Origin of the sequence: Sphingosinicella sp., assembly GCF_013911755.1 — a bacterium.
In the GTDB taxonomy this organism is placed as follows: Bacteria; Pseudomonadota; Alphaproteobacteria; order Sphingomonadales; family Sphingomonadaceae; genus Sphingosinicella.
Genome location: NZ_JACESP010000012.1, coordinates 1 through 107,829, shown reverse-complemented (window position 1 = coordinate 107,829; position 107,829 = coordinate 1). Strand labels below are relative to the sequence as shown.

General features: G+C 65.2%; 102 protein-coding genes and 1 tRNA gene. 58 read left to right on the top strand and 45 right to left on the bottom strand.

Annotated features, from left to right (window positions below):
* The 8 genes from H2052_RS10320 to H2052_RS10285 all read left to right on the top strand — a co-directional run.
* On the top strand, window positions 1-1,191 hold a 1,191-nt coding region (locus tag H2052_RS10320; protein WP_293781205.1), incomplete at its 5' end, for a homoserine dehydrogenase.
* Between the two features lie 55 nt (window positions 1,192-1,246).
* A complete protein-coding gene (gene glpX, locus H2052_RS10315) occupies window positions 1,247-2,224 on the top strand; it encodes a class II fructose-bisphosphatase (RefSeq protein ID WP_293781202.1) in 978 nt (325 codons plus the stop codon).
* Complete coding sequence (gene recJ, locus H2052_RS10310) at window positions 2,196-3,986, top strand: single-stranded-DNA-specific exonuclease RecJ (protein WP_293781199.1); 1,791 nt, start codon at window positions 2,196-2,198, stop codon at window positions 3,984-3,986. Before glpX ends, recJ begins: the two co-directional genes overlap by 29 nt.
* A 104-nt stretch (window positions 3,987-4,090) precedes the next feature.
* Window positions 4,091-4,654, top strand: a complete 564-nt coding sequence (gene ahpC / locus H2052_RS10305; protein WP_293781196.1) for an alkyl hydroperoxide reductase subunit C — start codon at window positions 4,091-4,093, stop codon at window positions 4,652-4,654.
* Window positions 4,655-4,743: 89 nt separating this feature from the next.
* Window positions 4,744-6,324 (top strand): alkyl hydroperoxide reductase subunit F, encoded by a 1,581-nt coding sequence (gene ahpF / locus H2052_RS10300; RefSeq protein ID WP_293781193.1) that lies wholly within the window; start codon window positions 4,744-4,746, stop codon window positions 6,322-6,324.
* Between the two features lie 62 nt (window positions 6,325-6,386).
* Window positions 6,387-6,462 (top strand) — tRNA-Glu (locus H2052_RS10295).
* Between the two features lie 593 nt (window positions 6,463-7,055).
* Window positions 7,056-7,667, top strand: a complete 612-nt coding sequence (locus tag H2052_RS10290; RefSeq protein ID WP_293781190.1) for a TetR/AcrR family transcriptional regulator — start codon at window positions 7,056-7,058, stop codon at window positions 7,665-7,667.
* A 74-nt stretch (window positions 7,668-7,741) separates the two neighbouring features.
* Window positions 7,742-8,362 (top strand): TetR family transcriptional regulator C-terminal domain-containing protein, encoded by a 621-nt coding sequence (locus tag H2052_RS10285; RefSeq protein WP_293781187.1) that lies wholly within the window; start codon window positions 7,742-7,744, stop codon window positions 8,360-8,362.
* Here H2052_RS10285 and H2052_RS10280 read toward each other — a convergent pair.
* The 5 genes from H2052_RS10280 to H2052_RS10260 all read right to left on the bottom strand — a co-directional run bounded on the left by H2052_RS10280 (window position 8,359) and on the right by H2052_RS10260 (window position 15,235).
* Window positions 8,359-10,230: an ABC-F family ATP-binding cassette domain-containing protein gene (locus H2052_RS10280; RefSeq protein WP_293781184.1), complete on the bottom strand. Its 1,872-nt coding sequence runs from the start codon at window positions 10,228-10,230 to the stop codon at window positions 8,359-8,361. The genes H2052_RS10285 and H2052_RS10280 overlap by 4 nt on opposite strands.
* Before the next feature lie 42 nt (window positions 10,231-10,272).
* Window positions 10,273-12,390 carry a HAMP domain-containing methyl-accepting chemotaxis protein gene (locus tag H2052_RS10275; protein ID WP_293781181.1) on the bottom strand — a complete coding sequence of 706 codons (2,118 nt, stop codon included), beginning with the start codon at window positions 12,388-12,390 and terminating at the stop codon, window positions 10,273-10,275.
* Between the two features lie 103 nt (window positions 12,391-12,493).
* Window positions 12,494-12,928, bottom strand: coding sequence for an HIT family protein (locus H2052_RS10270; RefSeq protein WP_293781178.1), 435 nt, complete (start codon window positions 12,926-12,928; stop codon window positions 12,494-12,496).
* Window positions 12,925-13,980, bottom strand: a complete 1,056-nt coding sequence (locus H2052_RS10265) for a CDP-alcohol phosphatidyltransferase family protein (protein WP_293781217.1) — start codon at window positions 13,978-13,980, stop codon at window positions 12,925-12,927. Before H2052_RS10265 ends, H2052_RS10270 begins: the two co-directional genes overlap by 4 nt.
* 64 nt (window positions 13,981-14,044) lie before the next feature.
* Window positions 14,045-15,235 carry a sugar-transfer associated ATP-grasp domain-containing protein gene (locus H2052_RS10260; RefSeq protein WP_293781175.1) on the bottom strand — a complete coding sequence of 397 codons (1,191 nt, stop codon included), beginning with the start codon at window positions 15,233-15,235 and terminating at the stop codon, window positions 14,045-14,047.
* A 130-nt stretch (window positions 15,236-15,365) separates the two neighbouring features.
* Here H2052_RS10260 and H2052_RS10255 point away from each other — a divergent pair, with 130 nt between their 5' ends.
* Both H2052_RS10255 and H2052_RS10250 read left to right on the top strand, forming a co-directional pair.
* Entirely contained in the window at window positions 15,366-16,151 is a 786-nt protein-coding gene (locus H2052_RS10255; protein ID WP_293781172.1) for a succinate dehydrogenase iron-sulfur subunit, read from the top strand.
* Between the two features lie 83 nt (window positions 16,152-16,234).
* The gene (locus tag H2052_RS10250; protein ID WP_293781169.1) at window positions 16,235-16,576 is read left to right on the top strand and encodes a TonB family protein; all 342 of its coding nucleotides are present in this window, start codon (window positions 16,235-16,237) and stop codon (window positions 16,574-16,576) included.
* 88 nt (window positions 16,577-16,664) lie between these two features.
* Here the strand turns inward: H2052_RS10250 and fliN are convergent, their stop codons facing one another.
* From fliN to H2052_RS10230, 4 genes are all read right to left on the bottom strand, one after another.
* A complete protein-coding gene (gene fliN / locus H2052_RS10245) occupies window positions 16,665-16,994 on the bottom strand; it encodes a flagellar motor switch protein FliN (RefSeq protein ID WP_293781166.1) in 330 nt (109 codons plus the stop codon).
* A 29-nt stretch (window positions 16,995-17,023) separates the two neighbouring features.
* Entirely contained in the window at window positions 17,024-18,004 is a 981-nt protein-coding gene (locus H2052_RS10240; RefSeq protein WP_293781163.1) for a flagellar motor switch protein FliG, read from the bottom strand.
* A complete protein-coding gene (locus H2052_RS10235; RefSeq protein WP_293781160.1) occupies window positions 18,001-18,852 on the bottom strand; it encodes a flagellar M-ring protein FliF C-terminal domain-containing protein in 852 nt (283 codons plus the stop codon). The genes H2052_RS10240 and H2052_RS10235 overlap by 4 nt, the downstream gene beginning before the upstream one ends.
* Window positions 18,853-19,044: 192 nt before the next feature.
* Window positions 19,045-19,341: a DUF1153 domain-containing protein gene (locus tag H2052_RS10230; RefSeq protein WP_121047996.1), complete on the bottom strand. Its 297-nt coding sequence runs from the start codon at window positions 19,339-19,341 to the stop codon at window positions 19,045-19,047.
* 253 nt (window positions 19,342-19,594) lie between these two features.
* Between H2052_RS10230 and mnmA the strand changes: the two genes are divergently transcribed.
* Window positions 19,595-20,704 (top strand): tRNA 2-thiouridine(34) synthase MnmA, encoded by a 1,110-nt coding sequence (gene mnmA / locus H2052_RS10225; RefSeq protein WP_293781155.1) that lies wholly within the window; start codon window positions 19,595-19,597, stop codon window positions 20,702-20,704.
* A gap of 3 nt (window positions 20,705-20,707) precedes the next feature.
* On the opposite strand, the gene H2052_RS10220 is transcribed toward mnmA, so the two are convergent.
* Genes H2052_RS10220 through pdxH form a run of 4 tightly spaced genes read right to left on the bottom strand, consistent with a single transcriptional unit; the run spans window position 20,708 to window position 23,738 of the window.
* Window positions 20,708-21,409, bottom strand: coding sequence for an endonuclease/exonuclease/phosphatase family protein (locus H2052_RS10220; protein ID WP_293781152.1), 702 nt, complete (start codon window positions 21,407-21,409; stop codon window positions 20,708-20,710).
* 31 nt (window positions 21,410-21,440) lie between these two features.
* Window positions 21,441-22,244: a PhzF family phenazine biosynthesis protein gene (locus tag H2052_RS10215; RefSeq protein ID WP_293781149.1), complete on the bottom strand. Its 804-nt coding sequence runs from the start codon at window positions 22,242-22,244 to the stop codon at window positions 21,441-21,443.
* The gene (locus tag H2052_RS10210) at window positions 22,234-23,157 is read right to left on the bottom strand and encodes a cation diffusion facilitator family transporter (RefSeq protein ID WP_293781146.1); all 924 of its coding nucleotides are present in this window, start codon (window positions 23,155-23,157) and stop codon (window positions 22,234-22,236) included. Before H2052_RS10210 ends, H2052_RS10215 begins: the two co-directional genes overlap by 11 nt.
* A complete protein-coding gene (gene pdxH / locus H2052_RS10205) occupies window positions 23,157-23,738 on the bottom strand; it encodes a pyridoxamine 5'-phosphate oxidase (protein ID WP_293781214.1) in 582 nt (193 codons plus the stop codon). The genes H2052_RS10210 and pdxH overlap by 1 nt, the downstream gene beginning before the upstream one ends.
* A gap of 135 nt (window positions 23,739-23,873) precedes the next feature.
* On the opposite strand from pdxH, the gene H2052_RS10200 reads away from it, so the two are divergent.
* The 9 genes from H2052_RS10200 (at window position 23,874) to H2052_RS10160 (ending at window position 30,259) form a co-directional block, all read left to right on the top strand.
* Entirely contained in the window at window positions 23,874-24,215 is a 342-nt protein-coding gene (locus tag H2052_RS10200) for a metalloregulator ArsR/SmtB family transcription factor (RefSeq protein WP_293781143.1), read from the top strand.
* 3 nt (window positions 24,216-24,218) lie between these two features.
* Window positions 24,219-24,659: an ArsI/CadI family heavy metal resistance metalloenzyme gene (locus H2052_RS10195; RefSeq protein ID WP_293781140.1), complete on the top strand. Its 441-nt coding sequence runs from the start codon at window positions 24,219-24,221 to the stop codon at window positions 24,657-24,659.
* A 4-nt stretch (window positions 24,660-24,663) separates the two neighbouring features.
* Window positions 24,664-25,152, top strand: coding sequence for an arsenate reductase ArsC (locus H2052_RS10190; RefSeq protein WP_293781137.1), 489 nt, complete (start codon window positions 24,664-24,666; stop codon window positions 25,150-25,152).
* Entirely contained in the window at window positions 25,149-26,174 is a 1,026-nt protein-coding gene (gene arsB, locus H2052_RS10185) for an ACR3 family arsenite efflux transporter (protein WP_293781134.1), read from the top strand. The genes H2052_RS10190 and arsB overlap by 4 nt, the downstream gene beginning before the upstream one ends.
* Before the next feature lie 96 nt (window positions 26,175-26,270).
* Window positions 26,271-27,224: a J domain-containing protein gene (locus H2052_RS10180; RefSeq protein WP_293781211.1), complete on the top strand. Its 954-nt coding sequence runs from the start codon at window positions 26,271-26,273 to the stop codon at window positions 27,222-27,224.
* Window positions 27,221-28,111, top strand: a complete 891-nt coding sequence (locus H2052_RS10175) for a YihY/virulence factor BrkB family protein (protein WP_293781131.1) — start codon at window positions 27,221-27,223, stop codon at window positions 28,109-28,111. The genes H2052_RS10180 and H2052_RS10175 overlap by 4 nt, the downstream gene beginning before the upstream one ends.
* 8 nt (window positions 28,112-28,119) lie before the next feature.
* Complete coding sequence (gene fabI, locus H2052_RS10170) at window positions 28,120-28,923, top strand: enoyl-ACP reductase FabI (RefSeq protein ID WP_293781128.1); 804 nt, start codon at window positions 28,120-28,122, stop codon at window positions 28,921-28,923.
* Entirely contained in the window at window positions 28,920-29,978 is a 1,059-nt protein-coding gene (gene aroC, locus H2052_RS10165; RefSeq protein WP_293781208.1) for a chorismate synthase, read from the top strand. Before fabI ends, aroC begins: the two co-directional genes overlap by 4 nt.
* Complete coding sequence (locus H2052_RS10160) at window positions 29,975-30,259, top strand: acylphosphatase (protein ID WP_293781125.1); 285 nt, start codon at window positions 29,975-29,977, stop codon at window positions 30,257-30,259. Before aroC ends, H2052_RS10160 begins: the two co-directional genes overlap by 4 nt.
* On the opposite strand, the gene H2052_RS10155 is transcribed toward H2052_RS10160, so the two are convergent.
* Both H2052_RS10155 and H2052_RS10150 read right to left on the bottom strand, forming a co-directional pair.
* The gene (locus H2052_RS10155; RefSeq protein ID WP_293781122.1) at window positions 30,256-30,996 is read right to left on the bottom strand and encodes a class I SAM-dependent methyltransferase; all 741 of its coding nucleotides are present in this window, start codon (window positions 30,994-30,996) and stop codon (window positions 30,256-30,258) included. The two genes, H2052_RS10160 and H2052_RS10155, sit on opposite strands and share 4 nt — an antisense overlap.
* 11 nt (window positions 30,997-31,007) lie before the next feature.
* A complete protein-coding gene (locus tag H2052_RS10150; RefSeq protein ID WP_293781119.1) occupies window positions 31,008-32,297 on the bottom strand; it encodes an adenylosuccinate synthase in 1,290 nt (429 codons plus the stop codon).
* 225 nt (window positions 32,298-32,522) lie between these two features.
* On the opposite strand from H2052_RS10150, the gene H2052_RS10145 reads away from it, so the two are divergent.
* On the top strand, window positions 32,523-33,443 hold the full coding sequence (locus H2052_RS10145) for an alpha/beta hydrolase (RefSeq protein ID WP_293781116.1): 921 nt from the start codon (window positions 32,523-32,525) through the stop codon (window positions 33,441-33,443).
* 5 nt (window positions 33,444-33,448) lie between these two features.
* On the opposite strand, the gene H2052_RS10140 is transcribed toward H2052_RS10145, so the two are convergent.
* From H2052_RS10140 to H2052_RS10130, 3 genes are all read right to left on the bottom strand, one after another.
* Window positions 33,449-34,567: an ATP phosphoribosyltransferase regulatory subunit gene (locus H2052_RS10140; protein ID WP_293781113.1), complete on the bottom strand. Its 1,119-nt coding sequence runs from the start codon at window positions 34,565-34,567 to the stop codon at window positions 33,449-33,451.
* Between the two features lie 62 nt (window positions 34,568-34,629).
* Window positions 34,630-36,207 carry a phosphoglycerate dehydrogenase gene (serA, locus tag H2052_RS10135; protein ID WP_293781110.1) on the bottom strand — a complete coding sequence of 526 codons (1,578 nt, stop codon included), beginning with the start codon at window positions 36,205-36,207 and terminating at the stop codon, window positions 34,630-34,632.
* Window positions 36,208-36,250: 43 nt separating this feature from the next.
* Complete coding sequence (locus tag H2052_RS10130; protein WP_293781107.1) at window positions 36,251-37,387, bottom strand: phosphoserine transaminase; 1,137 nt, start codon at window positions 37,385-37,387, stop codon at window positions 36,251-36,253.
* A gap of 147 nt (window positions 37,388-37,534) precedes the next feature.
* Here H2052_RS10130 and H2052_RS10125 point away from each other — a divergent pair, with 147 nt between their 5' ends.
* The gene (locus H2052_RS10125) at window positions 37,535-38,683 is read left to right on the top strand and encodes an alpha-hydroxy acid oxidase (RefSeq protein WP_293781104.1); all 1,149 of its coding nucleotides are present in this window, start codon (window positions 37,535-37,537) and stop codon (window positions 38,681-38,683) included.
* Here the strand turns inward: H2052_RS10125 and H2052_RS10120 are convergent.
* Complete coding sequence (locus H2052_RS10120) at window positions 38,680-39,792, bottom strand: GGDEF domain-containing protein (protein ID WP_293781101.1); 1,113 nt, start codon at window positions 39,790-39,792, stop codon at window positions 38,680-38,682. The two genes, H2052_RS10125 and H2052_RS10120, sit on opposite strands and share 4 nt — an antisense overlap.
* Before the next feature lie 205 nt (window positions 39,793-39,997).
* On the opposite strand from H2052_RS10120, the gene H2052_RS10115 reads away from it, so the two are divergent.
* The 3 genes from H2052_RS10115 to H2052_RS10105 are packed head-to-tail and all read left to right on the top strand — an operon-like array spanning window position 39,998 to window position 42,837.
* Complete coding sequence (locus tag H2052_RS10115) at window positions 39,998-40,630, top strand: extensin family protein (RefSeq protein ID WP_293781098.1); 633 nt, start codon at window positions 39,998-40,000, stop codon at window positions 40,628-40,630.
* Between the two features lie 32 nt (window positions 40,631-40,662).
* Window positions 40,663-41,541: an LOG family protein gene (locus tag H2052_RS10110; RefSeq protein ID WP_293781095.1), complete on the top strand. Its 879-nt coding sequence runs from the start codon at window positions 40,663-40,665 to the stop codon at window positions 41,539-41,541.
* Window positions 41,542-41,577: 36 nt separating this feature from the next.
* Complete coding sequence (locus H2052_RS10105; RefSeq protein WP_293781092.1) at window positions 41,578-42,837, top strand: DUF418 domain-containing protein; 1,260 nt, start codon at window positions 41,578-41,580, stop codon at window positions 42,835-42,837.
* Here H2052_RS10105 and H2052_RS10100 read toward each other — a convergent pair.
* On the bottom strand, window positions 42,834-43,496 hold the full coding sequence (locus tag H2052_RS10100) for a cytochrome c family protein (protein ID WP_293781089.1): 663 nt from the start codon (window positions 43,494-43,496) through the stop codon (window positions 42,834-42,836). The two genes, H2052_RS10105 and H2052_RS10100, sit on opposite strands and share 4 nt — an antisense overlap.
* Before the next feature lie 147 nt (window positions 43,497-43,643).
* Between H2052_RS10100 and H2052_RS10095 the strand changes: the two genes are divergently transcribed.
* Window positions 43,644-44,537 carry a prephenate dehydratase gene (locus tag H2052_RS10095; RefSeq protein ID WP_293781086.1) on the top strand — a complete coding sequence of 298 codons (894 nt, stop codon included), beginning with the start codon at window positions 43,644-43,646 and terminating at the stop codon, window positions 44,535-44,537.
* Here the strand turns inward: H2052_RS10095 and H2052_RS10090 are convergent.
* On the bottom strand, window positions 44,529-45,812 hold the full coding sequence (locus H2052_RS10090) for a serine hydrolase domain-containing protein (protein ID WP_293781083.1): 1,284 nt from the start codon (window positions 45,810-45,812) through the stop codon (window positions 44,529-44,531). The two genes, H2052_RS10095 and H2052_RS10090, sit on opposite strands and share 9 nt — an antisense overlap.
* Before the next feature lie 84 nt (window positions 45,813-45,896).
* Here H2052_RS10090 and H2052_RS10085 point away from each other — a divergent pair, with 84 nt between their 5' ends.
* The 8 genes from H2052_RS10085 (at window position 45,897) to odhB (ending at window position 55,574) form a co-directional block, all read left to right on the top strand.
* Window positions 45,897-46,646, top strand: a complete 750-nt coding sequence (locus tag H2052_RS10085; RefSeq protein WP_293781080.1) for a ParA family protein — start codon at window positions 45,897-45,899, stop codon at window positions 46,644-46,646.
* A gap of 10 nt (window positions 46,647-46,656) precedes the next feature.
* Window positions 46,657-47,088: a PaaI family thioesterase gene (locus H2052_RS10080; protein ID WP_293781077.1), complete on the top strand. Its 432-nt coding sequence runs from the start codon at window positions 46,657-46,659 to the stop codon at window positions 47,086-47,088.
* Entirely contained in the window at window positions 47,085-48,203 is a 1,119-nt protein-coding gene (gene zapE, locus H2052_RS10075) for a cell division protein ZapE (RefSeq protein WP_293781074.1), read from the top strand. The genes H2052_RS10080 and zapE overlap by 4 nt, the downstream gene beginning before the upstream one ends.
* A gap of 159 nt (window positions 48,204-48,362) precedes the next feature.
* Window positions 48,363-49,325 carry a malate dehydrogenase gene (gene mdh, locus H2052_RS10070; RefSeq protein WP_293781071.1) on the top strand — a complete coding sequence of 321 codons (963 nt, stop codon included), beginning with the start codon at window positions 48,363-48,365 and terminating at the stop codon, window positions 49,323-49,325.
* A 9-nt stretch (window positions 49,326-49,334) separates the two neighbouring features.
* The gene (sucC, locus tag H2052_RS10065; protein WP_293781068.1) at window positions 49,335-50,534 is read left to right on the top strand and encodes an ADP-forming succinate--CoA ligase subunit beta; all 1,200 of its coding nucleotides are present in this window, start codon (window positions 49,335-49,337) and stop codon (window positions 50,532-50,534) included.
* Window positions 50,535-50,538: 4 nt separating this feature from the next.
* Window positions 50,539-51,414: a succinate--CoA ligase subunit alpha gene (sucD, locus tag H2052_RS10060; protein WP_293781065.1), complete on the top strand. Its 876-nt coding sequence runs from the start codon at window positions 50,539-50,541 to the stop codon at window positions 51,412-51,414.
* A 95-nt stretch (window positions 51,415-51,509) separates the two neighbouring features.
* Window positions 51,510-54,395, top strand: coding sequence for a 2-oxoglutarate dehydrogenase E1 component (locus H2052_RS10055; RefSeq protein ID WP_293781063.1), 2,886 nt, complete (start codon window positions 51,510-51,512; stop codon window positions 54,393-54,395).
* Window positions 54,396-54,404: 9 nt separating this feature from the next.
* A complete protein-coding gene (odhB, locus tag H2052_RS10050; protein WP_293781060.1) occupies window positions 54,405-55,574 on the top strand; it encodes a 2-oxoglutarate dehydrogenase complex dihydrolipoyllysine-residue succinyltransferase in 1,170 nt (389 codons plus the stop codon).
* Here odhB and H2052_RS10045 read toward each other — a convergent pair.
* Window positions 55,571-56,368, bottom strand: a complete 798-nt coding sequence (locus H2052_RS10045; RefSeq protein WP_293781058.1) for a putative 2OG-Fe(II) oxygenase — start codon at window positions 56,366-56,368, stop codon at window positions 55,571-55,573. The two genes, odhB and H2052_RS10045, sit on opposite strands and share 4 nt — an antisense overlap.
* 141 nt (window positions 56,369-56,509) lie before the next feature.
* Here H2052_RS10045 and lpdA point away from each other — a divergent pair, with 141 nt between their 5' ends.
* Window positions 56,510-57,904: a dihydrolipoyl dehydrogenase gene (lpdA, locus tag H2052_RS10040; protein ID WP_293781055.1), complete on the top strand. Its 1,395-nt coding sequence runs from the start codon at window positions 56,510-56,512 to the stop codon at window positions 57,902-57,904.
* A 32-nt stretch (window positions 57,905-57,936) separates the two neighbouring features.
* On the opposite strand, the gene H2052_RS10035 is transcribed toward lpdA, so the two are convergent.
* Window positions 57,937-58,230, bottom strand: coding sequence for a hypothetical protein (locus H2052_RS10035; protein ID WP_293781052.1), 294 nt, complete (start codon window positions 58,228-58,230; stop codon window positions 57,937-57,939).
* A 183-nt stretch (window positions 58,231-58,413) separates the two neighbouring features.
* On the bottom strand, window positions 58,414-60,291 hold the full coding sequence (sppA, locus tag H2052_RS10030; protein WP_293781049.1) for a signal peptide peptidase SppA: 1,878 nt from the start codon (window positions 60,289-60,291) through the stop codon (window positions 58,414-58,416).
* A gap of 198 nt (window positions 60,292-60,489) precedes the next feature.
* Here sppA and groES point away from each other — a divergent pair, with 198 nt between their 5' ends.
* Both groES and groL read left to right on the top strand, forming a co-directional pair.
* A complete protein-coding gene (gene groES / locus H2052_RS10025; protein WP_293781046.1) occupies window positions 60,490-60,777 on the top strand; it encodes a co-chaperone GroES in 288 nt (95 codons plus the stop codon).
* Window positions 60,778-60,822: 45 nt separating this feature from the next.
* Window positions 60,823-62,466, top strand: coding sequence for a chaperonin GroEL (gene groL / locus H2052_RS10020; RefSeq protein WP_293781043.1), 1,644 nt, complete (start codon window positions 60,823-60,825; stop codon window positions 62,464-62,466).
* A gap of 150 nt (window positions 62,467-62,616) precedes the next feature.
* On the opposite strand, the gene H2052_RS10015 is transcribed toward groL, so the two are convergent.
* Window positions 62,617-62,919 (bottom strand): hypothetical protein, encoded by a 303-nt coding sequence (locus H2052_RS10015; protein WP_293781040.1) that lies wholly within the window; start codon window positions 62,917-62,919, stop codon window positions 62,617-62,619.
* A 337-nt stretch (window positions 62,920-63,256) separates the two neighbouring features.
* A complete protein-coding gene (locus H2052_RS10010) occupies window positions 63,257-64,120 on the bottom strand; it encodes a VacJ family lipoprotein (protein WP_293781038.1) in 864 nt (287 codons plus the stop codon).
* Window positions 64,121-64,235: 115 nt separating this feature from the next.
* Here H2052_RS10010 and H2052_RS10005 point away from each other — a divergent pair, with 115 nt between their 5' ends.
* Genes H2052_RS10005 through metH form a run of 4 tightly spaced genes read left to right on the top strand, consistent with a single transcriptional unit; the run spans window position 64,236 to window position 69,772 of the window.
* Complete coding sequence (locus tag H2052_RS10005) at window positions 64,236-65,183, top strand: metalloregulator ArsR/SmtB family transcription factor (RefSeq protein ID WP_293781035.1); 948 nt, start codon at window positions 64,236-64,238, stop codon at window positions 65,181-65,183.
* On the top strand, window positions 65,180-66,109 hold the full coding sequence (gene metF / locus H2052_RS10000) for a methylenetetrahydrofolate reductase (RefSeq protein ID WP_293781032.1): 930 nt from the start codon (window positions 65,180-65,182) through the stop codon (window positions 66,107-66,109). The genes H2052_RS10005 and metF overlap by 4 nt, the downstream gene beginning before the upstream one ends.
* The gene (locus H2052_RS09995) at window positions 66,106-67,152 is read left to right on the top strand and encodes a homocysteine S-methyltransferase family protein (RefSeq protein ID WP_293781029.1); all 1,047 of its coding nucleotides are present in this window, start codon (window positions 66,106-66,108) and stop codon (window positions 67,150-67,152) included. The genes metF and H2052_RS09995 overlap by 4 nt, the downstream gene beginning before the upstream one ends.
* A gap of 10 nt (window positions 67,153-67,162) precedes the next feature.
* Window positions 67,163-69,772: a methionine synthase gene (gene metH, locus H2052_RS09990; RefSeq protein WP_293781026.1), complete on the top strand. Its 2,610-nt coding sequence runs from the start codon at window positions 67,163-67,165 to the stop codon at window positions 69,770-69,772.
* Window positions 69,773-69,849: 77 nt separating this feature from the next.
* Here metH and H2052_RS09985 read toward each other — a convergent pair whose 3' ends face one another.
* The 5 genes from H2052_RS09985 to H2052_RS09965 all read right to left on the bottom strand — a co-directional run bounded on the left by H2052_RS09985 (window position 69,850) and on the right by H2052_RS09965 (window position 73,903).
* Window positions 69,850-70,086 carry a hypothetical protein gene (locus H2052_RS09985; protein WP_293781023.1) on the bottom strand — a complete coding sequence of 79 codons (237 nt, stop codon included), beginning with the start codon at window positions 70,084-70,086 and terminating at the stop codon, window positions 69,850-69,852.
* Window positions 70,087-70,237: 151 nt separating this feature from the next.
* Window positions 70,238-70,954: an arginyltransferase gene (locus H2052_RS09980; RefSeq protein ID WP_293781020.1), complete on the bottom strand. Its 717-nt coding sequence runs from the start codon at window positions 70,952-70,954 to the stop codon at window positions 70,238-70,240.
* A 45-nt stretch (window positions 70,955-70,999) separates the two neighbouring features.
* Window positions 71,000-71,797: a flagellar motor protein MotB gene (locus H2052_RS09975; protein ID WP_293781017.1), complete on the bottom strand. Its 798-nt coding sequence runs from the start codon at window positions 71,795-71,797 to the stop codon at window positions 71,000-71,002.
* A gap of 13 nt (window positions 71,798-71,810) precedes the next feature.
* Entirely contained in the window at window positions 71,811-72,656 is an 846-nt protein-coding gene (locus H2052_RS09970) for a hypothetical protein (RefSeq protein WP_293781014.1), read from the bottom strand.
* Between the two features lie 8 nt (window positions 72,657-72,664).
* Window positions 72,665-73,903 (bottom strand): threonine ammonia-lyase, encoded by a 1,239-nt coding sequence (locus H2052_RS09965; protein WP_293781011.1) that lies wholly within the window; start codon window positions 73,901-73,903, stop codon window positions 72,665-72,667.
* Between the two features lie 107 nt (window positions 73,904-74,010).
* Between H2052_RS09965 and H2052_RS09960 the strand changes: the two genes are divergently transcribed.
* Together H2052_RS09960 and H2052_RS09955 are read left to right on the top strand one after the other, a co-directional pair.
* Entirely contained in the window at window positions 74,011-74,877 is an 867-nt protein-coding gene (locus tag H2052_RS09960) for an NAD(P)-dependent oxidoreductase (protein WP_293781008.1), read from the top strand.
* A gap of 5 nt (window positions 74,878-74,882) precedes the next feature.
* Complete coding sequence (locus H2052_RS09955; RefSeq protein WP_293781005.1) at window positions 74,883-76,517, top strand: amidohydrolase; 1,635 nt, start codon at window positions 74,883-74,885, stop codon at window positions 76,515-76,517.
* Between the two features lie 6 nt (window positions 76,518-76,523).
* Here the strand turns inward: H2052_RS09955 and H2052_RS09950 are convergent, their stop codons facing one another.
* A complete protein-coding gene (locus tag H2052_RS09950) occupies window positions 76,524-78,761 on the bottom strand; it encodes a fused MFS/spermidine synthase (RefSeq protein WP_293781002.1) in 2,238 nt (745 codons plus the stop codon).
* Window positions 78,758-79,765, bottom strand: coding sequence for a porphobilinogen synthase (gene hemB / locus H2052_RS09945; RefSeq protein ID WP_293780999.1), 1,008 nt, complete (start codon window positions 79,763-79,765; stop codon window positions 78,758-78,760). Before hemB ends, H2052_RS09950 begins: the two co-directional genes overlap by 4 nt.
* An 81-nt stretch (window positions 79,766-79,846) precedes the next feature.
* On the opposite strand from hemB, the gene H2052_RS09940 reads away from it, so the two are divergent.
* The 7 genes from H2052_RS09940 (at window position 79,847) to hemA (ending at window position 86,404) form a co-directional block, all read left to right on the top strand.
* Window positions 79,847-80,491: an MOSC domain-containing protein gene (locus H2052_RS09940; RefSeq protein ID WP_293780996.1), complete on the top strand. Its 645-nt coding sequence runs from the start codon at window positions 79,847-79,849 to the stop codon at window positions 80,489-80,491.
* Window positions 80,488-81,279 carry a glutamate racemase gene (gene murI / locus H2052_RS09935; protein ID WP_293780993.1) on the top strand — a complete coding sequence of 264 codons (792 nt, stop codon included), beginning with the start codon at window positions 80,488-80,490 and terminating at the stop codon, window positions 81,277-81,279. The genes H2052_RS09940 and murI overlap by 4 nt, the downstream gene beginning before the upstream one ends.
* Window positions 81,280-81,302: 23 nt before the next feature.
* Entirely contained in the window at window positions 81,303-81,716 is a 414-nt protein-coding gene (locus H2052_RS09930) for a PaaI family thioesterase (RefSeq protein ID WP_293780990.1), read from the top strand.
* 19 nt (window positions 81,717-81,735) lie between these two features.
* Window positions 81,736-82,764, top strand: coding sequence for an enoyl-CoA hydratase/isomerase family protein (locus H2052_RS09925; protein WP_293780987.1), 1,029 nt, complete (start codon window positions 81,736-81,738; stop codon window positions 82,762-82,764).
* On the top strand, window positions 82,761-83,888 hold the full coding sequence (locus H2052_RS09920; RefSeq protein ID WP_293780984.1) for a hypothetical protein: 1,128 nt from the start codon (window positions 82,761-82,763) through the stop codon (window positions 83,886-83,888). Before H2052_RS09925 ends, H2052_RS09920 begins: the two co-directional genes overlap by 4 nt.
* Window positions 83,889-83,919: 31 nt before the next feature.
* A complete protein-coding gene (locus tag H2052_RS09915) occupies window positions 83,920-85,062 on the top strand; it encodes a hypothetical protein (RefSeq protein WP_293780982.1) in 1,143 nt (380 codons plus the stop codon).
* Between the two features lie 127 nt (window positions 85,063-85,189).
* Window positions 85,190-86,404 carry a 5-aminolevulinate synthase gene (gene hemA / locus H2052_RS09910; RefSeq protein WP_293780979.1) on the top strand — a complete coding sequence of 405 codons (1,215 nt, stop codon included), beginning with the start codon at window positions 85,190-85,192 and terminating at the stop codon, window positions 86,402-86,404.
* Here hemA and H2052_RS09905 read toward each other — a convergent pair.
* Window positions 86,401-87,216, bottom strand: a complete 816-nt coding sequence (locus H2052_RS09905; RefSeq protein ID WP_293780976.1) for a DUF5694 domain-containing protein — start codon at window positions 87,214-87,216, stop codon at window positions 86,401-86,403. The genes hemA and H2052_RS09905 overlap by 4 nt on opposite strands.
* A gap of 80 nt (window positions 87,217-87,296) precedes the next feature.
* Between H2052_RS09905 and H2052_RS09900 the strand changes: the two genes are divergently transcribed.
* The 5 genes from H2052_RS09900 (at window position 87,297) to H2052_RS09880 (ending at window position 91,496) form a co-directional block, all read left to right on the top strand.
* Complete coding sequence (locus tag H2052_RS09900) at window positions 87,297-88,313, top strand: patatin-like phospholipase family protein (protein ID WP_293780973.1); 1,017 nt, start codon at window positions 87,297-87,299, stop codon at window positions 88,311-88,313.
* A 194-nt stretch (window positions 88,314-88,507) separates the two neighbouring features.
* A complete protein-coding gene (rpiB, locus tag H2052_RS09895) occupies window positions 88,508-88,939 on the top strand; it encodes a ribose 5-phosphate isomerase B (protein ID WP_293780970.1) in 432 nt (143 codons plus the stop codon).
* 20 nt (window positions 88,940-88,959) lie between these two features.
* Entirely contained in the window at window positions 88,960-90,267 is a 1,308-nt protein-coding gene (gene glyA, locus H2052_RS09890) for a serine hydroxymethyltransferase (RefSeq protein WP_293780967.1), read from the top strand.
* A 30-nt stretch (window positions 90,268-90,297) separates the two neighbouring features.
* Window positions 90,298-90,768, top strand: a complete 471-nt coding sequence (gene nrdR / locus H2052_RS09885; protein WP_293780964.1) for a transcriptional regulator NrdR — start codon at window positions 90,298-90,300, stop codon at window positions 90,766-90,768.
* Complete coding sequence (locus tag H2052_RS09880) at window positions 90,765-91,496, top strand: RNA methyltransferase (protein ID WP_293780962.1); 732 nt, start codon at window positions 90,765-90,767, stop codon at window positions 91,494-91,496. The genes nrdR and H2052_RS09880 overlap by 4 nt, the downstream gene beginning before the upstream one ends.
* Window positions 91,497-91,848: 352 nt before the next feature.
* Here H2052_RS09880 and H2052_RS09875 read toward each other — a convergent pair whose 3' ends face one another.
* The gene (locus tag H2052_RS09875) at window positions 91,849-93,798 is read right to left on the bottom strand and encodes a S9 family peptidase (RefSeq protein WP_293780959.1); all 1,950 of its coding nucleotides are present in this window, start codon (window positions 93,796-93,798) and stop codon (window positions 91,849-91,851) included.
* Between the two features lie 236 nt (window positions 93,799-94,034).
* Between H2052_RS09875 and rpsD the strand changes: the two genes are divergently transcribed.
* On the top strand, window positions 94,035-94,649 hold the full coding sequence (rpsD, locus tag H2052_RS09870) for a 30S ribosomal protein S4 (RefSeq protein ID WP_293780956.1): 615 nt from the start codon (window positions 94,035-94,037) through the stop codon (window positions 94,647-94,649).
* Between the two features lie 53 nt (window positions 94,650-94,702).
* On the opposite strand, the gene H2052_RS09865 is transcribed toward rpsD, so the two are convergent.
* The 9 genes from H2052_RS09865 to H2052_RS09825 form a co-directional block, all read right to left on the bottom strand.
* Window positions 94,703-95,467, bottom strand: coding sequence for a hypothetical protein (locus H2052_RS09865; RefSeq protein ID WP_293780953.1), 765 nt, complete (start codon window positions 95,465-95,467; stop codon window positions 94,703-94,705).
* Window positions 95,464-96,561, bottom strand: a complete 1,098-nt coding sequence (locus tag H2052_RS09860; RefSeq protein WP_293780950.1) for a hypothetical protein — start codon at window positions 96,559-96,561, stop codon at window positions 95,464-95,466. Before H2052_RS09860 ends, H2052_RS09865 begins: the two co-directional genes overlap by 4 nt.
* Window positions 96,562-96,649: 88 nt before the next feature.
* Window positions 96,650-98,206 (bottom strand): 2-isopropylmalate synthase, encoded by a 1,557-nt coding sequence (locus H2052_RS09855; RefSeq protein WP_293780947.1) that lies wholly within the window; start codon window positions 98,204-98,206, stop codon window positions 96,650-96,652.
* Between the two features lie 233 nt (window positions 98,207-98,439).
* Entirely contained in the window at window positions 98,440-98,718 is a 279-nt protein-coding gene (locus H2052_RS09850) for a hypothetical protein (protein WP_293780944.1), read from the bottom strand.
* Between the two features lie 200 nt (window positions 98,719-98,918).
* Window positions 98,919-99,587 carry a PEP-CTERM sorting domain-containing protein gene (locus H2052_RS09845; protein ID WP_293780941.1) on the bottom strand — a complete coding sequence of 223 codons (669 nt, stop codon included), beginning with the start codon at window positions 99,585-99,587 and terminating at the stop codon, window positions 98,919-98,921.
* A gap of 148 nt (window positions 99,588-99,735) precedes the next feature.
* The gene (locus H2052_RS09840) at window positions 99,736-100,341 is read right to left on the bottom strand and encodes a YceI family protein (RefSeq protein ID WP_293780938.1); all 606 of its coding nucleotides are present in this window, start codon (window positions 100,339-100,341) and stop codon (window positions 99,736-99,738) included.
* A gap of 87 nt (window positions 100,342-100,428) precedes the next feature.
* Window positions 100,429-101,448: a ketol-acid reductoisomerase gene (gene ilvC / locus H2052_RS09835; RefSeq protein WP_293780935.1), complete on the bottom strand. Its 1,020-nt coding sequence runs from the start codon at window positions 101,446-101,448 to the stop codon at window positions 100,429-100,431.
* Between the two features lie 46 nt (window positions 101,449-101,494).
* Complete coding sequence (ilvN, locus tag H2052_RS09830; protein ID WP_121048069.1) at window positions 101,495-102,007, bottom strand: acetolactate synthase small subunit; 513 nt, start codon at window positions 102,005-102,007, stop codon at window positions 101,495-101,497.
* Complete coding sequence (locus H2052_RS09825; protein WP_293780929.1) at window positions 102,007-103,758, bottom strand: acetolactate synthase 3 large subunit; 1,752 nt, start codon at window positions 103,756-103,758, stop codon at window positions 102,007-102,009. The genes ilvN and H2052_RS09825 overlap by 1 nt, the downstream gene beginning before the upstream one ends.
* Window positions 103,759-103,925: 167 nt before the next feature.
* Here H2052_RS09825 and H2052_RS09820 point away from each other — a divergent pair, with 167 nt between their 5' ends.
* Entirely contained in the window at window positions 103,926-105,950 is a 2,025-nt protein-coding gene (locus tag H2052_RS09820) for a CHASE3 domain-containing protein (RefSeq protein ID WP_293780926.1), read from the top strand.
* Here the strand turns inward: H2052_RS09820 and miaA are convergent.
* A complete protein-coding gene (gene miaA, locus H2052_RS09815) occupies window positions 105,910-106,785 on the bottom strand; it encodes a tRNA (adenosine(37)-N6)-dimethylallyltransferase MiaA (protein WP_293780923.1) in 876 nt (291 codons plus the stop codon). The two genes, H2052_RS09820 and miaA, sit on opposite strands and share 41 nt — an antisense overlap.
* Here miaA and serB point away from each other — a divergent pair.
* Window positions 106,784-107,665: a phosphoserine phosphatase SerB gene (gene serB, locus H2052_RS09810; protein WP_293780920.1), complete on the top strand. Its 882-nt coding sequence runs from the start codon at window positions 106,784-106,786 to the stop codon at window positions 107,663-107,665. The genes miaA and serB overlap by 2 nt on opposite strands.
* Window positions 107,666-107,829 lie beyond the last annotated feature (164 nt).

Genomic DNA, 107,829 nt, shown 5'->3' with positions numbered 1-107,829 from the left:
GGGCGGCCGATCGAGATCGTTGTGGTTTCGGCGCGGGACCGGTCGCGCGACCGGGGTATCGATCTCTCGCGGTTCGAGTGGGTCGACGATACCTCGTCGCTTGCCGAGCGCGATGACGTCGATGTCATCGTGGAACTGATCGGCGGGTCGGATGGCCCGGCGGTGGCGCTGGTGCGCAGCGCGATCGCAAGCGGCAAGGGCGTCGTCACCGCAAACAAGGCGATGATCGCCCACCACGGCCTCGAACTCGCGGGCGCCGCGGAGAGGGCGGGCACGCCGCTGAAGTACGAAGCGGCGGTGGCGGGCGGCATCCCGATCATCAAGGCGATCCGCGAGGGCGCCGCGGCGAACCGCATCGACCGCGTGTATGGCATCCTCAACGGCACCTGTAACTACATCCTCACCGAAATGGAGGAGAAGGGTGCGGCGTTCGGCGACGTGCTCGCGGAGGCGCAGCGGCTGGGTTACGCCGAGGCCGATCCCACCTTCGACATCGACGGCATCGATGCCGCGCACAAGCTCGCGATCCTCGCGAGCCTCTCGTTCGGCAGCGAGATCGACTTCGCGAGCGTCCGCACCACGGGCATACGCGCGGTGGCGGCCACAGACATCGCACATGCCGCCGAGCTTGGCTTCCGCGTGCGCCTGGTAGGCCTCGCCGAGGTGGTTGACGACCGCATCCACCAGCGCGTGCATCCATGCCTTGTCCCGCTCGCCAACCCGCTCGCCAAGGTCACGGGTTCGCTGAACGCCGTGGTCGCCGAGGGCAATTTCGTCGGGCGACTGTTCTTCGAAGGGCGCGGCGCGGGCGAGGGGCCGACGGCAAGCGCCGTCGTCGCCGACCTCATCGACATTGCACGCGGCGAGGCGGGTCCTGCCTTCGCGATGCTTTCGCACCATCTGGAGCCGATCGGCGCGGGCGAGGCGGCAGACCGCCGAGGGCGCTACTACCTGCGTCTGTCGGTCGCCGACGAGACGGGGGTGCTTGCCGAACTTGCCGCCATGCTGCGCGACGCGGGCGTTTCCATCGACAGCCTGATCCAGCGCGGCCAGGCCGACGCGGGGGGCGTGTTCATCGCGATCGTTTCGCACGAAACGAACGAAAGCGCGGTCCGCAACGCCATCGAGGCGATGCGCGCGAGCGCCAGCGTGCTCGGCGAACCGATGCTCATGCATATTCTGGACTTTTGAGGCGAGGCGGCTACCAGCCTTTGAGCATAATCGAATCGACAGGAGTTCAAGGCCGATGGTGAAACGCAGCGACGTGCTGGAGCGCGTGCTCGTTCTGGAAATGGTGCGCGTGACGGAATGCGCCGCGATGGCGGCCTCGCACCTTGTGGGACGCGGCGATGAGAAGGCGGCGGACGCGGCCGCGGTCGATGCGATGCGCGATGCGCTGAACGAACTCGCCTTTGACGGCACGATCGTGATCGGCGAAGGCGAGCGCGACGAGGCGCCGATGCTCTATATCGGCGAGAAGGTTGGCGCGGCGATCGGCACGGGTCCGAAGATCGACATTGCGCTCGATCCGCTGGAAGGCACGACCATCACCGCCAAGGCCGGCCCGAACGCGCTCGCGGTGCTCGCGATCGCCGAGGAGGGCTGCCTGCTCAATGCGCCCGACGTGTATATGGACAAGCTCGCCATCGGGCCGGGCTACGCCAAGGATACCGTCAGCCTCGACAGGAGCATCACGGAGAACGTGAACGCTCTGGCGAAGGCCAAGGGCGTGCAGCCCAACGAGATCATCGCCTGCGTGCTCGACCGCCCACGCCACGAGAAGCTGATCGCCGAGCTGCGGTCGATCGGTTGCGGCGTCGTGCTGATCCCGGATGGCGACGTGGCGGGCGTGATCGCGGTGACGAACCCCGAGACGACGGTTGATATCTACCTCGGCCAGGGCGGGGCGCCGGAAGGCGTGCTCGCGGCGGCTGCGCTGCGCTGCGTCGGCGGGCAGATCCAGGGCCGGCTCGTGTTCCGCAACGACGACGAACGGCGCCGTGCGGCGAAATGGGGCATCACCGATCTCGACCGGATTTACGACACCGAGGACATGGCCAAGGGCGACGTGATCTTCGCGGCGACGGGCGTGACCGACGGCTCGCTGCTCGATGGCGTGAAGCGCCTGAAGGGCGGGCTGGTGACGACCGAATCGGTCGTGATGCGCGCGTCCTCGGGCACCGTCAGGTGGGTGCGTGGCGAGCATCGCCGTTCCAACGCCTGACGCCTTTGTCTTCGGCGTCAGCCGCTCGATCAGCGGGCGGCAATGGCGCTGGCGGGGTGGCCCGCCGGGTGATGCCGCCGATGCGCTAAGGCTCGGCATCAGCGATGTGACCGCGCGGCTCTTCACCGCGCGCGGCGTGCGCGTGGAGGATATTGCCAGCCTGTCGCAGCCGACGATCCGCGACCTGCTGCCCGACCCTTCGATATTCCGGGATATGGACACGGCGGCCACGCGCATCGCCGATGCGGTGACGCGCGGCGAGGCCGTCGTGATCTTCGGCGACTATGACGTGGACGGGGCGACGAGCGCGGCGGTGCTGATCCGCTTCCTGCGCGCCGTCGGCGGCACGGTTTCGCATTATATTCCTGACAGGCTGCTCGAAGGCTACGGCCCCTCGGCGGAGGCGCTGGTGGCGCTTAAGCGCGCGGGCGCGGACCTCGTCGTCTGCGTCGATTGCGGCACGCAGGGCTTCGAGGCGCTGGAAGCGGCGAAAGACGCAGGTCTCGACGTGATCGTCGTCGATCATCACAAGGCGTCGACACTGCTGCCGCCCGCCGTCGCCATCGTGAACCCCAACCGCATCGACGAGGATGAAGGCGCTGCGTTCGGACACCTTGCCGCGGTCGGCATGGCATTCCTCGTCGCCGTCGCAGTGAACCGGGAATTGCGCGTGCGCGGCTGGTTTGCCGGTAGGCCCGAGCCGCGGCTCACCGAACTGCTCGATCTCGTCGCACTCGGCACCGTGGCGGACGTGGTGCCGCTTACCGGCCTCAACCGCGCCTACGTCTCGCAAGGCCTCAAGGTGATGGCGACGCGGCGCAACGCCGGGCTGGCCGCGCTTGCAGCTGCGGCGCGGCTGGAACGCGCGCCGCGCGCCTCCGACCTCGGCTTCGCTCTTGGCCCGCGCATCAACGCGGGCGGGCGCGTGGGGCAGGCGGACCTCGGCGTGCGGCTGCTGACGGGGGAGGGCGACGAACTCGCCGGGCTCGCGGGCGAACTCAACCGGCTTAACGAGGAACGCCGCGCGATCGAGGCGCTGGTGACGGAAGCAGCCATCGCCGCGTGCGAACGCGCGGGCAACGCGCCCGTCGCCGTGATCGCGGGCGATGGCTGGCATCCCGGCGTCATCGGTATCGCCGCAAGCCGCCTGAAGGATCGCTTCGGCGTGCCCGCGCTCGTTATTGGGATCGACGAAGGGGGAACGGGCAAGGGCTCCGGCCGCTCGATCCCCGGCGTCGATCTCGGCGCAGCGGTGCTCGCAGCACGCGACGCGGGCCTCATCAGCGCGGGCGGCGGCCACGCGATGGCGGCGGGCGTCACCGTGGCGCGCGAGCGCGTCGATGATCTCGCCCGCTTCCTTTGCGAGCGGCTGGAGGGCGATGTGACGCGGTCCCGCGCCGTGGATGCGCTCTCGTTCGATCTCGCGCTGGCGCCTGCTGGCGTGACGCCGTCGCTCGCCGAAGCGCTGGAGGCCGCCGGGCCTTACGGCGCGGGCTGGCCCGGACCGCGTGTGGCGGCGGGGCCGGTTTCCGTCGTGAAGGCGGATATCGTCGGCACGGGTCATGTCCGCGTGATGCTGGCGGGCGCTGATGGTGCGCGCGTGAAAGCCGTGGCATTTCGAAGTGTCGATACGCCGCTCGGCGCAGCGCTGATGCAGGCAGGTGGGCGGCGGCTCTGGGTTTCAGGCCGGGTGAGTCAGGATGATTGGGGCTCGACGCCGCGTGCGGAACTCCACCTCGACGACGCGGCGTGGGCCGACTGATCGATAATATCAATCTGTCTGTCTCAAAAAAGTAATTTCTTCTTCGCTCCGTGCGTTGCTAAAGGATCACCATCCCCCAAGTAACCCACAGCAATGGAGCGTACATGTCCCTCGTTAATACCCCCATCAAGCCGTTCAAAGCGCAGGCCTTCAAACAGGGCAAGTTCGTTGAGGTGACGGACGCGGACGTGAAGGGCAAATGGTCGATCTTCTTTTTCTACCCGGCCGATTTCACCTTCGTGTGCCCGACCGAGCTCGAAGACCTCGCCGACATCTACCCCACGCTGCAGAGCCTCAATGTAGAGGTCTACTCGGTCTCCACCGACACGCATTTCTGCCACAAGGCCTGGCACGACACCTCGCCCGCCATCGGTAAGATCAACTACTTCATGCTGGGCGACCAGAACCACGACATCTCGAACAACTTCGAAATCCTGCGCGCCGGCGTTGGCCTCGCCGATCGCGGCACGTTCGTCGTCGATCCCGAAGGCACGATCCAGCTCGTCGAGATCACGCCGGAAGGCGTGGGCCGCAACGCCGCCGAGCTTCTCCGCAAGATCAAGGCGCTGCAGTACTGGGTGAGCCACCCGGGCGAAGTCTGCCCGGCGAAGTGGGAAGAGGGCGAGAAGACGCTCGCTCCCTCGCTCGACCTCGTCGGCAAGATCTAACGAACCCCTGGGTCGCAGGGGTCTTCCGGGGGCGGTTCACGCCGCCTCCGGAAGCTCGCGGCCACATTGAATTTTTCCGGAGCGAACCCATGCTGGACGACAATCTCAAGCAACAGCTGAAGGCGTATCTGCAAAACATCACGCAGCCGATCGAGTTGGTGGCGTCGCTGGGCGAAGATGCGAAGTCCGCGGAGATGAACACGCTCCTCGAAGAGATTGCAGCGCTCTCGGACAAGGTGAGCGTCGTCCGCAAGGATGACGACAAGCGCAAGCCCAGCTTCATGATCCGCCGTGTCGGCACCGACATCGGCGTGCGTTTCGCGGGCATCCCAATGGGCCACGAGTTCACGAGCCTTGTGCTCGCACTGCTGCAGGTCGGTGGACACCCCTCCAAGGCAGCGCAGGACGTGATCGAACAGGTGAAGGCGCTGGACGGCGACTTTGAATTCGAAACCTATTTCTCGCTGTCGTGCCAGAATTGCCCAGACGTGGTGCAGGCGCTGAACCTGATGGCGGTGCTCAATCCGCGTATCAAGCATACCGCGATCGACGGTGCGCTCTTCAAGGGCGAGGTCGACGAGCGCAAGGTTATGGCGGTGCCGACCGTGTTTTTGAACGGCGAACCGTTCGCCTCCGGCCGCATGGAACTCGAGCAGATCGTCGCGAAGATCGATACGGGCGCGCAGGCGCGCGTGGCCGAGAAGATCAAGGGCAAGGCGCCGTTCGACGTGCTTATCGTCGGCGGCGGGCCGGGCGGCGCGGCGGCGGCGATCTATGCGGCGCGCAAGGGCATCCGCGTGGGCGTCGCGGCCGAGCGATTCGGCGGGCAGGTGCTCGACACGATGGGCATCGAGAACTTCATCTCCGTGCAGCATACCGAAGGCCCAAAGCTCGCGGTGCAGCTCGAGCAGCACGTCAAAGAGTATGACGTCGACATCATGAACCTGCAGAAGGCCGAAAAGCTGATCCCGGCGCGCGTGCCAGGCGGTCTGCACGAGGTTCGGCTGGAGAACGGCGCATCGTTGAAAGCGCGGACCGTGGTACTCGCCACCGGCGCGCGCTGGCGGCAGATGAACGTGCCGGGCGAGGACGACTATCGCAACAAGGGCGTGGCGTACTGCCCACACTGCGACGGCCCGCTGTTCAAGGGCAAGCGCGTCGCGGTGATCGGCGGAGGCAACTCGGGCGTGGAAGCGGCGATCGACCTTGCCGGTATCGTCGCGCATGTGACGCTGATCGAATTCGACAGCCAACTCCGCGCCGATGCCGTGCTGCAGCGCAAGCTCGCAAGCCTGCCGAACGTGAAGATCATCACCTCGGCGCTCACCACCGAAGTGCTGGGCGACGGCCAGAAGGTGACGGCGCTCACGTACAAGGACCGCAACAGCGATGCGCTGCATCAGATCGAGCTGGAAGGCATCTTCGTGCAGATCGGCCTCGTTCCGAACACGGAGTGGCTCAAGGACGCGGTCGCGCTTTCCCCGCGCGGCGAGATCGAGGTCGATCACCGCGGCGAAACGAGCCAGGCGGGCATCTTCGGCGCGGGCGATTGCACCACCGTGCCCTACAAACAGATCGTGATCGCAATGGGCGAAGGATCGAAGGCGGCACTCTCCGCATTCGACTATTTGATCCGCACCGTGCCGGTGGAGGAAAGCCAGGCAGCCTGAGCCGCATATCCGGCTTGACCCGTTGAGACGACCCCATTAGTGGGGGCGCCTCAACCGGCGCTGGCCCCATCGTCTAGCGGTCTAGGACGTCGCCCTTTCACGGCGAAAACACGGGTTCGAGTCCCGTTGGGGTCACCACGGTTCGCACGGGCCGTTCAGATAGCGGTCGCATTATCCTCTGATTTTTTCGAAGATCCGCTCGCGCATGGCGGAGCCTTGGACAGGCTCTGTCGATGTGGGCCGAATTGCCTGCTTTGAAAACGGGCGACCATTTATCCAACAAGATCTACGTGCAATGCTCTGTCCTTGCCCCGACGCGTATCGCATCGGTGCAGGACGCGCTAATCGTACCATTCAAGAATGATTCGCAAATAAGCGTAGCGCGCGGCGGCGCGGGCTCCGCATCTGGCCCCGCTGTCGGCTCGCTTTACAGTTTGAAGACAGTGATCGGCTCGCATCGCTTGAAATGCGCGCTTTCCGGTGATTGGCCCCCTTCTTGCTTTCAAATGGAAAGTGGCGGATTCGCGTGCTGGAAGGCATGTCTGTGAGTTCGCAATGAAATCCGGCCTCCAATAGGGAGGGCCGCCCGGCGTGCAGCAACCCTGCGTTTGCCGATCCCTTTTCTGCGTCTTGTTAACTATTCGCTTGCTACTGCTTTCATCGCTGTTAGCATCCGCGCCGCTCGCGCCCGCGGGTACCTTGTAGTAACCATCAGCTTACCCGGGGGCGTCATGCCGAAGCCCATTTCTGAAATTCGCAAGCCTGAGATCGTGCAGGCTGCCATCAAGGCTATCGGCCGCGAAGGTCTACCCATGCCTTCCTACGATTCGATCGCCAAGGAAGCGGATATGTCGCGGCAGCTTATACGGCATTATTTCCCCGATCCCGAAGGCCTGATGATCGCGGTGTGCGATGCGCTTGCAGCAAGCTACCGCGACTGCCTGATGAAAGGCATCATCGAGGCTGCCGCGACCGAACGCCTGTCGATGTTCCTCGATTTCTATTTCAACTTCCTTGCGGGGAATCAGAAGCCGAAGGACGACGGCGTCTACGATGCGATGTTTTCGCTTGCGGCGAGTTCCGAGGCGGTACGCCTGAACCTCAGCGGGCAGTATAATCTGCTCCAGTACACGATTGCGCACGAGATCCAGATCAGCAATCCAGCGCTCAACCAGAAGGCGTGCCGTGAGATCGCGTTCCTGTTCGTGGCCTTGATGTACGGCCACTGGAAGATGGTGGCGACGTTGGGCTTTTCAGAGGATTACAACCGGGTGACGCGGGAGGCGGTCGACCGGTTGATAGCGTCCTACGTGCAGAATTATCACGATCCCGACCTCGAATAAGTGCTGCTACGGGCTTCGGCTTGCGCGATCTGCCCGTGGCCTGCGATATGTCTGCCCCGAGAGTGAAGGCAGGCATGGCGTCCACGATAGAAGAACCGAAAAGGCGCCGTGCGCGCCGACAGACACCGGCGCTGCGGCGGCAGGACCTGCTCGCGGTAACGATCAGCTGTCTTGCGCAACTCGGCCCGCGCGGCACAACGGGTCGTGAGATCTGCCGGCGAGCCGGTGTGTCGCACGGGCTGCTGCGCCACTATTTCAGCAATCCAGACAATCTGCTGCTGGAAACCTATCAGGAGCTTTGCGACAGCTTCATTGCCCGCTTCGCGGAGGAACTTGCGGCTGGGTACGCGGACCCGTGGAAGACGATCGACCGGCTGTTCGAGGTGCATTTCAGCGACGAATGGTCGAACCCCGATATCCTTGGTGCGTGGATCGCCTTCTGGGCGCTCGTCCGCAACAATCCCGATTTCGCGGCGGTGAGCGTGGACTATAACGCACGCTTGCAGACGCTGCTCGCTCAAGCAGTTGCGCGGCTTCCGGAAGGCCCAGTGCCGCCGCGGGACATCGCGGCGCTCGTTTCCGCGACGATGGACGGGCTGTGGCTCGATTACAGTCTCTCATCCGAGCGGCTGCCGCGAGCGCGGGCGCTCGAACTCGCAAAGACGATGCTGCGGCGGCTGGCGCCTCCCGGTTAAGCCGCGACCTCCAGCGCTTCCGAAGCCGCGAGCCATTCGGCCTCTGTGGCTTGAATGCGGGCCGTCAGGTCCGCACGCAATTTCATCAGTTCGCCCATTGTCCTCTTGGCGTGCGCGGGGGCGGCGGCCGAGGGGTCGAACATCGCAAGATCGACCGCACTGCGTTCGGCCGCGAGTTTCGCAAGGTCCGCTTCGAAAGCTTTCACGGCGGCACGCAGACGCTTTTCCTGCTCGCGTGTGTCGGCAGCGGCTTTGCGTACTCCCTTGCGGTTTCCGGCGGATGCGCCGCCTGTCTGCCGATCGTTCGATTTGCCGAGCACGAAATCGGTGTAGTCTTCGAGACTGCCCGTAAAATCCTCGGCGCGGCCGTCATCGACCAAGACCAGCCGGTCCGCGGTCAACTCGAGCATGTGGCGATCGTGGCTGACGAGCACGACCGCGCCCGAATATTCGTTCAGCGCCTGCACCAGCGCCTCGCGCGAATCGACGTCGAGGTGGTTGGTCGGCTCGTCCAGGATCAGCATGTGCGGTGCCTCGCGCGTGATGAGTGCGAGCGCCAGCCGCGCGCGTTCGCCGCCCGAGAGCTTGCCGACTTTCGTGAGCGCCTTGTCGCCCGAGAAGCCGAAACGGCCGAGCTGGGCGCGGACGGCGCCGGGTGTCGCGCCCTTCATGATGCGCGTCATGTGCTCGAGCGGCGTGTCGTCGGTATCGAGTTCTTCGACCTGGTACTGCGTGAAGTAGCCGACGCGCATCTTGCCCGCGGTGCGCATATCGCCCTCCATCGGCGGCAGCTGCGCGGCGAGCAGGCGGGCGAGCGTGGTCTTGCCGTTGCCGTTGCGCCCAAGCAGCGCCACGCGGTCGTCGGGGTCGAGGCGAAGATTGAGCCGCGTGAGGATCGGATTGCCTTCGGTGTAGCCAACCGACGCCATGTCGAGCGTGATGAGCGGCGGCTTCAGTTCGCTGGGGTTCGGAAATGCGAAGCTGAGGCTCGGGTCTTCAGCGATCGCCGCGATCGGCTGCATTTTTGCAAGCGCCTTGGCGCGTGATTGTGCCTGCCGCGCGGTGCTGGCGCGGGCGCTGTTGCGGGCGATGTAGTCCTGCAGTTTTTCGCGCTGGCGGGTCTGCGCGTTTCGCGCCGCCTCGATCTGCGCGAGGCGCTCGGCACGCTGCCGTTCGAACGCGTCATACTCGCCCGGATAGAGCGTGATCTTCCCGCCCTCGAGGTGCAGGATGTGGTCGACGACGTTATTGAGAAGGTCGCGCTCGTGACTGATGATGATCATCGTCGCGCGGTAGGTCTTCAGGAAGTTTTCGAGCCAGAGCGTCGCTTCGAGGTCGAGGTGGTTCGACGGCTCGTCGAGCAGTAGCAGGTCGGGTTCGGAGAAGAGCAGGGCCGCAAGCGCGACGCGCATCTTCCAGCCGCCCGAGTAGCTGTCGAGCGTGCGGCCCTGCATTTCCTCATCGAAGCCGAGACCCACGAGGATACGTGCGGCGCGCGCCTCGGCCGTCCACGCATCGATGGCGTTCAGCCGCTCGTGGATTTCGGAAATGCGGTCCGGGTCGGTCGCGGTTTCGGATTCGGCGAGCAGCGCCGCGCGTTCGGTGTCCGCTGCAAGCACGGTTTCAAGCGGTGTCGCGGTTCCGGCCGGCGCTTCCTGTGCGATATAACCCATGCGCGAGCGGTTCGCGGTTTCGATCTCGCCGCCGTCGGCTTCAAGGAGCCCGCACATCACGCGCATCAGCGTGGATTTGCCCGCACCGTTGCGTCCGATCAGCCCGACGCGGCTTCCGGTGGGCAGCGACGCGGTCGCGCCGTCCAGAATGATGCGGCCGCCAAGCCGCACGGTGATGCCGTTGATGTTGAGCATGGCCGGGGGCGATACACGAAGGCGTCGCGGCTGGAAAGTCGCTTAAGCCGCGCGGACGCGGGCGAGGAAACGGTCGACCTCTGTGGTGAGCGTGCTTGCCTGCCGGTTCAGATCGGCGGCGGCGTCGAGCGCGTCTTTCGCGGCGATGCCTGTCGCTTCGACGCCCGAGCGCACCTGATCGATGTTGCGCGCGACGGCGTGCGTGCTGTCCGACGCCTGGTGCGTGTTGCGCGCGATCTCCGACGTCGTGGCGGCCTGTTGCTCGACAGCGGCGGCCACGGTTGCGGCGATGCCGTTGATTTCGCCGATGGTGGAGACGATTTCCTCGATGGCGCCCACAGTTTCGCGCGTGACCGACTGGATCGCGCCGATGCGCTCGTTGATGTCGATGGTGGCCTTGCGAGTCTGGTTCGCGAGGGCCTTGATCTCGCTGGCGACGACCGCGAAGCCGCGCCCCGCCTCTCCGGCGCGCGCCGCTTCGATCGTGGCGTTGAGCGCCAGGAGGTTGGTCTGCTCGGCGATCGAGTTGATGAGGCCGACGATCTCGCCGATCTTTTCGGCATCGATCGAGAGGCCGGTAACGATCTCGTCGGTTGCGCGGGCGCGGGAGACGGCCTGCTCGGACATCGCCGAGGATTCGACGACGCGGTGTGAGACCTCGGCGAGCGAGCGCGCCATTTCCTCCGATGCATTGGCGACGGTGAGCGCGTTGTGGCTGGCTTCTTCGGCCGAAACGGCGACATCGGTGACGAGTACGGCGCTGCTCCGCGCGGCATCGCTGAGCTGCTGCGAACCCGCGGCGATCTGGCGCGCGGCACTGTCGACAGCGGCGACGACGTGGCGGACACTGGTTTCGAACGCATCGGCGAGGTCGTTGAGCGCGGCGCGCTTTTCCGAAGCGGCCTGCTGACGCTCGGCTTCGCGTTCGCTGCGGGCAGCCTCTTCGCGCTCGCGCTCGCGGCGTTCCGCTTCTACGGCGGCGCGGCGGCGCTGTTCGACTTCGGTCGCGTTTTCCTTGAACACGGCAACGGCTCGCGCCATGTCGCCCACCTCGTCGCGGCGCTGCGCGCCTTCGATGTGCGTGCCGGTTTCACCGCGGGCGAGGGCAAGCATGGCGTTCGCCATTCCCGCGATAGGGCGGGCGATGAGCAGGTTGGTGAGGATACCCGCAACGACCGAGACGCCTATACCGGCGGCGCCGGCGAGGAGCGTGATGAGAATGGCGCCGCCGGCGGCTGTCTGCGCGGCGAAATCTGCCATGCTCTGCTGGTCGGCGATCGCTTCCGAGAATGCCTGAATATTGTGCTCGAATGCCGGCCCCGTCTTGCCGAGCAGACGGTCGACGGCAGCGTCGCGGTCGCTGGTACGGCGGACGATCTCGTCGAACGCCTTGTCGTAAGCGACGAGGCTGATGATGATGCCGTCGGCCTTGCGGGTCAGAGCCGGATCGGTGAGGCCTTCGAACACCGTATTCAGTGCATCCTCAAGGTTGAGGAGGTCGGCCTTGGTCTGTTTGACGATTTCCGGCGAGGGCGCCGAGAGATAGCGATTCACATCGACGCGCAGCAGGGAGTAAGTTTCGAGGGCAAGCGCCCCCTGATAGGCGGTCTGATGATCGCCGGCACGATGGCTGGCCGTGACGATGTCGTGGAGAGCCGCTCCGATTTCAGGGCCCTTGGCTTCGATGGCACCCGCGACGAGGCCGTTGATGGCGGTCTGGTTCTCGACGATGCCGCGGAACTCGGTGCGGAAAACGGCGCGCAGCCGGTCGATGCGCGCAAGCGTCGCTTCTTCGTCGACGATCGCAGCGCCCTCTTCGGCACGCTTCAGCGCCTCCTGCGCCGCATCGAGGCTTTCATTGACCTCGGCAACGAGCGCGGCATCGGGGCGAATCACATAGTCCTTGATGCGGCTCTGCGCCGTCATGGCGGTTGTGTGCGCGCGGGCGATCGAACGTGCGCTGTCGGCAAGATGGGTGACCTCGGTAACCGTGGAGCGGGTGACGAGCAGCGATCCGATGGCGACCATCGCGAGCACCGCCATCGCGAGCCCGCCGATGCCGTAGCTGACCAGAACCTTCTTGCTGATCTTCCAGTGGGTTATGATCGCGGTGAAACGCGATACGTCGATGCGCGCGATCAGGTCCCTGAAACGCTCCATAGCCAGCACAAGCCCCACACACCGGGAAAAGCGGCACATCCGGTTCCCGCCCGACACGCATACGGCGGGTGGTGTTTCATCATGGTTAACATTGCACAGGTTTTCAGCGCGCGGGCCAGAAGCCTTTAAGCCATGCCGAAACGGCAGCGATTCCCGCGGCATCCAGTTCCACCGCTTCACCGAGCGCAGGGAGTTTCGGCCAGCCTGCGTCCGGGAACGCGCGGCCTTCGAAGCTGCGGCTGCCTTCGTAGCGTGGGATGACGTGGGCGTGAACGTGGGGGTCCACCATCATCAGCATCAGGTAGTTGAGCTTGGTGTGATCGACCGTGGCGCGAAGCGCGGTCTCGATATCGCGGCTGACGTTCGCGAGTTCCGCATAAGCGGCGGGTTCGAGGTCCGCAAATGCTGTCGCATCCGACTTCGCGGCGAGCACGAAGCTGCCGAGTGTGGGCTGCGCGGGACGCAGCAGAACAACCCAGTGATCGTACTCGGCGACCAGCGTTGCCGGGTAGCCGAAGCGGCGGATGGTATCGTTCATGCCGCACTCCCGTCGCTGAGCCACGAGGTCAGCGCACCGCGCCGCCGCGCGGCGACCGCCTGAAGCAGACGGATGAAATGGAAGACGAGGCTGAGCACGGTCCACGCCGTTACCGCGAGCAGCCCGAGATCGGGCCGTGAGAACAGCATGCTCACGAACAAGATCACCATGTTTGGATTGCGGCGCGCGGTGACGAGGCGGAAATCGGTGTCAATTTTCTGCCAGACGTGGATGTGCATCCCGGCGACGTGGATGAACCAGCCCTCAATCAGGCGCTGCAGCACGTAGCCGCCGACCATCACGCCCATCACCGTCCAGAACACGGGTGGATCGAGCGCGAGGCCATGCGCGGCAAGGCCGACGCCCCATGCGTACCACCAGAAGGGCGGGTGCACGAGGTCGAGCCCATGATCGAAGATGTTGCCCCACCACGAGGACGTGATCGTGCAACGCGCAAGCTTGCCGTCGACGGTGTCGAGCACCATGAAGGCGAGGCCGGCCGCCATGCCGGTCCAGTAATGGCCATCCCAGAACAACACCGTCGCCCACACGCAGAGCGCGGCGCCGATCGTCGTGACCATGTTGGGCGTCATGCCAATGCGCGCGGCAATGCGGGTCAGGACGAGCGCCCATTCGGGCCACAAGTATTTGGTGAGGATGTCAGTGACACCTTTGTAGGCGCCGAAATAACTCGCGCGCTCAATGGCGCGGACGTTGGTCGGGACCAGCTCAATGAGGAAGGGGCGTTCGCGCTTTCGGAGCGCGGCATTGTAGATGGTAATGCCATCTTCATAGGCGGTGACGGCAAGGCCTTCCGCCCAGGCATCGCTGCCGGCCTCGATGGCGTCGCGCACGGCTTCGGCATGGTCCGGTGTTGTGTTGACGAGCACGGGGCGGCCGCCGAGGGTGAGGGCGGTGCCGGGGCGCTGAGTAATCCAACCGAACCACTGCGGGTCGAACGCGAACCGGGTGTCGGCGACGACGACGCCCGATTGATCCGCCTGCGGCGCGCGCGCCGCCGCGATACGCCGTATCCGCTCGGCGGAAGACATGCCCCAGATCGGCGTTTCGTTCTTTCCTGCGAGAAGAAGCGTCGTTGGCGTGTCCACAGGTCTCTCAGTCGATTTGCAGCCCAGCGGTGCTTATAGACTGAGAGGAAAGCGGCGCAAGTTTGGGGGCGGGCAGATACTGGCCATCCCAATGCAGCGGGGCGGCCTCGGCCCACGCGCTTGCGGGCAGGGCTTCAAGCGCCTGCAGATAGGCGCGGCCTACGGCGAGCGCAGACAGGCCGCAGGCGTTCGTGAACTGGGTGAGTTGGTGGCCGGGGTTCCAGTTGCCCTCGATGAGCACGGGGCCGCAATCGCCAAGGCCGATATCCCAGCCGATGAGACCATAGCCAGCGCCGATTGCGGCGTGCGCCGCGATGCCGAGCCGGACGGCGGCGTCGGCAAGCTCGCCGAGCGCGATGTGTTCCAGCGAGACGCCGGTTGCAGGGTGACGCGCCACACAAACGATGCGGCCGCCTGCCTTGCCGATGACGTCTCCGGCAGCGCCGTCCACGACGGCGGCGGCAAGGCCGCCACGGCTGAAATTATCGACCGGGCCCGATCCGCCGCCGAGACGCAGCACGAGCCCATGCGCGACGAGCGTTCCTCCAAGGCGGAACGTGTGCACGCGCAGCGTCGGAAGGGCCCCCGGAGAAATGTCCGACAGGCGCGGCGCCGTGCGCAATGCCTTCTGGAGGAGGCCGCCGCGGCTCACGACACGCGCCAGATGTGCCGCCAGCGCGCCGGCTTCGAAGCGCGTTCCGTTGCTGTCCGCCCAGCCCTGCGCGATGCGCCGGTAGCGCGCGACGCCGCGGCCGCGCGAGCTGTAGTTTGGCTTGGCGACGATTTCACCATGCCGTTCGAACCAGGCGGCAACGGCGGCGGGGGAGGCCGGGCCGGAGAAGGTTTCGGGCGCCGGCAATCCCGCGTTCGCAACGGCGGTGGCGAAGCTGCGCTTGTCCTTGAGCAGGCTGGAGGCGAGGGGGATGGCAGCAGGATTGAGCAGCCGGTGGATGCCGCGGCGATAGAGCTGCGACAGATAATGCGCGGGGTCCACGATCCCCGCAAGCAGGCGGGCCTCGTCTTCGGGGATGCCGAGCGCGCGGCAGCGGGCGTCGCGCGTGCCGCGCCCCGCGAGTTTCCCGAGACCGGCGGCGAGTGCGCGCTGGCGCGGCGTCCAGTGTCGGAGCAACAGTTCGTGATAGAAGTCGAGCAGCGGGTCGCCGCCGAAGACCGGGGGCAGGGGGCGTGTGGTGATCATCGCCCGCCGCCCTATCGCCGCCATGTGACGGCTTGAGGACTTATTGCGGGACGCCGCGCTTTTTCCAGTTTTTTCCGCCACGCGATTGCGCTAGGCAGCACGCGCGAGAGAACATGGAGAGACGCGCGCGATGGCCGAATTCACGCTTCCGAAGAACAGCAAGGTGAACGGCAAGGGCAAGGCTTACAAGGCTCCCGAAGGCGCGACGCATATCAAGACGTTCAAAATCTACCGCTGGTCGCCGGACGACAGCGCGAACCCGCGCATGGACAGCTACGAGCTCGACCTCGACAGCTGCGGGCCGATGGTTCTCGATGCGCTCATCAAGATCAAGAACGAGGTCGACCCGACGCTCACCTTCCGCCGCTCGTGCCGCGAGGGCATCTGCGGTTCGTGCTCGATGAACATCGACGGCACGAACACGCTCGCCTGCACGAAGCCGATCGACGAGGTGAAGGGCGACGTCGCGATCACGCCGCTGCCGCACATGGAGGTCGTCAAAGACCTCGTGCCTGACTTCAAGCACTTCTACGCGCAGTACGCCTCGATCAAGCCGTGGCTGCAGACAGTGTCGACGACGCCTTCAGGCAAGGAGCGCATCCAGTCGCCGGAAGACCGCGAGAAGCTCGACGGGCTCTACGAATGCATCCTCTGTGCCTGCTGCTCGACGGGCTGCCCAAGCTACTGGTGGAACTCCGACAAGTTCCTCGGCCCGGCGATCCTGCTGCAGGCCTACCGCTGGCTCGCCGACAGCCGCGACGAGATGACCGGCGAGCGGCTCGACGAACTTGAAGATCCGTTCCGGCTCTATCGCTGCCACACCATCATGAACTGCGCGAACGTCTGCCCGAAGGGCCTCAACCCGGCGAAGGCGATCGGCGAAATCAAGAAGATGATGGTCGAGCGCCAGCTCTGAGGTTCGCCGGGCCTTCGCCAAGGTGATCATTTCCCGCACGGAATAAACCCTTTCGCAAGACTTGGGCCGCTAGCGTCCATCCCATGGAAGGGTGGGTCCATAAAACTGCGATTGCCGCGCTCGTTCTCCTCGCTTCGGCGGGGACGGTGTCTGCTGCGGATTGGAGATCGACCGTGACGCGGCTCATTGCCGCGCAGCACTCCTATCCGCGCAGTGCCCAGATCCGGGGCGATGAGGGCACTGCGAAGGTGCGGATCAGCGTGGATGCCGGGGGCAAGATCACCGGCGTCGAACTCGTCGAGCCGACGGGGTCGAAAATCCTCGACCGGGAAGCCGTGCGCATTCCGCAGAAAATCGGCACCGTGCCGCCGCCGCCAGGCGGTCCCACCAAGCTGGTGATTCCGATCGCCTGGAAACTGACTTAAGCGGACTGACCTGAGCGGTCCGAAGACGATCGCAATGCCGGTTCGAACGGGGTTCTGTTCTCCCCTCCCTTCAAGTGGAGGGGCTTTATCAGGCGTCCTGCTTCACGATTTCCGTCATGGTGACGCCGAGGTGATCGTCGACGAGTACGACTTCGCCGCGCGCGACGAGGCGGTCATTCACGAAGATGTCGATCGCTTCCCCGACGCTCCGGTCGAGCTCGATCACCGCGCCGGGGGCGAGCTTCAGGAGCTGGCTGACTTCCACCGCCGATCGGCCGAGCACCGCCTGCACGCGCACGGGCACGTCGAACACCGATTCGAGCTCCACCGCGCCGGGCTGACCGTCGGCAGCCTCCTCAGGCGACACTTCCGCCGCATAGGCGCGCGTGGGTTCATAATCGGGACGCAGATCGTCCATCACAATTCTCCCTCGGTAAGATGCAGGCATCAGAATACGAACTCCTCGCTGCCGTCGCGGTTGTCGGCGAGAACGATCTCGCCCGCGTCCGCGAGCTGTTTTGCCACCTGAACGATCGCCTGCCGGGCTTCCTCCGCCTCCCGCAGGCGAATGGGGCCCATCAGCTCCATATCCTCACGCAGGATGCGGGCGGCGCGCTCCGACATGCTCATGAAGAAGAATTCGCGCAGCGCCTCGCCGGCGCCTTTCAGCGCCGCCGCGAGCCGGTTCTTGTCGATGTTGCGGAGCAGCGTCTGGATACTGGCGGCATCGAGCCGCGCCAGATCCTCGAACGTGAACATCAGCGCGCGGATGCGCTCTGCGGCATCGAAGGCGCGGTCTTCGAGTGCCAGCATGAAGCGTGCCTCGGCATCGCGGTCGAGGTGATTGAAAATCTCTGCCATCACTTCGTGCGTGTCGCGGCGCGCGCTGTGCGCGGGGTTCGAAAGCAGATCGGCGCGCAGCGTCTCCTCGACAGTATCGAGCACGTCCTGTCGCACGGCGCCGGCGCGAAGCATCCTGAGCACGACATCCATCGCGGCGTCGTCCGGCAGACGCGAAAGGACACGTGCGGCCTGCTCGCGCCCGATGCGGCCGAGCACGACCGCAGCCGTCTGCGGGTGCTCGCCGCGCAGATAGGCGGCGAGAACGTCTTCGCCGACGTTACCAAGCGTGTCCCACGTCGTCTCGCTTACGGGTGCTGCGCTTTCTGCAGGGGTGCCGGAGACTTCGCCGGCGAAGGTGGCAAGCAGGCGCTCGGCGAGCGGTGCTGGAACCGGGCCGATCCGGGCCATTGCGTCGCTCAGCGCCCGGGCTTCGTCGTTGCCGAGGTGCGCCCAGATCGCGCCGCCATGTTCACGCCCTAGCGCGACCATCAGCGCGGCGGCGCGCTCGACGCCGGAGAGCGCGGCGAGCGGCTCTGCCGGTGCGACGAGAGGCTCGGCGCGCAGCGCTGCGGCGCGCGCGCTCATGCGGACATCCATTGGCGGACGATGGCGGCGGCAGCGGCCGGACGTGCGGCAACGGCGTCACCCGCGCGGCGAAGCGCGGAGCTGCGCGCGGTATCGTTCGCGAATACGACGGCTGCGGGCTGCGCTGGTTCTGCAGCGCGTGCAGGCTCGGGCGCCCCGACGGGCGTGTGCTTTCGGAACATCCGCAGCATCAGGAACAGCACGGCGAGCGTAAGAATGCCGACGAGGAGCGCGCGCGCGAATGGCACAAGTGCGTCCAGCGAACCGGAAAGCGCCGGTGCGGTCTCGGCGGGCGCGAATCGCACGGTCTCGACCGTCAGCGAGTCGCCGCGCATCGCATCGAAGCCGACGGCGCCCTGCGCAAGGCGGGTGAAGCGGGCGAGTTCGGCCTTCGTGCGCGGCTCGTAGCGGATGCCGTCCGGCCCTTTGACATGATGGCCGTCGACCATGACCGAAACCGTGAGGCGGCGAATCTGGCCGCTGCTCCTGATGGTGGTCGTCTCGGTGCTGTTCGTTCCCGGCTCTGCGGCCTCCGAAACCTGCCGCGTCTGATCGGGTTCGATCTCCGCAGAGACGACGGCGCGCACGTTGTCGCGGCCGATAATCGCGCCGATCATCGCTTCGACCTGTTCGCGAAGCCGCGTTTCGACGCGGGCCTGCCGATCGGAAACGGGCGCGGTGGCGGTGGCAGCAATGGGGGAGGGATCAGCCGCGGCAGGAGCGGGATCGCGCAGGAGCACAAGGCCGAGCAGCGCCGCGGCCGCGCAGAGCACGGCGATCAGCAGCAATGGCGGCTTCTCGTTCTGCTCCAGCGCTTTCAAGTCTGGCGCTTTCTGGGCCTGTTCCACGCGCACACGATCCCGACTTTTGAACAATGCGGAACTGTGGGGCCCGGATGGTGAAAATGGCGTAAAGAAATGGCGAGCCGCGGAGCGATGTCGCCATGGGCCGGACGCAGAAAGGGCGGAAGAGATCCCCCGATGTCTTCCGCCCTTTGGCAGGCGCCCGCACAGGAAGGGGCGCCGGTTTGATATCCGGTGTCAGGCGCTTTCGCGGTCGTAGAGCGCCCGGTAGTGCTGAACCCGCGTGACGCGGAGGCCGGGCATACCGACGCGGTCCACGGCGCGCTCCCACGCCGCGAACTCCTCGGGACTGAGGCCATAGCGTTCGCAGGCGTCGTCCGCAGAGATGAGCCCGCCCTTCACCGCGGCCACTACCTCGGCCTTGCGGCGCACCACCCAGCGGCGCGTGTCCGAGGGAGGCAGCGTGTCGAGAGTAAGCGGCTCTCCAAGGGGGCCGATTACTGATGCAGGGCGAAACTTCTGATTTTCCATCATTATTCTTTTGGCTCCAACACTACGCGACTGCCTTGTTGATGGACCCTAGCGCCAGACCCCTAAAAGAACGCCTAAACGCCAAGGTAAATTCTGCGGCAACAGACGTTAATTCGGTACTTTTCGTCTTAGTCATTGAAATTGCTGTACCTATCTTTGCCGAATCATCGCGGTTCGGAAACCGCAGGCGCGCCCACCGGCTCCATATACGCGGCGGAAGGTGCAAAAATCGTAAGCGGCCTCTATATGCGCGGGCATGAACGTCATTCCCGACCTTGGCGGCCTCCGGCCCGGCGCGCGCGTGGTCGTCGCCATGTCCGGCGGCGTCGACTCAAGCGTTGTCGCGGCGCTGGTGAAAGAGGCGGGCTACGAGACGATCGGGGTCACGCTCCAGCTTTACGATCATGGTGCTGCGGTGGGGAAGGCGGGCACGTGCTGCGCGGGCAGCGATATTCACGACGCACGCCGTGTCGCCGACCGGCTCGGCATCGCACATTACGTGCTCGACTATGAAAGCGCGTTCAAGGACAGCGTGATCGAGGCGTTCGCCGACGAATATGTGCAGGGGCGCACGCCGATTCCCTGCGTGACGTGCAACCAGACGGTGAAATTCCGCGATCTTCTCTCCGTCGCGCGTGATCTCGGCGCCGATGCGATGGCGACCGGCCACTATGTGCGGCGGGTGGACGGCGCGAGCGGGCCGGAACTGCACCGTGCGGTCGACCCGGCGCGCGACCAGAGCTATTTCCTGTTCGCGACGACGCACGAACAGCTCGGTTATCTGCGTTTTCCGCTCGGCGGCATGGAAAAGGCGGCAGTGCGCGAACATGCGCGGCGATTCGGGCTCGTGGTTGCGGACAAGCCCGATAGTCAGGACATCTGTTTCGTGCCCAACGGCGACTATGCGGGGATCGTGCGCAAGTTGCGCCCCGAAGCTGGCGAGCCGGGCGAGATTGTGGACATGGGCGGGGCCGTGCTCGGGCAGCATCGCGGCCTCATCCACTACACCGTCGGCCAGCGGCGGGGCCTCGAGATCGGCGGGCTTGCCGATCCGCTCTATGTCGTGCGGCTCGAGCCGGAGACGCGGCGCGTCGTCGTCGGCCCGCGTGCCGCACTGGGTGTCTCGGGTGCTGTGCTCGGCGCGGTCAACTGGCTGGGGCCGAACTTGGGCAAAGGACTCGATGTTCTCGCCAAGGTCCGATCGATGGCAAAGCCTGCACCCGCGCGCTTCGACGGCAACCGCATCACCTTCGCCGTGCCCGAATACGGCGTCGCGCCGGGGCAGGCGTGTGTGCTTTACGATGGCGAGCGCGTGCTCGGCGGCGGCTGGATCGAAAGCACGGTTTCGGCGCTGGTCGCAGCCTGACCGCTAGCTGCTGCGCGCCACCTTTGCCCACACCGGCAGGTGATCGCTGGCGCGCTTCGCGGTGAGCGAGGCGTGGACGCCGCTTTCTTCCACCTTGAAATGATCTGACACGAAGATTCGGTCGAGCGTGCCGAGCGGCCGCCGCGTCGGGAAGCTGGGGCCGCAGGCGGCGCACTGGTGGTGGCGCTGGAACTCCTTCAGCGCCTTGCTGTTCACCATCCAGTCGTTGAGATCGCCCATCAGGATGCTGGGGAGCTGCGTGGTACGCTCGCCGAGGTGGTCGACGAGCATCTTCGCCTGCCGCGCGCGATAGATCCCGGTAAGATCGAGGTGCATGCCGACCACGCGCACCGGCTCCCCGCGCACGACGAGGTCGGCGAGCACCGCGCCGCGCGGTTCCAGCATCGGCAGGAACAGCGGCTCGCCGTGGATGATCTCGTGGTCCTTGCGCACGAGGATGGCGTTGCCATGCCAGCCGATGCTGTTCGGGCGGTTCTCGATGGGCACGGCGCGGTAGGGGCTTTCCGCCTCGATCATATCGCGCGGAATCGCGCTCGCCCGCTCGCCGAGGCGGCGGTCGGCCTCTTGAAGCGCGATGATATCCGCGTCGAGTTCATTAAGCACCGCGAGCACGCGATCTGGCTTGCGGACGCGATCCAGGCCGATGGCCTTGCGCATGTTGTAGCTGGCGACGCGGAGGGTCATGCGCGGGAAGATAGGCGCGCGGTGACGCTCTTCAAAGGGTGAAGCTGCCTTCGATCACCGTCACGCAGGTTCCGCCGAGTACGGCGCGCTCCCCGTCGAGGCGGCAGGCGACGCGGCCGCCGCGCGCGCTGGCCTGGAAGGCCTGAAACGTCGGCTTGCCCAGCCGCTCCACCCAATAGGGGGTCAGCATCGCGTGCGCGGCGCCGGTGACGGGGTCTTCGTCGATCCCCGCACCCGCCGCGAAAACGCGGCTGACGACGTCGAACACGCTGTCGCCGGGCGCGGTGACGACGATGAGATGGTTGCCGACCTCGCGCAGCAGGCCGAAATCGGGCTTCATCGCGCGCACGGACGTCGCGTTGGGCACGACGTAGAGCCAGTTCTCGCCGGGAAAGCTGAGCACAGCCTCGGGCGTCAGGCCGATCGCTTTCACGACGCGCGGATCCGCTGCATCGGGCGTCGGTCGGCGCGCAGGCAGATCCAGTTCGTAGCCGCCGTTGGCACGCCTCACTTCCAGCACGCCCGCAAGCCGCGTGCGGAACCGGACGCGGTCGAGGTCGACGTCGCGCGAAAGAAGATAATGTCCGCTCGCGAGCGTCGCGTGGCCACAGAGGTCCACCTCGATCGCGGGCGTGAACCAGCGCAGGTCATAATCGGCGTCCGCTGCGTCAGAAGGGATGAAGAAGGCGGTTTCGGCGAGGTTGTTCTCCTCGGCAATCGCCTGCAGCACGTCGTCGGCGAGCCATGCATCCAGCGGCATCACCGCGGCGGGATTGCCTTCAAACGGGCGTGCCGCGAAGGCGTCGATCTGGGCGAAGGGGAGCTTAGTGGGCATGGCTCTCTTCCTGAGTGGGGTGCGTATCGAAGTGGCCGCTCGGGTCGACGTGGACAAGGATGTCGCTGCCGGGGAAGGCTTGCAGAACCGCGGCCTCGACGACGTCCACGATGTCGTGCGCGGCAAGCACTGTTATCTGGGGGTCGACCCAGATGTGGAACTGAATGAAGTCGGTGTGCCCGGCGTGGCGCGTCTTCAGCTCATGAATCCCCTCGACGCCCGGCACTGCGCAGACGAGGGCTTTCAATCGCTCACGCTTCTCGTCATGCCATTCCTTGTCCATCAGCATGTCGAGCGCATGGCGCGCGGTCTTGAACGCGCCCCAGGCCAGCCACAGCGCGATGAGAACACCGAACAGCGGATCGGCACCGCGCATTCCGAGCATGGCATCGAGCACAAGCGCCGCGATCACCGAGAGGTTGAGAAGCAGGTCGGACTGGTAGTGCATCCGGTCCGCATCAATGGCGAGCGACCTGGTACGGCGAACGATCAAACGCTGGTAGGACACGAGCGCGAGCGTCACCAGAATCGCAAAGACCGACACACCAATGCCGAGTTCGGCTTCGGCGGGTGGCGTGTCGCTCCCGAACGCATGCACGGCGCGCCAGCCAATCCCGATCGCGGAAACGGCGATGAACACGGTCTGCGCAAGCGCCGCGATAGGCTCCGCCTTGCCGTGGCCGAAGCGGTGGTCGGCATCCGCGGGTTCGGCAGCGACGCGCACGCCAATCAGCGTGATGATCGAGGCGATGAGATCAAGTGCAGTGTCAGCCAGCGAGCCAAGCATCGCGACGGAGCCCGTCTCCATCGCCGCATATGTCTTGACCGCGCCGAGCGTCAGCGCCGCCGAGAACGACGCGATTGCCGCGCGGCGCGTGAGCTTGCCCCGGGCTTCAAGCCTGGCGGCGTCCATTACGGATACTGCATGGAGCGCGCCCAGCCGCTGCCGGTCCGGTCGTAAATATAGCGCTCGTGCAGGCGATCGTGCCGGTCCACCCAGAATTCGATGCGCGACGGCACGACGCGGTAGCCCGACCAGTGCGGCGGACGCGGCACGTCGCCGCCTTCATACTTCGCGGCGAACTCGGCCACGCGGCCTTCCAGCGTCGCGCGGTCGTCCAGCGGCTCGGACTGGAAGCTGGCCCATGCGCCAATCTGCGAGGCGCGGGGGCGGACCCCGAAATAGGCGTCGGCTTCGGCTGCAGTGACGGGTTCCACGGCGCCGTCGATGCGGACCTGACGCCGCAGCGACTTCCAGTGGAAATTGAGGTGCGCGTACGGGTTCGCGGCAAGCTCGCGGCCCTTCCGACTCAGCGTGTTCGTATAGAAGGTAAAACCGCGCGGATCGACGTCCTTCAGCAGCACGATCCGCACTGACGGTCGCCCATCCGCATCCGCAGTGGCAAGCGACATGGCGTTGGCGTCATTGGGTTCGGAGGCGGACGCCTCCTGGAACCAGCGGCCAAAGAGTTCGAAGGGATCGTCGGGAAGCATTGTCATGGCCGGCTTCATAGACCCTGCAACGACGGGAGGGAACCGCATGTCAAAACAATTCGACAATTATCGAAATGGGGATTGACGAACGTATTCAATTCGATAATTCTGGAAATATAGAAAGGTAAGTCGGCCATGAGCATCACGAACAGCGGAGCAGCGATCGCGGCCCTGTCCGCCCTCGCGCAGGAGCATCGGCTTGCGGCGTTTCGTCTGCTCGTCGAAGCCGGGCCGGAGGGACTTCCCGCCGGTACGGTTGCCGAAGAACTCGGTATTCCGCCATCTTCGCTGTCGTTCCATCTCGCGCATCTGGAGCGCGCGGGACTGGTTGCGAAAACCCGGATCGGACGGACGCTGATCTACAGTGCCCGCTTCGAAACCGTTCGCGGGCTCGCCGACTATCTTCTCGAAAACTGCTGCGGCGGGCGCGCGTGCGCCGATGCCGCGGTCCCTGAACGTCTCGCCAAAGGAGCCTGACCGATGAAACGTCTGCATGTTCATGTCGCTGTGAGCGACCTCGAAGCCTCGACCCGCTTTTATTCCGCGCTGTTCGCTGCGGAGCCGAGCGTGGTGAAAGCCGACTACGCCAAGTGGATGCTCGACGACCCGCGCGTCAACTTCGCCATTTCCGCGCACGACGGCGCAGCGCCGGGCCTGTCGCACCTCGGCATCCAGGTGGAAAATGCGGACGAGCTGGCAGAGGTTTATGGGCGGCTGCAGAAAGCGGATCGTCCCGTGCTCGACGAAGGCGCGACGACGTGTTGCTACGCGAAGTCGACCAAGAGCTGGATCTCCGACCCGCAGGATATTGTGTGGGAGACGTTCCTGACCACGGGCGACGCCGTCGATTACGGCACGGGTCCGGAACTCAGCCGTATCGCCGCCGATCCGGCCGCGACCGGCCAGCGCTGCTGCGGGTGAGACGATGGAACCTTACAACGTCCTCTTTCTCTGCACTGCGAACTCGGCGCGCTCGATTCTGGCCGAGGCCATTCTGAACCGGATCGGGGAAGGGCGGTTTCGGGCGTTCAGCGCTGGCAGCTATCCGCGCGGGTCCGTGAACCCGGCGGCGATCGACGTGCTGCGCAGTCTTGGGCATCCCGTCGAAGACCTGCGTTCCAAGAGCTGGGACGAATTCGCGCAGCCGGACGCACCGAAGCTCGATTTCGTGTTCACGGTCTGCGACAACGCCGCGGGCGAGGCGTGCCCGATCTGGCCGGGGCAGCCGATGACGGCACACTGGGGCATCCCCGACCCCGCTGCCGTCGAAGGTAGCGACGCGGAAATCCACGCCGCGTTCTTCGATGCTTACCGGCAGCTCAAGAACCGCATCTCGCTGTTCACCGCGCTTCCCATCGCATCCATCGACCGGCTGAGCCTCAGGCATCGGCTGGAGGAGATCGGCAAGGCATGAGCCTGTTCGAACGCTACCTGACATTGTGGGTGATCGCCTGCATCGCCGCAGGCATCCTGCTCGGATCGGCGATGCCGGGGCTGTTCGCGGCCGTGGCGGGCGCGGAGCTTTACAGCGTCAACCTGCCCGTCGCCGTGCTCGTGTGGCTCATGATCATTCCGATGCTGATGAAGATCGATTTCGCCGCGCTAAGGCAGGTCGGCGCGCACTGGCGCGGCATCGGCGTCACGCTGGCGCTCAACTGGGCGATAAAACCCTTCACGATGGCCGCCCTCGGCTGGCTGTTCGTCGGCTGGCTGTTCCGCCCGCTGCTGCCGGAAGCGGAGATCGAGTCGTACATCGCGGGCCTGATCCTGCTCGGCGCGGCGCCCTGCACGGCGATGGTGTTCGTGTGGAGTAACCTCTGCAGGGGGGAGCCGCATTTCACGCTTAGCCAGGTCGCGCTCAACGACGCAGTGATGGTTTTCGCCTTTGCGCCGATCGTGGGCCTGCTGCTCGGCCTCTCCGCGATCACGGTGCCGTGGCAGACGCTGCTGATTTCGGTGGGGCTCTATATCGTCGTGCCGGTGATCATCGCGCAGGCCGCGCGCACCCGGCTGATCGCGTCGGGCGGGGACGCGCGGCTGCGGCGCGCGCTCGCCGCGATCCAGCCGATGTCGCTGGCCGCACTGCTGGCGACGCTGGTGCTGCTGTTCGCCTTTCAGGGCGAACAGATCATCGCGCAGCCGCTTGTCATTGCGCTGCTCGCGGTGCCGATCGCAATTCAGGGCTATCTGATCTTCGGGATCGGCTATTTCGCGAACCGGGCGTTCGGCGAGGCACACTGCGTCGCCGGGCCGTCCGCGCTGATCGGCGCGAGCAATTTCTTCGAGCTTGCCGTCGCAACCGCCATCAGCCTGTTCGGCATCACGTCGGGCGCTGCGCTTGCCACGGTTGTCGGCGTGCTCATTGAAGTGCCGGTGATGCTGTCGCTCGTCGCGATCGTGAACCGCTCGCGCGGATGGTACGAAAAGAGCGCCTGACCGCCTCTTGCGACGCTGGAATTCCTCCCTATCTCCAGCTTGTTGTATTTCGGCAACAGTGGATTTTCCGGAGGCATTGTGGTGAGCGTAGGGACGATGAGCGATCTCTATTCGACCCTTGGTGTAAAGCGCGGCGCGAGCGATGCGGAAATTAAGTCCGCGTACCGCAAACTGGCCAAAGAGCTGCACCCCGACCGCAACAAGGACAACCCGAAGGCGTCGGAGAAATTCTCCGAGGTGACGGCGGCCTACGACCTGCTTTCCGACAAGGACAAGCGCGCGCAGTACGATCGGGGCGAGATCGACGAGCAGGGCAATCCCAAGATGCCGTTCGGGTTCGGCGGCGGTGGCGGTGGCGGGCCGGGCGGCGGTTATTCGCGCACGTACAGCACCGGTGGCGACGATTTCAGCTTCACGGGCGCCGCCGACGACATTCTTTCCGAACTTTTCGGGCGGGGCCGGCGCGGCGGCGGCGGTTTTGGTGGTTTCGACTTCGGCGGTGGCGCGGGTCCGCGCCAGCCCCCGGCTAAAGGCCGCAATGTCGCCTACAAGCTCGCCGTCGATTTCGCCGAGGCGGCCGAATTGAAGCCGCAGCGTGTGACGCTCGCCTCCGGCAAGACGGTGGACCTGAAGCTCCCCGCCGGTTTCGTCGAGGGTCAGCAAATCCGGCTTGCCGGGCAGGGCGAGGCGGGGCCGGGGGGAAACGGTGACGCGATCGTCACGCTGCGGGTTGCTCCACACCGGTTCTTCAAGCGCGACGGCGACGATATTCGTCTCGAACTGCCGATCCGACTCGACGAAGCCGTGCTTGGGGCCAAGGTGATGGCGCCGACGACGAGCGGCTCGGTGATGCTTTCCGTGCCGCCAGGATCATCGTCCGGCAAGGTGCTGCGCTTGAAAGGCAAGGGTTTCCACAAGAAAGATGGTGGCCGCGGTGACCTTCTTGTGATGCTCGAAATCGTGATTCCCGAAAGCGACGCCGCACTGAAGACGTTCGCGGAAGGCTGGGACAGCGGCAAGGCGCACGACCCCCGCGCCGGAATGGCATGATCCGTTTCTTCGCGCGTCTGCTCGAGGAAGAGCGACGCGCGGTTCGCGTGGCCCTTCGCGTCGCAAAGGGCGTGTGGGACGACGGCTTCATCCACGCCGGGAACCTCGCCTACCTTTCGATGCTGGCGCTGTTTCCGTTCTTTATCGTGCTTGGCACGTTCGCGGGGATGCTTGGCCGGTCGGATGCCGGGCTGGAAGCGGTCGAGGGCTTTCTGCGGACGCTGCCGGCATCGGTTGCCGGGATCGTCGGTCCGCCGATCGAGGCGGCGATGCAGGGCTCGACCGGCATCCTCACCTTCTCGATTCTGGTCGGCCTGTGGACGGCGGGAAGCTATATCGAGACGATCCGCGATATCCTTCGCCGCGCCTATCATACCGAATATGCAGCGCCCGTCTGGCAGCGCAGGCTCGGCAGCTTCGCGGTAATTCTGGGAAGTGTTTTCCTGATGCTGGCGGCCTTTGCCGCGCAGGTGATCGTGGTCGCTGCGGAAGAGGTCGTGGCGCGCTTCCTGCCGTGGATCGACACGGTCGAGGAGATCATTGACATTGGGCGGCTCGGGCCTCTGGTGGTACTTTTCCTCGCGCTCTACCTGCTGTTTCACAGCCTGACCCCGGCCATATACCGGAAGCGCGGCCCGAAGTGGCCCGGCGCGGCGGTCACTGCGGGCGTGTGGGTAGGCGCGACGCTGATTCTGCCGCGCCTACTCGCCGACGTTTCCACCTACGACCGCTTCTACGGCCCGCTCGCGGGCGTCATGATCACGCTGCTGTTCTTCTTCATCGCGGGCATGGGATTCGTGATTGGGGCGGAGCTGAACGCGGCGCTGGCAATGGAACCCGAAAGTGGGCAAAAGGACGCGGAATCGGGGGGACAACCGAAAGGCTGAAAGCAGATATGGCTGGATTGATGCAGGGAAAACGCGGGCTGATCATGGGGCTCGCGAATGAACGCTCGCTGGCGTGGGGGATTACGCAGGCGCTTGCCGATCAGGGTGCGGAACTGGCGTTCAGCTATCAGGGCGAGGCGCTTGAGAAGCGCGTGCGTCCGCTGGCCGAGAGCGTCGGGTCGGACTTCCTGATCGAATGCGACGTCTCCGACATGGCGGGGCTGGATACCGCGTTCGAGACGCTCGCGGCGCGCTGGCCGACGATCGATTTCCTCGTCCACGCGATCGGCTTTTCGGACAAGAACGAGCTGCGCGGTCTCTATGTGGACACCAGCCTCGAAAACTTCCTGCTGACCATGAACGTGTCGGCCTACAGTTTCGTCGCGGCGACGCGAAGGGCGCGGGCGATGATGCCGAATGGCGGCTCGGTGCTGACGCTCAGCTATTACGGCGCCGAGAAGGTGGTGCCGCATTACAATGTCATGGGCGTCGCCAAGGCGGCGCTTGAAACGAGCGTGAAGTATCTCGCGATGGACCTCGGGCCGGAGAACATCCGCGTGAACGCGATCTCCGCCGGGCCGATCAAGACGCTCGCGGCGAGCGGCATCGGCGACTTCCGCTACATCTTGAAGTGGAACGAGCTGAACAGTCCCTTGAGGCGCAACGTCACCATCGAAGACGTCGGCGGCTCGGCGCTCTACCTGCTCTCCGACCTCGCGAGCGGCGTGACGGGCGAGATTCACCATGTCGACGCCGGCTACAACGTGATCGGCATGAAGGCAGAAGACGCGCCGGACATCGCGCTCGCCTGATGTTCAACAGCTTCGGCCGCATCTTCCGGTTCACGACGTGGGGCGAAAGCCACGGCCCGGCGCTCGGCGTTGTCGTTGACGGCTGCCCGCCGGGGATCGCGCTTTCCGAAGCCGACGTCCAGCCGTGGCTCGACAAAAGGAAACCCGGCCAGTCGCGGCACACGACTCAGCGGCGCGAGCCCGATGAGGTGAAGATCCTCTCCGGCGTGTTCGAGGGCAAGACGACCGGTACGCCGATCTCGATGATGATCGAGAACGTCGACCAGCGCTCGAAGGATTACGGCGATATTGCCGAAAAGTATCGCCCCGGCCATGCCGACTATACGTATGACGCGAAATACGGCTTTCGCGACTATCGCGGCGGCGGACGCTCGTCAGCGCGGGAGACGGCGGCGCGCGTGGCGGCGGGGGCGGTGGCGCGCAAGGTGATCGCGGGTGTTGGCATCCTCGGCCACGTCGTCGAGATCGGCGGCGACCGCGCGGAACGGTTCGCGGCGCATGAACTTCCGGACAATGATTTCTGGTGTGCCGACCCCGACGCCGCGAAGCGCTGGGAAGCTCTGCTCGACAGGGTGCGCAAGTCCGGTTCATCGGTGGGCGCGGTGGTCGAGGTGGTCGCGAGCGGGGTTCCGGCAGGCTGGGGCTCGCCGCTCTATGCCAAGCTCGACAGCGAGCTTGCGGCGGCGATGATGTCGATCAACGCCGTGAAAGGCGTCGAGATCGGCGACGGCTTCGCAGCAGCGCGCCTGCGCGGCGAGGAGAATGCCGACCGGATGCGGCCTGGCAATCCGCCGACGTTCGACACGAACCATGCGGGCGGTGTGATGGGCGGTATTTCGACCGGGCAGGACGTGGTCTGCCGCATCGCGCTGAAGCCGACCTCCTCGATCCTGACGCCGGTGGAAACGATTACCCGCAGCGGCGAGGCGGCCACCGTGATGACCAAGGGGCGCCACGACCCCTGCGTCGGGATCCGCGCCGTGCCGGTCGCCGAAGCGATGATGGCCTGCGTGCTCGCCGACGCTTTCCTGATGCACCGCGCACAGGTGAGATGACCGACCGCATCGCGCGGCGGCTGTGCATTCACGGCCGCGTACAGGGCGTGTGGTACCGCGCATGGACGCTCGAAACCGCGCAGGGGCTCGGTCTCGACGGCTGGGTGCGCAACCGCATCGACGGCACGGTGGAGGCGCTCGCCGTGGGCCCCGCCGAAGCTATCGAAAAGCTGGTTACGGCCTGCCACGAAGGCCCGCCCGCCGCAAAGGTGGAGCGCGTGGAGGTCGAAGACGCGCAAGGCATCGTGCCACGCGGGTTTACGAAGAAGCCAACGGTTTAGGCACGGCGTTCGCCGATCAGCGTACCCTTGATGCCGCGCACGTAGCGCCAGTCGAAGTCCGGCCAGTCGCGCCGCCAACGCCGCGCGATCATGCGCTCGCCCGGGCGGGCGGCATCGTCCAGCATGATGTGTCCGCCCGGCGTAATCCGGTCGAACAGGCCATCGGCGCTGCCGCGCGTGAACGGGTGGATCGTCCACGGAGGCCCGTCGATGACGAGAAGGTCTATCCGTTCCGGCAGGTCGCCGTGGCGATACCAGAGGCCCGGCCAGTTCGTCGCAGGCACGAGCGCCGCGGCGCGGAGATCGGCGACGAGGCCGTGTTCGGCAAGCCAGCGCCGGGTCGCTGCGACGAAATCGGCGTGCTGGTCGAAGCTGACGAGCGTGCCACGGCCGGCCTTGCGGAGTGCCGCCGCGATGATGAGCGTCGACGCGCCCATGCCGAATTCAACGACCGTGTCCGGGCACAGGCGGATGATGTCGTCGGCGAGCTGTGTGAGGAAGCCGACATCGGCCTTCCAGCTGCCCAGATGCGGCAGCGCGGTGCGCGGAAGGCCCAGACGATCGAGGAGTGCGAACTTCGCAGCGATCCGCCCGCCCCAGAGACTTCGCAGCAACCAAGGCCACTGGATGAGCGCGAACGCGATGACCGCGAGCCGGTTGCGCCAGCGCTGCGGCGGCGCGAGCGCGGACAAATCCATGGTCCGTGGCCGGATCGCCGTGCGTTCGCGCGAGGTCATGTGGCCGAAGCCTAGTCCGCGAACGGGTCCGTCACAAGGATGGTGTCTTCGCGTTCGGGGCTGGTTGAGACGAGCGCCACCGGGCAGCCGACGAGTTCCTCGATACGGCGGACATATTTGATCGCTTGCGCCGGAAGCTGCGCCCAGCTGCGCGCGCCGGCAGTCGATTCGTGCCATCCGTCGAACGTCTCGTAGATCGGCTTCGCGGCCGCCTGTGCTGCCGGATGCGCCGGTAAATGATCGTAGCGAATTCCGTTCACATCATAGCCGGTGCAGATTTTCAGTTCATCGAACCCGTCGAGCACGTCGAGCTTGGTGAGCGCGATGCCCGTGACGCCCGACACGGCAATCGACTGGCGCAGCAGCGCCGCGTCGAACCATCCGCAGCGGCGCTTGCGGCCCGTGACCGTGCCGAATTCATGACCGCGCTCCCCGAGCCGCTGGCCGGTTGCATCGTCGAGTTCGGTGGGGAAGGGGCCGGAGCCGACGCGCGTCGTGTAGGCCTTGACGATGCCGAGAACGTACCCGGTCGCCGAGGGACCGAGGCCCGAACCGCCGCTCGCGGTGCCCGCGATGGTGTTCGAGCTGGTGACAAATGGATACGTGCCGTGGTCGACATCGAGCAGCACGCCCTGCGCGCCTTCGAACAGGATGCGCTTGCCCGCGCGGCGCGCCTCGTTGAGACCGACCCAGGCCGGGCCCGCATAGGGCAGCACCTCGGGCGCGATGGCCTCGAGGTCGGCGATCAGCGCGTCACGGTCGATCGGATGAACGCCGAAGCCGGCACGCAGCGCATTGTGGTGCGCGAGCAGGCGGTCGATCTGCGGGCCCGCCTCATCGAGGTGCGCGAGGTCGCAGACGCGCAGCGCGCGGCGGCCCACCTTGTCCTCATAGGCGGGGCCGATGCCGCGCCGGGTGGTGCCGATCTTGCCCGCGCCGCTTGCGTCCTCGCGCAGTGCGTCCAGGTCACGGTGAAACGGAAGAATCAGCGGACAGGTTTCGCTGATGATGAGATTTTCCGGGCTGATCGCGACGCCCTGGCCGCGCAGCTTCTCGATCTCCATCTTGAGGTGCCACGGATCGAGCACGACGCCGTTGCCGATCACGGACCGCGTACCGCGCACGATGCCCGAAGGCAGCAGGCTCAGCTTGTAGGTGTTGTTGCCGACGACGAGCGTGTGGCCCGCATTGTGACCGCCCTGGAAGCGCACGACGACATCGGCGCGCGCCGATAGCCAGTCAACGATCTTGCCTTTGCCCTCGTCGCCCCACTGGGCGCCGATCACGGTCACATTGGCCATTTCGGGGACGTCTCCATTCAGCGTCGATACACGGCGGCACTCACTAGGGTTGAAGCGCCGGTGCGTCCACGGCTTTTGCACAGGCGGGCGAAGGATATTCACGCTATCAGGCGTATCGGATCGTGCGGGACTGGAGAAACGATGCAGACAGGGCGGATAATCGGGTGGGCCGTGCTCCTGCTGGCAGGCGCTGCAACCGCTCAGCCGCGACCGGGCGGGGGCCTGATGGCCTGCCGCGTGGATATGGAGACGCTGTGCGGCAGCGACAAGGCGAACAAGCCAAAGGTCCGCCAGTGCATCATCGAAAATCGCGATAAGGTCTCTGACGAATGCAAGCGCGCACTCGATGCGCTGCGCAACGGTCCGGGTGCGGGCGCGATGCCGACCGTGACGGTGAGCTACGGCAACGATGCGCGGCAGGCGATCGACTTCTACCGCGCGAAGGGCGCCGCGCCAGCGCCGCTGATCGTGTTCATTCATGGCGGGGCGTGGAGCCTCGGCGACAAACGGCAGGCGTCGGGACGCAAACCGGGGCACTTTACAGGCGAGGGTTATGCCTTCGCCTCGATCAACTACCGCCTGGTTCCGCAGGCGACGGTGGAACAGCAGGCGGCGGACGTGGCGTCCGCGATCGACATGCTGCGGTTCCGCGCGGCTGAGTACGGCATCGACCCGAACCGCATCGCGCTGATGGGTCACAGCGCAGGGGCGCATCTCGCCGCGCTGGTGGCAAGCGATCCGCAGTATCTGAAGGACGCGGATGTCCCGATGAAGGCGGTGAAGGCCGTCGTGCTGCTCGACGGCGCCGGGTATGATGTGGCGGCGCAAATGAAGACCGGTGGTCCAGTCGTCCAGAAGCTATACGGGCCGGCGTTCGGGGACGATCCGAAGCGGCAGGCGCTATTGTCGCCGATGAGCCATGCAGCGGCACCGAACGCTGCTGCGTGGCTGGCGCTTTATGTCGATGGGCGGGACGCGTCGCTCGGCCAATCGCAGGCGCTGGTGAAGGCGCTGGGCGCTTCAGGCGCGAAGGCGCGCGCGGTGGCGGTGCCGGACAGCAGCCACAGTGAACTCAACCAGAAGCTTGGCACTGACGGCGACATGGCCACCGCCGAGGTCGATGCGTTCCTGAAAGCGGAACTGTAAGACCCTCAGAGCTTGATGAGTTCCTCGCCGTCGAGCGTATAGTCGCAGCGCAGCCGCTTTGGCGTGTCGGCATCCGTAAGCGCGGAGACCGTCGTCCAGCCTTCGGTGCGCAGTTTGGCGCTCACTTCCGAATCGGTATCGAGCGGCACGAACAGGCGGCGCCGGCGGGAGGCGCCGAGGCCCGCATCGACGAGGCCGTCGACATAGAGCGAGAAACCCACCGCGGCTTCCTCGCCGCCGCCGGGATGGCGGACGAGATAGGTGCCGCCGCGGCCGACTTCGCCGCGCACGCCTGCCGCGAACACCGAAAAGCCGATCCATGTCTGATATTCGAAGCCGTGGCGTTCGGTCGGGTCGATGGTGACGGCGGCGTGTGGCGCGGCCGTGGCCACCAGTCGTTCGAGGCCGGCGATGCGCGTGTCGAGCGCGCCGCCTGCGTTGAGTGACTTCAATCGCGTGAGCGCTGATTCGGCAGGTCCGGCCGCCTCGATGAGCGCGCTGTATCGCGATGCGTCCAAGCCCTGAAGTGCCGCAGCGTCCTTGCCGTCGAGCGCGGTCTGTACATCGGCGAGCGGCGTGGTGACGGGCCAAGGGCCCGATGCGAGCGTGCCGACGAGATCGGGCAGGGTGAGATCCACCGACATGTCGGCAAGGCCCGCCGCAGACAGCGCTTCGAGCGCAATGCCGAGCAGTTCCGCGACGGCGTCGACGTGATCCGAGCCGATGAGTTCGGCGCCCATCTGCATCGCCTCGCGCTGCGGCCCGACCTGTGCCGGGCGCACGCGGAGCACGGGGCCGCCGTAGGCAAGGCGTAGGGGGCGCGCGATGTGCGCCATGCGCGTCGCGGCGATGCGGCCGACCTGCGCGGTGATATCGGGGCGAAGCGCGAGCGTGCGCTGCGAAAGGGGATCGACGAAGCGCAGCAGATCCTGCGGCCGGGCGGAGGAGAGGCGGGTGACGAGGCTATCCTCGAACTCCACGAGCGGCGGCGAGACGCGCTCGTAGCCATGCGCCGAGACGCTGTCCAGCAGCGTGCGGAGCAGGTCCGCCGCTGCTTCGGCCTGCGGAGGCAGGCGGTCGCGGAAGCCTTCGGGGAGCAGGCCCTTGGAGATAGGATCGGTCATGGTAGCCCGGCTCTAGCGGCGCGCGCGGCCCGAAACAAGGTTCGGGCCGCGCATACCGTTACTTAGAAGCGAAGGGCTTTAACGTCCTTCACGCCGTCGAGTTTGCAGATTGACCAGAGTAGCGGATCGGAGATGGCGCCGTCGACCGACAGCAGCAGGATCGCCTCGCCGCCCTGGCCGCGGCGGCCGAGGTGGAAGGTGCCAATATTGACCCCGGCCTCGCCGAGTGCGCTGCCGACCTTGCCGATGAAGCCCGGCTTGTCCTCGTTGGCGATGAACAGCATCGATCCGTCGAGGTCGGCCTCGACCTTGATGCCGAACAGTTCGACAAGGCGCGGGCGCTTCATGCCGAACAGTGTGCCCGCGACGGAGCGTTCGCCGTCCTCGGTCTTCACCGTCACGCGCAGCAGCGTGTGATAGTCCGTCTCGCGTTCGTGGCGGACTTCCGCGATTCCGATGTCGCGCTCGCGGGCAATGTGAACAGCGTTAACCATGTTCACCGTGTCCGAAATCGGGCGCATCAGGCCGGTAATGACGGCGCTGGTGATCGGCTTGATGTTGAGCTCGGCAGCGGCGCCTTCCACCTCGACGGTGACGTGGCTGATCGCGCCCTTGGCGAGCTGGCCCGCAAGCAGCCCGAGCTTTTCGGCAAGCTCGATATAGGGGCGAACCTTCGGTGCTTCCTCGGCGGAGAGCGACGGCACGTTGAGCGCGTTGGTGACGGCGCCCGAAAGCAGGAAGTCGGAGATCTGCTCGGCGACCTGGATGGCGACGTTCACCTGCGCCTCGTCCGTGGACGCGCCGAGGTGCGGGGTGGAGATGAAGCCGGGCGTGCCGAAAAGTGGGCTTTCGTGCGCGGGTTCGTTCACGAACACGTCGAGCGCGGCGCCGGCGATGTGGCCCGAATCGAGCAGTTCCTTGAGCGCTGCCTCGTCGATGAGGCCGCCGCGGGCGCAGTTGATGATGCGCACGCCTTTCTTGGTCTTCAGCAGGTTCTCGCGGCTGAGGATATTGCGCGTCGAATCGGTGAGCGGCGTGTGCAGCGTGATGAAGTCGGCACGGGCGAGGAGCTGGTCCAGCTCCACCTTCTCGATACCGATGTCCTCGGCGCGTTCCGGCGTCAGGAACGGATCATAGGCGACGACCTTCATCTTGAGGCCCAGCGCGCGCTCGGCGACGATCGAGCCGATGTTCCCCGCACCAATCAGGCCGAGTGTCTTGCCCGTGACCTCGACACCCATGAAGCGGTTCTTCTCCCACTTTCCGGCCTGCGTGGAGGCGTCCGCCTCAGGAAGCTGGCGGGCGAGCGCGAACATCAGCGCGATGGCGTGCTCGGCGGTGGTGATCGAGTTGCCGAACGGCGTGTTCATCACGACGACGCCCTTCGCCGAAGCGGCGGGGATATCGACGTTGTCGACCCCGATTCCGGCGCGGCCGACGACCTTCAGGTTGGTCGCGGCTTCGAGGATGTCGGCAGTCACCTTGGTGGCGGAGCGGATGGCGAGGCCGTCGTACTGGCCGATGATCGCCTTCAGCTCGTCCTTGGTCAGGCCGGGTTTCTCATCGAAGTCGACGCCGCGCTCCTTGAAGATGGCGGCGGCCTTCGGGGACATTTTATCGGAAATCAGAACCTTGGGCATGGTGGTGCCTTTCGTCGTCAATGGTCGGCAGAGCCGGTGACGGTTATTGGGAGATGACGGTTTCGAACGCCCAGTCGAGCCACGGCGTCAGCGCCTCGATATCGGCGGTCTCCACAGTGGCGCCGCACCAGATGCGGAGGCCTGCGGGCGCATCGCGGTAGCCGTTGATGTCGAGCGCCGCGTTTTCCTTTTCCAGGAGCGAGGCGATCTTTTTCGGCGTTTCCGCGTCGGCGCGCGGGTCCGTGATTTTCAGGCAGACGCTGGTGTTCGACCGCGTGGCGGGATCAACCGCGAGGTTTTCGATCCACGGCGTCTTTTCCACCCACGCATTGAGCGCGGCGGCATTGGCGTCGGCGCGGGCGGCGAGGGCCTTCCAGCCGCCGAGCCCATCCGCCCATTCGAGCGCATCGATATAGTCCTCGACGCAGAGCATCGACGGCGTGTTGATCGTCTCGCCGGTGAAAATGCCTTCGATGAGCTTGCCGCCCTTGGTCATGCGGAAGATCTTCGGCAGCGGCCATGCGGGCGTGTAGGTTTCAAGCCGCTCGACCGCGCGCGGGGAGAGGATGAGCACGCCGTGCCCGCCTTCGCCGCCGAGCACCTTCTGCCACGAAAAGGTGGTGACATCGAGCTTGTCCCACGGCAGGTCCTGAGCGAAGGCGCCGGACGTGGCGTCGGCAAAGGTGAGGCCTTCGCGGTCCGCCGGAATCCAGTCGCCGTTCGGCGCGCGGACGCCCGAGGTGGTACCATTCCACGTGAAGATCACGTCGCTTGCGAAGTCGACGGCCTTGAGGTCCGGTAGTTCGCCGTAGGGCGCTTTGAGAACCGTGGGGTTCAGCTTCAGCTGCTTGACTGCGTCCGTTACCCAGCCTTCACCGAAGCTCTCCCATGCGAGGCAGGTAACCGGGCGGGCGCCGAGCATCGACCACATCGCCATCTCGACCGCGCCGGTGTCCGAGGCGGGGACGATACCGATGCGGTAGTCGTCCGGCACGCCCAGCACCTTGCGAGTGAGGTCGATGGCGAGCTTCAGGCGCGCCTTGCCGAGCTTGGCGCGATGCGAGCGGCCGAGCACGTCGAGATTGAATTTGGTAGGGTCCCATCCGGGGCGCTTGGCGCACGGGCCGGACGAAAACTGGGGGCGTGCGGGCAGGATGCCCGGCTTGGTAACGTCAGTCATAATCTCTCCTCACAGAGAGCGCGCGCCGCGTTGGGACGGCGTGGCCCGCCGCCGCTCATAGAGATGCGCGGGAGAGAGTCAAATGGCCATTTTGTGGCAAGGCATCCCGATGCTACAGGCGGGCCATCACGTCGGGGGGAGTGCGCCATGCGTCTCAATGATTGTCACAATATCGCGGATTTCCGCAAACTCGCGAAAAAGCGCCTGCCCGCGCCCGTATTCCACTACATCGACGGCGCCGCGGACGACGAGATTACACTCGCGCGGAGCACCGCGGCGTTCAATGACTGCGACCTGGTGCCGCGCGTTCTCGCCGGTGTGGAAACGGTGGACATGTCCACCACGTTGTTCGGCAAGCGCATCGAAATGCCGCTGTTCCTCTCGCCGACAGCGCTCCAGCGCCTGTTCCATCACGATGGCGAACGTGCGGTGGCGCGCGCGGCGGAAAAGTTCGGGACGTTCTGCGGAATCTCCAGCCTTGCGACCGTCAGTCTTGAGGAGATCGGACGCACGATCTCTACCCCGAAGCTATTCCAGTTCTACTATCACAAGGACCGGGCCATTAACCGGGACATGATTCAGGCTGCGAAGGCGGCCGGGTTCGATGCGCTGGCGCTCACCGTGGACACGATCGTCGGCGGCAACCGGGAGCGCGATTTCCGTACGGGCTTCACCACACCGCCGAAGCTGACGCCCTCCAGCCTGCTCAGCTTCGCGACGCATCCATCGTGGACGCTGAACTACCTGCTGCGCGAGCGTTTCGAGCTTCCGAACCTCAAGAATCATATCCGGCAGGGTAGCAACGCGGCGGTGACGGTGAGCGAATATTTCACCTCATTGCTCGACCAGACGATGGACTGGAAAGCCGCGGAGGCGATTCGCGCCGAATGGGGCGGGCCGTTTTGCCTGAAGGGCGTGATGTCGGTGGAATGCGCGCGCCGGGCGATCGACATCGGGGCGAGCGCGATCATGATCTCCAACCACGGCGGACGGCAGCTCGACGGGTCGCGTGCCCCGTTCGACCAACTCGCCGAGATTGTCGATGCCGTGGGCGACCGGCTGGAGGTGATTCTCGATGGTGGTGTCCGTCGCGGCACCCATGTGCTGAAGGCATTGTCGCTCGGCGCAAAGGCGGTTTCGGGTGGACGGCTCTATCTTTACGCGCTCGCGGCGGCCGGCCAGCCGGGCGTCGAACGCGTGCTCGGAAAGCTGCGCGCCGAGATCGAGCGGGACATGAAGCTGATGGGTGCGCAGTCGCTTGCTGACCTGTCGCGCGAGAACCTGCGTTTCCGCTAGGCGGCCGCAGGGACTTTGCGCGGTTCGTCGTCAATCTGCGCCGCGATGCCGCCACCGCGGCGCTTGGCGATATACAGCGCTTCGTCCGCGCGACTGATGAGCGGCTCGAGGTCGTCGGCGCGGTTTTCCGAAACGGCATAGCCGATGCAGGTCGAAACCTTGGCGACCTGCCCGCCGAGCCGGAATGGCTGACGGATGGCCGCTTCGATGCGGCGTGCGAGCACGGCAGCTTCTTCCGGGTGCTTCATCCCGCACTGAACGATGGCGAACTCATCGCCCCCCAGCCGGGCGGCTATGTCGGAGTCGCGGATGATGTAAGCGAGGCGCTTGCCGACCGCTGCCAGAAGTGCATCGCCCACGGGATGGCCGAGCTGATCGTTGATGGTCTTGAATCCATCGAGATCCAGGCAATGCACGGCTACCATCCCCGCGCGCGGATTGAGCGTCACCTGCTCCTCGAACCATTCCCTCAGTGCGAGGCGGTTGGGAAGGGCAGTGAGCCCGTCGATCCGTGCGAGATTGGCGAACGTGATGCGCCGGCTGATCTCCCGCACCGTAAAATGGTAACGATCGCGAAGGCTGCGGATGCCGCCGCCGAGTAGCGCAGTCATCATCGCTGCCGTTGCCCAGTAAATCTCGTTCGGCACCATGAAGGCGGATAAGATGCCGGGGAGAAGGCCGATGAACATGCTCGCGATGGCGAGACGCGGACGGAGCGCGATACCGGCGGCAACGCCGGCCCCATAGCCGACCAGCAGCGCAACGGTAAGCAGGTGTGCGCCCGTCGCAGGCAGCATGAACACGCGCGCGCCAAACGCGCCGAGGCAGGCGGCGAAAGCCAGATAGGAGATGGAGAACCAGCGTTCGAGATGCTGCGCACGCTCCACGCCGAGCCCGGTATCGAAGGCTTCCTTGCGGCCGCTGAACGCGACAGCGAGGCGGAACAGGCTGGTGACAATTCCCGCGGCCACGAAGAACGCCAGCATCATGTCGCCGGTTTCCCGGACCAACAGGACGCCGCCTCCCGCGAAACCGGCAGTCATGATGACGGAGGGTATGAACGCAGCGTAGAGGCTGCGCACCAGATCCACATATATTCCGTCGAGCACAGTCTCTGCCCGCGGGAAGAACGCCCGTTTCATACGCTACCAGTACCCCGCAACTCTTCCTTAGCTCTCTCAGGAGCGGTTGATGGGACGTTTCCCTATGCGGATTGAAGCAAGGTTAACGTTACCGTCAAAAGCGACGGAACGAAGCCGGCCTTTTGCGGCAAGCGCGGTTGCGGGCCGCCGACGCGGCGCTAAAAGGAAGCGCATGTCGGGCCGCGTCCTTTCTGCCTTGTCGCTCCTTGCCGTAGCGGCCTGTTCGGGCGGGTCTCCTTCGGTTTCGGGACGCGAGCCGGTCCCTCAGCAGCCCCAAAGCGCTGCCGCGTGCTTCGCGCGGCTGGACCGCATTCAGGGGCTGAAGTACCGCAGGCTCGATCCGCACGTCGAAGGCCAGTGCGGCTATGAGAATGCCGTGTTGCTGCTCGATATCGGTGTGCCGGTCGCGGGTCTGAAGGCGGTGTCGTGCCCGGTCGCGGAATCGCTCTACCGCTGGGTGCACGAGGGGGTGCGTCCGGCGGCGCGCGATCATTTCGGCTCTGACGTCGTCCGCATTCAGAGCTATGGCACCTATGCCTGCCGCACGCGCAACAGCCAGCCGGGCGCGCGGCTTTCCGAACATGCCCGCGCGAACGCGGTCGATATCGCGAGCTTCACGCTTGCAAGCGGCCGCACGGTGGCGGTGAAATCCGGCTGGCGCGGGCCGGGCGACGAACAGTCCTTCCTGCGCGCCGCACACCGTGCGGGCTGCGCACGGTTCAACATCGTCATCGGTCCCGACGGCGATGCCTTTCATCAGGATCACTTCCATCTCGATATGGGCCGCGGGCCATATTGCCGCTGACGCGGCGCATTTTCGGCGCTAGAGACGCCCGGATGGACGACAAGACCAAAGTTTCGCACCGCACTTTCCCGTCAGCGGAAGAGGATGCGGCGGCTGCCGCCAAAACGACGCCAATCCCGCAGACTGAGCATCCAAGCTACAGATTGGCGTTTCAGGACCCCGATTTCCTGCTGCGAGATGAGCTGCGGCCCGTCCGCTTCCAGCTTGAGTTGCTGAAGCCCGAAATGCTCCTGCAGGAACACGGGATCGCCTCGACGTTCGTTCTCTACGGCTCTGCGCGCATCCCGTCGCCCGAAACCGCCGACGCACTCGTTGCCGCGGCGCGCACGGACTGGGAGAAGCGGGTTGCCGAGCGGCTCCGCGCCAAGGCGAAATATTATGTCGAGGCCTACAAGCTTGCCTATCTCGTTTCGTCGCTGCCGCGCGAGGATGGCGAACGTCAGTTTGTGATCTGTTCGGGCGGCGGGCCTTCGATCATGGAAGCGGCGAACAAGGGTGCGCACGACGCCGGCGCCGAATCCGTCGCGCTCAACATCGTGCTCGAACACGAGCAGTTGCCGAACCAGTATGTGACCCCGGCGCTTTCGTTCCAGTTTCACTACTTCGCGCTTCGAAAGATGCATTTCCTGATGCGTGCGAGGGCGGTGGCAGCGTTCCCCGGCGGTTTCGGCACGCTCGACGAACTGTTCGAAACGCTTACGCTCATCCAGACCCGCAAGGTGAAGCCGTTCCCGGTGCTGCTGTTCGGGCGCGAGTTCTGGGAACGCATCGTCGACTTCGAGGCACTCGCCGAAGAGGGCACGATCGCGCGCGACGATCTTTCGTTGTTCCATTTCGTGGAAACCGCGGAGGAAGCCTGGCAAATCGTGGCGGGCTTTTATGAAATTTCTGCTATGGGTGGCCCCTGCTAGGGCGGCTGTAGACGATCGCCCGAACCGGGGAGGGGGATGGGCGAAGCGCGGGACAGCGCGGCACGCATCGAAGCGCTGGATGTCCTGCGCGGCATCGCCATTCTTGGCATCATGCTGCTCAACATCTGGGGCATGGGCAGCGTCCCCGGCGTCGAATCCGATCCCCGCATTCCCGGCTGGAGTTTCGCTGACCGCACCGTCTGGTGGCTGCAGCAGCTGTTCGTCGAAGGCACGATGCGCGGCCTGCTCTCATTGCTGTTTGGCGCGGGGTTCGTGATTCTCGCGTCCCGTCCACGCGAAGGGCGGTCCGCGTTTTCGATCTACTATCGCCGGATGGCCGCGCTCATCGCGTTCGGGCTCATCCATGGCTATCTGCTGATGTGGCCGGGCGACATCCTGCTCATCTATGGGATCGCGGGGCTGTTCCTTTATCCGTTCCGGGACCTTCCCGCGCGTGCACTCATCGGCCTCGGCCTCGGCGGGGTGGCGGTCATCACTGCAATCGGCACTGCGGCAGTCGTTGAAGGCATGAATACGCGGGAACATGCCGAAGCCGCCATCGCAGTCGGCGCAAGCGAAGACGATGAGCGCATCCTCGCTTGGCAGGACTACCTGGCTGCCATCCAGCCCGACTTGGAAGCGGACGCGCAGTCTCGAGCCGCGCGGCAGGGAAGCCTTGCCGACAATCTCGCTTACAAGGTGACGATCGCTATCAAATGGAACGATCTTCCCGGGCTCAGCTGGTGGTCGCTCGACGCGTTGGCGATGATGCTGCTCGGCGCCGGGCTGTTCAAGGCAGGTTTCCTCGGCGGGGGTCTGCCGCGGGACATCTATCTCAAGGCAGCGCTGGCGGGCTACGCGATCGGCGTTCCGATCAATCTCATCGAGACCGAGCAGCTTGTCTCGGCCGGTTTCATGGTTCCAATCCCGATTGCGGAGGTGACCTACCAGATCGGGCGCCTCGCGACCACGATCGGGCACGCGGGGCTGGTGCTGGCGACCCTGGAAACCGCGCGCGGGCGGCACGTGCTGAAAATATTCGCGGCGCCGGGGCGGATGGCGCTCACGACCTACATCGGCGAGACGTTGATCGCGCAGTGGCTATTGTTTCCAGGCTTCGCGCTCGGGCTGCACGGCAGCATCTCTGTTGGCGAGAGCTGGCTGATCGCGCTTAGCATCGCAGTTGTTTTGACCGCGTTCAGCACATGGTGGCTGAGGCTATTCAGCATGGGCCCGCTCGAATGGCTGTGGCGCTGGCTCACCTATGGCCAGCGCCCAGCCTTCAAGCGAATTTAGTGCGTCGCTTCCGCGGGGGCTTCCGCCGGGACGGCAGCAGTCTGTTCACCGGCGGCGGGCGCGGCGCCCGATGCAGCCGCATCGGCCGGAGCTTCGGCGGCAGGGGCTTCGGCAACCGCCGGCGCGGCCGGTAGCGGAAGCGGGCTGTCGCTCTGCGAATTGAGGTAGACGAGCAGGTCAGCCCGGTCCTGCGGCTTCGAGATGCCCGCGAAGCTCATCTTGTTACCCGGGATGTATTTGCGCGGCGATTCGATCCAATGGCTGAGCTCGTCCCAGCCCCAGTTGCCGCCGTGACCCTTCACGGCGTCCGAATAGGCGAAGCCCGCGAGGTGCGCGACCTTGGCGCCGAGAATGCCGTAGAGGTTCGGGCCCTGGCCGTTCGCGCCGCCCTTGTTGATGGTGTGGCAGGCGGCGCACTTCTTGAACTGCGCTTCGCCCTTCGCCGGGTTGGCGGTGGCGAGGAACGCAGCGATCGGCTGAACGGCTTCAGCAGCACCCGCGCCGGCTTCGGCCTCAACCTCGACGCCTTCCACGACGTAGCCCTTGGTTTCGGAGTGGCCGGGCGCGTAGACGAATCCCGTGAGGATCGACAGGCCAAGCACCGCAATCGCGGCCGCGAGCACCCAGCCGATAATCTTGTTCCATTCGTAACTGTCCACTGCGCCCTCCGAAGAGCGGGGCTTTTCGTCGAGCCCCCCGGTTCAAAATCGCGCGGAACATAGTTTCAGGAGTCGGGCTTGCCAAGCACCAGATCGCCGCAGGCTGCGCTTGACGTGGGAAGCCCCCGCGCCGCAAAGAGCGCGGCGATGCAAAACTATCCCGAATCCGCCGCGCGGCTCGTTGAAGAGCTTGCGCAAGCCGCTGAAAAAACGCCAAAAACGGCGGTCGCGTTTCAGGGCGCCCCCGGCGCTTACTCGCATCAGGCCGCGCGCGAGATGGCGGCGGGTGCGCCGACGCTGCCGTGCCTATCCTTCTCCGACGCGATCGATGCGGTGCGCGAGGGGCGTGCGGGGCGTGCAATCATCCCGATCGAGAACTCGCTGCACGGCCGCGTCGCCGACATTCACTTCCTGCTGCCGGAGTCGGGGCTGTGGATCGTTGCCGAGCATTTCGTGCGCGTGCGGCACTCGCTGCTCGCGGTACCGGGAGCAGCGCTTTCGGACGTCAAGGTCGCGATCAGCCACCCGCAGGCGCTCGGCCAATGCCGGAAGCGGCTGCGCGAATGGGGCATCAGCCCGGTCGCGTCGTTCGATACCGCTGCTTCAGCCGCGAAGGTCGCGGACGATGGCGACAAGACTGTGGCCGCAGTCGCTTCGCAGCTCGCAGGGCAACTCTACGGTCTCACGCCGCTTGCCGAGGGGATCGAGGACGAGGCGCACAACACCACGCGCTTCGTGTCGCTTGCGCGTGAACCGTCGATGCCGGAGGCGGGGCTTCCGGCCATGACCTCGCTGCTGTTCGAAGTGCGTTCGGTGCCCGCCGCGCTCTACAAGGCGCTTGGCGGTTTCGCCACCAACGGCGTCAACCTCACCAAGCTCGAAAGCTACATGCGTGACGGCCAGTTCCAGGCCGCCGAGTTCTACGTGGACATCGAGGGGCGCCCCGACGATCCCAATGTCGAACGCGCACTCGACGAGCTCAAATACCACACCAAGTGGGTGCGGATGCTCGGCACCTATGCGCAGGCGCGCTCACGCTAGATCTGCGGCGAGCGCTTTCCCCAGTTCTTCGGGAAGCGGATAGGCCTGCTGCGGCATGTACTGCGTCATCAGCACGACGCTGAGCTTCTGCGCCGGCAGCGCTGAGGCGAGCGTGCCTGCCGCGCCGCCCCAGCCGTAGCTGCCGGGGATGAGACCCGGTCCGGGCGCAATCACGACGCGCCCGCCCGCGCCGTATCCCTGATTGCCTTCATAGAATACGCCCTGGGGGAGGAGGTTCGAAACCACGAGTTTCGCGGCTTCGGGCGAAATGATCTGCTTGCCGCTATGTTGCCCGCCGTTCGTGATCATCCGCATGAAACGCATGTAATCGTCCGCCGTCGACACGAGCCCGCCGCCGCCTGCCGGGTAGCTGGCGGGCACGGCATACTCGGTCTTCGGCGGGGCATCGACGGGCACGAGGTTGTTGCTGTGCAGCAGATAGTTGGTCGCCAGCCGGTTCATCGACGCGGCGGGGACGGAGAAGCCCGTGTCGTGCATGGCGAGCGGCGTCAGCAGCCGTTCCTGCAGCACCGTTTCAAAGGGCTTCCGCGCGACTTTTTCGATGACGGCGCCGAGCACATCGAGCGAAATGCTGTAGTTCCATGCCGTGCCGGGGTCGGCCACGAGGGGCAATTCGGCAACAGCGTTCGCGAAGGCCTGCAGGCTGCTCGGCGATTCGCCGTCGCCCGGCTCGCGCCCGACCGTGCGCATGCCCGGCATCAGTCCGAAACGTCGATAGGCCTTGCCGACCGCGCTGGGCATGAAGTGGTAGGTGAGCCCCGCGGTGTGGGTCAGCAGGTGGCGCACGGTGATCGGTCCGCTCGCCGCGCGGGCCTCGAGGCTGGTTGCGGGGTCGATCGCGACCTTCATGGCTTTGAACGCCGGGAGGATGTCGGCGATCGGCTGATCGAGGCCGAGCGCGCCTTCGCTGATCATCTGCGCGGCAAGCACGCCCGTGACCGGCTTCGTCATCGAATAGATCCGCCAGATGCTCTTTGCATCGACCGGGGTCTCGCGCTGCAAACCGAGCGTTCCCGCGCCAGTATAGAAGGCGGGGGCGTCGCCGTTGCCCACGCCGATGATCATGCCCGCCACCTTGCGCTCCGCCACATAGCGCTCGGCAAGCGCTGTCAGCGCGGCCCAGTTGCGGACGCGTGAGGCGGCAGGGGCAGCACTTCGGGACGTCGCGGCGCAAGCCGGGAGCAGGGCGAGGCCGCCGAAAGCGGCGATTCCGCCAAGGAGGCTGCGACGGTCGAACCCGGATTGCGATGTCATAGGTGGCGATTCCCCTGTTGGCTACGTGGCTTATAAATGCCACATGAGTGCCATGGAAAAACAGGACGTCAACGGCGGAGCGGCATGAAAGTCATCGCAGTCTTCAGCCTCAAGGGCGGCGTCGGCAAGACGTCCGTGGCTGTCAATCTCGCACACCTCCTTGCAACGCAGGCCAAGCGGCGCACGCTGCTCTGGGATCTCGACGCGCAGGGCGCGGCATCGGACCTGTTGCAGGTCGAACCCAGCAAGAAGGCCCGCAAGCTATTCGCCGGAAGCGGCGGCGGCGATATCGAGGCCTATATCGTGCCGAGCAAGTGGCCGGGCCTCGATGTGCTCGCGGCGGACGAATCGCTCCGCAAGCTCGATGTCCAGCTCGTCGAATCGCAGCGCGCGAAGCTGCTGGCGAAGCGGCTAGCGGCGGTCGCAGAAGATTATGACCGCGTCGTGCTCGATTGCCCGCCGGGCTTCGGCCTGCTCGCCGACCAGATCTTCCGCGCGGCGGACCTCATCGTCGAGCCGATGACGATGTCGCCGCTCTCGGCGCGCACCAACGAGCAGCTCGCCGAGCATCTGACGCGGCACCACAAGGGCGAGCCGCCGGTAATTCCAGTGTTCACGATGGTGGACAAACGCCGCGCGCTGCACCGCGAGACGCTGGAAGCATGCCCCGACGTCCACGCGATTCCGTATTCGAGCAAGGTCGAGGAAATGGCGGTCTACTGTCTGCCGCTCGCCGAGATTGCGCCCGATGCCGTGGAAACCAAGGAGTTTTCGAAGCTGGTCACGGCTGTCGAACGCAAGCTCACCCGCCCGGCGCGGCCGCGAAAGGCCTGACCGCCACGCGATGCCGACCATTGAGATTGCCGAGGGGCCGCTGAAGGGCTGGCAGCGCTGGCGTCAGCTTGACGAGGGACGTTTCTCCGATCTGATCGGGCATATCTACTTTCGCCGTCGCGCTGACGGCGTGACCGAGTTTCGCTCCGAAACGGCGCGTGCGCACAGCAATATGCAGGACCGGCTGCACGGCGGCTACATCATGGCGTTTATCGATCAGGCGCTGTTCGCCATCGCAGCGCCCCATCTCGTCACGCACCGCGGCGTCACACTCACCTGCAACACCGAGTTCTTGGGCGCTGGCGTGCCCGGGGAGGATATCTTCGGCCACGGCGAGGTGACGCGCGAGACGGGCAAGCTGCTGTTCCTGCGCGGTATGGTCGAGCAGAACGGCCCCGTCGCGTCCTTTTCCGGCGTACTGAGGAAGGTCGCGCCGCGTTGAGCGTTGTCGAGGCGTACAGCGCGCTTATTGCGGCGAATGAACTGAAGGCCGATCCCGATCAGGCCGCCGCCGCAGCGCGGCTCGGCAAGCTCGAAGCCGAACTGCGTGCGGGTCCGCCAAAGAACGGTCTGCTCTCCCGGCTGTTCAACAAGGCAGAACGCGCCGCGCCGCGCGGCATTTACATGTGGGGCGCGGTCGGGCGCGGCAAATCGATGCTGATGGACCTCTTCTACGAGGCCGCACCCGCCATTCCCAAGCGCCGCGTGCATTTCCATGCCTTCATGCTGGAGGTTCACGCCGCGCTGCACAAATGGCGGGAACAGAACGTCGACGATCCGATCCTGCGCGTCGCTGACGATATCGCGAAGGATGTGCGCCTGCTCGCCTTCGACGAGCTTCAAGTCACGAACGTCGCCGACGCGATGATCCTCTCGCGCCTGTTCACCGCGATCATGGCGCACGGCGTCACTGTGGTCGCGACCTCCAACCGCCCGCCGCGCGACCTCTACAAGAACGGCCTCAGCCGAGAGCTTTTCGTGCCGTTCATCGATCTCATCGAGCGCGAACTGGACGTCGTCAGCCTCAACGGACCGACCGACTACCGGCTCGATCGGCTCGCCGGAATGCCGACCTACTACGTGCCGAACGGCCCCGAAGCGACCGCCGCGCTCTCCGAAGCCTTTTTCCGCCTCACCGACTACCCGCCCGAGGACCGTGCCCACGTCCCCACCGAGACAATCGACGTGGGCGGCGGACGCACGCTGTATGTGCCCAAGTCGCTGAAAGGCGTCGCGGTCTTCTCGTTCAAGCGGCTGTGCGGAGAACCGCGGGGGGCGGCGGATTATCTCGCGGTCGCGCAGCGCTATCACACGGTCATCATCGTCGGCGTGCCGAAGATGGGGCCGGAGAAGCGCAACGAGGCGACGCGCTTCGTGGCGCTGATCGACGCGCTTTACGAATACCGGGTAAAGCTGCTGATGGCGGCGGACGCGTCGCCCGCCGAACTCTATCCTGCCGGTGATTATTCCTTCGAATTCGAGCGCACGGTTTCCCGGCTGATGGAGATGCAGTCCGCCGACTACATGGCCGAAGGGCATGGTGTAAGGACCGCCTAAGGCCCGGCTTATTTGCTGCATCGCACACAGTAATGAGAAAATTGCGCTGTGCGGATTTTTACGAACGGTTGCAGCGCCGCGAATCAGGGGCTATCGGGATCGCGTTTTCGCCGGTCGTCCGGTCGGCGTTCCACGCATCGCCTTCAGTGAGAGAGACCCATGGCACGCAATAAAATTGCTCTGATCGGCGCCGGGATGATCGGCGGCACGCTCGCACATCTCGTCGGAATGAAGGAACTGGGCGACGTCGTCCTGTTCGACATCGCGGAAGGAATGCCCAAGGGCAAGGCGCTCGATCTCGCGCAGTCCGCCCCGGTCGAGGGCTTCGACGCGCGCCTCAAGGGCACCAGCGACTACGCCGACATCGCGGGCGCGGACGTCTGCATCGTCACCGCCGGCGTCCCGCGCAAGCCCGGCATGAGCCGCGACGACCTGCTCGGCATCAACCTGAAGGTCATGAAGGCCGTGGGCGAGGGCATCAAGGCGCACGCGCCGAACGCCTTTGTGATCTGCATCACCAACCCGCTCGACGCGATGGTGTGGGCGCTGCGCGAATTCTCGGGCCTGCCCGCGAACAAGGTCGTCGGCATGGCCGGCGTGCTCGATTCGGCGCGCTTCCGCCATTTCCTCGCCGAAGAGTTCAACGTCTCGGTCGAGGACGTTACCGCCTTCGTGCTCGGCGGCCACGGCGACACGATGGTGCCGGTCGTCGAATACTCCACCGTGGCGGGCATCCCGGTGCCGGACCTCATCAAGATGGGCTGGTCCACGCAGGAGAAGATCGACGCGATCGTGGCACGCACCCGCTCGGGCGGCGGCGAGATCGTCGGGCTGCTCGGCAACGGCTCGGCCTACTACGCGCCCGCGTCTTCGGCGATCGCGATGGCCGACTCCTACCTGAAGGACAAGCGCCGGCTGCTGCCGTGCGCGGCATTCCTCTCGGGCGAATACGGCATCAAGGACCTGTATGTCGGCGTTCCGATCATCATCGGCGCGAACGGTGTCGAGAAGATCGTCGAGATCGAGCTGAAGGGCGAGGCCAAGGCCAACTTCGACGTGTCGGTGAACGCGGTGAAGGAACTCATGGACGCCTGCCGCAACCTCGATAGTTCGCTGAAATAAGGATCGCTGATGAACATCCACGAATATCAAGCCAAGCAGCTGCTGGCGAAGTTCGGCGCGCCGATCTCTGCCGGTTTCCCGGCCTTTACCGCCGATGAGGCCGAGGCGGCGGCGAAGCAGCTTCCCGGACCCGTCTATGTCGTAAAGTCGCAGATCCATGCGGGCGGACGCGGCAAGGGTCGCTTCAACGGCCTCGGTGCGGACGCCAAGGGCGGCGTGCGCGTCGTCAAGTCGGTTGAAGAGGTCAAGGCCAACGCCGCCGAAATGCTGGGCCGCGTGCTCGTGACGCACCAGACGGGCGATGCCGGCAAGCAGGTGAACCGACTCTACATCGAAGCGGGCGCGCCGATTGCAAAGGAATATTACCTCTCGCTGCTCGTGGACCGCGCCGTCGGCCGTGTCGCTTTCGTGGTTTCCACCGAAGGCGGCATGGATATCGAGGAGGTCGCCGAGCACACGCCCGAGAAGATCCACACCATTCGCATCGATCCGGCCTCGGGCTTCATGCCGCACCACGGCCGCGGCGTCGCGGCGGCGCTGAAGCTGGAAGGCGACCTCGCCAAGCAGGCCGCGAAGATCGCGCAGCAGCTCTACACGGCGTTCAAGGCCACGGATGCTGCGCTGCTCGAAGTGAACCCGCTCGTCGAGACGACGGACGGCAAGCTCATCGTCCTCGACGCGAAGATGGGCTTCGACGGCAACGCGCTGTTCCGCCACCCGGACATCATGGAACTGCGCGACCTCACCGAAGAGGACGCGATGGAGATAGAGGCGTCGAAGTACGACCTCGCCTACGTGAAGCTCGACGGCAACATCGGGTGCATGGTGAACGGCGCGGGCCTCGCCATGGCGACGATGGACATCATCAAGCTGAACGGTGCCGAGCCCGCCAACTTCCTCGACGTCGGCGGCGGTGCCACCAAGGAGAAGGTGACGGCGGCGTTCAAGATCATCCTTAACGATCCGGCGGTCGAGGGCATCCTCGTCAACATCTTCGGCGGCATCATGCGCTGCGACATCATCGCGGAAGGCATCGTCGCGGCGGCGCGCGAGGTGAACCTCTCGGTTCCGCTCGTCGTTCGCCTTGAAGGCACGAACGTCGAACTCGGCAAGCAGATCCTCGCGGACAGCGGCCTGCCGATCGTCAGCGCCGACAACCTCGGCGACGCGGCGAAGAAGATCGTGGCGCAAGTGAAGAAGGCGGCCTGACCCAATGAGCATTCTCATCAACAAGAACACCAAGGTTCTCTGTCAGGGCCTGACCGGCGCAACCGCCACGTTCCACACCGAAGCCGCCATCGCCTACGGCACGAAGATGGTCGGCGGCGTGGTTCCGGGTAAAGGCGGGCAGGAGCATCTGGGCCTCCCCGTGTTCGGCACGATGCGCGAGGCGATGGACGTAACCAAGGCCGACGCCAGCGTTGTCTACGTGCCGCCGGCATTCGCGGCGGACTCGATCCTCGAAGCCATCGAAGCGGAAGTGCCGCTGATCATCTGCATCACCGAGGGCATTCCGGTGCTCGACATGGTGCCGGTGAAGCGCGCACTCTCGGGCTCCAAATCGCGGCTCATCGGCCCGAACTGCCCTGGTGTGCTGACGCCGGACGAGTGCAAGATCGGCATCATGCCGGGCTCCATCTTCAAGAAGGGCTCGGTCGGCGTCGTCTCCCGCTCCGGCACGCTCACCTATGAAGCGGTGCACCAGACGACTGCGGTCGGCCTCGGCCAGACCAGCGCGGTCGGCATCGGCGGCGATCCGGTGAACGGCACCAACTTCATCGACGTGCTCGACTTGTTCCTGAACGATCCCGACACCAAATCCATCATCATGATTGGTGAAATCGGCGGCTCGGCTGAGGAAGACGCAGCCGAGTTCCTGAAATCGCACCCGATCAAGAAGCCGATGGTGGGCTTCATCGCGGGCCGCACCGCCCCGAAGGGACGCACCATGGGCCACGCCGGCGCCATCGTTTCGGGCGGCAAGGGCGGCGCCGAGGACAAGATCAAGGCGATGGAAGCGGCGGGCATTGTCGTTTCGCCGAGCCCGTCCGAGCTTGGCACTACCCTTGCGAAGGTGCTCGGCAACTAAACATGGCAGAATTGTCAAGTTTTTAGGTGCTTTTTAGGAAGGTCCTGCGTAGGGAGGCGCGCAGGACCCTCCGCACGCCAGGAATAACAGGAACCATGGGTTTCGAAGGACAGCCTCCCTCCGCTCTCGAAGGCGTCTCCGCCTCGTTCGTTGAATCCCTCTATCGCCAGTATTCGGCCAACCCGGCGTCCGTCGATCCGGAGTGGCAGCGCCACTTCGCGGGGCTGGAAAGCGTGGCTTCCGGGCCGTCGTGGCAGCGCAAGGGCTGGCCGGATACCACGACCGACGATCTGACGGCGGCGCTCGATCCGCTGCAGATGACGCCGGAGCCGAAAGCTGCGGCGAAGAAGGGCGGCGGGGCCGCGCCGCTCTCCGCCGAGGCGGTCCGCCAGGCGGCGGACGATGCGATCCGCGCCATGACGCTGATCCGCACGTACCGCGTGCGCGGGCACCTCGCGGCGCATCTCGATCCGCTCGGCCTCGCCGAACGCCCGTTCCCGGAGGAACTGACCCCCGAATATCACGGCTTCGTGGGCGATGCGCAGAACCGCACCGTCTATCTCGGCGGTGTGATGGGCTTCGAGGAAACGACGATCTCCGCGCTCGTCGCAGTCCTGAAGCACAATTACTGCGAGCATGTCGGTGTCGAGTACATGCACATCAACGATCTGGAGGAGCGCCGCTTCATTCAGGAGCGGATCGAGGGCCGTAACGCCGAGATCCACTTCACGAACGAAGGCAAGAAGGCGATCCTCAACAAGATCATCGAAGCCGAGCAGTTCGAAAGCTTCCTTGGCCGCAAGTACGTCGGTACTAAGCGCTTCGGACTCGACGGCGGCGAGGCGATGGCGCCTGCGCTGGAAAGCGTCATCAAGTATGCGGGCGCCGGCGGCGTGAAGGAAATCGTCATCGGCATGGCGCACCGCGGGCGCCTGAACGTGCTCGCGAACGTCATGCAGAAGCCGTTCCAGGCGATCTTCCACGAGTTTGCAGGCGGTTCCTCAAACCCCGACGACGTCGGCGGATCGGGCGACGTGAAGTACCACCTCGGCACCTCCACGGACCGCGATTTTGACGGCAACCCTGTCCATCTGTCGCTCACCCCGAACCCTTCGCACCTCGAAGCGGTCAATCCGGTCGTTCTCGGCAAGGTACGCGCTGCCCAGCAGCTGCGCGGCGACGTGGAACGCGACGAGGTGCTGCCGCTGCTCCTGCACGGCGACGCGGCGTTCGCGGGGCAGGGCATCATCGCGGAGTGCCTCGGCTTCTCGGGCCTCGATGGCTACAACACCGGCGGGACCGTTCATTTCATCATCAACAACCAGATCGGCTTCACGACGAGCCCGCAGTTCGCGCGCTCCTCGCCCTATCCGTCGGACGTGGCGCGCACCGTGCAGGCGCCGATCTTCCACGTGAACGGGGACGATCCCGAAGCCGTCACCTTCGCCACGAAGGTCGCGACCGAATTCCGGCAGAAGTTCAACCGCGATGTCGTGATCGACATGTGGTGCTACCGCCGCTTCGGCCACAACGAGGGCGACGAGCCGAGCTTTACGCAGCCGCTGATGTACAAGGCCATCAAGACCAAGCCGAAAGTGAGCGAAGTCTACGCGGGTCGATTGATCGCCGAAGGTGTGATCGACGAGGCGTGGGTCGAAGGCGCGACGAAGGCCTATGTTGATCGTCTCGACAAGGATTTCGAGGCCGCGCCGGGCTACAAGCCCAACAAGGCGGACTGGTTCGAGGGGCGCTGGGAAGGCCTCGGCCGCCCTGCCGACCCTGAAACGGCGCGTCGCGCGGCCGATACCGGCGTTTCTCAGGATCGCATCGAAGCCGTCACCAAGGTGCTGACCACCGTTCCTGAAGGCTTCTCGATTCACCCGACGCTGAAGCGTGTCATCGCCGCGCGCGGCGAAACGATCGCAGCCGGAGAAGGTATCGACTGGGCGACTGCGGAGGCGCTCGCCTTCGGCACGCTGCTGCAGGACGGTTTCGGCGTCCGGCTTTCGGGCCAGGACTCGGGCCGTGGTACGTTCAGCCAGCGCCATGCCGTGTGGGTCGATCAGAAGACGGGCGGCAAGTATATCCCGCTGCATGACATGAACCCGCGCTTCAAGGTGCTCGACTCGCCGCTTAGCGAGTTTGGCGTGCTCGGCTTCGAATATGGCTACGCGCTCACCGATCCGAAGACGCTGGTGCTGTGGGAAGCGCAGTTCGGCGACTTCGCGAACGGTGCACAGGTCATCATCGACCAGTTTATCGCGTCCGGCGAGATCAAGTGGCTGCGGGCGAACGGCCTCGTCATGCTGCTGCCGCACGGCTACGAAGGGCAGGGGCCGGAGCACTCCTCGGCACGACTGGAGCGCTATCTCCAGCTTTGCGCCGAAGACAATATGCAGGTCTGCAACATCACGACGCCGGCGAACTATTACCATGTGCTGCGCCGCCAGATGCTGCGCCCGTTCCGCAAGCCGCTCATCATCATGACGCCCAAGTCGCTGCTCCGGCACAAGTCGGCGGTATCGCGGATCGAGGAGTTCACGGGCGATTCGCACTTCATGCGCATCAAGTCCGACACGAACCCGCCAGCGGACGACAAGATCGAACGGCTCGTGCTCTGCTCGGGCAAGGTCTACTACGACCTCGCCGATGCCCGCGACGCGGCTGGTGACAAAGCCACCTCGATCGTGCGTATCGAGCAAATCTATCCGTTCCCGCTTGAAGCGCTTGTCGTGCGCCTGAAGCGGATGAAAAAATTGAAGACGGTCGTGTGGGCTCAGGAAGAGCCGAAGAACGCAGGCAGCTGGAGTTTCGTGCGTTCCTATCTCGAATGCGCGCTCAAGGAAGCCGGTGTGAAGACCGAGCCGGTCTATGCGGGCCGCGCCGCCGCCGCCGCGACTGCGACTGGACTTGCCAAGCGGCATGCCGCCGAACAGAAAAAGCTCGTGGCGCAGGCGCTCGGCCACGATATCGAAGGTTGAGGAGAGATCATGGCTATCGACGTCGTTATCCCTGCGCTTGGTGAATCGATCACCGAAGCCACTGTCGGCGAATGGTTGAAGAAGCCGGGCGAGGCCGTGAAGGCGGATGAGCCGATCGTCAGCCTCGAGACCGACAAGGTCGCGGTCGAGGTGCCGGCGCCGTCCGCGGGTGTGCTCTCCGAACAGCTCGCCGCGGTGGGCGATACGGTGAATGTCGGTGCGGTGATCGCGCGCCTTGAAGCGGGCGGTGTCGCCGCCGCGCCTGCGAAGGCCACGGCTCCGAAGGCTGCAGCGCCTGCCAAGGCAGCCGCGCCCGCCGAAGCCAAGCAGTCTCCCGCTGTCACTGTTGCCCTCGCCGAAACCGGCGTCGACGCCGCGAACGTGCAGGGTACGGGCAAGGACGGACGCCTCACGAAGGCCGATGTGCGGAGCGCGGCGACAGCCCCGGCGCCTGCTGCTGCGGCGCCTGCTGCCGGTGCCCGTCAGGAAGAGCGTGTGCGCATGACGCGCCTGCGCCAGACGATCGCGCGCCGCCTCAAGGAAGCGCAAAACACCGCCGCCATGCTCACGACCTTCAACGACGTTGACATGACGGCGGTGATGGAAGCGCGCGACCGCTACAAGGACATGTTCGAAAAGAAGCATGGCGTTCGCCTCGGCTTCATGAGCTTCTTCACCAAGGCCTGCTGCCTTGCGCTGAAGGACGTCCCCTCGGTCAACGCCACGATCGAAGGCGACGAGATCGTCTATCGCAACTACGCCGACATCGGCGTCGCGGTCAGCTCACCGGGCGGCCTCGTCGTGCCGATCCTGCGCAACGCCGATGCATTGTCGTTTGCGGAAACCGAGAAGGCGATCGGTGACTTCGGCCGCCGCGCGCGTGACGGTCAGCTCAAGATCGAGGAACTGCAGGGCGGCACCTTCACGATCTCGAATGGCGGCGTGTTCGGTTCGCTGCTCTCGACGCCGATCCTCAATCCGCCGCAGTCCGGCGTGCTTGGGATGCACCGCATCGAGGAGCGTCCGGTGGTCCGCGATGGCCAGATCGTCGTGCGCTCGATGATGTATCTCGCGCTCAGCTACGATCATCGCCTGATCGATGGCCGCGAAGCGGTGACCTTCCTCGTGCGCGTCAAGGAAGCGCTGGAAGATCCGACCCGGCTGGTGCTCGACCTCTAAACGGTCTCGTCGACGTCGATATCGAAGCCCGGCGGCGCGCCTGCCGGGCTCTGGTCCCAGCTGCCGCGCAACCGTGCCAGCGGTCGCATCAGCCAGGGCATGTTTCGCCACATGAAGCCGGGGCGGTGCGTCCAGTAGCGCGAGCGTTCGAGCCATGGGCTGTGGAAGTTCATCGCGATCGAAACGCGGTCGCCGTCGCCCTCGTGGGGCTCGACGCGGTGTGAGACCCACGAGGGCCACATCAACATTTCGCCGTTCGAAGGCGCATAGCGGAAGCTGCGACGCGTTGCGGACTGGAGCGTCTGCACGCCGCTCCAAAGGTCTTCAAACACGATGTCGCCGCCCTTGTCGGCATTCGAAGGCGCGCCTGCCACATAGTAGCAGGCCGACCAGTTCCAGTTGAGCATCACATGGTCGTGGGCGCGGTTGTACGCGCCGCCCGGCGGATTGACGTTGGCCCAGCCGTCCATGCGCCACTGCCGGGGCGCAGGCTGCTGCTCGCCCTGCCGCCACTGCGCGGTCGCGTCTGTGGCGCGCGCGGCTGCCCATTGCGCCAGCATTCGCGTCGCGCGGTCCTCCCAGCCAGGAAGGTCGCGCTTCGAATGCCAGCCGCCGACGTTCGTGCGCTGCATTCCCTTGGAGATGCGCCGGCGCTTCTCGATGGCGGCCAGGATCTCCGCCTGCCAGTATTCCGCCTCTTCCCAGCGGAAAATCAGCAGCGGCGCTGCAAACAGGTTGATCTGGCTCGCGACGTTCGATGCCGAACTGCGATTGATGAACTCGATACGTGTCACGCCTGCTGAACACCCCCGTTACGAATCGACGAAATTCGTTTCGTACCCATTATCATTTCATGTTCGCTTCTAAATCGCCACCCACTGCGTTAAGAGCGGCCCGAATCCCTGATCTCCCACATTAGACAGGCAAGGTTGACGATGGCTGAAGAGTTCGACGTGATCGTGATCGGTGCAGGCCCCGGCGGTTATGTCGCCGCCATTCGGGCGGCGCAGCACGGGCTCAAGGTGGCCTGTGTCGAAAGCCGCGAAACGCTGGGCGGAACCTGCCTCAACGTCGGCTGCATCCCCTCGAAGGCGCTCCTCCACGCCTCGGAGCTCTATGCGCACGCGGCGGACGGCAGCCTTGCGAAGTTTGGCGTTGAAACCTCGGGCGTGAAGCTGAACCTGGGCGCTATGCTGGATGAAAAGCTGGCAGCAGTGAAGGGCCTGACCGATGGGATCGCCTTCCTGTTCAAGAAGAATAAGGTAACGTGGCTGAAGGGCCGCGCGCGCTTCACCGGCAAGTCGAGCATCGACGTGGGCGGCGCGGCGTATACGGCGAAATCGATCGTGATCGCGACGGGCTCATCGGTGACCCCATTGCCGGGAGTGGAGATCGACCAGAAGGTCGTCGTCGATTCCACCGGCGCGCTGTCGCTGCCGAAGGTGCCGAAGCACCTTGTCGTCATCGGCGGCGGCGTGATCGGCCTCGAGCTCGGCTCGGTGTGGATGCGTCTCGGCGCGAAGGTTACGGTCGTCGAGTATCTGGACCAGATTCTCCCCGGCATGGACGGGGACGTGCGCAAGGACATGGCGCGCCTTCTGAAGAAGCAGGGCATGGAATTCCGCACCAGCACCAAGGTGACGGGCGTGAAGGTCGCCAAGGGTACGGCCGCGGTGACGGTGGAGCCTGCGGCAGGCGGTGCGGCAGAAACGCTGGAAGCGGACGCGGTGCTCGTCTCCATCGGCCGCCGCCCCAACACTGAAGGCCTCGACCTCAACAAGGCGGGCGTGGTGCTGAACGCGCGCGGCCAGATTGAGGTCGGTCACAAGTTCGAAACCGGCGTCGCAGGCATCTACGCGATCGGCGACGTGACGCCGGGGCCGATGCTCGCGCACAAGGCTGAAGACGAAGGCGTCGCAGTGGCAGATTTCCTCGCGGGCCGTGTCGGCTATGTGAACCACGACGTGATCCCGGCGGTCGTTTACACGATGCCGGAGGCAGCGAGCGTCGGGAAGACCGAAGACGAACTGAAAGCGGCGGGTGTCGCGGTCAAGGTCGGCAAGTTCCCGTTCGCGGGCAATAGCCGCGCCAAGACCAACCGCGACACGGACGGCTTCGTGAAGGTTATCGCTGATGCGGCCACCGACCGCGTGCTCGGCGTTCACATCGTCGGCAGCCTCGCGGGCACGATGATCGCGCAGGCCGCGCAGGCGATGGAGTTCGGCGCCTCCAGCGAGGATATCGCGCTCACCTGCCACGCGCATCCGACGCATTCCGAAGCGCTCAAGGAAGCAGCGATGGCCGTGGAAGGCAAAGCCATCCACGTCTGAACGACTCTGATCCGGGAGGGCCGGTCGCTGCCTCAGCGCAGCGAAAGCGACGGCTGCTTGCGGTCGTCCGACCGTGTTTGCGCCACGGTACGCCAGGCATCCTTGCGACGTTCGGCAACGCAGATCGAATGCTCGACGCTGCCCTTCCGCTCGTTGCGGCAGCTTTGCTTCACGTCTTCGTCGATGCGTGTGTGAATGCTCGGGTCGGCGAGATGCGCCGATTGGTCTTTAGCGGCGGCTTTGGCCGGGAAACCGGTAAGCAGGAAAGCTGCGACCACCGGCACCAGCATCACCGCGCCAACGGTTATGCGTAGAGACTGGCTCACGTCCTCTGTCCTCGTTCACTCTTCCCCAGCCCCTCGCGGCACGATCACCGCATCTGCGGCCATATACGCCGGACCGGCTCCGGAATATTGTACGGATTCGACAAACATCTTCCTAATGTCGACGAAAATATCACACTGTGGCGCGAGGCATACAGTGGAGCCGCTGTGGACCAATGCTCCCGATCAGCGAAACAGCCACTTCAACCAAGCGGGCGGTGCTTTCGCGGCCACCGAGACAGGGCGTAATCCCGCGCAAGCGATGCAACGCGCCTGCATGGAAGGACCGGAGGCGATCGCGCTGGTTTCGGCAAGCATCGACAGGCTCTTCATCTGCTGCACGCGTGCGAGCCGCGTGAGCGCATCGGGCGGCGCGGCTTCGCCTTCGTCGGCGGAAAACAGGCTGTTCAGCACTTGCAACGGGATCGGCGGGGCGACCTCGACGTCCACGGTGCGGATATTGCCGGGCTGCAGGCCGGCACGCTTCGCAGCGGCGTTGACCGCGGCGTCGAGGCCGCCGAAATGGTCAACGAGCTTCAGTTGCCGCGCGGTGCCGCCGTCCCACACGCGGCCCTGGCCGATCGCATTGACGCGCTCAACCGGGAGTTTCCGCGCTGCGCCGACGATCCGCATGAAGCGCGCGTACATATCCTCCACCGAGGCTTGCAGCAGCGCGCCGACCTCGGGCGTGATGCCATCGAGCACGTCCGGGGCGCCGGAAAAGGGCGTGCTCTTCACGCCGTCGGCATTGATCCCTAATTCTTCAAGTGTGCGCTGAAAGGTCGGGATGATCGCAAACACGCCGATCGAGCCGGTGATCGTGGAGGGCTGCGCATAGATCTCGTCTGCGGCGGTTGCGATCCAGTAGCCGCCGCTCGCTGCGACCGGGCCGAACGAAGCAACAACGGGCAGACCCTGCGACTTCGCGGTCATCAGCGCCTCGCGAATCTGCTCCGACGCCGTGACCGAGCCGCCGGGGGAATCGATCCTCACGACGAGCGCCTTGATGCTGTCGTCGGTAAGCGCCTCGTCGATCAGGCCCGCGATGGTCTGCCCGCCTGCCGTGCCAGACGGCGCCTCGCCGTCGACGATCTCGCCGGAAACATAGACGATACCGACAGCATCGCCGCCGCCCATCGGTCCTGCAGCGCTGTGTGCATAGCGATAATCGGCAAGGGCGATGCCATTGAAGCCCCCCGGCGCGCCATCGTCGCCGCTTCCCACGACCTTCGCCAGCATCTCGCCGAACGCGACGCGCGTGCCGATGTGATCGACCATGCCGCCCTTGAGCGCGGCCTGTGCGAAGCCGCCGCCGGAGGCGGAGAGCAGGCGGGGGAGGGATTGCATGTAGGTGCGGACATCGGCGCTCTTGCGACGCGTCGAGACGTCCGTCATCCAGGTTTCCCACAGGCTGTCGACGAGCGCCTGATCGGCGGCCTTCGCCTCGGGCGACCCTTCGGTGCGCGTGAAGGGTTCAACCGCGGACTTGAAGGTGCCGACGCGGAACACATTGACGTCGATTTTCAACTTGTCGAGCGCGTCCTTGAAATAGAGGCCGGAGCCGCCGGGGCCGGTGAGGAGCACCGCGCCGAGCGGCGCGAGCCATACCTCGTCGGCGTGCGCGGCGAGGTAGTAGCCGTCGTCGAGGTAGGCGGAGGAGAAGGCGTAGACCTTCTTGCCGCTGGTCTTGAATGCGGTGAGCGCGGAGCCGATCGACTGCAGGTTCGCAAGGCCGCCGCCCCAGAAGCCGTCAAGATCGAGCACCAGCGTCTTGACGCGCTTGTCCTTCGCGGCCGCGTTGATCGCGTGGATCACGTCGGCAGCCTCAGTCTCGCCGGGGAGGCTCGGGCCGCCCGTCAACATCGAGAGCGGATCGGGGTCGGTGGCCTGATCGACGACATAGCCTTCGATGTTGAGCACGAGCGCGCCGCCTTCCGGCACGCTGATCGGGGCCGCACCTTGTCTTAGCGCGAGGATCGCAAACAGCAGCAACAACAGGAAAAGGAGCGCCAGCCCGTCCTTGACGCCGACCAGAAATCGCCAGAAACCGCGCAGGATCGCCATGGTGTTTCCTTAAGAGGATTGAGCCGGTGTAGCGGCATGGGCTTTGAAGGCCAAGGATAGGCCCCCGAGCGTTACAAAAAAATTCACAGGCCGGCCGTTGACACCCCGGGGGGTGGGGCACATATCCCACCGCGTTGGCACTCGCTCCCTGTGAGTGCCAATATCGGAATTCGAAACTTGAACGAGAGGGTGACACGAATGGGCTTCCGTCCTCTGCACGATCGCGTGCTGGTCCGCCGCATCGAGGCTGACGAAAAGACCGCCGGGGGTATTATCATCCCGGATACCGCCAAGGAAAAGCCGCAGGAAGGCGAAGTTGTCGCCGCCGGCGCGGGCGCCAAGAACGAAGAGGGCAAGGTTTCCCCGCTCGACGTGAAGGCTGGCGACCGCATTCTGTTCGGCAAATGGTCGGGCACCGAGGTCAAGGTCAACGGTGAAGACCTGCTCATCATGAAGGAAAGCGACATTCTCGGCATCATCGGCTGAGAGCGCGCTTTTTTCATTTCAGATCCCAGGAAAGGGTAGTCAAACATGGCAGCCAAAGACGTAAAATTCGGCCGCGACGCGCGTGAGCGCATCCTTCGCGGTGTGGATATCCTCGCCGATGCGGTCAAGGTCACGCTGGGGCCGAAGGGCCGCAACGTCGTGATCGACAAGAGCTTCGGCGCGCCGCGCATCACCAAGGACGGTGTGACGGTCGCGAAGGAAATCGAGCTCAAGGACAAGTTCGAGAACATGGGCGCGCAGATGTTGCGCGAAGTGGCCTCGAAGACCAACGACATCGCCGGCGACGGTACGACCACCGCCACGGTGCTCGCGCAGTCGATCGTCCGCGAAGGCATGAAGTCGGTCGCGGCCGGCATGAACCCGATGGACCTGAAGCGCGGCATCGACCTTGCCGTCACCAAGGTCATCGAGAACCTCGCTGCCCGTTCGAAGGCGGTTGCCGGTTCTGACGAGATCGCCCAGGTCGGCACGATCTCCGCGAACGGTGACGTCGAAGTCGGCAAGATGATCGCCGAGGCGATGGACAAGGTCGGCAAGGAAGGCGTCATCACCGTCGAGGAAGCCAAGGGCCTCACCAGCGAGCTGGAGACGGTCGAGGGTATGCAGTTCGACCGCGGCTACCTGTCGCCGTACTTCATCACGAACCCGGAGAAGATGCAGGTCGAACTCGATAACCCGCATATCCTGATCCACGAAAAGAAGCTCTCGAACCTGCAGGCGATGCTGCCGATCCTCGAAGCCGTGGTGCAGAGCGGCCGTCCGCTCCTCATCATCGCTGAAGATATCGAGGGCGAGGCGCTTGCGACGCTCGTGGTCAACAAGCTGCGCGGCGGCCTCAAGGTCGCGGCCGTGAAGGCGCCGGGCTTCGGTGATCGCCGCAAGGCGATGCTGGAGGACATCGCGATCCTCACCAACGGTCAGATGATCAGCGAAGACCTCGGCATCAAGCTCGAGAACGTCACGCTCGGTATGCTTGGCCAGGCCAAGAAGGTCACGATCGACAAGGACAACACCACGATCGTCGACGGCGCTGGTGACAGCGAGCAGATCAAGGGCCGTGTCGAGCAGATCCGCGCCCAGATCGAGACGACGACCAGCGATTACGACCGTGAGAAGCTCCAGGAGCGTCTCGCGAAGCTCGCCGGCGGCGTTGCCGTGATCAAGGTTGGCGGTGCCACCGAAGTCGAGGTGAAGGAGAAGAAGGACCGCGTCGACGACGCGCTGCACGCCACGCGCGCGGCCGTTGAAGAGGGCATCGTCCCCGGCGGCGGTACGGCGCTTCTCTATGCGACCAAGGCGCTTGAGGGTCTTGCTGGTGCCAACGAGGACCAGACCCGCGGTATCGACATCATCCGCCGCGCGCTTCAGGCGCCGGTGCGTCAGATCGCGCAGAACGCCGGTCATGACGGTGCCGTCATCGCTGGTAAGCTGATGGACGCCAAGGACGAGAAGCTTGGCTTCAACGCCCAGACCGATGCCTACGAAGACCTGGTGAAGGCCGGCGTCGTCGACCCGACCAAGGTCGTCCGCACCGCGCTGCAGGACGCCGCGTCGGTCGCGGGCCTGCTCATCACCACCGAGGCGACGATCGCCGAGCTGCCGGAAGACAAGCCGGCGCCGGGCGGTATGCCGGGTGGCATGGGCGGCATGGGTGGCATGGACTTCTAAGTCCAGTCAGCTGCAGTCAAAAGAAAGGCCGTCGGGTGATCCCGGCGGCCTTTTTCTTGCCTATCATCAATCGAGATCGATAACGGGCAAAAAGAAACGGGCCGCATCCGAAGATGCGGCCCGTTCTTTTTTCCGAACTGTCAGTAAAGCTTACTGAGCAGCTTCTTCGGCCGTAGCAGCGGCGTCCGCAGCAGCGTCGGCACCGGCAGCGGCTGCGTCGGCGGCACCGGCAGCGGCGTCAGCGGCGCCAGCAGCGGCATCGGCCGTCGCGTCGGCAGTCGCATCCATCGCGGCGTCGGTTTCGGCGACAGCGGCATCAGCAGCAACAGCAGCGTCTTCAGCCGCGGCATCCACGGTCGCGTCGGCGGCTTCTTCGGTCTTCTCGCTGCAAGCGGCGAGGCCGAGGCCGGCGACGAGCGCGAGAGCTGCGAAACCCTTGGTAACATTGCGCATCGACTTGTTCCCCTAGAACAGTTTGTATTGACCCTGCGCCCAATAATGGGAGCGGCGCGGATTGTCACGGAAAACCTTGTCTGTGGGAAGAGATTTGATGCCGCCGCGCAAAATATTTTTGTGAAGAACTTTCGCGATCCGCAGTCTGCTTCACGGGCGCCCACTTAATGTCTTGTAAAACAATAGATATTCTTCGGGTTGGGGGGGTGCGCCATGCGCCGGCGGATCGGGCCGGCGCATGGCTGAAGCGCTCCAAATGCCGCAGGTATCGGATTCGGCACGATAAATTCGGTATGCGAAGACGGGCCGGCGCGATTCGCGGACGGCATTCGCGCCCTTACGGCGTGACGGTTTGGGCCTTGGGCTCGTCCGTATCAGATGCGGGCGCGAGCGCTTCCTCTGTCGCGGGTTCGGACGCCACGGCGTCTTCGACCGGCGCGGTGGGGGCTGGCGTCTCGTCATCGAAGGTCGGCGTGAAATTGTCTTCAGGCGGGTCGCCATCGTAGATGTCGTGGAGGCGTTGCTGGAGATAGGCGGCGCGAACGGTCGCATATTCATCGAGGGCCGTGGCGAGCAGCGGGTCGGCCGTGTCGACGAGGCGTGAGCGCAGATCGATCGCCTCGCCGGCAGTGACGCCGAGCCGCTCCGTGCCGCTCAGGCCGGCGACCTCCTTTTGGAACTTGGGCCACGGGTCCGTAACCGAGTCGACGCCGAAGCCGACGGTGTCGCGAAGCGTGGAGGGGCCGAGCAGCGGGAGCATGATGTAAGGCCCCGATCCGACGCCCCACGCCGCGAGCGTCTGGCCGAAATCCTCTTCCTGCTTGGGAAGCCCCATTTCGGTCGCGTGGTCGAAGAGGCCGGCAACGCCGAACGTCGAGTTGATCATGAACCGATCGACCGCCCGGAAGGCGACCTTGAACTTGCCCTGCAACACAGCGTTGATGAACGAAAGCGGCTCGTCGACATTGTCGAGCGCGTTCGAGACGCCGCGCCGCGCGATGCCGGGAACGACAGCGCGGTAGCCTTGGGTCACGGGCTTGATGACGGCCGTGTCGACGCCCTTGTTGAATGAATAGATCGCCCGATTGGTCTTTTCGAACCGGTCGAGCTCTGCCTCCGAAACGCCGCCCGGTGTTGTGACGCAGCCGGCAAGAAGCGGGGCGGCGAGGAGGGCGACGAGTGGGACGGTGCGTGCGGACATGAGGCTTCCCGAATAACGCTGGGCGACAAGGCGCGGAACCTAGAGTTCCACGATGGTCTGTGACAACGTATTTCGTTCATTGACCTCATATAAAGAAATCTTTATATCCCTTTTCATGCAGCCCGCGCTCGACCTTTTCCGCGCTCTCGCCGATCCGTCAAGGCTTCGGATCATGGCGCTCGTGCGCTCGATGGAGCTGTCGATCGGCGAACTTGCCGAGGTGCTCGGGCAATCGCAGCCGCGCGTGTCGCGGCATGTGCGTATCCTGGCCGAGGCGGGGCTTCTGGTGCGGCACAAGGAAGGCGCCTGGGTTTTCCTGCGGATCGAAGGCGCGGGGCTTGCCGGCGAGGTCGGCGGGCTTCTGGACCGTATGCTGGACGGCAGCGCCGCTGTCGCGGCGGACACGCGGCGGCTCGACGAGATTCGCGCGCGCCGGGTCGCCGAAATGCGCAGCTATTTCGATGCCCATGCCGAAGGCTGGGACGGTATCCGTTCGATGCACGTTTCCGATGATGAGGTCGAGGCGGCGATTCTGCGCGCGCTTGCTGCGCGCCCGGTCGGCTATCTGCTGGACGTCGGCACGGGGACGGGGCGGATGTTGGAGCTGCTCGCGCCGGGGTCGCGCGGCGCGATCGGCGTCGACCGCAGCGCGGACATGCTTCGCGTCGCGCGCGGCAAGCTGGAGGCGGCGCAGCTCGGACATTGCGAGGTGCGGCAAGCCGATATGTATGCCCTCCCGCAGGCAGACGGCAGCATCGATACGGTGCTGCTGCACCAGGTTCTGCACTATGCGGACAATCCTTCGGGTGCGATCGCAGAAGCCGCGCGCGTGCTCGCGCCGGGCGGACGTCTGCTTGTTGTCGATTTCGCGCCGCATACGCTCGAAGAACTGCGCGCGAACCACGCGCACACGCGTCTCGGGTTCGCCGACGACGCCGTGCTTGGCTGGATGCGCGAAAGCGGCCTTGAAGGCCGTGTTATGGATCATCTGAAAGGGGGCACGTTGACCGTCAGCATCTGGCTTGGGGAAAAGACCCCGCTCGTGAAAAGGAAAGCGGCATGATCCTGACACTCGATCAGATGACGGAAGCGCAGAATGCTGTCCGCCAGCCCCTGTTCGCGGATCTGCGCGGCGACATCGGCGTGTCGTTCGAATTCTTCCCGCCCAAGACGGAGAAAATGGAGGAGACGCTGTGGGAGTCGATCAAGACGCTTGAACCGCTGCATCCGCGTTTCGTCTCCGTCACATACGGTGCGGGCGGATCGACGCGGGAGCGCACGCACGCCACGGTTTCGCGCCTCGTGCGCGAAACGACGCTGACACCTGCCGCGCATCTAACTTGCGTCGATGCCTCGCGCGGCGAGATTGATGACGTCGCACGCGCCTATTGGGATGCGGGCGTTCGGCATATCGTGGCGCTACGCGGTGATCCGCCGCGCGCGGGCGAACGCTTCGTGCCGCGCGCGGACGGATATGAGAACGCCGCCGCACTCGTCGCGGGGCTTCGCCGCGTCGCGGACTTCGAGATCAGCGTTGCAGCCTACCCGGAAATGCACCCGGAGGCCGCGAGCATCGCGCAGGATCTCGACAATCTGAAGCGCAAGCTCGATGCGGGCGCCCACCGCGCGATCACGCAGTTCTTCTTCGAGCCCGAAACCTATTTCCGTTTCCGCGATAATGCGGCTGCGGCAGGTCTCGACGCCGAGATCGTGCCCGGCATCCTGCCGGTCAGCAATTTCGCGCAAACGAAACGCATGGCCGAGATGTGCGGCACGGCGATTCCCGGCTGGATGGGGCGGCTGTTCGAAGGGCTGGAAGAGCGGCCCGCAGCGCGCGGTCTCGTCGCCGCCACCGTCGCCGCCGAATTCTGTCGGCGCCTTTACGCGGGCGGGGTTCGCGAATTCCATTTCTACACATTGAACCGCGCTGATCTCAGCTACGCGATATGCCACATGCTCGGGAAGCGCGCGAACGGAGAACAGGCATGACGAACGCAGCAGAGCGCCTGCGCGCGGAAGCTGCGAAGCGCATCCTCATCAACGACGGCGCGTTCGGCACGGCGATCCAGACCTATGGGCTGGATGAAGCAGCCTATCGCGGCAATTACGATCTCGGCCACGATCAGAAGGGCAACAACGACCTTCTGGTCCTGACCCGCCCCGACATCGTGCGCGCAATCACGCGCGGCTATGCCGATGCGGGCGCGGATATCCTTGCCACCAACACCTTCAACGCCAACCGGATCAGCCAGGCGGATTACGGTGCGGAGCATCTGGTCGCGGAGATGAACCACGGCGCCGCCCGCATCGCACGCGAAGAGGCGGATGCCGCAACTGCGCGCGACGGGAAGCCCCGCTTCGTCGCGGGCGCGATCGGGCCGACGAACAAGACGCTGTCGCTGTCGCCCGACGTGAACGATCCGGGCTTCCGCGCCGTGACGTTCGACGAGGTGAAGGAGGTTTACAAGGAGCAGGCCGAAGCACTGCTCGATGCGGGATCGGATTTCATCCTCATTGAAACGATCTTCGACACGCTGAACGCCAAGGCCGCGATCATGGGGCTTATCGAACTCGGCGAAACGCGCGGCGCACGCATCCCCATGATGATATCGATGACGATCACCGACATGTCGGGCCGCAATCTTTCGGGTCATTCGGTGGAAGCGTTCTGGTATGCGGTGCGCCATGCCGAGCCGGTGACGATCGGGCTCAACTGTTCGTTCGGCGCGAAGGAACTGCGCCCGCACGTGCAGGCATTGTCGCGCATCGCCGATACGCTGGTGATGGTCTATCCGAACGCGGGGCTTCCGAATGAACTCGGGCAGTATGACGAGGCGCCCGATACCACCGGCGGCATGATCCACGAATGGGCGGAGTCGGGGCTTATCAACATCGTCGGCGGCTGCTGCGGCACGACTGCTGCGCATATCGCCGCGATGGCCAAAGCCGTTGAGGGGCTGCCACCCCGCGCCATTCCGCACCTCGAACCGGCGATGCATCTTGCCGGTCTCGACGCCTTCACACTCGCCTGAACTGCACATCATGACACAGAACACCGCGCGTTTCGTCAATATCGGCGAGCGCACCAATGTTACCGGATCGGCGAAGTTCAAGAAGCTGATCATGGCGGGCGATTACACCGCCGCCATCGAGGTCGCGCGCGATCAGGTGGAAAACGGCGCACAGATCATCGACGTCAACATGGACGAGGGCCTGCTCGACGCCGAACACGCAATGGAGACATACCTGAAGCTCATCGCGGCGGAGCCCGATATCAGCCGCGTGCCGGTGATGATCGACAGTTCCAAATGGAGCGTGATCGAGGCGGGCCTGAAGTGCGTGACCGGCAAGCCGATCGTGAATTCGATCAGCATGAAGGAAGGCGAGGAAGCCTTCCTTGAGGCCGCGCGCAAGGTGCGTGCCTATGGCGCCGCTGCCGTCGTGATGGCATTCGACGAGGTGGGGCAGGCGGATACCGCCGCGCGCAAGGTCGAGATCTGCGAGCGCGCTTACAAGCTCCTCACCGCCAACGGCTTTCCGCCCGAAGATATCATCTTCGACCCCAACATCTTCGCGGTGGCGACGGGGATCGAGGAGCACAACAACTACGGCGTTGATTTCATCGAGGCGACGCGCGAGATTCGGAAACGCTGCCCGTACGTGCATATTTCGGGCGGGCTTTCCAACCTCTCCTTCAGTTTCCGGGGCAACGAGCCCGTGCGCCGCGCGATGCACAGCGTATTCCTGTATCACGCCATTCCGGCGGGAATGGACATGGCGATCGTCAACGCGGGCCAGCTCGACGTTTACGACACGATCGACCCCGAACTGCGCGAAGCGTGCGAGGATGTGGTTCTCAATCGCCGCCCGGATGCGACCGAGCGTTTGTTGGAGATCGCCGAGCGCTTCCGCGGCGATGGCCAGGTTGCCGAGAAGGCGACAGAGGAATGGCGGATGCTGCCCGTGCAGAAACGCCTGGAACATGCGCTGGTGAAGGGGCTCGACGCGTATGTCGTCGAGGATACTGAAGAAGCGCGGCAGCAGTTCGCCCGGCCGATCGAGGTGATCGAAGGTCCGCTGATGGCGGGCATGTCGGTCGTCGGCGATTTGTTCGGTTCGGGCAAGATGTTCCTGCCGCAGGTGGTGAAATCGGCGCGCGTGATGAAAAAGGCGGTCGCGCACCTCATTCCGTTCATCGAGGCGCAAAAGGAAGAGGGCTCGCGCGCTAAGGGCCGCATCGTGATGGCGACCGTGAAGGGGGACGTTCACGATATCGGCAAGAACATCGTGGGCGTCGTGCTTCAGTGCAACAACTTCGAGGTCATCGACCTTGGCGTGATGGTGCCGTTCCAGACGATCTTGAAAACAGCGCGCGAACAGAACGCCGACATGATCGGGCTTTCCGGCCTCATCACGCCTTCGCTCGACGAGATGGTGACGGTGGCGGCCGAGATGGAGCGCGAGGGGTTCACCATGCCGCTTCTGATCGGTGGCGCGACCACAAGCCGCGTACACACCGCGCTCAAGATCGAACCCGTTTATTCGGGGCCGACGCTGCACGTGCTCGATGCGAGCCGCGCGGTGGGCGTGGCGAGTGCGCTGACGTCCGACAACATGAAGGGCAAGCTCGTCGAGGAGACGCGCGCCGAATATGCGATGATCCGCGAGGAGCGCGCGAGCCGGGGCGAGGGCAAGCTGGTGAGCATCGCCGACGCGCGCGCGAATGGTTTCCCGGCGGATTTCGCGGCGCATCCGCCGGTGAAGCCAGCGACGTCGGGCGTCCGCGTGATTGACGACGTGACCGTGGATACGCTGATCCCGTACATCGACTGGACGCCGTTCTTCCGCGCGTGGGAACTCGCAGGCAACTACCCCGCCATCCTGAATGACGCGGTGGTGGGCGAAAGCGCGCGGTCGCTGTTTGCCGACGCGCAAAAGATGCTGGAGCAGATCGCGGGCGAACGCTGGCTGAGCGCGCGCGGCGTTGTCGGCTTCTGGCCGGTGCGGCGCGAGGGCGACGATATCGTCGTGTACGCGGACGAAAGTCGCTCGAAGGCGATCGGCCGCTTCGCCATGCTCCGCCAGCAGATCGAGAAGCGCGCAGGCCGTCCCAACATGTGCCTTGCCGATTTCATCTCGCCCGAGGCGGACTGGATCGGCGGCTTCGCGGTAACGGGCGGAGAGGGGATCGACCTTCATTCCGAACGCTTCCGCCGCGCGCATGATGACTATTCGGACATCATGCTGAAGGCGCTCGCCGACCGCCTCGCCGAAGCCTTCGCCGAATACTTGCACGAGCGCGTGCGCCGCGAGCTTTGGGGCTATGCGCCCGATGAGCGGCTGACGAATGAGGAACTGATCAAGGAGCGCTACAAGGGCATACGCCCGGCGCCCGGCTATCCGGCGTGCCCGGATCACACGCTGAAGCCCGAGCTGTTTCGCCTGCTCGGCGCGACGGCGGCGACGGGGATCGTGCTCACCGAGGGGCTCGCGATGCTTCCTACCGCGAGTGTTTCGGGCTTCTATTTCGCGCATCCGGAGGCATCGTATTTCGGTGTCGCGCGTATCGGCCGTGATCAGCTTGAGGATTATGCCGCGCGGTGCGGTCTTCCGGTCGAGGACGCGGAACGCTGGCTTCGCCCCAACCTCTGACACGAAAAAAAAACGCCGGCGGATCACATGATCCACCGGCGCATCCGGGATTGAGGGAAAGGGAAAACGGCCGGGTGTTATTGAGCGTCGGGCTTGCCGTCACCATCGGCATCGACCGCGTCAGGCTTGCCGTCGCCGTTCGTGTCCCATGCATCGGCCTTGCCGTCGCCGTTCGTGTCCCATGCGTCGGGCTTGCCGTCGCCGTTCGTGTCGATCGTGGGCGGTGCATCCGCGCTCTGTGCGAGCGCCACAGCCGGTACACCGGCAACCATCAAGGCGCCGAGCGCCGCTCCAAGGAGCTTTTCGATTTTCATTGCAATCACCTTTGTCTGTCCGGTTCGCCCCCCGGCACGGCAAAGGTTGGTCGGGCGGCGGGTTCAGGCAACCGGCGCGGCGATGAAACGCCCTGCGAGGCGGATGGGAACGGAGTTCCCTTCGGCCTGCCTTATTTCCGGCACATTTCGTTCAGCCGAAGGTTTCGGCGGCCTCCACGGATTTCCACCCGCGCGTCGTGAGTCGTTCGATCGGGCGGAAGCGGGTCTTGTAGCTCATCCGCTCGCAGCCTTCGATCCAGTAGCCGAGGTAGACGAAGTCGAGCCCGGCGGCAGTCGCCTGCCGGATATGATCCATGATGATGAATGTGCCGAGGCCTGATCGCGTAGGGTGCGCGGGGTCGAAGAAGCTGTAGACCATCGAGAGCCCGTCCGCCTGCCGATCGGTAAGGCAGCAGCCGATGAGGCGCCCCTGCCGGCCATCGACCATCGGCTCGCGGTACTCGATAATGAGCGTGTTGACGGGCGTCTGCTCGACCATCTCGGCATAGTCGTAGGCGTCCATGCGCGTCATGCCGCCCTCGGGATGGCGCTGGCCGAGGTAGGCGCGCAGCAGATCGAACTGCTCGGGCGTCGTCCACGGCTCGCAGATGCTGACTTCGATATCGTCGTTGCGGCGCATGATGCGGCGCTGCGTCTGGCTCGGCGCAAAGCGCTGTGCCAGCACCCGCACCGAAACGCATGCGTTGCAGCCTTCGCAGCTCGGCCGGTAGACGACGTTCTGACTGCGCCGGAAGCCGATGCGTGACAGCGCCTCATTCAGCTCAACGGCGTCCTCGCCGCGCAGCTCGGTGAAGACCTTGCGTTCCAGCTTGCCCGGCAAATATGGGCAGGGGCTGGGCGCCGTCACGAAAAATCGCGGGAATCGGAACGTCTGGTCTGTCACGGCTGCGAATTATGGTGCGATGTTGCCGGTTTGGGAAGGCATCGCCTGCACGGCTCGTCGCCCGGCACTCGGGGCGAGCGCGGGCGGTTCGTCAAGAAGGATGATCGTGATGCGCCGGTTTTCGGGCCGGGCGGGGGCATCGGGCAGCAGCGGCGCGCTTGCGGCGCGGCCGGTCACGGCGGCGAAGCGGTCCGCGGGGATGCCGCCGGCCGCGAGGATATCGCGCACGGCGACCGCGCGGCGTGCGGAAAGCTGCCAGTCGTCGCCTTCTCCGGCACTGTCGGTGTGCCCTTCGACGGCGATGCGGTTTGGCAGGCTGCCGATCCGTGCCGCGACCGCGCGAAACGCCTCGGGCGCGAGGGGCAGGGCGCTGCCCTGCGCGAACATCGGGCGAAGGGCGGTGTCGGTCAGTTCGATGTGGATCCCGTCGGCGGACGGCGCGAGGAGGACGTTGTCGGCAAGCGGCGCAAGGTCCGGATCGATGGCGAAGGCGGTGCGGATATCGCGAAGCAGGGCGTCGGACCGGGCACGGCCCGCGTCGCTCGGCGCCAGCATGATCGGCTCGGACCCGCCGCTCGTGAGCGCAGGCGAGGGCGTGAAATAGTCGGCAATGCCTTGCAGCGACACCTTGTCCGAACTCGAAATGAGCCAGAGCAGCATGAAGAACGCCATCATCGCAGTGGCGAAGTCGGCGTAGGCGACCTTCCACTGCACGTTCACCGGCCGCACGCCGCGCGGCGCCTGACGCGCACGACGCCGAATAAGGGGACGCGCGTTCGCGGCGGGACGGAGATGACGGCTGGCCATGGCGCCGCCGAGTTTAGCGGGCGGAGGTTAAGCGGGCGCTAAGCGCGTCTGCGAACAGTTTTCCGCCGTCCGGCGCGTGCGAGAGGAACAGCGCCGGTTCGATTAGCTCCAGTTCCATCAGCCGAAGCCCGCCGTCGGCACCGCGCACCATGTCGATGCGCGCGTAGAGCGCTTCGCCGGGGGCGGCCCGCAGGGCCTGCTGGGCCACCGCGCGGGCCTCGGTGGGGGCTTCGACGGTGATCTCGCGTCCGCCGAACTGCTCCTGCACACGGAAATCCCCGGCGGAGGGCACTTTCAGGATCGCATGGCTGAATGCGCCGCCGAAGTAGAATAGCGAATATTCGCCCTCCGTGGCGATCGCCGCCATCATCGGCTGGATCAGCATCGGCTTGCCGCGCACGTCGTTGGGGAGAGGATCGTTGGCAGCCAGCCGATAGGTGCCGTCCGCGCCGCCCGATACCGGGGGCTTCACGATCACCGTGTCGCCGAAGCGGGCGCGGGCTTCCGCTATATCCGCGTCGGAAAGCGCCGGAGCGAAGACGGTCGGAATTACCGGTACGCCCTTCGCTTCCAGATCGAAGAGGTAGCGCTTGTCGGTGTTCCAGCGCATCAGCGGCACGGGGTTTGCGATCTGCATGCCCGCCGCTTCCCATGCGTCGAGTGCAGCCGACCAGTCGTCACCGCGCGATTGATAACCCCACGCGAGGAGCGGCAAGATGATGGTGTCAGCCGCGCTGAGCGGCGCTATCCACGGCTGGAAGCGGACGCTTTCGCCCAGGAGCGCGCGGAACTCGTCTTCGGCGCGCGGCACAAAGGACTCGTAGCCGCTATCTGGCGTCAGGATGCAGATTTGGGTCATGCTTGAACTCAGGCGATCTCGACCGAAGAGACTTCGTAGCCGCTTTCCTTCAGCGTTTCGATCAGGCGGTCGAGATGGTCGCGGTCGCGCGTTTCGCATTCGATGTCGGCATAGATACCTTTTGCGGAGAGGTTGGTGAACACGCGCTGGTGATACACCTCCACGATGTTGACCTGCATGTCGTCGAAGATGCGCGCGACGCCGAAGAGCTGTCCCGGCCGGTCGTTGAGGCGAATACGCAGCCGCGCGAGGCGACCCGCGCGGGCGAGATCGCGGAGCAGCACGTTCGCAAGCAGGCGCGTGTCGATGTTGCCGCCCGTGAGCGGCAGTCCGACGACGCGGCCCTTGAAGCGCTCTGGATAAGCGAGGAGGGCGGCAAGGCCCGCTGCGCCGGCGCCTTCCACGACGGTCTTTTCGATGTTGAGCAGCATCGCGGTCGCCTGTTCGAGCTTAGACTCGTCAACGAGCAGGATGTCTTTCACTAGCTGACGAACGATGCCCTGCGTGATGGTTCCCGGTTCCTTGACCGAGATGCCTTCGGCGATGCTGTCGCCGCCGCAGGGCAGCGTCTCGCCCTTCATCTTCGCGGCCATCGAAGGATAGAGTGCCGCCTGCACGCCGATGATCTCGACATCGGGGCGCATTGCGCGCGCCGCGATCGACATGCCGGAGATGAGACCGCCGCCGCCGATCGGCACGACAAGCGTATCGATTTTCGGTGCGTCGTTGAGCATTTCGACCGCGACCGTGCCTTGCCCGGCGATCACCTTGGGGTTGTCGAACGGGTGCACGAACGTGAGGCCGCGCTCGACTTCAAGCTCGCGGGCGCGGGCATAGGCTTCGTCGAAGTTGTCGCCGTGGAGTACGATCGTCGCGCCGTGGCCTTCGGTCTGCTGCACCTTCACCACGGGCGTGTAACGCGGCATCACGATCGTCGTGGGGATGCCGAGGCGCGTGCCGTGATAGGCGATGCCCTGCGCGTGATTTCCCGCCGACGCGGCGATGACGCCCTTCTTGCGCTGTTCGTCGGTGAGTGAAAGCAGCGTGTTGAGCGCGCCGCGCTCCTTATAGGCGGCCGTGAACTGAAGATTTTCGAACTTCAGCCACACTTCGGCGCCGAGGATATCGGAAAGCGTGCGCGATTTCAGGCAGGGCGTGTGGATGATGTGCGGCATGATCGCCATGTGCGCTGCCTCGATATCGGCAAACGTCACCGGCAAAGCCGCCACACCCTGAGAATCGCCCATCTGACCGTCCTGACATACGAAATTTGCACCGGCGCCATAGCCGATCTGGAAGCCGAGGCAAACAGCGGCTACCAAGCCGCGCGAACGGATTGAACAGGAGTCAGCCGATGGCGCGGGTCGCATTTCTTGGAATGGGTGTGATGGGTGCGCCGATGGCGCGGCATCTGAAGGCGGCGGGCCACGATGTTACCGTCTATAACCGCACGCGCGCCAAGGCGGAAAGCTGGGTCGCCGCTAACGGCGGCGCGTTCGCCAAAACCCCTGCCGAAGCCGCGAACGGCGCTGAGGTCGTGCTGACCTGTGTTGGTAACGACGATGATCTGCGCGCCGTGACGCTGGGGCCGGACGGGGCGTTCGCGGCGATGGCGCCGGGCAGTCTCTACATTGATCATACAACGGTTTCCGCTGCCATCGCGCGCGAACTTGCCGAGACGGGGGCCGAGCGCGGTATCGGCGTGCTCGATGCACCGGTTTCGGGCGGGCAGGCGGGCGCGGAGAATGGTCGCTTGACGATCATGGTCGGCGGCGACGCCGAGAGCTTCGCGCGCGGCGAGCCGGTGATGCAGGCCTATGCGCAGCGCGTCGGCCTGATGGGGCCGGCGGGTGCGGGCCAGCTTACCAAGATGGTCAATCAGGTTTGCATCGCCGGCGTTTTGCAGGGCCTCGCCGAGGCTGTGAACTTCGCGATGGAAGCGGGGCTCGATGCCAACGCCGTCGTTGACGTGATCTCCAAGGGGGCGGCGCAAAGCTGGCAGATGGAAAACCGCGCGCCGACGATGATCAGGGGCGAGTACGACTTCGGCTTCGCGGTCGACTGGATGCGCAAGGATCTGTCGCTGGTGCTCGGCGAAGCGCGAAACCTTGGGCTCTCGATGCCGCTCACCGCGCTGGTTGACCAGTTTTACGCCGACGTCCAGAACATGGGCGGAGGGCGGCAGGACACGTCCTCGCTGCTCAGACGGTTCAGGGGATAAGAACCATGCGGATCGCGCTTGCGTTTGCGGCTCTCCTCTCGGCAGGCGCGGTGGACGCGCGAACCTTGATCGTCAATGCGAACGGCTACACGCTCGACGATATCGGCAGGTTTCAGAAATTCGGAGGACTCGTCATCGGCGACGACGGTCGCGTCGAGCGCCTGCTGAAACCCGGCGAGACGGTCGACGGTGATGTGATCGACGCGGGGGGCAGGACGCTGCTGCCCGGTCTTATTGACGCGCACGGCCATGTCCTGGGCCTTGGCTTCCTGGCGCTTCAGATCGACCTGTCGGACACGACGAGCATCGACCATGCGCTCGCGAAGATCGCCTCACATGCGGCTGCGACTCCCGACCGGAAATGGATTGTCGGCGGCGGCTGGAATCAGGTGAGCTGGGGGCTCGATCGTTTCCCGACCGCCGAAGACCTCGACATTGCCGTGGCGGACCGCCCGGTCTGGCTGACCCGTGTCGACGGCCACGCGGGCTGGGCGAATTCGGCGGCGTTGAAGGCAAGCGGCATCACCGCGAAGACGCCCGACCCCGCAGGCGGCCGCATCGAGCGCGATGCGGACGGCGAGCCGACCGGCGTTCTCGTCGATACGGCGATGGAACTTGTGGAAAAGAAGCTGCCGCCGCCGACCGCAGCGGAAAACGCCGCCGCGCTTGAAACGGCGCTCCAGATCATGGCGTCCGTCGGACTTACCGGCGTTCATGACGCGGGCATCGATCCGGCGACGTGGTCGCTCTACGAGCAGTTCGCGAAAGACGGCAAGCTGACCGCGCGCATCTCCGCCATGGCGGGCGGCGCCGATGCGCTGCGGGCGATCGCACCGAAAGGGGCGACCGGCTGGCTCTATGAAGATCGCCTCGCGCTGAACACGGTCAAGCTGGTCGCGGACGGCGCGCTCGGCTCGCGCGGCGCGGCGATGCTCGAACCCTACAGCGATGACCCCGAAAACACCGGGCTGACGATGATTGAGGGCGCCAAGCTGCGCAACGTGATCGCGTCCGCCTCGATGCGCGGCTTTCAGGTGAACGTCCACGCTATTGGCGACAAGGCGAACCGCGAGGTGCTGGACGCGTTCGCGGACGTCCAGAAGATGGGTCAGCCGCTGGTGCGCCCCAGCATCGAGCACGCACAGATCATCGCGCCGGATGACCTCGCCCGTTTCGGCAAGCTCGGCGTGATCGCCTCGATCCAGCCAACGCACGCCACCTCCGACAAGGCAATGGCGGAAGCTCGCGTAGGGCCGGAGCGGATCAAGGGTGGCTACGCATGGAAATCGCTTGTGAACAGCGGCGCACGTATCGCGGGCGGATCGGATTTCCCCGTGGAGCCCGCGAATCCCTTCTACGGTCTCCACGCCGCCGTCACGCGGCAGGATCGGGGCGGAGAGCCGCCGAAAGGTTGGTATGCGAACGAGGCGCTCACCCGCCAACAAGCGTTCGCAGCCTTCACGACCGGGGCGGCTTACGCCGGGCAGCACGAGCGCGCGGTCGGCACGCTTACGCCGGGCAAGTGGGCGGACTTCATCCTCGTCGACGGCGACATTTTCAAGATGCCCGCGGGCGATATCTGGAAGGTGAGGGTGCTGGAAACGTGGCTTGCCGGAACGCGTGTCTACGCCCGGGATTAACCCCGCCTACTGCTGTTTCAAAACCGGGATGATGCTCGCGAAATCGTCGGTCCATGGTTCGAGTCCCGGCCTTTCGCGCAGCAACGCCCAGCCCGCCGGCCCCGCGCCGCCGCCGTACATAAGGTCCTGCATCCGCGTTTCGGTGGGGGTGAGTGCCACCCAGATCGAGCGCGAATAGTCTATCCCCGCAAGACCCGGATCGTAGGGCGTGTGGTCGCGCACGCGCGCCGTCCAGCCCATGTCGTTTGCGATTGATGCGATCACCGGCTGCAGGTCGATATGGCGGTTCGAGATGTGCACCATCAGCACGCCGTCCGGTTTCAGCGCGCCCGCATAAACCTTGAACGCCTCCTCGGTCATCAGGTGCATGGGGATCGCATCGGACGTGAAGGCGTCGATGGCGATGAGGTCGTAGGTGTGCCTGGGCTCCTTCGCGAGCGACAGGCGCGCGTCGCCCATCACCACGCGCAGGTCCGGTGTGCAGCGCGAGATATAGGTGAACAGCCGCTCGTCCCTCGCGATCCGGACGACCAGCGGATCGATCTCGAACGCGGTCCAGCCCTGTCCCGGCTGCGCGAAGCAGGAGAGCGAGCCCGCGCCCAGCCCCACATAGCCGACTTTGGCGAAGCGCCCGGCGATCTTCGGCAAGGCCGCGAACGCTTCGGCGACGCCGCTGCCCTTCGCGTAGTAGGACTGCGGCTCGCTCTGCAGGTCGGGGATCAGGCTCTGCACGCCGTGCAGCGTCGTGCCGTGCTCGAGCTGGCGGATGAGCCGCGCGCCATCGGCCTTTATGGTGTAGATGCCGAAGAAGCTGCGCTCGCGCGCCAGTTCGATGCGGCTGATCGCGATCGCCTGCCAGCCGCCCAGGCCGAGCATCAGCGCGCCGAAGCAGGCCGCGAAGGTGAGCCGCCGCCCGATCGAGAGCACGGCGGCAAGCGCGATGATGGCCAGCGCGGGCGCGGCGGTTTCGGCGCGATCGGCCAGGATCAGTTCGGTGTGCACCCACCATGAGGCGACGAGCGAGACGAGCGGCAAGACGATGTCGAGGACGAGGCCCCTGCGACCTTTCCAGAGCATCCCGATGCGCTTCGTCAGCGGCTTCGCGGGGATCAGCGCCGCCGCGCAGACGAGGAGGATCGGATGCTCGTACACCCAGTCGAACACCAGCGGCGCGACGATCGCGGAGAAAAAGCCGCCGATGACGCCGCCCAAAGAGATCCAGAGGTAGTAGTCGGTGAGCTGCGACGGTGGTGGGCGCCGCTCCGCGAGATGGCCGTGCAGCGCCAGTGCGACAACGAACAGCAGGACGAGGTTGGTGAGCGCCATCAGCAGCGCGAACACGCCCTGCGCGAGGAACGTGTAGCCGCCGAGCAGGAGCAGCAGGATAGGTGATGCCATCTTCGCCTGCTTCACGAAGATCGCCCCGCCCATCGAGAAAGCGACAATGAAGGTGACGAGGTAGAGCGCGAGCGGCACCACCCAGAGCAGCGGCACGGCGACGATATCCGTCGTCAGGTGCGTCGTCGTGGAGAGCAGCAGGCCCGATGGCACGGCGGCAAGCACCGTCCAGACCGCGCGCTCGCGCCACGTGGCGGGCGGAGCGGCCTCGGCAGCAGGCGCCGGGTCGCGTGCCGGGCGCCGAGCGCAGAAGGCGACGAGCAGCGCGAGGATCACGAAGCCGCCCGACCAGAGCCACGCCTGCTCCTTCAGCCGCAGATACGGTTCGACCGCGAATGGATAGGCGAGGAGCGCGAGCAGGCTTCCCGCATTGCTCGCCGCATAGAGGAAATAGGGGTCCGCCGCCGCTGGATCATCAACGCGCGCGTACCACGACTGCATCAGCGGCGCCTGCGCCGCGACGACGAAGAAAACCGGGCCGATCGAGGCGCCGAGCAGCGCCAGCAGCCACAGCATCGGCGGCAGCGTCTCGCGTCCGCCGACGTCGGCGAGACTGATCGGCAGCGTGAGCGCCGCGACGGCGAAGACCGCGAGGTGGACGATCGTCTGCCGCCGCTGCGCCATGCGGCTGATCGCATGGGCGTAGACGTATCCCGCGAGCAGCATCGCCTGGTAGAACAGCATGGCGACGTTCCACACCGCGGGCGCGCCGCCCAGTGTCGGCAGCGCCATGCGACCGAGCATCGGCTGGATGAGGAACAGGAGGAACGAGCCGAGGAAGATCGTCGCGATGAACAGCGGCCGCGCCGCCAATCCCCGCGACAGTGCGCCCTCGGCAGCTGTCATCCGAGCAACCGCGCCGCGTCGCGCGCGTAATAGGTGAGGATGCCCGAACAACCCGCCCGGCGGAACGCCATCAGCGCCTCGATGATCATCCTGTCGCGCTCGATGAGGCCGGCCCGCGCGGCGGTCTCCAGCATCGCGTACTCGCCGGAGACCTGATAGGCGAACAAGGGGATGTTGAATGCGTCCTTCACGCGGGCGATCACGTCGAGATAGGGCATCCCTGGCTTCACCATCACGCAGTCGGCCCCCTCGGCGATGTCGAGCGCGACTTCGCGCAGCGCCTCGTCGGCGTTCGCGGGGTTCATCTGATACGTCTTCTTGTCGCCTTTCAGGAAGCCGCCCGACCCGACCGCATCGCGGAACGGGCCGTAGAAGGCGGAGGCGTATTTCGCGGCGTAGCTCATGATCTGAACGTCGTGGAAGCTGCCTGCCTCCAGCACCTTGCGGATCGCGCCGACGCGGCCGTCCATCATGTCTGACGGGGCGATGATGTCCGCTCCGGCGCGCGCCTGCACGAGCGCCTGGCCTTGAAGCATCTCGATCGTCTCGTCGTTGAGGATGCGGCCGTCGTCCGAAAGCAGCCCGTCGTGGCCGTGCGTCGTGTAGGGATCGAGCGCAACGTCCGTCAGCACGCCGACGCCGGGCGCGGCCGCCTTGATGGCCTTGATCGCGCGGCAGGTGAGGTTGTCGGGGTTCAGCGCCTCGCGGCCGTCGGCGGTACGGCGTTCGGCGGGCGTGTTGGGGAAGAGCGCGATGCACGGGATGCCGAGGCTTTCGGCTTCCTTCGCAGCCTCGGCGACGAGATCGACCGACAGGCGCTCGACGCCCGGCATCGTCGGCACCGGCGTGCGCTCGCCCGTGCCTTCGGTGACGAACAGCGGCCAAATGAAATCGGCCGGAGAGAGCGTCACTTCCGCGAACAGCGCGCGCGACCAGGCGTGCGCGCGGGGGCGTCTCAGGCGGGTGGCGGGATAGGCGGCGGCGGATTTGAGGACGGGAGACATGGGCGGCATCTATGGTCGAAAACGCACGCCTTGAGAAGCACGGGCTTTACCGGGGTGCGGCGCGGGCGCTAAGCGCGGATCATGACGGGACTCACGATAGAAGCCGTGCTCACCGGCACCGCGCGCCCGCTGCGCGGCGAAGAGATGAGCGCGATCGCCAAGGCCCCCCGGCACGGCGCGGTGGTCGTGAAGCCGCTCGGCCTTGATGGCGATGAGCAGGCGGATACCGTCCACCACGGCGGCATCGACATGGCGATCCACCACTATCCGCGCGATCATTATGCGTGGTGGATGGAACGGATGCCTGATCAGCCGCTGCTCGACGCTGCGGGGGCGTTCGGCGAGAACATCTCGACGACGGGACTCGACGAGCACACCGCCTGCATCGGCGATCGCTACCGGCTCGGCACCGCGCTCGTCGAAATCTCGCAGGGCCGCCAGCCCTGCTGGAAACCGGCGCACCGGCTGGGGCGGCCCGCGCTCGTCGCCGAGATCGTCAAGACGGGTCGCTCGGGCTGGTATTACCGTGTGATCGAGCCCGGCGTCGTCGCGGTCGGCGACGTTCTGACGCTCGAACGCAGGCCGTATCCCGAATGGGCCGTGGCGCGTGTCTTCGGTTTGATCGTCGGCGGCGCGGGCAAGGCTGATCCCGCGTCGCTCAAGACGCTTGCGGGGCTGAAGCCGCTCTCCGCCGAATGGCGCGACCGCGCGCGGAGTTTGGCGTGACCTGTCCGCCCATTCTCGTTTTCGATTCGGGCATGGGCGGCCTCTCGGTGCTGGCGCCGATCCGCGCCGCGCTGCCGCAGGCGCCGGTGGTGTATGTGGCGGACAACGCCGGGTTTCCCTACGGCAGCAAGAGCGAGGCGGAAATCGCCGCACGCGTGCCCGCGCTGCTCGGGCGGCTGACGGAACGCTACCGGCCCCGGCTCATCGTCATTGCCTGTAACACCGCCTCCACGATCGCGCTGTCGCATGTGCGCGCCGCGCTCGACGTTCCGGTTGTCGGCACCGTGCCCGCGATCAAGCCCGCAGCCGAGGCGACGAAAACGAAGGTGATCGGCGTGCTCGGCACGCCCGCCACGGTGCGGCAGGCCTATGTCGACAATCTTGCCGCCGAGTTCGCGTCGGACTGCGTCGTGCTCCGCCACGGAGCACCCGACCTTGCCGCAATGGCAGAGGCGAAGCTGCGTGGGGAGGCGGTTCCGGCGGAGGACTATGCGGCGGCGATGGCGGGCCTCAGCGGGCAGCCGCACGGCGAGGATATGGATATCGTCGTACTCGCCTGCACGCACTTCCCGCTGGTCGAGGACGAACTTGCCGCCGCCGCCCGCCGTCCCATGCGGTTCGTCCACGGCGGTCAGGGGATCGCGCGCCGCGTCGCGCACCTGCTGCGCGATGCGGATTGGACAGGGTGCGAACCGGCAGGCCTTGCCGTTTTCACGGCGAGAGACGAAAAGGCCGCTGCGCTTGGGCCTTCATTGGCAGAACGCGGACTTGACGTTGATTATCTGTAAACAAAGGGATGGCGGCGAATTTTATGACGACGCATGAGGAATTGCTTGCGCGCCTCAACGCCGATCTGCCGCCGACCGGTATTTTGCTCGGCGCCGAGATTCTGGAGCTGGACCCGTCGGGTCGCGTTCGCATGTCGTTCGTCGCGACGCCCGCGTTCTGCAACCCCAACGGAACCGTACAAGGCGGTATCGTTGCCGCGATGCTCGACGACGCGGCGGAGATGGCCTGCGTTGCCGATGCGGGCAAGCGCATCTTCGTCGCGACGATCGAGATGAAGGTGAGCTTCCTGCTGCCCGCGAAGGCCGGGAAACTCTATGCGGAGGGGCGCGTCATCAAGCGCGGTCGCATGATCGCGTTTCTTGAGGCCGACCTTTTCGATGGCGAAGGCGCGCTCCTTGCGCGTATGACCTCCACCGCCGCGCCGCGTGCATTCTGAACGACTTGAGGGAAGCTGGATGACCGACGACATCGTGTTTGAAAGGCGCGGATGCGCCGGACTGATCACACTGAACCGACCGCAAGCGCTGAATGCGCTCAATCGCGAGATGTGCCTCGCGCTGCACCGTCAACTCGATGCGTGGGCCGGCGACGACGCGGTTTCGGTGGTGATCATTCGCGGCGCGGGTGAAAAGGCGTTCTGCGCGGGCGGCGACGTGGTAGGCCTCTACCATTCCGGCAAGGAAGGCACGTCGGAGTGGGAAGGCTTCTTCGCGGACGAATACCGCATGAACCTTGCCATCGGCACGTTTCCGAAGCCCTACGTGGCACTTGTCGACGGTTTCAGCATGGGCGGCGGTGTCGGCGTCTCGGTCCACGCGCCGTACCGCGTCGTTACCGAAAAGACGCTGTTCGCCATGCCTGAAACCGGCATCGGCCTAATTCCCGACGTCGGCGGCACGCACGCGCTCGCGCAGATGCCGGGCGAGGTCGGCACCTATCTCGGCCTCACCGGCGCGCGTCTGAAAGCCGCGGACTGCATGTATGCGGGCTACGGCACGCACCACACCGCCAGCGCTCGGATCGAGGCGCTGACCGATGCGCTCGCGCAGGGCGGCGATGTGCCCGAGACGCTGAACGCCTTCCATTCGGATGCGGGGCCTGCGCCGCTTGAGGCGGTTCGCGCCGAGATCGATCGGCACTTCGCCTTCGATACGGTGGAGGCGATCATGGAATCGCTCTCACTCGGCAGCGACTGGGCGGTGGCGCAGCGCGACGTGCTGATGAAGATGTCGCCGACGAGCATGAAAATCAGCCTCCGCGCGCTCCGTGAAGCGAAAGGCGACGACCTCGCCGGATGCCTTCGCCGCGAATACCGGCTGGTTTCCGCGATCAAGTCCGGCCATGATTTCTTCGAAGGGATCCGCGCCCAGCTCATCGAGAAAGACAAGTCGCCGCGCTGGCGTCCCGCCGCGCTCCGCGACGTGACCGATGAAATGGTGGACGGCTACTTTGCGCCGCCGGCGTGGGGAGACCTCAGCTTTTGAATGGCAGCGCACTTGTCGTCGGCCTTGGCCTCAATGGCCTCGGCGTCGTGCGGTCGCTGGCGGCGGCGGGCATCCGCGTGCACGCTTTCGACGACACGATGGGGCCCTATACAGCAACGCGCCACGGCACGAAGGCGAGGGCGCCGCTTGCTGGCGAAGGGCTTGTCGAAGCGCTCGCGGCATACCGCGCGCGGCTCGATCACGACCCCGTACTGTTACTGACGCGCGAGGACAGCGTTGCCACGGTGGCAGCGAACCGGGACCGGATTGCCGGCTATCGCATCGCGATGCCGGACCGCGACGTCGTGGAGGCGATGGTCAACAAGGACCGGTTCATGCCCATTGCGGCGCGTGCCGGGCTTTCCGTGCCGCGCACGGTGACGCTGCGCAGCGCCGATGATCTCGCGCTGCTGGACACGCTTACGCCGCCTCTGATCGTGAAGCCGAGCGAACACGTCGCCGCCTATCAGGCGCGCTTCAAGAAGGCGTACGTGTTCGACAGCGCCGCCGACGCCGCCCCGATGATCCCGGACATGCTCGCTGCTGCGGGCGAACTCGTGGCGCAGGAATATGTGCCGGGGGACGACGGCAGCGTGTTCTTCTGCCTCGGCTATTTCGGCGCGGAGAGCGACATGCTCGCCGCCTACACGGGCTACAAGACGGCAAGCTGGCCGCCGCGCGTGGGCGGCACGGCAGGCTGTGCGCCCGCGCCCGAAGCGCACGCGCGCCTCGCCGCCGACACGCAGGCGTTTTTCGCCGCGGCGCGCTTTCAGGGCATGGGCAGCCTCGAATTCAAGCGCCACGCGATAACGGGCGCGTTCATCATGATCGAGCCGACCGCTTGCCGTACCGACTATCAATCGGAGCTGGCGACGCTGAACGGTGTGAATCTGCCCGCGGTGCAGTTCGCCGATCAGATGCGCCTGCCGCTGCCCGACGCCCAGCCGAAACACCGGTTAGGCTGGCGCGATCCCGGCGCGGTCGCATCCGGCGCGGTCGTGCCCAAATCGGGCTCCGGTTGGCGGGCGGTCGACGCACTCTGGCGCGCTGACGATCCCGGCCCCTGGTTCTCCGTCGGCGGCAATCGTATCGCACGCAAGCTCGGCCTCGCCGGACGGCGATGAAACCTTAACCGACTCCAGCTAGGTGGAGCCCATGCTCGATACTTTGAAATCGCTCTACAACGACTTCCAGCTTGCCCCCGCCGAGCGCGAGGCAAAGAAACGCGACGCAGCCGGGCTGCCGTTCGCCGATCCCGGTATCGATGCTGCCGTGGCGGCCTGCACCGCATGGCTCGGCCGCGCGCAGGATTGCTCGGCCACTGCCGACGGCGGCGTCGCGCGCGACTATCACGTCGCGAAGGGTTGGGCGACGAGCTACCCCGAAACCACCGGCTACATCATCCCGACGCTGCTGGTGCTGGGCGAGGAAGCCCGCGCGCGGCGGATGCTCGACTGGCTCTGCGCGATCCAGCTCGAAGACGGCGGCTTCCAGGGCGGCAAGATCGATGCCGTGCCGGTGAAGTCCGTCACCTTCAACACCGGCCAGATCCTGATCGGCCTCGCCATCGGCGCCCGCACGTTCGGCGACGCCAAGTATCTGGACGCCATGCACGGCGCCGCGCGCTTCCTCCGGGATTCGCTCGATCCCGACGGCTGCTGGCGTTCGCACCCGTCGCCGTTCACGCACGCGGGTGAAAAGGCCTATGAAACGCACGTATCGTGGGGCCTGTTCGAAGCCGAGCGCACCACGCCCGGCGAAGGCTATGGCGCAGCCGGGCTGCGTCAGGTCGATTGGGCGCTGGGCAAGATGCAGGCAAACGGCTGGGTCGATGATTGCTGCCTGCAGCACAAGGACAAGCCGCTCACACACACGCTCGGCTACTACCTGCGCGGCGTTGTCGAGGCGCACCGGCTTTCGGGCGAGCAGCGCTACCTCGACGCGGCGCTGAAGATGGCGCGCGCCCTCGTCGGCGCGCTCCGCGGCGACGGCGCACTTCCGGGCCGTCTCAGGTCGGACTGGTCGGCGGCGGTCGAGTGGTCGTGCCTCACCGGCAATGTGCAGATTGCCGAAAGCTTGTTCTATCTCGCTCCGCTCGGCGGCGGCGACGCTTTCGTCAAGGCAGGCAAGGGTCTGAATGGCTTCGTGCGCCGCACGATCGCCGTGGACGGCAATCCCGATCTCGTCGGCGGCGTGCGCGGCTCGTTCCCGATCGACGGTGAATACGGCCAGTGGGCGTACCTCAACTGGGCCGCGAAATTCGCCATCGACAGCTTTCTTGTCGAGAAATTGATCTAAGTCATTCCAGCTCCTCGTTAAAGTTGCGAATAAATCGCAACAGAAGGCTGCGACATAAAGTGGGGTGACGGCGATGCCACCTCCGATGTAAAGCGGTCAAAACGGCGGGCAGGACGGGTTAGAGAGCGTGGATTACAACCGCATTTTCCAGGACGCGATCGATCGCCTTCATGCCGAGGGCCGCTACCGCGTTTTTATCGACATCCTGCGCAATCGGGGCAACTACCCGAACGCGCGCTGCTTCGCCGGCCATAACGGCGCGCGCCCGATCACCGTCTGGTGCTCGAACGACTATCTCGGCATGGGCCAGCATCCGGACGTGATCGCCGCGATGGAAGAGACGCTGCGCGACGTCGGCGCGGGCTCGGGCGGCACGCGCAACATCGGCGGCAACACGCACTATCACCTGGAGCTTGAGAACGAGCTTGCCGAGCTTCACGGCAAGGAAGCCGCGCTGCTCTTCACCTCGGGCTATATCTCGAACGAGGCGACGCTTTCCACGCTCGGCAAGCTGCTGCCGGGCTGCATCGTGTTTTCGGACGAGCTGAACCACGCCTCGATGATCGCGGGCATCCGCGGCGCGGGCTGCGAGAAGCGCGTGTTCCGTCACAACGATCTCGAACATCTCGAAGAGCTGCTTGCCGAGGCGCCAAGGGACGCTGCGAAGCTGATCGCGTTCGAAAGCGTCTACTCGATGGACGGCGACATCGCGCCGATCGCCGAAATCTGCGACCTCGCCGACAAGTATAACGCGCTGACGTATCTGGACGAGGTCCACGCGGTCGGCATGTACGGCGACCACGGCGGCGGTATTTCGGAGCGGGACGGTGTCGCGCACCGCCTGACCATCATCGAAGGCACGCTCGCCAAGGCGTTCGGCATCATGGGCGGCTACATCGCGGCGTCCAAGACGCTGACGGACGTGATCCGCAGCTACGCGCCGGGCTTCATCTTCACGACCAGCCTTGCGCCGGTGCTCGTCGCCGGCGCGCTCGCCAGTGTGCGCCACCTGAAATCGTCCTCCGTCGAGCGGGAGGGTCAACAGGCCGCCGCCGAGATGCTGAAGACGAAGATGCAGGGCGCGGGTCTACCCGTGATGCCGTCCACCACGCACATCGTGCCGCTGCTCGTCGGCGATCCCGCGAAGTGCAAGAAGATCAGCGACATCCTGCTCATCGAGTACGGCGTTTACGTGCAGCCGATCAACTACCCGACAGTGCCGCGCGGCACGGAGCGTCTGCGCTTCACCCCGGGCCCCAATCACAGCGAAGCGATGATGGACGACCTCGTCCGCGCGCTCGCGGAAATCTGGGACCGCCTGGAAATGCGCATCGCGGCCTAACGGGCCTTTTCGAGATACGGACGCGGGTCTACGGCAACAAAACCCGGCGTCGTTCCGGCGAAATGCTCCAGCCAGTATTTGTGGCCTGATCCGACGAGCACCAGCACGCGCTCGCCCGGCTTCGCGATAAGGCCGATCTTGGCGAACATCTTGGCGTTTCGCATGTACCACATGGCGTTCAGCACGGCGCCCGGCTGATCCTCGCCGTCGCCGAAGCGGAGCATGCCGTAGTAGCCTTTCGCGTGTTCGGCCGCGTTGCGGGCAGGGTCGTTGATGGTGAGCAGCAGTTCGGAGATCGACTGAGTTTCCTGCGCCTTCGTCTGCGCCTCGGCCTGCCGCCGGAAATAGTCGAACACCGCGTCGAGTTCGCCCTTCTGTCCGTGGGCGGTGGCGAAGACTTCCACTGGGCCGAACGGAAAGTAGTCGGGCTCGCCGGGTCCGGGTTGCTCATCGAAGCCGTAGACCTCGGCGTGGCCGAGCTTTCGAGCCAGCCGGAAGCCGATCTGGACGACCTCGTTGGTCTTCGTCTCCAGGTCTTTGGGCTTGAATGCTCGGTATCCGGGAACCGTGAACGGCTGGGGATACTGCCATTCCACCAGCACCTTGTCGGGCTTCCACGCCGCGAGCGCGTCCGTCAGCCGTTCGAGTTCCGCCTGCCGGGCAGGGGCGGTCACGTCGTCCGCCTTCACGTTCGCCTTGTCCATACCGGCGTTCGAGAAATGGTAGGTGCCGAGCACCATGATTGAAGTGTCCGCGGCGGCAGCCGGGAAGGCGATGACGGCCCCGATGAGGGCAAGCGTGGCAATGCGCATGGAACCTCCCTGTTTGTGTATTATTTATGCAATACACTTCCTCGATAGGCAAGCCGCACCGCGCACGCTAAGCTCCCGTCATGGCGACGAAAACCATCAACCTCGCGCTTCAGGGCGGCGGCAGCCACGGCGCGTTCACCTGGGGCGTTCTCGACCGGCTGCTCGAGGACAAGCGCATCGAACTCTCCGCCATTTCGGGCACCAGCGCGGGCGCGATGAACGCCGCCGCGCTTGCGCAGGGCTGGATGACGGGCGGTCGCGACGGCGCGCGGGAATGTCTCGACCGCTTCTGGAAGCGTGTTTCCGACGCGGCGATGTTCGTGCCCGTGCGCGATACGCCGTGGAGCGACTGGTGGGCGGCGTGGACCGGGCACGGCACGTCGGGCCGCGAAATCCTCCGGCAGGTATCGCGTGCCATGAGCCCGTATCAGTTCAATCCCGCGGGTTTCAATCCGCTGCGCGATATCGTTGCTGACTCCTTCGATTTCGAGAAGATCGGGAGTTGCAGGGCGCTGACGCTGTTCATCGCGGCCACCAACGTGTTCACGGGCAAGGTGCGCGTGTTCTCGGGTCACGAGGTAACGGCGGATGTGCTCGCCGCCTCCGCCTGCCTGCCGCAGCTCTTTCAGGCGGTCGAGATCGACGGCGAGCCCTACTGGGATGGCGGCTACATGGGCAATCCGGCACTGTTCCCGCTGTTCTACCACCCGGGGCCGGAAGACATATTGCTGGTGCAGGTCAGCCCGATCGAGCGCCGACAGCTGCCCACCAGCGTCGAGGACATCGACAACCGCATTGACGAGATCGCCTTCAACGGCTCGCTTCTGCGCGAACTGCGCGCCGTCGAGTTCGTCGACCGCTTGATCGAGACCGGCCAGATCGTCGCGGGGAGGCGGTATCGCAAGATCCTGATGCACCGTGTCGACGGCGGGGAGGAGCTTGCCGCCTATTCGCCGGCGACCAAGGTAAATGCGGACTGGCCTTTCCTCACCGCCCTGCGCGACCTGGGGCGGGTGAAGGCGGAGCAGTGGCTGAAGGCGAACTACGGGGCCGTGGGGAAGACGGCGACGCTCGATCTGAGGGGGATTTTTGAATAGCGTAGAGGTTGTGCGTCCCTCGACTTCGCTCGGGATGATGATCGTCGCGTAAGAAGGGTTTTCATCCCGAGCGAAGTCGAGGGACGCACAGCGCAGCCCTGTGTTACAATTCTTGGTAGCGCCGGAAGGGTCGCTCCCCTAGATAGTGCGCTCACGCGAATCGCACCCGCAGCTTGCATGAGGCCCGCCGCTCCATGTCCGTTATCGCCATTGGCAGCGACCACGCCGGTTACGTCCTGAAGTCCGCTGTTGCGGACTGGCTGAAGGAAGCCGGTCACGAGGTGCTCGACCTCGGCACGAACGGCGGCGAGTCCGTCGATTACCCGGATTTCGGCCGCGCGGTCGGCGAAGCAGTCGCCTCTGGCAAGGCCGAGAAGGGCGTTGTCGTCTGCGGCTCCGGCATCGGCATTTCGATCGCGGCGAACCGCGTGAAGGGCGCGCGCGCTGCGCTCTGCATGAACGGGCTGATGGCCCGGCTGTCGCGCCAGCACAACGATGCGAACATCCTTGCGCTCGGCGAACGCCTGATCGGCATCGAGACGGCGCGCGACTGCCTCAATGAATTTCTGAACACGCCCTTCGAGGGCGGACGTCACCAGCGGCGCGTCGACAAATTGTCGGCGTAGCCCACGAAGGAGATACGAGCATGAGCACCGCCGCCGCCACGCCGCTTGCCCAGGACGGGTTTTTCACGGACGGTGTCGCCACTGCCGACAAGGCGGTTTTCGACGCGATCACCAGGGAACTGACCCGCGAGCGCGACCAGATCGAGCTGATCGCCTCCGAAAATATCGTCAGCCGCGCCGTTCTGGAAGCGCAAGGCAGCGTGTTCACCAACAAGTATGCCGAGGGCTATCCCGGCAAGCGCTACTATCAGGGCTGCGCCCCTTCGGACGAGGTCGAGCAGCTTGCCATCGACCGCGCGCGCAAGCTCTTCGACTGCGCCTATGCCAACGTGCAGCCGCACTCCGGCGCGCAGGCGAACGGCGCGGTGATGATGGCGCTGGTACAGCCGGGCGAGACGATCCTCGGCATGAGCCTCGCCGCCGGCGGCCACCTGACACACGGCGCGCCGCCCGCGCAGTCCGGCAAGTGGTTCAACGCCGTGCAATACGGCGTGCGCGAAAGCGATCACCTCGTCGACTTCGACGAGGTCGAGCGGCTGGCGCTGGAGCACAAGCCGAAGCTCATCATCGCGGGTGGCTCGGCCTATCCGCGCACGCTCGATTTCCCGCGCTTCCGGGAGATCGCCGACAAGGTGGGCGCGTATCTGCTCGTCGACATGGCGCACTTCGCCGGTCTCGTCGCGGCGGGGCTGCACCCGAGCCCGCTGCCGCACGCGCATGTCGTCACCACCACCACGCACAAGACACTGCGCGGCCCGCGCGGCGGCATGGTGCTCTCGAATGACGAGGCGATCGGAAAGAAGATCAACTCGGCGGTGTTCCCCGGCCTTCAGGGCGGCCCGCTGATGCACGTGATCGCCGCGAAGGCCGTGGCGTTCGGGGAGGCGCTCGATCCGAGCTTCAAGGTCTATGCGCAGGCGGTGATCGCCAATGCGAAGACACTCGCTGGTCGCCTCAAGGAGCGCGGCTGCGATGTCGTCGCGGGCGGCACGGATACGCACCTCGCGCTGATCGACCTTCGCCCCAAGGGCCTCACCGGCAAGGATGCCGACGAGACGCTGGAGCGCAGCCACATCACCTGCAACAAGAACGGCGTGCCGTTCGATCCGCTCCCGCCGACGAAAACGAGCGGCATCCGCGTCGGCTCGCCCGCCGGAACGACGCGCGGCTTCGGGCAGGCCGAGTTCACGCTGATCGCCGACATGATCGCCGATGTGCTCGATGGTCTTGCCGCAAACGGCGCCGAGGGCAATGGTGCGGTCGAGGCGGACGTGCGGGCGCGCGTGAAGGCGCTTTGCGACCGCTTCCCGATCTATCCGGGGCTCTGACGCACAAGGTCGGGGAAGGGGGGACGAGCGATGCGCTGCCCGTTTTGCGGAGGCGAGGATAGCCAGGTCAAGGACTCGCGTCCGACCGAAGACGGCAGCGCGATCCGCCGTCGTCGTCAGTGTCCGGCGTGCGGCGCGCGCTTCACGACGTTCGAGCGTGTGCAGCTTCGCGAGCTGGTGATCCTCAAGAAGTCCGGCGACAAGGAAGTCTTCGAGCGCGACAAGCTCGCCCGCTCCATCGAGATCGCCTGCCGCAAGCGGCCGATCGCGCCCGAGCGCATCGAGCGGCTGGTGTCCGGCATTGTCCGCCAGATGGAGGCGATCGGCGAGGCCGAGATCGAGGCCGAGGTGATCGGGCAGGCGGTGATGGAAGGGCTGAAGACCCTCGACGCCGTCGCCTACGTGCGTTTCGCCAGCGTCTATCGCGATTTCCGCGAGGCGAAGGACTTCGAGGAGTTCATCGGCGCCATCGAAACCGTCGCGAGGACGGGGGCGAAGTGACCGGCGCGGCGGCCGGTCCGCCGCCGCCCGCCATTGTGCTGGTGCGGCCGCAGCTGGGCGAGAATATCGGCAAGGCCGCCCGCGCAATGCTCAACTTCGGGCTCGCCGAGATGCGCCTTGTCTCCCCGCGCGACGGCTGGCCGAACCCCGATGCGGGTCCGGCGGCGAGCGGTGCCGACATCGTGCTCGAAAATGCCCGCGTCTACGAAACTGTCGCCGACGCTGTGGCGGACTGCGCGTTCGTCTACGCCACCACCGTGCGCAAGCGCGGGCTCACCAAGGAAGTCGTCGGCCCCGGAAAGGCCGCGCAGGACACGCGCGGCCGCGCCGGGCGCACCGCGATCCTGTTCGGCCCCGAACGCTCGGGCCTTGAAACCGACGATGTCGCGCTCGCGCAGGCGATCCTCACCGTGCCGGTGAACCCCGAATTCGGGTCGCTCAATCTCGCGCAGGCGGTCATCCTCTTCGCCTACGAATGGTCGAAAGCCGGCGTGGGCGAGGCGTCTACTTTCGACAACTACGAAGGCCCGGCCCCCCAGGCCGACCTCGAAGGCCTCATCGGCCAGCTCGAGACAGCGTTGGATGCGGCGGAATATTTCCGCGTCGAAAGCCGCGCACCCGCCTCGCGCCGCACGCTCAGGAACATGCTTACCCGTCCGGGCTACTCGGCAAAGGAGGTACGAACGCTGAGGGGCGTCATCACGGCGCTGACGAAAGAGCGGAATTGAAGTTGCGCGCTATCCGGGTAGAATTGCAGCCCCGAAGTCACAGGGAGTATCGTGTGAGAGCTAGGATTTTGGCAGCCGTATGGGTCGTATTTGGTTTCGGCGGCTTGGCCTTTGCGTCTCCGGAACGGGATTCTGCGGCTGGCGAAGAGGCTGACCCGATGGTCTGCAAGCGACCCGAGCCTGAGGTCGGCACCCGCTTGCGGCCAGCGAAGGTTTGCAAGCCCAAGAGTGTATGGGAAGCCGAGGGAGCGATCCACAAGAACGCCGCCGAAGATCATTTCCGTCGGCACCGCACTGTCGGCAGTTCGCTGTCGCAATAGCGAACGCGGACCCTTTTCGGATTTCTACGGCCCTAGCGCAGATTGTCCTGCAAGAACGCGCGGATGCGCGTCAGCATGTCGATGCGAGCGTCGCTATCGATAAGACCGTGCTGAAGCCCGTCATACTCGACATAATCAACCGACTTGCCTTCTTTGCGAAGCTCGCGCGCCATGGAGCGCGATTGATTGACGTTCGTATTGAGGTCGATCGAGCCGTGAAACATCAAGACAGGGGCGCGAATGGCGGCGGCGTTCTTCGCGGGTGAGGCGGTGTTAAGCTCCGGCCCGCTGCCGACAAGATTTCTGACGAGGCGGCCTGTTACGAAATTTCGCTTATCATTGACGTGTTGCGCAAAATCCGTGACCGGGGCGATCGCGACGGCAGCCTTGTAGAGCGCGGGATCGACGACGTTTGATTGCAGGGCAGCGTACCCGCCATAGCTCCATCCCACGATCGCCAGGCGTCCTGGGTCTGCGATCCCGCTCGCAACGGCCCAGCGGGCACTGTCGTTGATGTCGCCGATCGCCTGGCGCCAGCCCTGGAAACCGTTCTCGCCGAGCCATTCGTCTCCATAACCCCATGAGCCGCGGTAATTGGGTTGGAGCACCGCATAACCGATTGCGGCGAGGTACTGAGGAAGCCAATCGAATCCCCAGGTGTCGCGAGATGAGGGACCGCCATGCGGCATGACCACAAGCGGCAGCCGCTTGCCTTCCATCCCCGGCGGGAGCATCAGATAGCCGGGAATACGGGTTCCGTCAGCAGCGGGGATATTCACCGGCTTAGACTTTGCGAGCGTCTTGCCTTCAAGTTGGTCTCGTGCGCCGCTGATGAGCATGAGTTCGCGGCTCGTGCGATCGAAAACGTAATATTTCCCCGGATCATCGTCCGCGTTCGCGAGCAGGAGAATGCGGTTTTCATCCCATGACGTGTTGAGGAGCGTGATGGTTTTGCCCGGCAGCACCTTCGACAGGCTTTTGGTAAGCGCCTTCAGTGTCGGATCGAAATATTCGATGTGCTGGTATTCATCGAAGTAATAGACGCCAACAGGACGTTTCCTTTTGCCGATCTGCGCAAGGCCGGCGACATCGACCCGGTCGTGCGCGAACACCGTTTGCTTGGCACCGCTTTCGAGTGTGATCTTTACGAGCGCATCGCGGCCATCCACCGGCTCCGTAACGTAAATGCTGTCACCACTGTCATCGAAACCGTAGACGTAGGCTTCATCGGAGAGGCTTATCGGCTTCCATTTTTTGTCGTCCCGGCTCCGGTACCAGTGATTGCTCTTGCCGGTATAATTCTGATTGCGGTCGACCACGCGCACGATGCGATAGCGCACGCGGCCATCCCCGTCGGTTATGTAGCGGCTCACGTTTTCTCCGGCGCGCTCTTCGATGGCGGACGTGCCCTTGTAGATATTGAAACGCTTGACGCCGATTCCCGATTCTGGAGCGATGAGACGTGTGCCGGTCGACTGTTCCTCAAGGATGGGTACCTGCATGAGCACGTTCTCTTTGTCGTCGGGTAACATGTCGATAATGCCACCTGAAAACTGATTGATTTCAAGCGTTCGCTCGTTGCTTCGTGTGCCGATAATCCTCAGGTTGGAGCCGTCGCGGCCAACGGCGAACATTCGCGAGAACCCGATCGGCGTGCCGGCCAGTCGCTGTTCGCCCTCGACAAGGCACGTAAGTCGATCGTTTTTCGCCCATTCACAGTCCGAGACGCGTGCCCGTTCGAACGATGACGTAGTGACGAGATTTTGCTTACCCGTGGCGATATGGGCCGCAATGAAGTGTGTTCCGCGCGAACTGGCGGGTGTCTTGTAAACAACATAATCGCCGAGCGGCGACAAGCTGACGGATTCCATGCTTTCGCGCGCACCAAAAAGTCGGGCTGCGTCGGACATTTCTGCAATAGCGTGAAATGGAAGAAGGGCTGAGAGTAAGAACGCATATGCCGCGCACAACTGATTCTTCATGACTCGCCCCACCGTTGCTTGCAAGAAACTATCTCCTTGATTGGCGTCTTTGCAAGGCTGGATCGGTGTTCTGCGGAGGCCGTGGGCGGTAAACACGTTGACAGTCTTTAACAGCCCCGCTAGACGCGCGCCTTCGCAATTGGCCCTGCACGTCCGGTGAAGCAGGCGCCGCATTCTGTGAATGGCAGGATGGTGCGGTTCCGGGCACTTTTGAACGCGAATTGAAAGGATGGCGCATGTCGAAGCGCAGCAGTGCAAAGTACAAGCTCGATCGCCGCATGGGCGAGAATATCTGGGGCCGTCCGAAGAGCCCGGTGAACAAGCGCGAATACGGCCCCGGCCAGCACGGTCAGCGCCGCAAGAGCAAGCTTTCCGACTTCGGCATCCAGCTCCGCGCCAAGCAGAAGCTCAAGGGCTATTACGGCGACGTTACAGAGAAGCAGTTCCGCAAGGTCTATGAGGAAGCCGTCCGCATGAAGGGCGATACCTCGCAGAACCTGATCGGTCTCCTTGAGCAGCGCCTCGACATGGTCGTGTACCGCGCCAAGTGGGCGCCGACGATTTTCGCCGCGCGTCAGATCGTGAACCACGGCCACATCGAGGTGAACGGCGAGAAGTGCAACATCGCCAGCCGCCGCGTGAAGCCGGGCGACGTGCTTTCGCTGCGCAAGAAGGCGCAGGAAATGGCGCTGGTTCTCGAGGCGCAGGGCCTCAGCGAGCGTGAAGTTCCCGAGTATGTCTCGGTCGACGGCGACGGCAAGGCGACCTACGTGCGCGTGCCGACGCTCGACGAGGTGCCCTATGCGGTCCGCATGGAACCGAACCTCGTCGTCGAGTTCTACTCGCGCTAAGCCTCACGGCTTTTGCGGAAAACGGGGCGCTGCCGGAAGGCGGCGCCCTTTTTCTATCTGCGCCCCGCAAGCGTCAGGTAGAGCGCCGCCGGCACCACCGACAGCAGCCCGTAAACGAGTAGCGTGGAGAGCTGGATGATCCAGAGCGCGGGCGAGGTGATCGTCATCGACTGGACGATCGCAGCGACTTGCTGCGGCGTCTGCGCGGCGTGAAAGACGACGAAGCGGACGGCCATGACCACCGGCATCAAGGCGAGCGCGATGAGGATGCACAGCGCGGACAGGCGCCAGCGGTTGCCGCGCGTGAGCTCGGCTGAGCGTTGAAACGCGACCATCGGCCATTGCCGCTCTTGGAGCGCCGCAGGAATGGCGAGCACCCATACGGCGAAGACGGCAATGCAGGCGGCGGTGAACAGCAGCGAGTTCATCTGCCCCAGTTGCAGCAGGCGCGAGGCCAGCAGCAGGATGATGCGCATCGTCATGAGGCCGATGCCGATGATGAGAGCGACGACGAGTCCCGGCTGGAGCCGGCTGAGCCCTGCGCGCATGAACGTGCGCGGATCGCTCGTGCGGGCGAGAATGCCGCCGGTGACGGCGCAGAAGAAGATCATCACGAGCAGCCAGCGCATCGTTTCGGCGATGGTGCCGAGCGCCGGATCGGGCGCGTCGGTTGTGGCAATGCTGAGCGTACGGAGCGCAACGGCAGGCAGGGTAAGGAAAACGAGGCCGAGCAGGATGATCGGCGCGAACTGCCGCCAGAAGATCGTGAGTGCGAGCCGGAGAGCGGCGATGAGATCGAGCGGGGCGGAAGACGTCATGGCGTTATGGTACGCGTTCGCCCCCGACCCACAATATGGAATTCGCTGCCGCTGACGACGAGCGCGATGTCCGCAAGATCGCTCGCCGCGACGAGTTCGAGCGCGCCGGCGGAGGGCAGCGCGATGTTTGCGGCGGGCCAGCTCGGCGCGCCTTTTCTGAGCGAAACCAGCCGGTCGCCCGATGCACCGCGCAGGTGGAGGTAAAGCGTGTCTCGACCGGCCTTCGCGGCGATGATGCGGAACCCTGCGGGCGGCGTGTAGGCAAGCTCGGGCAGCGTCTGGCTGGCGGGGCCGAGCAGTGGTGCCATCGGATAGGCGACGAGGCTGCCCGGCGGAAGGCGGCCGTCCGATGTCATCCAGCCGCCGTCGCCAAGCACGGCGATCGCGCGGCCCTGGAAGAAGTCGAGCAGCCGCGCGTCGGTCGGCAACTGCGACCGACGGAAATTCTGCGCCCAGCCGAAGTGATAAAGTTCATGCGCGCCGCTCGCGGTCGTCACCTCGGCGGCGTGGAAAAGGCCGCCGCCCGAGAGCGAGAAGAACGGTCGGATGCCGCGCGCATCGAACGGTGCGGCGAGGATCGTCGTTGCCACATACACGGGCTGGCCGCGTGTCCAGAGCTTGAGCAGGCGCGGCACGCCGGCGCTCGTCAGGGATCCGGGCCCGGTGTTGGCGGCGATGAGAATGCGACTGTCGTCGTACCAGATCGCCTGCGTCGGCCCCGGCGGAAGCCTGAAGCCGTTCGGCACGAAACCGCCCGCCTGCGCGTCGTATTCGCGCAGCGTGACACCAGGACGACCGGTTTCCGCAAGGAACAGCAGGCAACGCTCGAATGTCGGCGGCAGGCAATCGGCATCGACGAGGTGCCACGACTTCTTCTCGGCCTTGCCGAGCGCGGCGATGTCCGCAGTCACCGACCAGTCCGGTTTTCCACGCAGCAGCGGTGTCAGGTCGCTGCGGCGCAGGACGCGCGCGTCGCCATTCTCGCTGTAGAGTGCGAGCCTGTTGTCCTGGAAACGCGCGACCGTACCCGCCGAAGCGGGGAGGGCCGCTGCGACAATCAGAAACGCCAGGCAGATTTTGATGCGCGACCCCAACGACATGGCCGCTGGTAACCATGACTTCGCGGGCGGCGCAACCGTGCGCCCGCCCGGATGCCGGAAATCAGCGTTCAGCCGTCGGCGTTCAGTTGCCTGCGCGCGCCACCGCCGGAAGTTCACTGCGGCCGCGTTTCACGATCAGCTTGTTGAGCGCATTTGCGTAAGCTTTCGCGGACGCGACCATCGTATCAACATGCGCACCCGTGCCGCGCACGGTGCGGCCGTCCTCGGCGAGCACGACGCTGACCGTCGCCTGCGCGTCCGTGCCCTCGGTGACGGCATGGACCTCGTACAGCGTCAGCTGCGCGTCGTCGTGCGGCACGATCTTGCGCATCGCCTTGAACACGGCGTCAACAGGGCCGTTGCCGCGCGTGGTGACGGTCTGCTCCTCGCCATCAACCTCAAGCGTCAGGATGGCGCGCTGGGGACCGTGCGAGCCGCAGTAGATTTCCAGCTCCTTGAACTGGATCGCCTGATTGTCCCGCATCGTCTCGTCATCGACGAGTGCGATGATGTCTTCGTCGTAGACGTGCTTCTTGGCGTCGGCGAGATCCTTGAAGCGCTTGAAGGCGTCCTGGAACTCGTTGTCGCCGAGCTTGTAGCCCAACTCTTCCAGCTTCTGGCGGAAGGCGTGGCGGCCCGAGTGCTTGCCCATGACGAGGCTGGATTCGGAGAGTCCCACCGATTCCGGCGTCATGATCTCGTAGGTGCTCGCGTCCTTCAGCATCCCGTCTTGATGGATGCCGCTTTCATGCGCGAAGGCGTTGGCGCCGACGATCGCCTTGTTGGGTTGCACCTGGAAGCCGGTGACGGCCGAGACGAGCCGCGATGCCCGGGTGATCTCGCGCGTCTCGACGCCGGTTTCGTAAGGCATGACGTCGTGGCGCACGCGTAGGGCCATGGCGATCTCTTCAAGCGCGGCGTTGCCCGCACGCTCGCCGATGCCGTTGATCGTCGATTCCACCTGCCGCGCGCCGCCCGCGACTGCCGCCAGCGTGTTGGCGACGGCGAGGCCGAGGTCATTGTGGCAATGGGTGGAGAAGACCGCCTGATCCGCGTTGGGAACGCGTGAAATCACGTCGCGGAACATCGCGCCGTAGGTCTCGGGCGTCGCGTAGCCGACCGTGTCGGGCAAGTTGATCGTGGAGGCACCGGCGCGGATCGCGGTTTCGACCGCACGGCAGAGAAAGTCGAGGTCGCTGCGCGTCGCGTCTTCCGCCGACCATTCCACGTCGGGGCAAAGGTTGCGGGCATGGCTGACCGAGGCGCGGATCTTCTCCAGCACCGCCTCCGGCTCCATCTCCAGCTTCACGCGCATGTGGAGCGGCGAGGTGGCAATGAACGTATGGATACGCGGGCTCTTCGCGTCTTTGAGCGCGGCCCAAGCGCGGTCGATGTCGCCGACGGCAGCGCGCGCGAGGCTGGCGACCGTGGCCTTCTTCGCCTGACGAGCAACGGCCTGCACGGCTTCGAAATCACCCTCCGAAGCGATGGCGAAGCCGGCTTCGATGATATCGACGCCAAGCGCCTCCAGTTGTTCCGCGACGCGCAGCTTTTCGGCGAGGTTCATCGAGCAGCCGGGAGACTGCTCGCCGTCGCGCAGCGTGGTATCGAAAATCTTCACATAGTTCTGGCTGGACATGGCACACCTTCAAAATCTCGGAAAAACAGATGCGAACCTTTGCGGTTCGGTTCGATCGAGACCCTTAGGCGGCGGCGCGTCCAGAGCGCCAGACAGCAAAACCCGCGCGCCTAAGGGCGCGTAAGTCGAAGGAGCGCGAGAAGAGCGCGCTGAGAAAGGGCGAGGCTGTTGTGCCGCATCATGGGCGGCAGTCTATGTGGGAAACGGCCGGGTTTGTCCAGCCCCGAACGGCGTCAGATGACGTTCGCGGGCAGCGGCACCTTGTGGTTCGGACTGGCGGATGCGGGTTTGATTTCACTCATCACGCATTCGAGTTCGATATCGATGGGGCCTTCGATCTGCGCCATGGCGTCTGCATCGAGAATGGCACCGTCGATGTCCACGGCCCAGCAGCGACCCTCGAGATCGGAGAGGAGGGCGGCGACTTCCGAACCGTTTTCCACGGGCTCAGCGGCGACCGGGGCCGCTGCCAGAAGGGTTGCCAAGGCTGCTATACCATACCGAACGATCATTGCCGGTTTCCTCTCCACTGTCTTGTACAGTGTGAATGCAAAAGCAGTGCCAGCGTTCCCGCCGCGTGCCACATCAACCGTTTCGATGGTTAAGGCAGAAGGAACGATCACGGAACTGTAAAAATGGGCGACAGCATCTTGTGAACACAAAGAAAAAGGGCGACCCGGAGGTCGCCCTTTCCACCTGAGAACGAAGCTGTTCAGGCCTTGCGGCGACGCGCGGCGGCAATGCCGATCGCGCCGAGACCGAAGAGCGCGAGCGCGCCCGGTTCGGGCACGTCGGTGATCGGCTTGTAGGCGAGCGCGACGTTATCGAACTCGAACGCATAGCCCGAGCTGGAGGCGACCACCTTGTTGAAGGCCGTGTCCGAATTGATGTTCACGTAGTAGGTGCCGGCTGCACCCTGATCGCCGTTGGCGACTGCGGCCACATCAGACCCGGAATAGGTGAAGAGCAGTGTGTCGCCCGCATAGAAGGCCAGCGAGTTGTAGGTATCGACCGAGCCCCACAGGATGCCGAAATACTGGTGATCGTCACCAAGATCGAGCGTGACGCTGCCGATGCCGGTCGTCAGATACTGGGTGACGTCCTGGCCATCCGCCTGCGCGTTGCCGAACAGCGTGCCGTTGCCGCCCGAAACATAGGGCGCCGCATACTTGCCGCCGACGTTCGGAAGCGAAGCCGTGCCAGCATCCGTGCCGGAGAACGAGACGGTGATACCGCTCGCAGTCGTGCCGCCGGGGCCGATCGCGTCGAAGCTCTCGTAGACGTTGGCGCCGACCGGGACGCCGCCCACGGACGACGAGATCACAGCAGCCGCCGCGCTGGTGGAAGCGAGCATGGCGGCAAAAGCGAAAGCATACTTCATGACATAATCCTCTGATCAAACCGTGTTCGGTCCATCAGATGCAGGGACGATGCCAGAATCGAAGAGTTGAGCTTTTGCACGATAGACGATAGTTAACAGCGCGTTAGCTATAATCTCTCTGTAAGTTTGCCCGACACGCCGCCCGCGATCACGGGCGGCGTTCGAAAGCGGCGGTGATGTGCAGGCTGACCTCGTCACCGAGCACGGGGAGCGCATAGTTGATACCGTAATCGCTGCGCTTGATGGTGGCGCGCGCCTCGAAGCCCACCGTTTCGATCTTGCTCATCGGGTTGGGACCCGCGCCGGTGAAGCGCGCATCCAGCACAACCGGCTTTGTGATGCCCCTGATCGTGAGATCGCCGGTGATCTTCGCCTTGAGGCCGTCGACGACGACCGCCGTCGATTTGAAGGTGGCGGTCGGGAACTTCGCGGTGTCGAAGAAGTCGGCGGTCTTGAGGTGTGCGTTCAGCTTTTCGCTGGTCGTCGTCACCTGGTCGACCGGTATGGTCAGCGAGACGCTCGCAGACGCCGGTTTCGCGGGGTCCAGCGTCAACGTGCCGGTCGTGCCGCCGAAGATGCCGTAATAGACATTGAAGCCGAGGTGGTTGATGCCCCACGCGATCTGCGTGTGATCGGTATCGACCGTATAGGTGCCGGCGGCGACTTTCGCGGCGGCCTCTGCGCCCTGCTGGCCCTGGGCGAATGCGGGGGCTGTGAGGCCGATGAGGGCGAGGGCGACAAGCTGGGCTTTCATGGCGGGGCTCCTGAAACGGGAAACGGCGCCCGCAGCCTGTGCCGCGGGCGCCGTTCCTGTCAACCGAAGCTCTTGTGACGGAGCGTGTTAGTTCACGGCCTTGTCGACGAGCTTGTTCTTGCCGATCCACGGCATCATCGCGCGCAGGCGGCCGCCGACCTCTTCGATCTGGTGCGCGTTCTGGTTCTTGCGCGCAGCCTTGAGTTCCGGGTTGCCGGCGCGGTTGTCGAGGATGAAATCCTTGACGAAGCGGCCCTGCTGAATATCGGCGAGCACGCGCTTCATTTCAGCCTTGGTCTCTTCGGTGACGATGCGCGGGCCGGTCTTGTAGTCGCCGTATTCGGCGGTGTTGGAGATCGAGTAGCGCATGTTGGCGATGCCGCCTTCGTACATCAGGTCGACGATCAGCTTCACTTCGTGCAGGCACTCGAAATAGGCCATTTCAGGCGCATAGCCGGCTTCCACCAGCGTTTCGAAGCCCGCCATGATGAGGCTCGAAAGCCCGCCGCAAAGCACGGCCTGTTCGCCGAACAGGTCGGTCTCGCACTCTTCCTTGAACGTCGTCTCGATGATGCCCGAACGGCCGCCGCCGACGGCGGACGCATAGGAGAGGGCGACATCGTGGGCGTTGCCGGTCGCGTCCTGCGCGATGGCGATCAGGCAGGGCACGCCGCCGCCGCGCTGATATTCGCTGCGCACCGTGTGGCCGGGGCCCTTCGGCGCGATCATGAACACGTCGATGTCGGCGCGCGGCTCGATGAGGCCGAAGTGGACGTTGAGGCCGTGCGCGAAGGCGAGCGCGGCGCCTTCCTTCATGTTGGGCGCGAGGTCGTTCGCATAGATCGCGGCCTGATGCTCATCGGGTGCCAGCACCATGATGACGTCCGCCCACTTGGCGGCATCGGCGTTCGAGAACACCTTGAAGCCGGCGGCTTCGGCCTTCTTCGCGGTGGCCGAGCCTTCGCGGAGCGCCACGCCGACTTCGGCGACGCCGCTGTCGCGCAGGTTCTGCGCATGGGCGTGGCCCTGGCTGCCATAGCCGACGATCGCGACCTTCTTGCCCTTGATGAGGCCCAAATCGGCATCGGCATCATAATAAACGCGCATGATTTCAGGACTTTCTCTGTTCGAATTGGGAGGAAAAACGAAAAACTCAGCTCGGATCCTTGCCGCGCGAGATGGCGACGACGCCGCCGCGCGCGACCTCGACAAGGCCGACCTCGCGCATCAGTGCGATGAACGTGTTGACCTTCTCGGTGGACCCGGTGATCTCGAAAATGAAGCTCTCGATTGTGGCGTCGACGACGCGCGCGCGATAAATGTCGGCAAGGCGCATCGCCTCCAGCCGCTTGTCCCCGCCGCCCGTGACCTTCAGCAGTGCCATCTCGCGCTCGACGTGCGGCCCAAGCTCGGTGAGGTCGCTGACCTTGTGGACGGTCACGAGCCGGTCGAGCTGCGCTTCGATCTGGTCGATAACCTCCTGCGAGCCGGAGGTGACGATGGTGATGCGGCTGACATCGTGTGTTTCCGTGATGTCCGCCACGGTCAGGCTTTCGATGTTGTAGCCGCGCGCGGAGAACAGGCCGACGATCTTCGCAAGAACGCCGGACTCGTTGTCGACGGTGATGGCGAGCGTATGCCGCCGGATGGGGCCGAGATCGCGCATCAGACGAGCGCCTGCGCGTCTTCGTCGAGTTCGCCCTTCACGTCGGACGAATTCAGAAGCATTTCCGTATGGGCGGCGCCGGACGGGATCATCGGGAAGCAATTCTCCAGCTTTGCGACGCGGCAATCGACGAACACGGGGCCGTCATACGCCAGCATCTCGGCGATCCCGGCGTCGAGGCCATCAACGTCCTCGATGCGGATGCCCTTCCAGCCGTATGCCTCCGCGAGCTTCACGAAATCGGGGAGCGCCTCGCTGTAGCTTTCGGAATAGCGGCTCTCGTAGGTGAGCTGCTGCCACTGACGGACCATGCCCATATACTCGTTGTTGAGCACGAACACCTTCACGGGCAGGCGATATTGGATGGCCGTGGACATCTCCTGAATGTTCATCAGGATCGAGGCCTCGCCCGCGATGTCGATGACGAGCGCCCTGGGATTGCCCATCTGCGCACCGATTGCGGCAGGGAGCCCGTAACCCATCGTGCCGAGCCCGCCCGAGGTCAGCCACTTGCGCGGCGATTCGAAATGGAAATGCTGCGCGGCCCACATCTGGTGCTGGCCGACCTCTGTGGTGATGATCGGCGCCTTCGCCTTCGTCGCCTCGTAAAGGCGCTGGATCGCGTATTGCGGCAGGATTTCCTTGCCGGTCTGCCGGAAGCCGAGGCTGTCCTTCGTCCGCCACGCGTCGATCTTCGCGAACCATGCCTTCTGGTCGACGGCCTTGTGGGCGCGCGCTTTCCAGATCTTCAGCATGTCTTCAAGGACGTGGCCGACGTCGCCGACGATGCCGAGGTCCGCTTTCACGTTCTTGTTGATCGAGGAGCGGTCGATATCGATGTGGATCTTCTTCGAATTCGGCGAAAAGGCGTCGAGGCGCCCGGTGACGCGGTCGTCGAAGCGGGCGCCGATGCACAGCATCAGGTCGCACTCGTTCATCGCCATGTTGGCTTCATAGGTGCCGTGCATACCAAGCATACCGAGCCACTGCGGCGAGGCGGCTGGGAAGGCGCCGAGGCCCATTAGCGTCGAGGTGACGGGCGCACCCGTGACACGGGCCAGCTCGCGCAGAAGCTGCGCGGCGCCGTTGCCGGAATTGATGACGCCGCCGCCCGTGTAGAGGATCGGACGCTCGGCCTTCGCCAGCATTTCGACGGCGGCTTCGATGTCCTTCAGTTCGCCCTTCAGCTGCAGCTTGTAGCCGTTATGCAGCGCCGAACGCTTGCGGTAGCCCGCGCGCGCGACCTGAACGTCCTTCGGAATGTCGATGACGACGGGGCCGGGGCGGCCGGAGGTGGCGATGTGGAACGCCTCGTGGACGATGTCCGCCAGCCGCTCCGGATCTTTCACCAGATAGTTGTGCTTGGAGCAGTGGCGGGTGATGCCGACCGTGTCGCACTCCTGAAAGGCGTCCGACCCGATGAGGTGCGTGGCGACCTGCCCGGTGAGCACGACGACCGGGATGGAATCAAGCAGCGCGTCGGTGATGCCGGTGACGGCATTGGTCGCGCCGGGGCCGGAGGTGACGAGCACGACGCCGGGTTTGCCGGTCGAACGTGCATAGCCCTCAGCTGCATGGACTGCGGCCTGCTCGTGGCGGACAAGGACGTGCTTGATCACCGACTGCTGGAACAGCGCGTCATAGATCGGCAGCACGGCGCCGCCCGGATAGCCGAAAACGGTATCGACGCCGAGCTCGGTCAGCGCTTGGATGAGATTTTCCGCTCCGGTTTTCTGTTCGTTCACAGCCATGGTTTCCTTGATTCGGCCCGCGCATGTACGAGATTAAAACGTTCAGGGCAACCCCACCTCTTGAAATATTCGTACAAATTTAAATTTAATAGCGCATGATAGATGCAAAATAGGTGTGGCGCTTTGAGGCCTCGCCTTCGATCGTCAAGTTCGGCAAGATGCGCCGGATGGATGACGCTACCGTTTCCACCGGGTTCGAGGATCGCCGTACCGGAACCCGGACCTGGCATTTTGTCGTTGGGGTCTTCGCGCTGCTTGCCGCGCTCATAGGCATCGGTGCGATTTCGTTTGCCGCGTTTCAACGCGCGGTCGACATCGAACGCACGCGCACCGAAGCCGTTGCCCGCACCAGCGAGGGTTTCGAGAGCCTTGTTGCTGCAGAGCGTGCGATCAATGCGCTTCAGGAGGCAGAGCGCAGTCAGCGCGGCTATGTGCTCACCGAAAACCCGGTGTTCCTTGAGCCCTATGAGGCTGCGATCGCGCGTAGCTCGACCGTGCTCGATGACATGCAGACCAGAATCGGCGAAGGCGACGAGCGGCAGACGGCGCGCTTCGTCGTGCTGCGGCGGCTCATCGCGCTCAAGCTGGAGGAAATGGCACGGTCGGTGGAGATGACCCGCCGGGGCCGCATGGAGGAGGCGCGGATCGACGTCGCCTCGGGCTACGGCCGTCGCCTGATGGACGAGATTCAGGCGATGATGAACGAGATCGTCGCCGAGCAGCGCGCCGTTCTCGACCGGCGGCAGCAGGAGGTTGTAAAGCGCGACCAGCTCGGCGCGCAGTCGCTCTACAGGCTGGCGGCGCTCGGTGTTGCGCTGCTGGTGGCGGCGCTCATTTCCATGATCGCGCTCGCTTACATGGTGTACCGCACCAAGCTGGCGCTGGAGCGCGAGGAAGCCGGGGAGATCAGGCGGAACGTGCTGGAGGCGGCGGTCGCTGCCCGCACGCATGAAATGACGCAGGCGAACGTCGCGCTCCGCGCCGAAATCGCATCGCGCGAGGCGGCCGAAAATCGCCTTCGTCAGGCGCAGCGAATGGAGGCCGTCGGCCAGCTCACTGGCGGTATCGCGCACGATTTCAACAACATGCTCGCGGTCATCATCAGCAGCCTCGACCTTTTGAAGCGGCGGATCAGCACGGAAGATGCGCGTGTCTTGAAGTTGATCGATAATGCCCGCGAGGGAGCGACCCGCGCCGCGTCCCTGACGGCGCGGTTGCTCGCGTTTTCACGGCGTCAGTCGCTGAATCCGCAGACTGTCGAAGTGAACACGCTGATGAAAGGCGTCGTCGATCTGATTGGCCGCACGCTCGGCGAGCGAATAGCCGTGGAAACGAAATTCGGAGATGATATTCCGCCGGTGTTCGTCGATCCCGGAGAGCTTGAGAACGTCATCATTAACCTCGCCGCCAATGCGCGCGACGCGATGCCCGACGGCGGCACGCTCCGGATCGAGACCACGCGCTATGTGCCGAACGGCGAACCGCTCCCGGAAGGCGAGGCGGCAAGCGCCTACGCGCTGATCAGCGTCACCGACACGGGGCAGGGAATGCCGCCGGAGGTGGTCGAGCGTGTTTTCGAGCCCTTCTTCACGACAAAGGCCGTGGGCAAGGGAACCGGCCTCGGTCTCAGCCAGGTGCATGGCTTCGTCCATCAATCCGGCGGTCATATCTCGATCGAGTCCACGCCGGGCGAAGGCACGCGTGTCGATATCTATCTGCCCGTGCAGATCATCGGGCGCGTCGTTCCATCGGTCCCGCGTGCGGAAGGGCCGCTCGCGGGTGGAAGCTCCGAAGAGACGATCCTTGTGGTGGAGGATGAGGACCAGCTCCGCATGGTGACGGTCGAGAACCTGCGCGAGCTCGGCTACACGGTGCGCCACGCCGCGAACGGCAAGGAAGCGCTCGAAATCCTCGACGAACACCCGGGCATCCACTTGCTGTTCACCGATATCGTAATGCCCGGCATGTACGGCGATGAACTGGCACGAGAGGCGCTGTCGCGCTGGCCTGAGCTTGGCATTCTCTACACCAGCGGTTTCGCCCGCACGGGTGTTGATGGCGAGCCGCTCGATCCGCCAGCCGCGACCGTCCGCAAGCCGTATACGATGGAGGGCCTCGCCCAGAAGGTGCGCGAGACCCTCGATCAAGCGTCTAAGGTTGAAGCCGCGGCCAATCCGGCGTCTGGTTCCTGAACCACGTGCGCTGGCGCTTGGCGTAGCGCCGCGTATCGAGCTTCGCGCGTAGGATCGCTGCTTCCAGCGTACCTTCACCCTTGAGATGAGCGATGAGCGGCGGGACGCCGATCGCCTTCATCACGGGGAGCGCCGGGTCGAGGTGCATGGCGAGCAGCCGCACGGCCTCGTCGAGGCCGCCGTCCGCCAGCATCGTATCGAAGCGCGCGTCGCAGCGGCGGCCGAGTTCGTCCCGGTCGATCTCGACGACGGCGGGCTCCAGCGCCACCGTGCCAAGCAATCCGCCCGAAAGCTGCGCCTGATGATCGCCGAGCGAGACGCCGGTGCTGCGTTTCACTTCCAGCGCACGCGCCATGCGCTGCGTGTCGTTGGGGTGGAGGCGCGCGGCCATGGCCGGGTCTTCGCGGGCAAGCGCCTGCGCGAGTGCTGCGGTATCGAGCGCACGGACCAGGGCGCGGACGTCCGGGTCGATTTCGGGGACCGGCGCGATACCTTGAAGCAGCGTGCGCAGATAAAGGCCTGTGCCGCCGACAAGGATCGGAAGCAGGCCCTGATCGTGCGCGCGCGCGATCTCGCGCCGTGCGAGGGCGGCCCACCCTGCGGCACCGAGCGGAGCTTTGGCCTCGAGGAATCCATAGAGCCGGTGCGGCGCGCGCGCGGTCTCGGCGGGTGAGGGACGGGCGGAGAGGATGCTGAGGTCGCGATAGCACTGGCTTGCGTCCGCATTGATGATGACACCGCGCCGCGTTTCCGCCATGCGCAGCGCGAATGCTGACTTGCCGCTGGCAGTCGGTCCTGCAATGACCGCCAGCGGCGGCAAGGAAGGCGAGGTCATGAAGCTTGTTACAATCGTGGGATCGGAGCGTCTATCCGCGGGCGATGTGAGCGCGGCGCGCGATGCCGCTGCCGCTGCCGGTATGGACGCAGGGGCAGCGCGCTGGACGGAAGCTGAAGCTGTCGCCGAGTTCTCGGGAACCGGTCCCGCCGCCGCTGTACGCGACGCCGTGGAGGCTGCGGTGCCGCACGCCGACGTTATCGTTCAGGCGGCAGCGGAACGCAGGCGGCGGCTTTTCATCGCCGACATGGATTCGACGATGATCACGGTCGAGTGCATCGACGAGCTTGCCGATTACGCGGGGCTCAAGGCCGAGATCAGCGCAGTGACCGAGGCGGCGATGCGCGGCGAGATCGATTTCATCGGTGCGCTCGAAGGCCGCGTTGCGCTGCTTGCCGAACTCCCTGTCGCGGCCATAGACGATTGCCTGCGCGACCGGGTGCGCCTGTCGCCCGGCGCGCAGACGCTTGTGCGGACGCTCCGGCGGCACGGTGTCTACACGCTGCTTGTTTCGGGCGGCTTCACGCGCTTTACCGGTCCGGTTGCGGAAATGATCGGCTTCGACGAAGCGCGCGCCAACGTGCTCGAAACGCATGGCGACGTGCTCACCGGCAAGGTGGTGCCGCCGATCGTTGACGCGAATGCCAAGCGCGAGGCATTGACCGGCGCGGCGCAGGAGAGAGGCATAGCGCTCGCCGAGACGATCGCCATCGGCGACGGCGCCAACGACCTGCTGATGGTGGAGACGGCGGGCCTCGGCGTCGCCTATCACGCGAAGCCCAAGCTTGCTGATGCGGCAGACATGCGGATTCGTCGCGGCGATCTTACCGTGCTTCTCCACGCGCTCGGCATCCCCCGCGCTGACTGGTTTTCCGCCTAGCGCCTCGCGCGGTCCCGCCGCGTCGCGATCAGGATGCGGGCACCGATCGCGCCCTCACGGATGAGTTCGATGCGGTTCAGCCAGCGCTCGCCTTCGGCAAGCAGCTGCGGGATCAGGGCTTGTCCTGCGGCCGTGCGGTGCATCGCCCGAATGCGGTCGATCGC

Excerpts from the sequence above, each read along its gene's own strand:
- H2052_RS10085 (WP_293781080.1), top strand. The coding sequence starts at position 45,897 with ATGAAAGTCATCGCAGTCTTCAGCCTCAAGGGCGGCGTCGGCAAGACG.
- H2052_RS10130 (WP_293781107.1), bottom strand. The coding sequence starts at position 37,387 with ATGACTGACGTTACCAAGCCGGGCATCCTGCCCGCACGCCCCCAGTTT.
- H2052_RS10240 (WP_293781163.1), bottom strand. The coding sequence starts at position 18,004 with ATGAGCGCGCGCGCCGCAGCGCTGCGCGCCGAGCCTCTCGTCGCACCG.
- H2052_RS10255 (WP_293781172.1), top strand. The coding sequence starts at position 15,366 with ATGGCCGAATTCACGCTTCCGAAGAACAGCAAGGTGAACGGCAAGGGC.
- H2052_RS10195 (WP_293781140.1), top strand. The coding sequence starts at position 24,219 with ATGAAACGTCTGCATGTTCATGTCGCTGTGAGCGACCTCGAAGCCTCG.
- serB (WP_293780920.1), top strand. The coding sequence starts at position 106,784 with ATGAAGCTTGTTACAATCGTGGGATCGGAGCGTCTATCCGCGGGCGAT.
- serA (WP_293781110.1), bottom strand. The coding sequence starts at position 36,207 with ATGCCCAAGGTTCTGATTTCCGATAAAATGTCCCCGAAGGCCGCCGCC.
- H2052_RS09930 (WP_293780990.1), top strand. The coding sequence starts at position 81,303 with ATGACGACGCATGAGGAATTGCTTGCGCGCCTCAACGCCGATCTGCCG.
- H2052_RS10145 (WP_293781116.1), top strand. The coding sequence starts at position 32,523 with ATGGCCTGCCGCGTGGATATGGAGACGCTGTGCGGCAGCGACAAGGCG.
- nrdR (WP_293780964.1), top strand. The coding sequence starts at position 90,298 with ATGCGCTGCCCGTTTTGCGGAGGCGAGGATAGCCAGGTCAAGGACTCG.
- hemB (WP_293780999.1), bottom strand. The coding sequence starts at position 79,765 with ATGTCTCCCGTCCTCAAATCCGCCGCCGCCTATCCCGCCACCCGCCTG.
- H2052_RS10105 (WP_293781092.1), top strand. The coding sequence starts at position 41,578 with ATGGGCGAAGCGCGGGACAGCGCGGCACGCATCGAAGCGCTGGATGTC.
- H2052_RS10270 (WP_293781178.1), bottom strand. The coding sequence starts at position 12,928 with ATGAACGATACCATCCGCCGCTTCGGCTACCCGGCAACGCTGGTCGCC.
- H2052_RS09925 (WP_293780987.1), top strand. The coding sequence starts at position 81,736 with ATGACCGACGACATCGTGTTTGAAAGGCGCGGATGCGCCGGACTGATC.
- H2052_RS10155 (WP_293781122.1), bottom strand. The coding sequence starts at position 30,996 with ATGACCTCGCGCGAACGCACGGCGATCCGGCCACGGACCATGGATTTG.
- ilvN (WP_121048069.1), bottom strand. The coding sequence starts at position 102,007 with ATGCGCGATCTCGGCCCCATCCGGCGGCATACGCTCGCCATCACCGTC.
- H2052_RS10015 (WP_293781040.1), bottom strand. The coding sequence starts at position 62,919 with ATGCGCAATGTTACCAAGGGTTTCGCAGCTCTCGCGCTCGTCGCCGGC.
- H2052_RS10215 (WP_293781149.1), bottom strand. The coding sequence starts at position 22,244 with ATGCCCACTAAGCTCCCCTTCGCCCAGATCGACGCCTTCGCGGCACGC.
- fabI (WP_293781128.1), top strand. The coding sequence starts at position 28,120 with ATGGCTGGATTGATGCAGGGAAAACGCGGGCTGATCATGGGGCTCGCG.
- H2052_RS10285 (WP_293781187.1), top strand. The coding sequence starts at position 7,742 with ATGGCGTCCACGATAGAAGAACCGAAAAGGCGCCGTGCGCGCCGACAG.
- H2052_RS09955 (WP_293781005.1), top strand. The coding sequence starts at position 74,883 with ATGCGGATCGCGCTTGCGTTTGCGGCTCTCCTCTCGGCAGGCGCGGTG.
- H2052_RS09960 (WP_293781008.1), top strand. The coding sequence starts at position 74,011 with ATGGCGCGGGTCGCATTTCTTGGAATGGGTGTGATGGGTGCGCCGATG.
- H2052_RS10265 (WP_293781217.1), bottom strand. The coding sequence starts at position 13,980 with ATGTCTTCCGCCGAGCGGATACGGCGTATCGCGGCGGCGCGCGCGCCG.
- H2052_RS10180 (WP_293781211.1), top strand. The coding sequence starts at position 26,271 with ATGAGCGATCTCTATTCGACCCTTGGTGTAAAGCGCGGCGCGAGCGAT.
- H2052_RS10095 (WP_293781086.1), top strand. The coding sequence starts at position 43,644 with ATGCAAAACTATCCCGAATCCGCCGCGCGGCTCGTTGAAGAGCTTGCG.
- rpiB (WP_293780970.1), top strand. The coding sequence starts at position 88,508 with ATGTCCGTTATCGCCATTGGCAGCGACCACGCCGGTTACGTCCTGAAG.
- fliN (WP_293781166.1), bottom strand. The coding sequence starts at position 16,994 with ATGGACGATCTGCGTCCCGATTATGAACCCACGCGCGCCTATGCGGCG.
- H2052_RS09940 (WP_293780996.1), top strand. The coding sequence starts at position 79,847 with ATGACGGGACTCACGATAGAAGCCGTGCTCACCGGCACCGCGCGCCCG.
- H2052_RS09985 (WP_293781023.1), bottom strand. The coding sequence starts at position 70,086 with ATGAAAATCGAAAAGCTCCTTGGAGCGGCGCTCGGCGCCTTGATGGTT.
- sppA (WP_293781049.1), bottom strand. The coding sequence starts at position 60,291 with ATGGCGATCCTGCGCGGTTTCTGGCGATTTCTGGTCGGCGTCAAGGAC.
- H2052_RS10010 (WP_293781038.1), bottom strand. The coding sequence starts at position 64,120 with ATGTCCGCACGCACCGTCCCACTCGTCGCCCTCCTCGCCGCCCCGCTT.
- H2052_RS10080 (WP_293781077.1), top strand. The coding sequence starts at position 46,657 with ATGCCGACCATTGAGATTGCCGAGGGGCCGCTGAAGGGCTGGCAGCGC.
- arsB (WP_293781134.1), top strand. The coding sequence starts at position 25,149 with ATGAGCCTGTTCGAACGCTACCTGACATTGTGGGTGATCGCCTGCATC.
- H2052_RS09905 (WP_293780976.1), bottom strand. The coding sequence starts at position 87,216 with ATGCGCATTGCCACGCTTGCCCTCATCGGGGCCGTCATCGCCTTCCCG.
- rpsD (WP_293780956.1), top strand. The coding sequence starts at position 94,035 with ATGTCGAAGCGCAGCAGTGCAAAGTACAAGCTCGATCGCCGCATGGGC.
- H2052_RS10125 (WP_293781104.1), top strand. The coding sequence starts at position 37,535 with ATGCGTCTCAATGATTGTCACAATATCGCGGATTTCCGCAAACTCGCG.
- ahpC (WP_293781196.1), top strand. The coding sequence starts at position 4,091 with ATGTCCCTCGTTAATACCCCCATCAAGCCGTTCAAAGCGCAGGCCTTC.
- ahpF (WP_293781193.1), top strand. The coding sequence starts at position 4,744 with ATGCTGGACGACAATCTCAAGCAACAGCTGAAGGCGTATCTGCAAAAC.
- H2052_RS10175 (WP_293781131.1), top strand. The coding sequence starts at position 27,221 with ATGATCCGTTTCTTCGCGCGTCTGCTCGAGGAAGAGCGACGCGCGGTT.
- miaA (WP_293780923.1), bottom strand. The coding sequence starts at position 106,785 with ATGACCTCGCCTTCCTTGCCGCCGCTGGCGGTCATTGCAGGACCGACT.
- mdh (WP_293781071.1), top strand. The coding sequence starts at position 48,363 with ATGGCACGCAATAAAATTGCTCTGATCGGCGCCGGGATGATCGGCGGC.
- H2052_RS10275 (WP_293781181.1), bottom strand. The coding sequence starts at position 12,390 with ATGGAGCGTTTCAGGGACCTGATCGCGCGCATCGACGTATCGCGTTTC.
- H2052_RS09975 (WP_293781017.1), bottom strand. The coding sequence starts at position 71,797 with ATGGCCAGCCGTCATCTCCGTCCCGCCGCGAACGCGCGTCCCCTTATT.
- H2052_RS10055 (WP_293781063.1), top strand. The coding sequence starts at position 51,510 with ATGGGTTTCGAAGGACAGCCTCCCTCCGCTCTCGAAGGCGTCTCCGCC.
- H2052_RS10220 (WP_293781152.1), bottom strand. The coding sequence starts at position 21,409 with ATGACCCTCCGCGTCGCCAGCTACAACATGCGCAAGGCCATCGGCCTG.
- H2052_RS09965 (WP_293781011.1), bottom strand. The coding sequence starts at position 73,903 with ATGGGCGATTCTCAGGGTGTGGCGGCTTTGCCGGTGACGTTTGCCGAT.
- H2052_RS10150 (WP_293781119.1), bottom strand. The coding sequence starts at position 32,297 with ATGGCCAATGTGACCGTGATCGGCGCCCAGTGGGGCGACGAGGGCAAA.
- H2052_RS10260 (WP_293781175.1), bottom strand. The coding sequence starts at position 15,235 with ATGATCACCACACGCCCCCTGCCCCCGGTCTTCGGCGGCGACCCGCTG.
- H2052_RS10005 (WP_293781035.1), top strand. The coding sequence starts at position 64,236 with ATGCAGCCCGCGCTCGACCTTTTCCGCGCTCTCGCCGATCCGTCAAGG.
- H2052_RS09850 (WP_293780944.1), bottom strand. The coding sequence starts at position 98,718 with ATGATCGTTCGGTATGGTATAGCAGCCTTGGCAACCCTTCTGGCAGCG.
- glyA (WP_293780967.1), top strand. The coding sequence starts at position 88,960 with ATGAGCACCGCCGCCGCCACGCCGCTTGCCCAGGACGGGTTTTTCACG.
- H2052_RS09840 (WP_293780938.1), bottom strand. The coding sequence starts at position 100,341 with ATGAAAGCCCAGCTTGTCGCCCTCGCCCTCATCGGCCTCACAGCCCCC.
- sucC (WP_293781068.1), top strand. The coding sequence starts at position 49,335 with ATGAACATCCACGAATATCAAGCCAAGCAGCTGCTGGCGAAGTTCGGC.
- H2052_RS09950 (WP_293781002.1), bottom strand. The coding sequence starts at position 78,761 with ATGACAGCTGCCGAGGGCGCACTGTCGCGGGGATTGGCGGCGCGGCCG.
- metF (WP_293781032.1), top strand. The coding sequence starts at position 65,180 with ATGATCCTGACACTCGATCAGATGACGGAAGCGCAGAATGCTGTCCGC.
- H2052_RS09855 (WP_293780947.1), bottom strand. The coding sequence starts at position 98,206 with ATGTCCAGCCAGAACTATGTGAAGATTTTCGATACCACGCTGCGCGAC.
- H2052_RS10230 (WP_121047996.1), bottom strand. The coding sequence starts at position 19,341 with ATGATGGAAAATCAGAAGTTTCGCCCTGCATCAGTAATCGGCCCCCTT.
- H2052_RS09820 (WP_293780926.1), top strand. The coding sequence starts at position 103,926 with ATGGATGACGCTACCGTTTCCACCGGGTTCGAGGATCGCCGTACCGGA.
- H2052_RS09865 (WP_293780953.1), bottom strand. The coding sequence starts at position 95,467 with ATGACGTCTTCCGCCCCGCTCGATCTCATCGCCGCTCTCCGGCTCGCA.
- odhB (WP_293781060.1), top strand. The coding sequence starts at position 54,405 with ATGGCTATCGACGTCGTTATCCCTGCGCTTGGTGAATCGATCACCGAA.
- H2052_RS10280 (WP_293781184.1), bottom strand. The coding sequence starts at position 10,230 with ATGCTCAACATCAACGGCATCACCGTGCGGCTTGGCGGCCGCATCATT.
- H2052_RS10290 (WP_293781190.1), top strand. The coding sequence starts at position 7,056 with ATGCCGAAGCCCATTTCTGAAATTCGCAAGCCTGAGATCGTGCAGGCT.
- H2052_RS10250 (WP_293781169.1), top strand. The coding sequence starts at position 16,235 with ATGGAAGGGTGGGTCCATAAAACTGCGATTGCCGCGCTCGTTCTCCTC.
- groL (WP_293781043.1), top strand. The coding sequence starts at position 60,823 with ATGGCAGCCAAAGACGTAAAATTCGGCCGCGACGCGCGTGAGCGCATC.
- mnmA (WP_293781155.1), top strand. The coding sequence starts at position 19,595 with ATGAACGTCATTCCCGACCTTGGCGGCCTCCGGCCCGGCGCGCGCGTG.
- H2052_RS09845 (WP_293780941.1), bottom strand. The coding sequence starts at position 99,587 with ATGAAGTATGCTTTCGCTTTTGCCGCCATGCTCGCTTCCACCAGCGCG.
- H2052_RS09875 (WP_293780959.1), bottom strand. The coding sequence starts at position 93,798 with ATGAAGAATCAGTTGTGCGCGGCATATGCGTTCTTACTCTCAGCCCTT.
- H2052_RS09915 (WP_293780982.1), top strand. The coding sequence starts at position 83,920 with ATGCTCGATACTTTGAAATCGCTCTACAACGACTTCCAGCTTGCCCCC.
- ilvC (WP_293780935.1), bottom strand. The coding sequence starts at position 101,448 with ATGCGCGTTTATTATGATGCCGATGCCGATTTGGGCCTCATCAAGGGC.
- H2052_RS09970 (WP_293781014.1), bottom strand. The coding sequence starts at position 72,656 with ATGACCCAAATCTGCATCCTGACGCCAGATAGCGGCTACGAGTCCTTT.
- H2052_RS10090 (WP_293781083.1), bottom strand. The coding sequence starts at position 45,812 with ATGACATCGCAATCCGGGTTCGACCGTCGCAGCCTCCTTGGCGGAATC.
- H2052_RS10200 (WP_293781143.1), top strand. The coding sequence starts at position 23,874 with ATGAGCATCACGAACAGCGGAGCAGCGATCGCGGCCCTGTCCGCCCTC.
- sucD (WP_293781065.1), top strand. The coding sequence starts at position 50,539 with ATGAGCATTCTCATCAACAAGAACACCAAGGTTCTCTGTCAGGGCCTG.
- pdxH (WP_293781214.1), bottom strand. The coding sequence starts at position 23,738 with ATGCTTCCCGACGATCCCTTCGAACTCTTTGGCCGCTGGTTCCAGGAG.
- H2052_RS10115 (WP_293781098.1), top strand. The coding sequence starts at position 39,998 with ATGTCGGGCCGCGTCCTTTCTGCCTTGTCGCTCCTTGCCGTAGCGGCC.
- H2052_RS10140 (WP_293781113.1), bottom strand. The coding sequence starts at position 34,567 with ATGACCGATCCTATCTCCAAGGGCCTGCTCCCCGAAGGCTTCCGCGAC.
- H2052_RS10190 (WP_293781137.1), top strand. The coding sequence starts at position 24,664 with ATGGAACCTTACAACGTCCTCTTTCTCTGCACTGCGAACTCGGCGCGC.
- H2052_RS10210 (WP_293781146.1), bottom strand. The coding sequence starts at position 23,157 with ATGGACGCCGCCAGGCTTGAAGCCCGGGGCAAGCTCACGCGCCGCGCG.
- lpdA (WP_293781055.1), top strand. The coding sequence starts at position 56,510 with ATGGCTGAAGAGTTCGACGTGATCGTGATCGGTGCAGGCCCCGGCGGT.
- H2052_RS09995 (WP_293781029.1), top strand. The coding sequence starts at position 66,106 with ATGACGAACGCAGCAGAGCGCCTGCGCGCGGAAGCTGCGAAGCGCATC.
- glpX (WP_293781202.1), top strand. The coding sequence starts at position 1,247 with ATGGTGAAACGCAGCGACGTGCTGGAGCGCGTGCTCGTTCTGGAAATG.
- H2052_RS09900 (WP_293780973.1), top strand. The coding sequence starts at position 87,297 with ATGGCGACGAAAACCATCAACCTCGCGCTTCAGGGCGGCGGCAGCCAC.
- H2052_RS10160 (WP_293781125.1), top strand. The coding sequence starts at position 29,975 with ATGACCGACCGCATCGCGCGGCGGCTGTGCATTCACGGCCGCGTACAG.
- groES (WP_293781046.1), top strand. The coding sequence starts at position 60,490 with ATGGGCTTCCGTCCTCTGCACGATCGCGTGCTGGTCCGCCGCATCGAG.
- H2052_RS10110 (WP_293781095.1), top strand. The coding sequence starts at position 40,663 with ATGGACGACAAGACCAAAGTTTCGCACCGCACTTTCCCGTCAGCGGAA.
- metH (WP_293781026.1), top strand. The coding sequence starts at position 67,163 with ATGACACAGAACACCGCGCGTTTCGTCAATATCGGCGAGCGCACCAAT.
- H2052_RS09825 (WP_293780929.1), bottom strand. The coding sequence starts at position 103,758 with ATGGCTGTGAACGAACAGAAAACCGGAGCGGAAAATCTCATCCAAGCG.